The 115,343-nt window shown below is 56.3% G+C and carries 104 protein-coding genes (2 of these 104 only partly in view); 56 read left to right on the top strand and 48 right to left on the bottom strand.

Annotation, left to right across the window (positions count from 1 at the left end):
- A protein-coding gene (locus HFD94_RS17475) for an ATP-binding protein (RefSeq protein WP_167433323.1) crosses the window boundary here: on the bottom strand, positions 1-1,209 show its 5' portion. Its footprint begins 2,916 nt before the window's first position; only the first 1,209 of its 4,125 coding nucleotides appear in the window; the start codon lies at positions 1,207-1,209; the stop codon falls past the left edge of the window.
- Between the two features lie 49 nt (positions 1,210-1,258).
- On the bottom strand, positions 1,259-1,519 hold the full coding sequence (locus tag HFD94_RS17470; RefSeq protein WP_167433322.1) for a hypothetical protein: 261 nt from the start codon (positions 1,517-1,519) through the stop codon (positions 1,259-1,261).
- Between the two features lie 190 nt (positions 1,520-1,709).
- Between HFD94_RS17470 and HFD94_RS17465 the strand changes: the two genes are divergently transcribed.
- A protein-coding gene (locus tag HFD94_RS17465) for an IS3 family transposase (RefSeq protein ID WP_167433321.1) occupies positions 1,710-2,833 on the top strand; the annotation gives its coding sequence in 2 pieces (ribosomal slippage) (positions 1,710-1,971 and positions 1,971-2,833; 1,125 coding nt in all).
- Positions 2,834-2,842: 9 nt separating this feature from the next.
- On the opposite strand, the gene HFD94_RS17460 is transcribed toward HFD94_RS17465, so the two are convergent.
- Positions 2,843-4,372 (bottom strand): hypothetical protein, encoded by a 1,530-nt coding sequence (locus HFD94_RS17460; protein ID WP_167433320.1) that lies wholly within the window; start codon positions 4,370-4,372, stop codon positions 2,843-2,845.
- Between the two features lie 151 nt (positions 4,373-4,523).
- Between HFD94_RS17460 and HFD94_RS17455 the strand changes: the two genes are divergently transcribed.
- Complete coding sequence (locus HFD94_RS17455) at positions 4,524-4,898, top strand: hypothetical protein (protein WP_167433319.1); 375 nt, start codon at positions 4,524-4,526, stop codon at positions 4,896-4,898.
- 265 nt (positions 4,899-5,163) lie between these two features.
- Here HFD94_RS17455 and gorA read toward each other — a convergent pair whose 3' ends face one another.
- Positions 5,164-6,519 (bottom strand): glutathione-disulfide reductase, encoded by a 1,356-nt coding sequence (gene gorA / locus HFD94_RS17450; RefSeq protein ID WP_167433318.1) that lies wholly within the window; start codon positions 6,517-6,519, stop codon positions 5,164-5,166.
- Positions 6,520-6,647: 128 nt separating this feature from the next.
- Between gorA and rnz the strand changes: the two genes are divergently transcribed.
- Positions 6,648-7,559: a ribonuclease Z gene (gene rnz, locus HFD94_RS17445; protein ID WP_022623987.1), complete on the top strand. Its 912-nt coding sequence runs from the start codon at positions 6,648-6,650 to the stop codon at positions 7,557-7,559.
- Here rnz and HFD94_RS17440 read toward each other — a convergent pair.
- Together HFD94_RS17440 and HFD94_RS17435 are read right to left on the bottom strand one after the other, a co-directional pair.
- The gene (locus HFD94_RS17440) at positions 7,556-8,374 is read right to left on the bottom strand and encodes a CPBP family intramembrane glutamic endopeptidase (protein WP_167433325.1); all 819 of its coding nucleotides are present in this window, start codon (positions 8,372-8,374) and stop codon (positions 7,556-7,558) included. The two genes, rnz and HFD94_RS17440, sit on opposite strands and share 4 nt — an antisense overlap.
- Before the next feature lie 60 nt (positions 8,375-8,434).
- A complete protein-coding gene (locus tag HFD94_RS17435) occupies positions 8,435-9,277 on the bottom strand; it encodes a 23S rRNA (adenine(2030)-N(6))-methyltransferase RlmJ (protein WP_033768001.1) in 843 nt (280 codons plus the stop codon).
- 430 nt (positions 9,278-9,707) lie between these two features.
- On the opposite strand from HFD94_RS17435, the gene prlC reads away from it, so the two are divergent.
- Both prlC and rsmJ read left to right on the top strand, forming a co-directional pair.
- Positions 9,708-11,750 (top strand): oligopeptidase A, encoded by a 2,043-nt coding sequence (gene prlC / locus HFD94_RS17430; RefSeq protein ID WP_010253402.1) that lies wholly within the window; start codon positions 9,708-9,710, stop codon positions 11,748-11,750.
- 8 nt (positions 11,751-11,758) lie between these two features.
- Positions 11,759-12,505, top strand: coding sequence for a 16S rRNA (guanine(1516)-N(2))-methyltransferase RsmJ (gene rsmJ, locus HFD94_RS17425; RefSeq protein WP_010253398.1), 747 nt, complete (start codon positions 11,759-11,761; stop codon positions 12,503-12,505).
- Positions 12,506-12,555: 50 nt separating this feature from the next.
- Here the strand turns inward: rsmJ and uspA are convergent, their stop codons facing one another.
- Entirely contained in the window at positions 12,556-12,993 is a 438-nt protein-coding gene (gene uspA / locus HFD94_RS17420; protein ID WP_010253396.1) for a universal stress protein UspA, read from the bottom strand.
- 416 nt (positions 12,994-13,409) lie between these two features.
- Between uspA and uspB the strand changes: the two genes are divergently transcribed.
- A complete protein-coding gene (gene uspB / locus HFD94_RS17415; protein WP_010253393.1) occupies positions 13,410-13,745 on the top strand; it encodes a universal stress protein UspB in 336 nt (111 codons plus the stop codon).
- Positions 13,746-13,782: 37 nt separating this feature from the next.
- Here the strand turns inward: uspB and pitA are convergent, their stop codons facing one another.
- Positions 13,783-15,285, bottom strand: coding sequence for an inorganic phosphate transporter PitA (gene pitA, locus HFD94_RS17410; RefSeq protein WP_010253391.1), 1,503 nt, complete (start codon positions 15,283-15,285; stop codon positions 13,783-13,785).
- A gap of 243 nt (positions 15,286-15,528) precedes the next feature.
- Between pitA and HFD94_RS17405 the strand changes: the two genes are divergently transcribed.
- Positions 15,529-16,713, top strand: a complete 1,185-nt coding sequence (locus tag HFD94_RS17405) for an NAD(P)/FAD-dependent oxidoreductase (protein WP_010671506.1) — start codon at positions 15,529-15,531, stop codon at positions 16,711-16,713.
- Positions 16,714-16,718: 5 nt separating this feature from the next.
- On the opposite strand, the gene HFD94_RS17400 is transcribed toward HFD94_RS17405, so the two are convergent.
- Entirely contained in the window at positions 16,719-17,705 is a 987-nt protein-coding gene (locus HFD94_RS17400) for an aldo/keto reductase (RefSeq protein WP_010253389.1), read from the bottom strand.
- A gap of 292 nt (positions 17,706-17,997) precedes the next feature.
- Here HFD94_RS17400 and HFD94_RS17395 point away from each other — a divergent pair, with 292 nt between their 5' ends.
- Together HFD94_RS17395 and HFD94_RS17390 are read left to right on the top strand one after the other, a co-directional pair.
- Positions 17,998-18,195 (top strand): hypothetical protein, encoded by a 198-nt coding sequence (locus HFD94_RS17395; protein WP_010253388.1) that lies wholly within the window; start codon positions 17,998-18,000, stop codon positions 18,193-18,195.
- A 1-nt stretch (position 18,196) separates the two neighbouring features.
- Positions 18,197-19,024 (top strand): hypothetical protein, encoded by an 828-nt coding sequence (locus HFD94_RS17390; RefSeq protein ID WP_010253387.1) that lies wholly within the window; start codon positions 18,197-18,199, stop codon positions 19,022-19,024.
- Positions 19,025-19,082: 58 nt separating this feature from the next.
- Here HFD94_RS17390 and HFD94_RS17385 read toward each other — a convergent pair whose 3' ends face one another.
- Positions 19,083-20,102, bottom strand: a complete 1,020-nt coding sequence (locus tag HFD94_RS17385) for a LacI family DNA-binding transcriptional regulator (RefSeq protein WP_033773085.1) — start codon at positions 20,100-20,102, stop codon at positions 19,083-19,085.
- A 228-nt stretch (positions 20,103-20,330) separates the two neighbouring features.
- Between HFD94_RS17385 and HFD94_RS17380 the strand changes: the two genes are divergently transcribed.
- Positions 20,331-21,008 (top strand): SDR family oxidoreductase, encoded by a 678-nt coding sequence (locus tag HFD94_RS17380; RefSeq protein ID WP_022623996.1) that lies wholly within the window; start codon positions 20,331-20,333, stop codon positions 21,006-21,008.
- A 15-nt stretch (positions 21,009-21,023) separates the two neighbouring features.
- Here the strand turns inward: HFD94_RS17380 and HFD94_RS17375 are convergent, their stop codons facing one another.
- Complete coding sequence (locus HFD94_RS17375) at positions 21,024-22,412, bottom strand: sugar porter family MFS transporter (protein WP_010253379.1); 1,389 nt, start codon at positions 22,410-22,412, stop codon at positions 21,024-21,026.
- 271 nt (positions 22,413-22,683) lie between these two features.
- Here HFD94_RS17375 and HFD94_RS17370 point away from each other — a divergent pair, with 271 nt between their 5' ends.
- On the top strand, positions 22,684-23,343 hold the full coding sequence (locus HFD94_RS17370) for an epoxyqueuosine reductase QueH (RefSeq protein ID WP_022623997.1): 660 nt from the start codon (positions 22,684-22,686) through the stop codon (positions 23,341-23,343).
- Here the strand turns inward: HFD94_RS17370 and HFD94_RS17365 are convergent, their stop codons facing one another.
- Positions 23,344-23,844: a helix-turn-helix domain-containing protein gene (locus tag HFD94_RS17365; RefSeq protein ID WP_167433317.1), complete on the bottom strand. Its 501-nt coding sequence runs from the start codon at positions 23,842-23,844 to the stop codon at positions 23,344-23,346.
- A gap of 344 nt (positions 23,845-24,188) precedes the next feature.
- Between HFD94_RS17365 and HFD94_RS17360 the strand changes: the two genes are divergently transcribed.
- Entirely contained in the window at positions 24,189-25,211 is a 1,023-nt protein-coding gene (locus HFD94_RS17360; protein ID WP_010253371.1) for an alpha/beta fold hydrolase, read from the top strand.
- Between the two features lie 26 nt (positions 25,212-25,237).
- Here the strand turns inward: HFD94_RS17360 and HFD94_RS17355 are convergent, their stop codons facing one another.
- The 5 genes from HFD94_RS17355 to uxuA form a co-directional block, all read right to left on the bottom strand.
- Positions 25,238-26,206, bottom strand: coding sequence for a diguanylate cyclase (locus HFD94_RS17355; RefSeq protein ID WP_010253370.1), 969 nt, complete (start codon positions 26,204-26,206; stop codon positions 25,238-25,240).
- A gap of 103 nt (positions 26,207-26,309) precedes the next feature.
- Complete coding sequence (hemB, locus tag HFD94_RS17350) at positions 26,310-27,287, bottom strand: porphobilinogen synthase (protein WP_010671515.1); 978 nt, start codon at positions 27,285-27,287, stop codon at positions 26,310-26,312.
- Positions 27,288-27,414: 127 nt separating this feature from the next.
- Positions 27,415-28,920 carry a glycine betaine/L-proline transporter ProP gene (proP, locus tag HFD94_RS17345; protein ID WP_010253365.1) on the bottom strand — a complete coding sequence of 502 codons (1,506 nt, stop codon included), beginning with the start codon at positions 28,918-28,920 and terminating at the stop codon, positions 27,415-27,417.
- Positions 28,921-29,344: 424 nt separating this feature from the next.
- Positions 29,345-30,952, bottom strand: a complete 1,608-nt coding sequence (locus tag HFD94_RS17340) for an EAL domain-containing protein (protein ID WP_167433316.1) — start codon at positions 30,950-30,952, stop codon at positions 29,345-29,347.
- 287 nt (positions 30,953-31,239) lie between these two features.
- Positions 31,240-32,424 carry a mannonate dehydratase gene (gene uxuA, locus HFD94_RS17335; protein ID WP_159227128.1) on the bottom strand — a complete coding sequence of 395 codons (1,185 nt, stop codon included), beginning with the start codon at positions 32,422-32,424 and terminating at the stop codon, positions 31,240-31,242.
- Between the two features lie 149 nt (positions 32,425-32,573).
- Between uxuA and HFD94_RS17330 the strand changes: the two genes are divergently transcribed.
- Positions 32,574-33,257 (top strand): FadR/GntR family transcriptional regulator, encoded by a 684-nt coding sequence (locus tag HFD94_RS17330; RefSeq protein ID WP_010253357.1) that lies wholly within the window; start codon positions 32,574-32,576, stop codon positions 33,255-33,257.
- Here the strand turns inward: HFD94_RS17330 and HFD94_RS17325 are convergent.
- Positions 33,246-34,301, bottom strand: a complete 1,056-nt coding sequence (locus HFD94_RS17325; RefSeq protein WP_010253354.1) for an AI-2E family transporter — start codon at positions 34,299-34,301, stop codon at positions 33,246-33,248. The genes HFD94_RS17330 and HFD94_RS17325 overlap by 12 nt on opposite strands.
- Before the next feature lie 300 nt (positions 34,302-34,601).
- Here HFD94_RS17325 and HFD94_RS17320 point away from each other — a divergent pair, with 300 nt between their 5' ends.
- Positions 34,602-35,825, top strand: a complete 1,224-nt coding sequence (locus tag HFD94_RS17320) for an MFS transporter (RefSeq protein ID WP_033773075.1) — start codon at positions 34,602-34,604, stop codon at positions 35,823-35,825.
- Positions 35,826-35,909: 84 nt separating this feature from the next.
- Here HFD94_RS17320 and HFD94_RS17315 read toward each other — a convergent pair whose 3' ends face one another.
- Positions 35,910-36,725: a TIM barrel protein gene (locus tag HFD94_RS17315; protein WP_033759068.1), complete on the bottom strand. Its 816-nt coding sequence runs from the start codon at positions 36,723-36,725 to the stop codon at positions 35,910-35,912.
- A gap of 421 nt (positions 36,726-37,146) precedes the next feature.
- On the opposite strand from HFD94_RS17315, the gene HFD94_RS17310 reads away from it, so the two are divergent.
- Together HFD94_RS17310 and iolB are read left to right on the top strand one after the other, a co-directional pair.
- Positions 37,147-38,652 (top strand): CoA-acylating methylmalonate-semialdehyde dehydrogenase, encoded by a 1,506-nt coding sequence (locus HFD94_RS17310; RefSeq protein ID WP_010671520.1) that lies wholly within the window; start codon positions 37,147-37,149, stop codon positions 38,650-38,652.
- A gap of 119 nt (positions 38,653-38,771) precedes the next feature.
- The gene (iolB, locus tag HFD94_RS17305) at positions 38,772-39,590 is read left to right on the top strand and encodes a 5-deoxy-glucuronate isomerase (RefSeq protein WP_010671521.1); all 819 of its coding nucleotides are present in this window, start codon (positions 38,772-38,774) and stop codon (positions 39,588-39,590) included.
- 98 nt (positions 39,591-39,688) lie between these two features.
- Here the strand turns inward: iolB and HFD94_RS17300 are convergent, their stop codons facing one another.
- Complete coding sequence (locus tag HFD94_RS17300; RefSeq protein ID WP_010253340.1) at positions 39,689-40,531, bottom strand: MurR/RpiR family transcriptional regulator; 843 nt, start codon at positions 40,529-40,531, stop codon at positions 39,689-39,691.
- A 492-nt stretch (positions 40,532-41,023) separates the two neighbouring features.
- Positions 41,024-42,937: a 5-dehydro-2-deoxygluconokinase gene (iolC, locus tag HFD94_RS17295; RefSeq protein ID WP_167433315.1), complete on the bottom strand. Its 1,914-nt coding sequence runs from the start codon at positions 42,935-42,937 to the stop codon at positions 41,024-41,026.
- Between the two features lie 546 nt (positions 42,938-43,483).
- On the opposite strand from iolC, the gene iolD reads away from it, so the two are divergent.
- The 3 genes from iolD (at position 43,484) to iolE (ending at position 47,441) form a co-directional block, all read left to right on the top strand.
- A complete protein-coding gene (gene iolD / locus HFD94_RS17290; RefSeq protein ID WP_167433314.1) occupies positions 43,484-45,424 on the top strand; it encodes a 3D-(3,5/4)-trihydroxycyclohexane-1,2-dione acylhydrolase (decyclizing) in 1,941 nt (646 codons plus the stop codon).
- A gap of 62 nt (positions 45,425-45,486) precedes the next feature.
- On the top strand, positions 45,487-46,497 hold the full coding sequence (locus HFD94_RS17285) for a Gfo/Idh/MocA family protein (RefSeq protein ID WP_010253336.1): 1,011 nt from the start codon (positions 45,487-45,489) through the stop codon (positions 46,495-46,497).
- Positions 46,498-46,544: 47 nt separating this feature from the next.
- Positions 46,545-47,441 carry a myo-inosose-2 dehydratase gene (gene iolE / locus HFD94_RS17280; protein ID WP_010253335.1) on the top strand — a complete coding sequence of 299 codons (897 nt, stop codon included), beginning with the start codon at positions 46,545-46,547 and terminating at the stop codon, positions 47,439-47,441.
- Between the two features lie 55 nt (positions 47,442-47,496).
- Here the strand turns inward: iolE and HFD94_RS17275 are convergent, their stop codons facing one another.
- Both HFD94_RS17275 and HFD94_RS17270 read right to left on the bottom strand, forming a co-directional pair.
- Positions 47,497-48,051 (bottom strand): DcrB family lipoprotein, encoded by a 555-nt coding sequence (locus HFD94_RS17275; RefSeq protein WP_010253333.1) that lies wholly within the window; start codon positions 48,049-48,051, stop codon positions 47,497-47,499.
- 116 nt (positions 48,052-48,167) lie between these two features.
- Entirely contained in the window at positions 48,168-48,833 is a 666-nt protein-coding gene (locus HFD94_RS17270) for a 7-cyano-7-deazaguanine/7-aminomethyl-7-deazaguanine transporter (protein ID WP_167433313.1), read from the bottom strand.
- Positions 48,834-49,037: 204 nt separating this feature from the next.
- On the opposite strand from HFD94_RS17270, the gene tusA reads away from it, so the two are divergent.
- Positions 49,038-49,289 (top strand): sulfurtransferase TusA, encoded by a 252-nt coding sequence (gene tusA / locus HFD94_RS17265; RefSeq protein WP_010253330.1) that lies wholly within the window; start codon positions 49,038-49,040, stop codon positions 49,287-49,289.
- Between the two features lie 54 nt (positions 49,290-49,343).
- Here tusA and HFD94_RS17260 read toward each other — a convergent pair whose 3' ends face one another.
- Together HFD94_RS17260 and HFD94_RS17255 are read right to left on the bottom strand one after the other, a co-directional pair.
- Positions 49,344-51,635: a zinc/cadmium/mercury/lead-transporting ATPase gene (locus HFD94_RS17260; protein ID WP_163851030.1), complete on the bottom strand. Its 2,292-nt coding sequence runs from the start codon at positions 51,633-51,635 to the stop codon at positions 49,344-49,346.
- A 93-nt stretch (positions 51,636-51,728) separates the two neighbouring features.
- Positions 51,729-52,358 carry a lysoplasmalogenase gene (locus tag HFD94_RS17255; protein ID WP_010253326.1) on the bottom strand — a complete coding sequence of 210 codons (630 nt, stop codon included), beginning with the start codon at positions 52,356-52,358 and terminating at the stop codon, positions 51,729-51,731.
- Between the two features lie 144 nt (positions 52,359-52,502).
- Here HFD94_RS17255 and HFD94_RS17250 point away from each other — a divergent pair, with 144 nt between their 5' ends.
- Complete coding sequence (locus tag HFD94_RS17250) at positions 52,503-52,859, top strand: DUF2500 domain-containing protein (RefSeq protein WP_033759060.1); 357 nt, start codon at positions 52,503-52,505, stop codon at positions 52,857-52,859.
- 26 nt (positions 52,860-52,885) lie between these two features.
- On the opposite strand, the gene HFD94_RS17245 is transcribed toward HFD94_RS17250, so the two are convergent.
- Both HFD94_RS17245 and rsmD read right to left on the bottom strand, forming a co-directional pair.
- Positions 52,886-53,158: a DUF1145 family protein gene (locus HFD94_RS17245; RefSeq protein ID WP_003852192.1), complete on the bottom strand. Its 273-nt coding sequence runs from the start codon at positions 53,156-53,158 to the stop codon at positions 52,886-52,888.
- Positions 53,148-53,747, bottom strand: coding sequence for a 16S rRNA (guanine(966)-N(2))-methyltransferase (rsmD, locus tag HFD94_RS17240; RefSeq protein ID WP_010671526.1), 600 nt, complete (start codon positions 53,745-53,747; stop codon positions 53,148-53,150). The genes HFD94_RS17245 and rsmD overlap by 11 nt, the downstream gene beginning before the upstream one ends.
- Before the next feature lie 232 nt (positions 53,748-53,979).
- Between rsmD and ftsY the strand changes: the two genes are divergently transcribed.
- From ftsY to rpoH, 4 genes are all read left to right on the top strand, one after another.
- Complete coding sequence (ftsY, locus tag HFD94_RS17235) at positions 53,980-55,671, top strand: signal recognition particle-docking protein FtsY (RefSeq protein WP_159227124.1); 1,692 nt, start codon at positions 53,980-53,982, stop codon at positions 55,669-55,671.
- 5 nt (positions 55,672-55,676) lie between these two features.
- Positions 55,677-56,345, top strand: a complete 669-nt coding sequence (ftsE, locus tag HFD94_RS17230) for a cell division ATP-binding protein FtsE (RefSeq protein WP_010253318.1) — start codon at positions 55,677-55,679, stop codon at positions 56,343-56,345.
- A complete protein-coding gene (gene ftsX, locus HFD94_RS17225; protein WP_010253316.1) occupies positions 56,335-57,318 on the top strand; it encodes a permease-like cell division protein FtsX in 984 nt (327 codons plus the stop codon). The genes ftsE and ftsX overlap by 11 nt, the downstream gene beginning before the upstream one ends.
- A 240-nt stretch (positions 57,319-57,558) precedes the next feature.
- Positions 57,559-58,416, top strand: coding sequence for an RNA polymerase sigma factor RpoH (gene rpoH, locus HFD94_RS17220; protein ID WP_010253314.1), 858 nt, complete (start codon positions 57,559-57,561; stop codon positions 58,414-58,416).
- 59 nt (positions 58,417-58,475) lie between these two features.
- On the opposite strand, the gene panM is transcribed toward rpoH, so the two are convergent.
- Entirely contained in the window at positions 58,476-58,871 is a 396-nt protein-coding gene (gene panM / locus HFD94_RS17215) for an aspartate 1-decarboxylase autocleavage activator PanM (protein WP_033759053.1), read from the bottom strand.
- A 395-nt stretch (positions 58,872-59,266) separates the two neighbouring features.
- Here panM and HFD94_RS17210 point away from each other — a divergent pair, with 395 nt between their 5' ends.
- From HFD94_RS17210 to ugpQ, 10 genes are all read left to right on the top strand, one after another.
- Positions 59,267-60,379, top strand: coding sequence for a branched-chain amino acid ABC transporter substrate-binding protein (locus tag HFD94_RS17210; RefSeq protein ID WP_010253311.1), 1,113 nt, complete (start codon positions 59,267-59,269; stop codon positions 60,377-60,379).
- A gap of 134 nt (positions 60,380-60,513) precedes the next feature.
- A complete protein-coding gene (gene livH / locus HFD94_RS17205; RefSeq protein WP_009087789.1) occupies positions 60,514-61,440 on the top strand; it encodes a high-affinity branched-chain amino acid ABC transporter permease LivH in 927 nt (308 codons plus the stop codon).
- Positions 61,437-62,708 (top strand): high-affinity branched-chain amino acid ABC transporter permease LivM, encoded by a 1,272-nt coding sequence (locus HFD94_RS17200; protein WP_010253305.1) that lies wholly within the window; start codon positions 61,437-61,439, stop codon positions 62,706-62,708. Before livH ends, HFD94_RS17200 begins: the two co-directional genes overlap by 4 nt.
- Positions 62,705-63,472 carry a high-affinity branched-chain amino acid ABC transporter ATP-binding protein LivG gene (livG, locus tag HFD94_RS17195; protein ID WP_010253302.1) on the top strand — a complete coding sequence of 256 codons (768 nt, stop codon included), beginning with the start codon at positions 62,705-62,707 and terminating at the stop codon, positions 63,470-63,472. Before HFD94_RS17200 ends, livG begins: the two co-directional genes overlap by 4 nt.
- A gap of 1 nt (position 63,473) precedes the next feature.
- Positions 63,474-64,187 carry a high-affinity branched-chain amino acid ABC transporter ATP-binding protein LivF gene (livF, locus tag HFD94_RS17190; protein ID WP_022624013.1) on the top strand — a complete coding sequence of 238 codons (714 nt, stop codon included), beginning with the start codon at positions 63,474-63,476 and terminating at the stop codon, positions 64,185-64,187.
- Between the two features lie 531 nt (positions 64,188-64,718).
- Positions 64,719-66,035, top strand: a complete 1,317-nt coding sequence (ugpB, locus tag HFD94_RS17185) for a sn-glycerol-3-phosphate ABC transporter substrate-binding protein UgpB (RefSeq protein WP_167430532.1) — start codon at positions 64,719-64,721, stop codon at positions 66,033-66,035.
- 54 nt (positions 66,036-66,089) lie between these two features.
- Positions 66,090-66,977: a sn-glycerol-3-phosphate ABC transporter permease UgpA gene (gene ugpA, locus HFD94_RS17180; RefSeq protein ID WP_010253295.1), complete on the top strand. Its 888-nt coding sequence runs from the start codon at positions 66,090-66,092 to the stop codon at positions 66,975-66,977.
- The gene (gene ugpE / locus HFD94_RS17175) at positions 66,974-67,819 is read left to right on the top strand and encodes a sn-glycerol-3-phosphate ABC transporter permease UgpE (protein ID WP_010671530.1); all 846 of its coding nucleotides are present in this window, start codon (positions 66,974-66,976) and stop codon (positions 67,817-67,819) included. The genes ugpA and ugpE overlap by 4 nt, the downstream gene beginning before the upstream one ends.
- Before the next feature lies 1 nt (position 67,820).
- The gene (locus tag HFD94_RS17170) at positions 67,821-68,894 is read left to right on the top strand and encodes a sn-glycerol-3-phosphate import ATP-binding protein UgpC (protein WP_159227123.1); all 1,074 of its coding nucleotides are present in this window, start codon (positions 67,821-67,823) and stop codon (positions 68,892-68,894) included.
- A complete protein-coding gene (gene ugpQ, locus HFD94_RS17165; RefSeq protein WP_167433312.1) occupies positions 68,891-69,634 on the top strand; it encodes a glycerophosphodiester phosphodiesterase in 744 nt (247 codons plus the stop codon). Before HFD94_RS17170 ends, ugpQ begins: the two co-directional genes overlap by 4 nt.
- Here ugpQ and HFD94_RS17160 read toward each other — a convergent pair.
- Positions 69,631-69,924: a DUF2756 domain-containing protein gene (locus tag HFD94_RS17160; protein WP_010253283.1), complete on the bottom strand. Its 294-nt coding sequence runs from the start codon at positions 69,922-69,924 to the stop codon at positions 69,631-69,633. The genes ugpQ and HFD94_RS17160 overlap by 4 nt on opposite strands.
- A 206-nt stretch (positions 69,925-70,130) precedes the next feature.
- On the opposite strand from HFD94_RS17160, the gene ggt reads away from it, so the two are divergent.
- A complete protein-coding gene (ggt, locus tag HFD94_RS17155) occupies positions 70,131-71,882 on the top strand; it encodes a gamma-glutamyltransferase (protein ID WP_167433311.1) in 1,752 nt (583 codons plus the stop codon).
- A 251-nt stretch (positions 71,883-72,133) separates the two neighbouring features.
- On the opposite strand, the gene HFD94_RS17150 is transcribed toward ggt, so the two are convergent.
- Positions 72,134-72,628 carry a GNAT family N-acetyltransferase gene (locus HFD94_RS17150; RefSeq protein WP_010253280.1) on the bottom strand — a complete coding sequence of 165 codons (495 nt, stop codon included), beginning with the start codon at positions 72,626-72,628 and terminating at the stop codon, positions 72,134-72,136.
- 348 nt (positions 72,629-72,976) lie between these two features.
- On the opposite strand from HFD94_RS17150, the gene HFD94_RS17145 reads away from it, so the two are divergent.
- The 4 genes from HFD94_RS17145 to gntU all read left to right on the top strand — a co-directional run bounded on the left by HFD94_RS17145 (position 72,977) and on the right by gntU (position 76,790).
- Positions 72,977-73,672 (top strand): pirin family protein, encoded by a 696-nt coding sequence (locus tag HFD94_RS17145; RefSeq protein WP_010253276.1) that lies wholly within the window; start codon positions 72,977-72,979, stop codon positions 73,670-73,672.
- Positions 73,673-73,774: 102 nt separating this feature from the next.
- Positions 73,775-74,770 carry a gluconate operon transcriptional repressor GntR gene (gntR, locus tag HFD94_RS17140; RefSeq protein WP_010253274.1) on the top strand — a complete coding sequence of 332 codons (996 nt, stop codon included), beginning with the start codon at positions 73,775-73,777 and terminating at the stop codon, positions 74,768-74,770.
- A 140-nt stretch (positions 74,771-74,910) separates the two neighbouring features.
- On the top strand, positions 74,911-75,447 hold the full coding sequence (gene gntK / locus HFD94_RS17135; protein WP_033759042.1) for a gluconokinase: 537 nt from the start codon (positions 74,911-74,913) through the stop codon (positions 75,445-75,447).
- A gap of 2 nt (positions 75,448-75,449) precedes the next feature.
- Entirely contained in the window at positions 75,450-76,790 is a 1,341-nt protein-coding gene (gene gntU / locus HFD94_RS17130; RefSeq protein WP_122889856.1) for a gluconate transporter, read from the top strand.
- A gap of 13 nt (positions 76,791-76,803) precedes the next feature.
- Here gntU and HFD94_RS17125 read toward each other — a convergent pair whose 3' ends face one another.
- From HFD94_RS17125 to HFD94_RS17115, 3 genes are all read right to left on the bottom strand, one after another.
- Positions 76,804-77,133, bottom strand: a complete 330-nt coding sequence (locus HFD94_RS17125; RefSeq protein WP_122889857.1) for a DUF805 domain-containing protein — start codon at positions 77,131-77,133, stop codon at positions 76,804-76,806.
- Positions 77,130-77,576: a hypothetical protein gene (locus HFD94_RS17120; RefSeq protein ID WP_243234788.1), complete on the bottom strand. Its 447-nt coding sequence runs from the start codon at positions 77,574-77,576 to the stop codon at positions 77,130-77,132. Before HFD94_RS17120 ends, HFD94_RS17125 begins: the two co-directional genes overlap by 4 nt.
- 107 nt (positions 77,577-77,683) lie before the next feature.
- Positions 77,684-78,277, bottom strand: a complete 594-nt coding sequence (locus tag HFD94_RS17115; RefSeq protein ID WP_003853054.1) for a YhgN family NAAT transporter — start codon at positions 78,275-78,277, stop codon at positions 77,684-77,686.
- 217 nt (positions 78,278-78,494) lie between these two features.
- On the opposite strand from HFD94_RS17115, the gene asd reads away from it, so the two are divergent.
- From asd to HFD94_RS17080, 7 genes are all read left to right on the top strand, one after another.
- Positions 78,495-79,604: an aspartate-semialdehyde dehydrogenase gene (gene asd, locus HFD94_RS17110; protein WP_010671542.1), complete on the top strand. Its 1,110-nt coding sequence runs from the start codon at positions 78,495-78,497 to the stop codon at positions 79,602-79,604.
- 360 nt (positions 79,605-79,964) lie between these two features.
- Entirely contained in the window at positions 79,965-82,148 is a 2,184-nt protein-coding gene (gene glgB / locus HFD94_RS17105) for a 1,4-alpha-glucan branching enzyme (RefSeq protein WP_010253252.1), read from the top strand.
- Positions 82,145-84,127, top strand: coding sequence for a glycogen debranching protein GlgX (glgX, locus tag HFD94_RS17100; RefSeq protein WP_064691032.1), 1,983 nt, complete (start codon positions 82,145-82,147; stop codon positions 84,125-84,127). The genes glgB and glgX overlap by 4 nt, the downstream gene beginning before the upstream one ends.
- Before the next feature lie 10 nt (positions 84,128-84,137).
- The gene (gene glgC / locus HFD94_RS17095) at positions 84,138-85,430 is read left to right on the top strand and encodes a glucose-1-phosphate adenylyltransferase (protein WP_010253246.1); all 1,293 of its coding nucleotides are present in this window, start codon (positions 84,138-84,140) and stop codon (positions 85,428-85,430) included.
- A 63-nt stretch (positions 85,431-85,493) separates the two neighbouring features.
- The gene (glgA, locus tag HFD94_RS17090; RefSeq protein WP_010253243.1) at positions 85,494-86,927 is read left to right on the top strand and encodes a glycogen synthase GlgA; all 1,434 of its coding nucleotides are present in this window, start codon (positions 85,494-85,496) and stop codon (positions 86,925-86,927) included.
- Positions 86,928-86,946: 19 nt separating this feature from the next.
- The gene (glgP, locus tag HFD94_RS17085; protein ID WP_010253240.1) at positions 86,947-89,394 is read left to right on the top strand and encodes a glycogen phosphorylase; all 2,448 of its coding nucleotides are present in this window, start codon (positions 86,947-86,949) and stop codon (positions 89,392-89,394) included.
- Positions 89,395-89,616: 222 nt separating this feature from the next.
- Positions 89,617-90,552 (top strand): LysR family transcriptional regulator, encoded by a 936-nt coding sequence (locus tag HFD94_RS17080; protein ID WP_157354000.1) that lies wholly within the window; start codon positions 89,617-89,619, stop codon positions 90,550-90,552.
- On the opposite strand, the gene mdcH is transcribed toward HFD94_RS17080, so the two are convergent.
- From mdcH to glpD, 9 genes are all read right to left on the bottom strand, one after another.
- Positions 90,533-91,435 (bottom strand): malonate decarboxylase subunit epsilon, encoded by a 903-nt coding sequence (gene mdcH, locus HFD94_RS17075; protein ID WP_122457562.1) that lies wholly within the window; start codon positions 91,433-91,435, stop codon positions 90,533-90,535. The two genes, HFD94_RS17080 and mdcH, sit on opposite strands and share 20 nt — an antisense overlap.
- The gene (locus HFD94_RS17070) at positions 91,432-92,052 is read right to left on the bottom strand and encodes a malonate decarboxylase holo-ACP synthase (protein ID WP_167433310.1); all 621 of its coding nucleotides are present in this window, start codon (positions 92,050-92,052) and stop codon (positions 91,432-91,434) included. The genes mdcH and HFD94_RS17070 overlap by 4 nt, the downstream gene beginning before the upstream one ends.
- 1 nt (position 92,053) lies before the next feature.
- Positions 92,054-93,013 carry an AEC family transporter gene (locus HFD94_RS17065; RefSeq protein WP_010253228.1) on the bottom strand — a complete coding sequence of 320 codons (960 nt, stop codon included), beginning with the start codon at positions 93,011-93,013 and terminating at the stop codon, positions 92,054-92,056.
- 133 nt (positions 93,014-93,146) lie between these two features.
- Positions 93,147-93,947 carry a biotin-independent malonate decarboxylase subunit gamma gene (gene mdcE, locus HFD94_RS17060; RefSeq protein ID WP_010253226.1) on the bottom strand — a complete coding sequence of 267 codons (801 nt, stop codon included), beginning with the start codon at positions 93,945-93,947 and terminating at the stop codon, positions 93,147-93,149.
- Complete coding sequence (locus HFD94_RS17055; RefSeq protein WP_031592682.1) at positions 93,947-94,780, bottom strand: biotin-independent malonate decarboxylase subunit beta; 834 nt, start codon at positions 94,778-94,780, stop codon at positions 93,947-93,949. Before HFD94_RS17055 ends, mdcE begins: the two co-directional genes overlap by 1 nt.
- Positions 94,773-95,072, bottom strand: a complete 300-nt coding sequence (mdcC, locus tag HFD94_RS17050) for a malonate decarboxylase acyl carrier protein (protein ID WP_010253220.1) — start codon at positions 95,070-95,072, stop codon at positions 94,773-94,775. The genes HFD94_RS17055 and mdcC overlap by 8 nt, the downstream gene beginning before the upstream one ends.
- 8 nt (positions 95,073-95,080) lie before the next feature.
- Positions 95,081-95,941 carry a triphosphoribosyl-dephospho-CoA synthase gene (locus tag HFD94_RS17045; RefSeq protein ID WP_132499647.1) on the bottom strand — a complete coding sequence of 287 codons (861 nt, stop codon included), beginning with the start codon at positions 95,939-95,941 and terminating at the stop codon, positions 95,081-95,083.
- On the bottom strand, positions 95,941-97,596 hold the full coding sequence (gene mdcA, locus HFD94_RS17040; protein ID WP_167433309.1) for a malonate decarboxylase subunit alpha: 1,656 nt from the start codon (positions 97,594-97,596) through the stop codon (positions 95,941-95,943). The genes HFD94_RS17045 and mdcA overlap by 1 nt, the downstream gene beginning before the upstream one ends.
- A gap of 381 nt (positions 97,597-97,977) precedes the next feature.
- Complete coding sequence (gene glpD, locus HFD94_RS17035) at positions 97,978-99,483, bottom strand: glycerol-3-phosphate dehydrogenase (protein ID WP_010671548.1); 1,506 nt, start codon at positions 99,481-99,483, stop codon at positions 97,978-97,980.
- 227 nt (positions 99,484-99,710) lie between these two features.
- On the opposite strand from glpD, the gene glpE reads away from it, so the two are divergent.
- The 5 genes from glpE to malQ all read left to right on the top strand — a co-directional run bounded on the left by glpE (position 99,711) and on the right by malQ (position 106,330).
- Positions 99,711-100,037, top strand: coding sequence for a thiosulfate sulfurtransferase GlpE (gene glpE, locus HFD94_RS17030; RefSeq protein ID WP_010253207.1), 327 nt, complete (start codon positions 99,711-99,713; stop codon positions 100,035-100,037).
- Between the two features lie 29 nt (positions 100,038-100,066).
- Entirely contained in the window at positions 100,067-100,888 is an 822-nt protein-coding gene (gene glpG, locus HFD94_RS17025; RefSeq protein WP_010671549.1) for a rhomboid family intramembrane serine protease GlpG, read from the top strand.
- Between the two features lie 31 nt (positions 100,889-100,919).
- A complete protein-coding gene (locus HFD94_RS17020) occupies positions 100,920-101,678 on the top strand; it encodes a DeoR/GlpR family transcriptional regulator (protein ID WP_010253201.1) in 759 nt (252 codons plus the stop codon).
- Between the two features lie 155 nt (positions 101,679-101,833).
- Positions 101,834-104,239, top strand: coding sequence for a maltodextrin phosphorylase (gene malP / locus HFD94_RS17015; RefSeq protein ID WP_167433308.1), 2,406 nt, complete (start codon positions 101,834-101,836; stop codon positions 104,237-104,239).
- A 9-nt stretch (positions 104,240-104,248) separates the two neighbouring features.
- Complete coding sequence (gene malQ, locus HFD94_RS17010; protein WP_167433307.1) at positions 104,249-106,330, top strand: 4-alpha-glucanotransferase; 2,082 nt, start codon at positions 104,249-104,251, stop codon at positions 106,328-106,330.
- 35 nt (positions 106,331-106,365) lie between these two features.
- Here malQ and nfuA read toward each other — a convergent pair whose 3' ends face one another.
- Both nfuA and gntX read right to left on the bottom strand, forming a co-directional pair.
- Positions 106,366-106,941 carry a Fe-S biogenesis protein NfuA gene (gene nfuA / locus HFD94_RS17005; RefSeq protein WP_010253194.1) on the bottom strand — a complete coding sequence of 192 codons (576 nt, stop codon included), beginning with the start codon at positions 106,939-106,941 and terminating at the stop codon, positions 106,366-106,368.
- Positions 106,942-106,999: 58 nt separating this feature from the next.
- Positions 107,000-107,680, bottom strand: coding sequence for a DNA utilization protein GntX (gene gntX / locus HFD94_RS17000; RefSeq protein WP_163763325.1), 681 nt, complete (start codon positions 107,678-107,680; stop codon positions 107,000-107,002).
- A gap of 34 nt (positions 107,681-107,714) precedes the next feature.
- Here gntX and bioH point away from each other — a divergent pair, with 34 nt between their 5' ends.
- Positions 107,715-108,491 carry a pimeloyl-ACP methyl ester esterase BioH gene (bioH, locus tag HFD94_RS16995; RefSeq protein WP_167433306.1) on the top strand — a complete coding sequence of 259 codons (777 nt, stop codon included), beginning with the start codon at positions 107,715-107,717 and terminating at the stop codon, positions 108,489-108,491.
- 170 nt (positions 108,492-108,661) lie between these two features.
- Positions 108,662-108,931 carry a YdgH/BhsA/McbA-like domain containing protein gene (locus tag HFD94_RS16990; protein ID WP_010253187.1) on the top strand — a complete coding sequence of 90 codons (270 nt, stop codon included), beginning with the start codon at positions 108,662-108,664 and terminating at the stop codon, positions 108,929-108,931.
- Here HFD94_RS16990 and HFD94_RS16985 read toward each other — a convergent pair whose 3' ends face one another.
- The 4 genes from HFD94_RS16985 to yjbE form a co-directional block, all read right to left on the bottom strand.
- Positions 108,932-110,617: an alpha-amylase family glycosyl hydrolase gene (locus tag HFD94_RS16985; RefSeq protein ID WP_022624034.1), complete on the bottom strand. Its 1,686-nt coding sequence runs from the start codon at positions 110,615-110,617 to the stop codon at positions 108,932-108,934. It abuts the gene before it with no gap.
- Positions 110,618-110,745: 128 nt separating this feature from the next.
- On the bottom strand, positions 110,746-113,073 hold the full coding sequence (locus HFD94_RS16980; protein ID WP_050680521.1) for a Tex family protein: 2,328 nt from the start codon (positions 113,071-113,073) through the stop codon (positions 110,746-110,748).
- A 103-nt stretch (positions 113,074-113,176) separates the two neighbouring features.
- Entirely contained in the window at positions 113,177-113,650 is a 474-nt protein-coding gene (greB, locus tag HFD94_RS16975; RefSeq protein WP_010253180.1) for a transcription elongation factor GreB, read from the bottom strand.
- A gap of 182 nt (positions 113,651-113,832) precedes the next feature.
- A complete protein-coding gene (gene yjbE, locus HFD94_RS16970) occupies positions 113,833-114,081 on the bottom strand; it encodes an exopolysaccharide production protein YjbE (RefSeq protein ID WP_010253177.1) in 249 nt (82 codons plus the stop codon).
- 537 nt (positions 114,082-114,618) lie between these two features.
- On the opposite strand from yjbE, the gene ompR reads away from it, so the two are divergent.
- A complete protein-coding gene (ompR, locus tag HFD94_RS16965) occupies positions 114,619-115,338 on the top strand; it encodes a two-component system response regulator OmpR (protein ID WP_003853014.1) in 720 nt (239 codons plus the stop codon).
- A protein-coding gene (gene envZ, locus HFD94_RS16960) for a two-component system sensor histidine kinase EnvZ (protein ID WP_010253168.1) crosses the window boundary here: on the top strand, positions 115,335-115,343 show its start. It continues 1,359 nt past the right edge of the window; 9 of the gene's 1,368 nt are visible here — the first part of the coding sequence; the start codon lies at positions 115,335-115,337; its stop codon lies beyond the right edge, outside the window. The genes ompR and envZ overlap by 4 nt, the downstream gene beginning before the upstream one ends.

The following is a 115,343-nucleotide window of genomic DNA, read 5'->3' as shown; positions in this document are numbered from 1 at the left end:
TACTACATCCCAAGGTTCCGCGTTATCAAAATCTTCCCCAAATAGCACCAGAGTATGAGCGCCTTTGTCGAGCCTTCTCTTCGCAAAACTTACGATAGAATGTGTCTTGCCTGCACCTGCCGGACCGGTTAGTAGGAAAGAGCGAGCATGGCAGGACTGAATCAAAGGGCTATTGAGACAAATTTCAATATCTTTTATCGAAGCAAGTAATTCCCTTGAGGTATCTAGGTTCTCAGCAGGGAATACACACATATATTCAGCTTGGAATTGTCTAAATGAAGGCGTATCACTACCTTCACCGTGTTCCGCAAAAAACTTTTTCTCTTGCTGTTTTACAGCATTTTCACAGAGCGGCTTAAGTGATCTTATGATATCTAAAGTTGAACAAATAACTGTTTGGTCAATAATGCTGTGCTTACTAGAATTTTTATCTAAAAGTACTTTTAGTAGCTGTATCGCTTGCACTCTCTCGATTTCAGGTGTCTGAGAAAATACCTTTTCTGAATATTGAGCTTTTGTCCTGAAATTGAGTTTTAATGGTTTCCAAATATTAACTAGCCACTGCTTAAAATCATAAATCTCCCCAAATGAATCTAAAGCATCATGGGCTTCGGTAATTATATCTAAATCACTGCAATACCTTGGACCAGCGAAGGCTGCTGCTGAGTCAATACAGTTTTGTATCTTCTGAGATGTTAATGTGTTTTCGTTAAACCAGTAGGCTACAAAACCACCACTTTTGTCTATTTCTAATATCTGCTGTCTAGATACTTCAGCCGTAACCAGTTTTATATGAAGATTCGGTTTTTGCGTTTTGATGTCATCGCACCATTCTTCAAACTTTTCAACTTCACTTTTCCCTCTTTTTCCTTCTGCGGCTTTGCCTGTTAGATCAAATGGTATGTAAATCCAATATTCAGATAATGTTGGATGGTTTTTTAATGCAGTGGTTAATGATTTCTTGATCTGGCCAAATTCACTACTTCCAAGCTTAAAAAAGTATTTTGCTTGAATTCCTAGAATATCGCCTGTAGGGGTTTTGTAATACGCTTCTACTCCCCCGTCACCACCATCGCCTCGCAAACTAAAGAACGACGAACCTTGTGGTGATTTACAATGTGCTTGAAAAAGTTGAATCGCGAGCGATTCAAAACTGTCATTTTTACTCTTAGGTGTAGATCGAATTTGATTGAAGTCTATCGTTGCCAAAATAATCCCTCATTACGCAGCTATAGGTATGCGGATGGTCAATGTTACCTCATATCTTAAAGCCGTGATGTGAACCGTCTGGTAAGTCAACATGAAGGTGGAGCTTTCCTCCACCTGATCCAACAATTTGTTTCAACTGGTGTAGGCCGTCGACCGTACAGCTATCAATTTGGAAACCTGCATCAGCACCGATACGCTTTAGTAGCTCCATCAGACGAAGCTGAATCAACTGCTTCGAGGCTATCTCTTCGGCGGCGTAAACGACCTCTTGAGGCTGCTCTGCAATGATGTCTTCAAGTTTTCTACCCATCTTCTCTGCCTTTGAGGTTAAGCAGGAAAACTTTCACATGTGAAAGTTTTCCTAGCTCTGTTTGTTTTGCTAGTTTAGCCAGCAAAGGGCAGTAAAACTAGTTCAGGTATACAATCACTTGACCAGCTCCCCGTTGATTAATACATCGCGATGTTAGTAATGTCTTCATAAGTCACATGAGGACATCCCCATGAAGAAGCGTTTTTCCGACGAACAGATCATCAGTATTCTTCGCGAGGCCGAAGCCGGAGTTTCTGCCCGGGAACTCTGCCGTAAGCACGCCATTTCCGACGCCACGTTTTATACCTGGCGTAAGAAGTATGGCGGTATGGTGGAGGTGCCTGAGGTTAAGCGCCTGAAGTCACTTGAGGAAGAGAACGTCAGACTCAAGAAGCTGCTCGCCGAGGCCATGCTGGATAAGGAGGCGCTTCAGGTGGCTCTTGGGCGAAAGCACTGACGACAGACCAGAAGCGCGAAGTCGTGGTGTTGATGTTTGATGCGACCGGTCTGTCGCAACGTCGAGCCTGCAGGCTGACTGGTTTGTCCCTGTCGACCTGCCGCTATGACGCTCAGCGTCCGGCGGCTGATGCCAATTTATCAGGGCGCATTACTGAACTGGCACTGGAGCGCAGGCGTTTTGGCTACCGCCGCATATGGCAGTTACTGCGCCGTGCAGGGCTTCTGGTTAATCACAAGCGCGTGTACCGCCTTTATCATCTGAACGGGCTGGGTGTTAAACGCAGGCGTCGTCGTAAAGGGCTTGCAACAGAACGTCTGCCGCTGCTCCGCCCGGCGGCGCCCAACATGACCTGGTCGATGGATTTCGTTATGGATGCGCTGGCTACCGGTCGCAGGATCAAGTGCCTTACCTGCGTCGATGACTTCACAAAGGAATGCCTGACGGTCACTGTTGCCTTCGGGATTCCAGGCGTGCAGGTCACGCGTATTCTGGACAGCATTGCGCTGTTTCGCGGCTATCCGGCTACGATAAGAACCGATCAGGGCCCGGAGTTTACCTGCCGCGCGCTCGATCAGTGGGCCTTTGAGCATGGAGTAGAGCTGCGACTTATCCAGCCCGGCAAGCCGACACAGAACGGATTTATTGAGAGCTTTAACGGACGCTTTCGCGATGAATGCCTGAATGAACACTGGTTCAGCGACGTCAGTCATGCCAGGAAAACCATCAGCGAATGGCGTCAGGATTATAACGAATGTCGCCCGCACTCCACGCTGAATTATCAGACGCCGTCTGAATTTGCAGCGAGCTGGAGAAAGGGTAATTCTGAGAGTAAAGGTTCTGACATTACTAACTGACGGTTGTATCTAATCCCGGGGGCAGGTCAATTCCCTTGGGGGAAGACATTGGAGAACATACTGGTAGATTAGGCCTACGTTCATTGGTTCTGCCCTCGCAAGAAGCCGTTCCATGAAGAGGTCTCTTTCTAGCTTTTCAATATCATCACTAATCTTGTCCAAGTTGTTTCCCCGGATATAGTCCAAGACCCTCTTTGTATTCGGATTAGGCTGCATCGATTCAATTACTGCCAGTGGTGTTTGAGGCATGTTACTTAGAACCGACATTTTCAAACTTCTTAGACTACGTGCTTTGGCTAAAGCATACTCACTTCGTTTTCGCAGGTAGAAGGAGTACAACTCAGGGATGCTGGCAAAGTCAGGGGAGCCAATCCTCAAAATATCTTCGATGGTTTGAGGGTTCTGTTCCGCCAGCTTCTTGATAGCCGCTGGGATGGATGTGTCGCGTTTCCCACTCTTGGTGCCATCGCTTTCAATCCTGAGTTGGTTTAGGGCATCTGCGGCAAGGGCATTTGCTACTGCGTCAATACATATCTCCATGTCTTGAAATGCGATCGGTTCTGTTCCTTTGGACACCCAACTTCCGTTTAACTCTCGCAATGGGTTTGGCAATGGTAGCCTCATGCATAAAGCGGCCACCAGTTTATATTGTTGTGATGTAGCAGTAATTTGAAGGGCAGATGGATCTTTTTCGTTGGCTTCCAACTTGGCAAATGAGGCTGTATCGAAAGTGCCGGTAACCTTGCCTTTCAGATAGTTGTTCAACGCAGCGAAGTGTGTGACTGACGCAATCTGGCTGTACTTTAATATCTTCAGGCTTGGGGAGTCGGTGTCTTTCGTTCGATCCTTCAGAAAAGGAGAGATCCAGTCAGAGTTAGCGTGATTTGTTAATTTTTTAATGCAAATGTCGAGGCATTTTATCAGTCTTCGAATTTTATCTGGCTGGTAGAACAACATGTTTGCATAAAGCTCCGAGAGGTACCCACCGTATTCTTCACTAAAGGCAAAATCTTTTCTCGGGTAAAACACTCTGAGGTCTGTAGACCAAATATCACTCTCAGCGGCCAACTGGCGAATGAAGCTAGGACTTGCTTTATGCAGATGAGCAAGTAAATAAATGCACCTCAGCATATCGTCGTGGTGTGGCTTGTCAGCGTCAGTCTCTGTGCCTTTCTTTATGTACACTTGCTTCCAGCCTTGCTTCTTTTTGGTAGTACCGAGAATCGGGTTTAAATACCTGTTCAGTGCTGATTCATTAAAGTTTTTCCAAAAGCCAGTTCCCGAATCAAGATCATCCAAGCACTCAAGCTCTTTCTGCAAACCGGCGAAAGTTAGAGGTGCCGAGCCAGTAATAGAGGGCTTTAGGAAGTCATAGTCTGATAGTTGCTCAAAAAACTCAGACGGTTGGTTACGTAGATGAATCTCATATGGGAGAAGATAACCTTCTCCATTATCTATAGGTTTGTAGTTCCCTGCATGCCTTCTACGGAGTGAGTCTTTGTTTGTAATTTCCAGTTTTTCCTTGACTGTTTCTTTCACAAAAACCTCGCTTATCAATTTTTTCGGCTTTTTGGTGACCGACCTAGAAGTAATCTAACCATGTCGATTAGGGGCACTATTTTGCATCACTTTAACCGCTCCTCAATATGGCAACTTAATGAAATTTGTAACTAATGCAATGGAATAGGGTATGTCTAAAGAAAAGAACAAAGCTCAAAAAGTTATCAATAAAGCTGCAGATACGGCGACGGATAGTATCGAAGCTATTATGCCAGCCACTACCAAAGCTGGCGGCGTAGTGAACCGTGTCGCATCGCTGGATAAAGCAGGTGTAGATCATGAAGTGATTGCCCTTCAGATGACAAAAAACTCTGCGCGAGGAAACAAGTACGAGAAAGAGGAAATTCCAACGCTCGTGAAGGTCTACGAAGACTGTAAGACCCGCGTCCCTCTGAGCGCGAAGTCGGCCAGGACACTTGTACAAGACCAGGAAAAATACGGTAGTCAGCAAAAAGGGGAAGAAGAGAATGTAGACGGTAACGTCTCGCCATCTCCCTCAGTATGAGGAGCTCTTGAAAGAGATGTATAAAATAGATGCTAAGAAAAGGCGCCACAGGTGCCTTTTTTCGCTCATACCATCAATTGTTCCAATGGTCTCATCAAGTTGAAAACATTCCTCTGTCAAAGAATGACCGTGGTTTTCTAAGAAGGAATGGGGCGCAAACGTTTTATAGTTGATTGCGTATCGATGAGCCAGTAAAGGCCAGAGAACGATGCTCTGGCCTCTCAGTTTTTCTACAGTACAAACGTGTGTAGGTGGGTTTTCGACATTAACCCCTCATAGTAACAAACTCTTCCGCTGCGGTTGGGTGGATCGCGACAGTGTTATCGAAGTCTTTCTTGGTGGCACCCATTTTCAGTGCCACGGCGAAGCCCTGCAGCATCTCATCCATGCCGAATCCGATACCGTGAATGCCGACAATCTTCTCATCTGCACCCACACAGACCAGCTTCATGCGACACGGCTGACGATGCTGGGTTACCGCAGTGTACATGGCGGTAAATGACGATTTATAAACCTTCACCTGGTCGTCGCCATACTGTTCCCGTGCCTGCGGTTCGGTCAGTCCCACGGTACCAATCGGCGGATGACTGAACACCACCGTCGGAATATTGCTGTAATCCAGATGCTCGTCCGGTTTGTTGTTAAACAGACGCTCAGAGAGACGACGGCCCGCCGCGACCGCAACCGGCGTCAGCTCAACCGCACCGGTGTTGTCGCCCACGGCGTAGATGCCTGACACATTGGTGTTCTGGAATTTATCGACTTTGATGTAGCCTTTGTCGTCCAGCGCGACGCCAGCGGCGTCAATATTCAGGGTATCGTTGGCGGGCTCACGGCCAATCGCCCAGACCAGACAATCCACGGTATATTCGCTGCCGTTTTCCAGCTGCAGCGTCAGACTGCCATCGCCGTTTTTAATCACAGCTTTTGGAATAGATTCGGTGTGCAGCGCCGGGCCTTCGCTGTTCATCACTTCGACCAGCGTTTCGGTAAGCAGCGGATCGAAGCTGCGCAGCGGCGCGTGTTTACGGACGAACAGGTGCGTTTCCGATCCCAGCGCGTTAACCACGCCAGCCAGCTCAACCGCAATGTAGCCTGCGCCGATGACCGCAGTGCGTTTTGGCAGCGCGTCCAGCTCAAAGAAACCGTCGGAATCAATGCCGTACTCTGCACCCGGAATAGAAGGGTGGACCGGACGACCGCCGGTGGCGATCAGAATATGGTTAGCCGTGATAATCTCGCCGTTGACTTCAACGCTGTGCGCATCGACAAAGCGGGCAAAGCCTTTGATCACTTCAACTTTGTTTTTACCCAGCACGTTGTCATAGGAGTTGTGGATGCGATCAATGTAGGCGCTGCGGTTTTTCACCAGTGTGGCCCAGTCGAAGCGATTCACGGTGGTGTCGAAGCCATAATCCGGTCCGTAGAGATGGATCGCTTCGGCGATTTGCGCGGCATGCCACATGATTTTCTTCGGCACGCAGCCCACGTTCACGCAGGTGCCGCCCAGCTCTTTCGCTTCAATCAGGGCACATTTCTGGCCATACATAGCCGCACGGTTAATTGAGGCGATGCCGCCACTGCCGCCGCCAATGGCGAGATAGTCGAAATGTCGGGTCATTGAAGTATCCATCCGGTTGCATAAAAAATTGGGGTTGAGTGTAACGCTGCGGGTCGAAATGACGCAAAGTTTGCGCCTATGATTGTAATAGGGTTCTGTTTTTTCACTCGCTTACAGGGAAGCATACCATGCACCTTACTTTTCTCGGCACCGGCGGCGGTGCTCCCAGCCTGCAACGTAACGTCACGTCTATTGCTTTTACCCGCGCGCTGAGTGGTGAAACCTGGCTGTTCGACTGCGGGGAAGGCACACAATTACAGTTTATGCGCTCCAGCCTCAAACCGGGCAAGCTGGATAAGATTTTTATCACCCATCTGCATGGCGATCATATTTTCGGGCTGCCGGGATTACTCACCAGCCGGTCAATGGCCGGGCTGACCACACCGATGACGGTCTATGGCCCCAGGGGATTAAAAACCTTTGTTGAGACGGCGCTGTCGATCAGCGGCTCCTACACCGACTACCCGCTGACCATCGTTGAGATTGAGGCGGGCTGGACGCTGGACGACGGTGAGTTTCGTATCAGCGCCTGGCCGCTGAGCCATCCGGTGGAGTGTTTTGGCTATCGCATTGAACAGCATGACAAACCCGGTCTGCTGGATGCTGCGCGGCTGAAAGCGGAAGGGGTGCCACGCGGCCCGTGGTTTCAGCAGCTGAAGCAGGGTGAATGCGTGACGCTGGAAGATGGGCGGGTAATCAACGGTGCTGACTATCTTGGCCCCGCGACACCCGGCAAAACGCTGGCCATCTTTGGCGATACGGCACCTACTGAGGTCGCGCTGCAACTGGCGGCCAATGTTGATGTGATGGTGCATGAAACCACGCTGGAGGCCGCGATGGTGGAAAAAGCCAACGGGCGCGGGCACTCCACCACACTGCAGGCCGCCGAAGTGGCAAAACGCGCCGGGGCAAAACGGCTGATCGCCACCCATTTCAGTTCACGCTATCTGGCAAAAGACATGAACCGCCTGCTGGCGGAGTGCCAGACGATTTTTCCCTGCACCGAGCTGGCCTGGGATCTGGCGGTTTTTAACCTCTAATGATGCAGTGCGGGATAAGTGAAAAACAGCAGATGGGTCAGATTAAGGCCAAAATGCAGGGCGGTCGCCAGCCATAAGCGGCCGCTCCAGTGCCACGCCAGCCCATATAACAGCCCGGCCAGGGTGGCGAAGATCACCAGCAACAGGCCGCCGCTCAGATGCACCAGACCAAACAGCAGCGCGCTCAGTAACAGCGCCGGGATGCCGCCCACTACCTGCTTTAATCGCTGCTGCAGATAGCCACGAAACAGGGCCTCTTCCGCCAGCGAAACAAAGAACAGGTTGGCGAGCATAAATGGGCCCAGCCAGTCCGGCGTATGTTGCTCAAACGCTAATCCGCCCAGTAATAGCGCGCAGTACAGCAGCAGCGGAATGGCGGCGATCAGCGCCAGTGCGGCGGGTAGTCGATAGCGTGGTGGCGTGGCAGGCGCGCGAAACAGCGTCGGCAGGCAGGCCAGCAGTACAAAAGGAATAAGCGCTTTATCAAAGTTAAACCCGAAGCTGAAAGGCACGCTGTGCGGTCCGGCCTGCACATCCTCTGCCTTAAGGGGATTATTAAAGCCTGGAAAAAGATGGAGGAGCAACCCGATGGCGATCAGCACCAGCAGCGCTTCGGTCACTATTTGTCGTCGATGATGGTCACGGTCATAAATACGGAGTGCCACCACAGCGGCGGTGCCGGTAAACAGCAGAAGCACCGGCCACGCTAACACGTCCTGATAAAAACCCAGCAGTGTGGCGAGCGCCAGTAATAATAATGCCAGCCGTCGGGCCGGTTGCAGCGCGGCCAGCGCGCCAGCCAGTATGATCCACATGGTAAAGACCTGGTACAACGCCGCCGCACCGGTAGTGAGCGGCGTAGAAGACAAAGAGAGTTATTCGGGTACGATCTGGTTAACCGCATAGTGGCCGGTACCCGTCGGAACCAGTTTCTGGTGCAGCCACGGCAGCAGGGTATTCATCTGCTGGGCCAGCTTCCACGGCGGGTTAATCACGATCATGCCGGAGGCGGTCATGCCGCGCTGATCGCTGTCCGGACGGGCCGCCAGTTCGATTTGCAGAATATTGCGAATGCCGGTCGCTTCCAGGTCGCGCAGCATATGTTTGATCTGCTGGCGTAAAACCACCGGATACCACAACGCAAAGACGCCGGTGCCAAAACGTTTATGGCCTTCCTGAATCCCTTTCACCACTGCCTGGTAGTCGCTTTTCATCTCATACGGCGGATCGATCAGCACCAGACCGCGACGTGACGGCGGTGGCAGTTTCGATTTTAACTGCTGATAACCGTCGGCACGATCGACGCGGGCACGGTTGTCTTTGCTGAATTCGTTACGCAGCAGCGGATAGTCGCTGGAGTGCAGCTCAGTGAGTTGCAGTTTGTCATCTTCACGCAGCAGATGGCGGGCAATTAGCGGCGAGCCGGGATAATAACGCAACGTCCCGTTACGGTTTAATGCACGAATCGCATCAAAATAGGGTTGCAGCAATTCCGGCGCATCGGGCTGCTGCCAGATACGTGAGATGCCTTCCAGATATTCACCGGTACGCTCGGCGTGCTCGCCGCTAAGCTGATAGCGGCCTGCTCCCGCATGGGTATCCAGGTAGAAAAACGGTTTCTCTTTCTCTTTCAGCGCCGTGATGATCAGGCTCAGAACGGTGTGCTTCAGCACGTCGGCGTGGTTGCCAGCATGGAAGCTATGGCGATAACTCAGCATTGTTTATCCTGTTGAATGTATAAGGTTTTAATTGATGGAAAATCAATTTATACCAATTATTACCTCACGTATTACCCACAGAACGACGCACAGCAACCGACGCAGGAAAAGCATGAGAATCCGCGATTATATCAGGGATGACCTGTTGATGGGCCAGAAGCGTGATAACAAATCGGGATTACCGCGAGCCGCTCAGGGCGGGGCGTGTGGTTCTCGGCACGCAGTCACGGAAAGCGACCGCAAATCCTCCCCGACGTGCCAGCCAGCATCATGTGCATGAGATAAAAGCGTGCATCTTCCGTGCTGCTATTCGCGCGTTTCTTCCCCACCTCATCCTGGCTGCCATTGATTTTCGCTACACTAAGCCGCATGTTACTTAGATTGCGTTGCGCGACCCGCTGCGCCCCATACATCTATAAAGGACTGCGCTATGACCAATCCGCTACTGACATCTTTTACGCTACCCCCTTTTTCTGCCATTAAGCCTGAACATGTGGTGCCTGCCGTGACGGAAGTGCTGAGCCACTGTCGCGCAGAAGTCGAAAAAGTCGTGGCGCAGGGTGCGCCGTATACCTGGGATAATCTGGTTCAGCCGCTGGCGGAAACTGACGATCGCCTGAGCCGTATCTTCTCACCGGTCAGCCACCTTAATGCGGTGAAAAACAGCCCGGAGCTGCGTGAAGCCTATGAGCAGACGCTGCCGCTGCTCTCTGAATACAGCACCTGGGTTGGTCAGCATGAAGGGCTCTATCAGGCGTATCGCAACCTGAAAGAGGGCGATCAGTACGCTGCACTGGATCTGGCGCAGAAGAAAGCTGTCGATAATGCCCTGCGTGATTTCGAACTCTCCGGCATCGGCCTGCCAAAAGATAAACAGCAGCGCTACGGCGAAATCGCCGCGCGCCTCTCTGAGCTGGGTTCGGCTTACAGCAACAACGTGCTTGATGCCACCATGGGCTGGAGCAAGCTGATTACCGATGAAAGCGAGCTGGCCGGTATGCCGGAAAGCGCGCTGGCGGCGGCGAAAGCACAGGCTGAAGCCAAAGAGCAGGAAGGCTGGCTGCTGACGCTGGATATCCCAAGCTATCTGCCGGTCATGACCTACTGCGACAACGCTGCGCTGCGTGAAGAGATGTATCGCGCCTATGCGACGCGCGCCTCTGATCAGGGTCCGAACGCCGGTAAGTGGGATAACGGCCCAATCATGGCGGAAGAGCTGGCGCTGCGTCACGAGCTGGCACAGCTGCTGGGCTTCGACTCCTACGCCGATAAATCGCTGGCGACCAAAATGGCGCAAAGCCCGTCCCAGGTAATCGACTTCCTTAATGACCTGGCGGAACGCGCCCGTCCGCAGGGTGAAAAAGAGCTGGAGCAGCTGCGCGCCTTTGCCCGTAAAGAGCACGGCGTGACCGAGCTTAATCCGTGGGATCTCACCTATTACGGTGAAAAGCAGAAGCAGCATCTCTACACCATCAGCGATGAGCAACTGCGCCCTTACTTCCCGGAAGAGCGTGCGGTCGCCGGTCTGTTTGAAGTGGTGAAACGCATTTACGGCATCACGGCGAAGCAGCGTAACGACGTTGAGGTTTATCATCCTGACGTGAAGTTCTTCGATCTGTTCGATGAAACCGGCGAACTGCGCGGCAGCTTCTATCTCGATCTCTACGCCCGCGAACATAAACGTGGCGGTGCCTGGATGGATGACTGCGTCGGCCAGATGCGTAAAGCCGATGGCAGCCTGCAGAAGCCGGTTGCCTACCTGACCTGTAACTTTAACCGTCCGGTGAAAGGCAAACCTGCGCTGTTCACCCATGATGAAGTGATCACCCTGTTCCATGAGTTTGGTCACGGCCTGCATCACATGCTGACCCGTATCGAAGCGCCTGGCGTCTCCGGTATCAGCGGTGTGCCATGGGATGCAGTGGAACTGCCAAGCCAGTTCATGGAGAACTGGTGCTGGGAACCGGATGCGCTGGCCTTTATCTCGGGCCACTTTGAAACCGGCGAACCGCTGCCGAAAGAGCTGCTGGATAAAATGCTGGCGGCGAAGAACTATCAGGCTGCGCTGTTTATCCTGCGTCAGCTGGAGTTCGGCCTGTTCGATTTCCGCCTGCATACCGAGTTTAATCCGGAGAAAGGTGCTCAGATTCTGGAAACCCTGCGCGAAGTAAAAAGCCGCGTGGCAGTGGTTCCGGGTCCGGAATGGGGCCGTTTCCCGCACGCTTTCAGCCACATCTTTGCCGGTGGCTATGCGGCGGGTTACTACAGCTATCTGTGGGCAGACGTGCTGGCGGCGGATGCTTACTCCCGCTTCGAGGAAGAGGGCATCTTCAACCGTGAAACCGGTCAGTCCTTCCTGGATAACATCCTGACGCGTGGCGGTTCTGAAGAGCCGATGGAGCTGTTCAAACGCTTCCGTGGCCGTGAACCGAAGCTCGATGCGATGCTGGAACATTACGGCATTCAGGGATAAGTCGGTTCGTGAAAATCTGTTTGCTCGATGAATCAGGCGCCGGAGACGGCGCCTTATCACGTTTAGCGCAGCGCTGGCAGCTGGAGCACGATGAAGACGCACTGCTGGCGCTGGTGCAGACCCCGACGCACCTTGAACTGCGCAAGCGTGATGAGCCAAAGCTGGGCGGCATTTTTGTTGATTTCGTCACTGGCGCGATGGCCCATCGCCGTCGCTTCGGCGGTGGACGCGGCGAAGCCGTCGCCAAAGCGGTCGGCATCAAAGGCGGTTATCTGCCGGATGTGGTCGATGCCACCGCCGGGCTGGGACGAGATGCGTTTGTACTGGCGGCGCTGGGCTGCCGGGTGCGAATGCTGGAGCGTCATCCGGTTGTCGCTGCGCTGCTGGAAGATGGATTGCAGCGCGGGTATCAGGATGCGGAAATTGGCCCCTGGCTGCGCGATCGGCTGACGCTGATTCATGCGGCCAGCGCGCAGGCGCTGGGGGATATCACGCCGCCGCCGGATGTGGTCTATCTCGATCCGATGTATCCCCATCGCCAGAAAAGTGCGCTGGTGAAAAAGGAGATGCGGGTGTTTCAGTCGCTGGTGGGGCCGGATGAAGATGCTGACGCATTACTGGAACCCGCTCGCCGGCTGGCGAAGAAACGCATCGTGGTTAAACGGCCAGACTATGCACCGCCGCTGGCGGGTATTGTGACGCAGGCGGCCGTGGTAACCAAAAGCCATCGCTTTGATATTTACCCACCGCTTTAAAGCATAAAAAAGCCGGCTCTGCGCCGGCTTTAATCATTTATACGGCGAAATTACGCCTCGTCTTCATCGCGCAGCGGCACAATCAGCATGTCGATATGCACGGTGTTGATCAGCTGACGGGCTGAGGACATCAGCTTGCTCCAGAAATCCTGATGATGACCACATACCACCAGGTCAACGTCATATTTTCTGATCGCGTCAACCAGTACCTGGCCGAGGTCGCCACTGCCGCTCAGCGTCTCACTGATCGGGTAGCCTGCCGCATCTGACAACCCTTTCAGCGCCGCATGCGTCTCTTCAGAGATACGCTTCTGCATATCCCCTAAGTTGACATCAATCAGGCCGGTGTAAAGGTCGGAGTAATTGACATCAACGTGAATCAGGGAAATTCTGGCATCGTACGGACGAGCCAGCGAGACGGCCTTATCCACCAGCAACTGGCTTTCGGGAGAAAGGTCTACTGCAATCAGGATATGTTTATAAGCCATGATAAAACTCCTTTCACGAGGTTAAGGATGGCATCCGGTGTTCCTGCCGCGTCACAGCTTAGCGAAATCCCTTGCGCGAGCGGGCGATGAGCGCCACCAAAGTGTCTACCTGCATTGCAGGTGATGATGTTGTTATGTCCTCAGTATAGCCTTCTCCCACTGTAAATGCTGCCGTTGCCGCCTGGCTTATGAATAAGATCAAGGCTATGCCAGATTTACTCGCGCTGAACGAAAATCATCGTTGGAAAAAATGTAAAGATTTCTCCTACACTGAAAAAAGGCGGTCCGATTCGCAACCGCTCAGGGGGTCGAAAAACTTTCGCAGTCCGGTGATTCAGTGGCTGGTTATTTCTGCAGGTGGACTCAGTGTCTGACGCTGGGCCTGTTGCTGCGATTCCAGCCGGGAGGGGGAGAATATGATCAGCACTATTGCGCTTTTTTGGGCGCTTTGCGTGGTGTGTATCGTGAATATGGCGCGCTATTTTTCATCCCTGCGCGCTCTGCTGGCGGTCTTACGCGGTTGTGATCCGCTGCTGTATCAGTATGTCGATGGGGCGGGTTTTTTCACCTCTCATGGTCAGCCGAGCAAGCAGGTGCGGCTGGTCACTTATATCTGGGCAAAGCGCTATCTTGATCATCACGACGATGAGTTTATCCGGCGCTGCGAGCGGGTGCGTGGGCAGTTTATGCTGACCAGTGCGCTGTGCGGACTGGTGGTCATCAGTCTGGTGGCGCTGGCGATCTGGCATTAAAAAAGGGCGACTTGCGTCGCCCTTTTTTTTGCTGGCATCACACCAGTTTTAAGGCAATCCAGTAGAGCGAACCTGACAGCAGAATACAGACCGGCAGGGTGAAGATCCACGCCATGGCGATGTTCTTGATGGTCCGGCTCTGCAGCCCGCCACCGTCGACCAGCATGGTACCGGCAACCGATGAGGAGAGGATATGCGTGGTGGAGACGGGCATGCCGGTATAGCTGGCGACGCCAATCGACAGCGCTGCTGTCACCTGTGCTGACATTCCCTGCGCATAGGTCATGCCTTTTTTACCAATCTTCTCACCAATGGTGGTGGCAACACGACGCCAGCCAATCATGGTGCCGATGCCCAGCGCCAGCGCGACGGCCACAATAATCCAGATAGGCGCATACTCGATGGTGCCAAGCAGGTCGCTTTTCAGCTTATTGAGGAAGCGTTTGTCATCTGGCGAGGTTTCCTGCAGACGAGCCGCTTTATCAGCGGTATCGGAGATACACAGCAGCAGACGACGCATCTGACCGCGCTGATCAACCGTCAGCTGATCGTAGCTCTGCAGGTTATTCAGCAACACCTGCGCACCCTGTACCGCCTGTAATGCGCGCGCGCTGTCACAGTGGAACTCCTGCGGGCTGGTTGCTGGCACTTCTTCCGGCGTGGGCAGCTTAGGCGGTGCCATCTGGATAATATGGGTCAGCGAGGCGTTATGCTGCTGATAATACTGCTCCAGGTGATTGACCGCATCGCGGGTTCGCGTGATGTCGTAACCGGAGGCATTCATATTCACCACGAAACCGGCAGGTGCCACGCCAATCAGAACCAGCATGATCAGGCCGATCCCTTTCTGACCGTCATTCGCACCGTGGGAGTAACTCACGCCAATTGCCGAAACAATCAGGGCGATACGGGTCCAGAACGGCGGCTTTTTCTTGCCGTCGATCTTCTCACGGTCAGCAGGCGTCATATGAATACGCGCACGCTTTTTGGTATTGCTCCAGTAGCGACGCAGTATAAAGATTAAGCCGCCCGCCATCACCAGGCCGACAATCGGCGACAGGATCAGAGAAAGGAAGATGTTCAGCACTTTCGGGATGTTGAGCGCATCAACCACCGAGGTTCCGCTCATCAGGGCGTTGGTCAGACCGATACCGATAATGGCGCCGATCAGCGTATGGGAGCTGGAGGCTGGCAGACCGAGATACCAGGTGCCGAGGTTCCAGATAATCGCCGCCAGCAGCATAGAAAACACCATGGCGAGACCGTGAGCCGATCCAACGTTTAACAACAGATCGGTGGGAAGCATATGAACAATAGCGTAAGCGACACTCAATCCACCGAGCAGCACGCCAAGGAAGTTAAATACACCCGCCATGACCACAGCAAGCTGGGCACGCATGGCACGCGTATAGATGACCGTCGCAACTGCGTTGGCCGTGTCGTGGAAACCGTTGATCGCTTCGTAAAACAATACAAACAGCAGGGCAAGAACCAATAACAGGCTAGTACTGAGGTCTAGACCAGCAAACAGATGTAGCATAAACGTTACGCCATTTTTGGAGGACATGAACGCGGCGCATTATCCGCGACAACGTGCTGTATGGGAAAGGAAAATATAGCGCTAATTTAACCTTTCGATGTAAGGCGTAAGGGTAACTCAGAGAAAAAGGGTTAGATATTAGACAGATACAATATGACACATTTGCGGCATTTTTTTGACGCTGGCGTCTCAGTGAGCAGATCACTACAATCTGCGCCTTTCCAGTTAAGTGAGCGAGTCGTAGTGGAACAGTTTGACGTTATCATCATTGGTGCCGGTGCCGCAGGGCTGTTCTGCGCCGCCCAGGCCGGGCAGCGGGGACGCCGCGTGTTACTGCTGGATAACGGCAAAAAGCCGGGACGTAAAATTCTGATGTCTGGCGGTGGCCGCTGCAACTTCACCAATCTCTACACCGAACCGGCGGCGTATCTGTCGCACAATCCTCATTTCTGTAAATCGGCGCTGGCGCGTTATACCCAGTGGGATTTTATCGATCTGGTTAATCGCCACGGCATCGCCTGGCACGAGAAAACCCTGGGCCAGCTCTTCTGCGACGACTCCGCCCAGCAGATTGTCGATCTGCTGCTGGCCGAATGTGACAAGGGCAATGTCACCCTGCGGCTGCGCAGTGAAGTGCTCAGCGTGGCGCGCGATGAAAGCGGCTATACCCTGCAACTTAACGGCAGCACGGTTCAGGCGGAGAAGCTGGTCATCGCCAGCGGCGGTCTGTCGATGCCAGGCCTGGGCGCCACGCCGTTTGGCTATAAAATAGCGGAGCAGTTCGGGCTGAGCGTCTTCCCGACGCGGGCGGCGCTGGTGCCCTTTACCCTGCACAAACCGCTGCTGGAGCAGTTGCAGACGCTGTCAGGCGTCGCGCTGGAGACCACTATCGATGCGCAGGATGGCACCCGCTTCAAAGAGGCGATGCTGTTTACCCACCGCGGTCTTTCCGGCCCTGCGGTGTTACAAATCTCCAGCTACTGGCTACCCGGAGAATTCGTCACCATCGATCTGTCGCCTGCCACGCCGCTTGAGGCGTTTCTGACGGCGCAGCGTGAAGCACACCCTAATCTCAGCCTGAAGAACAGCCTGGCGAAAATCCTGCCGAAGCGTCTGGTGGAAGTATTACAGGCGCTGAAGGTGGTGCCGGATATCACTCTGAAGCAACTTAACAGCAAACAGCAAACCGAGCTGGCGCAGACGCTGCACGCCTGGCGCATTCAGCCAAACGGTACCGAGGGATATCGAACTGCTGAAGTGACACTGGGCGGCGTGGATACCACACAGCTCTCCTCGAAAACGATGGAGGCGCGTGCGGTGCCGGGACTTTACTTTATTGGTGAAGTGGCTGATGTCACCGGCTGGCTGGGCGGCTATAACTTCCAGTGGGCGTGGAGTTCCGCCTGGGCCTGCGCCCAGGCGTTGTAAGGCGCTTACCAGCGCTGATGCACGTGAGGCGCGATCTTCTCCTGATAGATCTGCTTCAGCGCCGCCATCGTATCTGCAGAGAGCGCATCGACATCGCTGGCGCGGGCATTGGCTTCAGCCTGTTCGCGGTTTTTCGCGCCAGGGATCACTACGCTGACATCTTCGTTCATCAGGATCCAGCGCAGGGCAAACATCGCCATGGTGGTGTCGCCAGTGACAAAGCGGCGAATCTCTTCAACCGCCTCCAGCGCCACCTCATAAGGTACGCCGGAAAAGGTCTCGCCTTTATCGAACGCTTCGCCATTACGATTAAAGGTGCGGTGGTCGTCAGCGGCAAACACGCTGTCGGCACGCATTTTGCCGGTCAGCAGGCCCGACGCCAGCGGCACACGGGCGATGATCGCCACATCACGGCGTTTCGCTTCACGCAGCAGCAGTTCAGCCGGACGCTGGCGGAAAATGTTGTAGATCAGCTGAATTGACGAGACGTTTGGAAACTCCAGTGCCTTCAGACCTTCTTCAACTTTCTCAACGGAGACACCGTAGTGACGGATTTTTCCGGCAGCGACCATCTCATCCATCACCGCAAAGACGTCCGGGTTGTAGTAGACCTCGGTCGGCGGGCAATGCAGCTGCACTAAATCCAGCGTGTCGGTTTGCAGGTTCTCGCGTGAACGGTCAATAAAGGCGTTGAGGTTTTCAGCATTGTAACCTTCAGCCACATGTGGCGAGAGGCGACGCCCCAGCTTGGTGGCGACAAACGGACGTTCACCGCCGCGCTGATTCAGCACCTCTGCGATGATTTTTTCGGAACGGCCATCGCCATAGACATCGGCGGTATCAATAAAGGTGATGCCCGCATCCAGCGCAGCATTCAGCGCGGCTTTGGCATCCTCCATGCTCACTTCCCCCCAGGTTCCGCCAATGGCCCATGCGCCAAAGCCAATTTCGGAGACGCGCTGACCGGTACGGCCCAGTGTTCGTAGTTTCATGCAAACATTCCTCGATGCGTTTCAGACAGGGTGACAGAAAGCGGCTAACCAATGAGCTTAGCGCTTCCTGGCAGAGAGGCGATGTGACGTCGTTGCAGACCTGCACGGTAAAAATACGATGCTGCTACGCCATGCTGCTGGTTACGTTGAAGATTTCAGCGGAAAACGGCATGGGCAAGGTGACTACCGCTTCGCTAATTAATTGATTTTAAGAAATTTCACCCGAAATTAAACAGGCGAGAGTGTGGATTCGGTCACATACTTCAATTTTAAGGCCAACAAGTGGATCGCTATGTTTAAATTTGTTAAGTCGGTCTTTGCCAGTCCGGATAAGTTTCTGCAGATCATGACCCGTCAGGATATCAACGACTCGATCGCTGAAGGTGAGCGTATCATTATTGATGAAAACGGCAATATCTCGGTCAACACGCTGAGCGAGGAAGTCCATGAAGATTTTGCCCGCCACGTGAATACGTTAAAGGGAGTGTGAGGTGGGTACCGCAATATTTATGGTGTTGATGGTCAGTGGTTACTGGTACACCAGCCGTGATTTGAACAGCCGCTTTAAAATCCGTCGTTCGTCGGGCTGGGATGTCTATTTCCTGGTCGCGCTTTACGGTTGTATTTTCGTCCTGCAGGGTGTGTTTGCGACCGGTATCATCTGGCTGGTGCTGCTCTGTATCTCCGGCATCGCCAACGCCGTCCAGATGATCCCCGGCGTCCACCTGAAGTGGCAGGTGGAGTTTATGAACTGGAGTTTCCTGGGCATCCAGGCTCCCGTGGTGATCATGCTCACCTTTGCCATTCTTCTCTGCCTTTACCGCTCAAACTGGGCAGGCAGTGCACGACTGAACGTCTCCGGTCGTAAAGACCTCTATCAGCAGCTGTCACGCTCTAATGGTGTGGAGCAACTGTTATTTCAGTGCATGGAAGAGGGCGAACTGGCGTGGATTACAATGAAGTCGCGCCGCATTTACATCGGCATGATCCATGCTTCGACTTTTGAATATGAGAGCACCAAAAATATCGTGCTGATCCCGATGCTGAGCGGATATCGCGACAGCAAGACGCTGAAGCTGGCGGTGGAACATAACTACAGCAAGTGGTACGCCGAGCACGACATCACGCTCGACTCGAAACCCAAAGATGCGATGTCGTTCCGTAAAGTGATCATGGTTGACCAGATTGAGAGTCTGTCGCTGTTCGACCCGGCCAGTGCGGCTGCGCTTTCGATGGGACATCCGCAGGAAGTGGAGAAGAGCCAGGGTAATGACGATGCGGACAGCCCGGACGATAAAAGCCGGGATGCCGCGGGTTAATCGAGCCCGATCTGTTTCCCTTAATGACAGCGCTTCATCAGGGGAAACAGATTCCACCTCACACCATATTTTCCGCCGTAAACAGCCGAAAGGCCACTTTCCCCGCCTGATAGACATCTGGCTGATAGCCGGTTTCGAGATGACTCAGCATCAGATCAATCGCTAAACGGGCATGCTGCTGAGCATGCTGATCCAGGGTAAAAGCCACTTCATCGTTCAGCAGTAGCTGGCGGGTGACATCATAAAGCTCATGGGTGATGTAGGTGCATTTACCCAGCAACTGGTGGGCGCGCAGGGTGTCGCTGACATCACTATTCCCCATCCCGGTGTTATAGACCCCTGCAATCGCTTGCGACGGACGCAGATGGCGAGCCAGTTCACTGCGAATGGTTTCCCGCTGATCCTGACCCGACAGCACTTCACGCAGATGACGCTGCGGCGCGCGCTGCTCCATGGCCTCACGGAATCCCGCGATGCGCTGACGATGGGCGCGGTAATCAAAACGGCCACTGACCATCATAATGTCGCCGGGCTGATTCACTGTCTTACTCATCAGCAGTCCGGCTGTGCGTCCCGCCTGATACTGGTCGATACCAACATGACACAAGCGGTCGGCATCGGGCAGATCGGTGACGATGGTGATTACCGGCACATTGCGGCTGCGGCACAGCGCCAGTGCCCGATAGATGGGCGGCGAGTCATGCGCAAAAACAATGATGCCGTCGCGGGTGCTGCTGCGGGCGATAATGCTTTGCGCCAGCTGCTCAGGCTGCGCTTCGGCCACCAGGGTTTTGTGTAGTTTCAGGCGGCGATAGCCAAGCTGACTGGCGACCTCGCTGAAATGGGTGGTGAGCTGTTGAAAAAAGGATGAGCCGTTATTGCTGAGGAACACCTCAATCTGCCACGGATGCTGGTACTCCTCTGGCAGCAGACGCTTCAGCCCCACTTCGCGTGCGGCTTTCAGGACTTTACGGCTGGTCTCCAGGGAGACGCCGCCGCGCTCATTCAGCACCCGATCGACCGTCGCAATCCCGACGCCTGCCATTTTTGCCACCACCTCTAAGGTGAGCTTTTTCATTCAGACTCCATGCGAAAATGGCAAATTGACTGCTGCCTGTCAGACTGTTTATCTCTTCTAACCGGTTAAAAGTAAAAGATAAAGCGATTTAATGATGGAAAGCCATCAACAGCGCTACGCCGTGGGGTTTTACCTGCAGTGCGGTCGTCTGGCTAAAAAGCACAACTGGCCGCTGCCTGGGCGGATTTACCGTTAAGCTTGTGACGAGACAATCAACGAGGAAGAAATATGGCTCAGCAAAAAGAGGTTTTGATTATTGGTGCTTCACGCGGTATCGGTCTGGCGGTGGCGCAGGCCTTTGCCGATGAGGGCTGGCAGGTCACGGCCACGCATCGCAGTGGCATCCCGGAGCAGGGTAACCGGCCAGACATTCACTGGCATTCGCTGGATATGACCCACTCATCAGCGGTTCAACAGTTTGCCAGCCAGCTCAGTGGCAAGTCGTTCGATGCGATTCTGATTAACGCCGGGATTTCCGGGCCTGCGCACCAGAAGGTGTCGCAGAGTGACGATCAGGTGCTGGCGCAACTGTTCCTGACCAATGCGATAGCCCCGGTTCGCAGCGCAGAGATCCTGTTGCCGCTGCTGAAACAGGAAGGCGTGCTGGCGCTGACCTCATCTCAGCTCGGCAGCCTGAATGAAAATCCGGAGGCGCAGATGCCGATTTACTCGGCAAGCAAAGCCGCACTGAATATGCTGAGCCGCACGCTGACTCCGGCAGTGGAAGCGCAGAGCGGGACGCTGCTGACGCTGCATCCCGGCTGGGTGAAAACGGATATGGGCGGCGAGAGTGCGCCCCTGACGGCAGAAGAGAGTGCCGCCGGTATCGTCCAGCAGCTGATCCAGTGGCGCGGTCGCGGTGGTCATCACTATGTCGATTACGCCGGCCAGCAACTGCAGTGGTAGGCTGAAGCGGGGCGGTTACGCCCCGATGTCACGCAGCGCTTTACCCTTCATCAGATTGCGTTCAATGTGCTCCAGCGTCACATGTTTGGTCTCCGGTACCAGCATCAGCGTCAGCACGATAAACACCAGGTTGAGCGCGCCGTAGAACCAGAAGGTGTTGGCATTACCCAGTTGATCCAGCATGGTCAGGAAGGTGGCGCCAACAATCATATTGCCGACCCAGTTAGTGGTGGTGGAGGCGGTAATGCCGAAATCACGCCCTTTCAGCGGCTGAATCTCTGAACAGAGCAGCCAGATCACCGGCCCGGCCGCCATCGCAAAGCCGACGATAAACATCAGCAGCATCGCGACAGCAAAGTATTTGCGGAAATCTGTCTCAACGCCGATGTGCAACAGCGTTCCCAGCACGCCCATGCCAACCGCCATCACCAGAAAACTGGTGGTGAGCATCGGCTTGCGACCCCAGCGATCGACAAAGAAGATCGCAATCAGCGTGGCCAGCATATTAACCAGCCCGACAATCACCGTGCCCCACATCTGCTCGCTGGTACTGGAGAAGCCGGCGATGTTGAAGATTTTAGGCGCGTAATACATCACCACATTCATACCGGTAAACTGCTGCATAACCTGTAGCAGCATACCCAGCCACACCGCGCGGCGGAAATTGCCATTAGAACGGAACAGCGACCAGCCGCGCTGCTTCACCTGCAGGCTTTCCCGGATCTCTTCCAGCTCCTCCCGGGCCTGTTCGCTGCTGTTACGCAGCCGATCCAGCACCCGCTGCGCCTCGTTAAAGCGTCCGTGCGCCGCCAGCCAGCGCGGACTGTTGGGCAGAAACAGCACGCCGATAAACAGGATCACCGCCGGAATGGCGATCACGCCGAGCATCCCGCGCCAGTTACCGCTGTAGCTGAACGCGGTGTCGGAGAGATAGGCCACGACAATGCCGGTGGTCAGCATCAGCTGGTACATCGAAATCATTGAGCCACGAATACGTTCAGGCGCAATCTCCGCCAGATAGAGTGGCGCGGTGTAAGAGGCGATTCCCACCGCCAGACCCAGCATCACGCGGGCACAGACCAGCGACTCCACATCCGGTGAGAAGGCTGACCACAGCGAGCCAATGACAAACAGCGTCGCCCCCGCCAGCATACTTTTCTTGCGTCCCAGCTTTGATGACATCCAGCCCGCCGCCAGTGCGCCCAGCGCCGCGCCAAACATCATCGAACTCACTACCCACTCCTGCTGATGGTTAGTGATCTGCAAATCCTTCGCCAGAAACGGCAAGGCCCCTGCAATAACGCCGATATCCAGACCAAACAGCAGGCCGGACAGCGCAGCCATGAAACAGACGAACCAGGTAAAGCGGTTCTGTTGATTTCCCGATTTTTTTGCCGCGACCATGCGAGTCTCCTTGCGGGGGGTCAGTGTCAAGATTGTTAATGTTATGTAAACATAGTCGATGCCAGTGTGGGGGCGATCACACTTCCGGCTATCACCGGTGCCACACAGCATTGCCGCGATAAGAAAGCATCAGAGATCAGCGGGTTGGTTCAGGAGAGGGAAACTGCGGCCGGGGCACGATTACGCAAAACAGGGCGCGTCAGGTCAGGTTTTGCAACTACCCGCCTGCGGCATTACACTGCCGCTTTACTGCTATTGATTGAAGGTGCTTATGTCTGAACCTTTCCAGCGTCAGCCGCTGCCTCTGCCGGGCGGCCATAAAAAAGTCCTGCTGCACTCCTGTTGCGCACCCTGCTCGGGTGAGGTGATGGAAGCGATGCTGGCATCCGGCATTGAATACACGATCTATTTCTACAACCCGAATATTCATCCGCTCAAAGAGTATGAGCTGCGTAAAGAGGAGAATATTCGCTTTGCCGAAAAATTTGGTGTGCCGTTTATTGATGCGGACTATGACCGGGATAACTGGTTTGAGCGGGCGCGCGGCCTGGAGTGGTCACCGGAACGGGGTGAACGCTGCACCATGTGCTTTGATATGCGCTTTGAACGTACGGCACTCTATGCCCATGAGAACGGCTTTCCGGTGATGACCAGTTGCCTGGGTATTTCGCGCTGGAAAGATATGAAGCAGATTAACAGCTGCGGAGTCCGCGCAGCGGCGGCGTATCCGGATCTGATGTACTGGGATTTTAACTGGCGTAAAGGCGGCGGGTCGTCGCGCATGATTGAAATCAGCAAGCGCGAGAGTTTCTATCAGCAGGAATATTGTGGCTGTGTCTATTCACTGCGCGACACCAATCGTCATCGCGTCACCCAGGGACGTGAGCGTATTCAGATTGGTGTGCAATATTATCAGCCGGATGAATCCTGATTAACCTGGATCGCGGAAAGCGTCTGCCGGCGCATATCCGCGCGTTGAGCGCGTAACAGGCCGGACTGTTACGCCACAGCTCTGCTTTATGCTTTCCGCCCGACCGTAACTGCACAGCGCACAGGGATCATCAACGTCGGCCAGCTGCTCCTTTGCCTCGTCCTTCATCAGACGTTTACGGCAGACGCTCGGCGTGCAACCCATAATCTGCTTAAAAGATCGGGTAAAGGATTGCTGGCTTTCAAAATGGTATTTCAGCGCCAGGCTGATGATGGGCGTGCGGCTGTTTTTTAAATCATGAACACTGGCGTTAAGCTTTTTCTTACGAATATATCGCGCCAGGGTTTCATTATGATAACGGGCAAAAAGTTTCTGTAAATACCACTTAGAGTAACCCGCTTTTTCTGCAATATCATCAACGCTTAAACGCTGATCCAGATTATTATTAATCCACTCAGTGATAGAGACGATCACGCTTTCGTTATATTTATTTTCGTTCATAGAACCCCCTGTTTGATTTAAGAAGATTCTAAAATATTTATCTTAATGTGCTTATTCTTTGCGTAAAGATTTTTCAGGATTTTAATCGTTATCTCTGAAGATATTCATTTGAGGGGGTGTTATTAATAAAAAAGATGAATTGTGATTAATCTGTTGGTAATTGTAGGTGAATGAATAAGTGATTCCGCGGGACAATAATCAAAACGAGCCGTGAGTCCGCAGCCAGACTCACGGTTTACCTTGCCGGAATCTCTGTAATCACGGCTATAGCACGGCACATCAATAGATTTTTGGCTGCGACATGCCAGGCTTACGGCTCACCTTTAACCTGGAGAACCCCCCGGATGAGCCCGACATACGCGCTGAAAAAACCGCTTGCCGCCTTGCTCACCTCGCTGGCGTTATTTGCTCATGCACCGGCCAGTGCCGCTGGTGTGTATGGCGAACAGCTGGAAGGATTTCAATACCCCTATCCGCTGCAGCATTTTGATTTTAAATCCCAGCAGCAATCGCTGAGTATGGGCTATATGGATGTGAAACCGGCGCAACGGGCCAACGGCGAAACCGTGGTGCTGATGCACGGTAAAAACTTCTGTGGCGCGACCTGGGAAGAGACCATTCGGGCACTCAGTCAGCAGGGATATCGCGTTATCGCGCCCGACCAGATTGGCTTCTGCAGCTCCACTAAGCCAGCCAGTTACCAGTACAGTTTTCAGCAGCTGGCAGATAACACCCATCAGTTGCTCACCCGGCTGGGTGTGAAGAAGGCGGTGATTATGGGTCACTCCACTGGCGGGATGCTGGCAACACGTTATGCGCTGATGTACCCGGAACAGACACAGAAGCTGGTGCTGGTTAACCCGATCGGGCTGGAGGACTGGAAAGCCAAAGGCGCACCGTGGCGATCCGTAGATCAGTGGTATCAGCGCGAACTCAAACTCAGCGCAGAGGGCATTAAGAAGTATGAGCAGCAGACCTACTATGTCGGTCGCTGGAAACCCGAATATGACAAGTGGGTTGATATGCTGGCCGGACTCAACAGTGGGCCGGGCCACCAGAAGGTGGCGTGGAACTCCGCCTTAATCTACGACATGATCTTCACGCAGCCCGTATTTTATGAATTCGGCGATCTGAAAGTGCCCACCACGCTGATGATCGGCACCTCAGACACGACTGCCATCGGCAGTGATATCGCCCCGGCAGAGGTGAAAGCCCGGCTGGGTGATTACGCGGTACTGGGGAAAGAGGTCGCAAAACGCATTCCGGGGGCGCGCTTAATCGAATTCCCCGGTATGGGACACGCGCCGCAAATGGAAGAACCGGCAAAATTTAACCAGACGCTGCTCGACGATCTGGCGCGTCCCTGAACCGTCAGGCGCTGCGGCGCCTGACCTTAGATCGCCACGCGTTTCTGCTTTTTACTGAGGTACATCTGCTCATCGCTGTCGTGCAGCAACTGCTCCAGCGATTGCGGATGCGCCGCGTCAAACTCCACGACGCCGGACGAGAATTGCAGGCGGTAACGGCGGTTCAGACTGACTGATTGCTGTTGCAGATAACGGTCAAACTGCAGGAGCAGCGCTTCGCTCTGCTGCTGCTGCAGACCATTAAACAGCACCACAAACTCATCGCCGCCAAGACGGGCAAACAGATCCGAATGCTTGAACACCACTTTCATCGCATCGGCAAAGTCCATCAGCGCGCGGTCGCCTTCACGGTGGCCCAGCGTGTCATTAATCTGCTTAAATTTGTCGAGATCGAGAAAGGTCAGGCAGGCGGGCCGGTTTTTCAGCCGGCACTCGTTCAGCACCATCTGTCCCAGCGTCATAAAGCCGCGACGATTGGTGATCTGCGTCAGTTCATCACAGGTGGCAGTCTGAAAGGCGACCAGTTCCGCTTCGGCCATGGCGGCCAGGTCGCGCATCGTGGCCTGATCCTCTTCATTAAACTGACGCGGTTCACGACCAATGATACAGAGGGTACCCATTTTAGCGCCGCCCGGTGCCCGCAGCGGACAGCCGGCATAAAAGCGGATGTGCGGTTCGCCGGTAACCAGCGGATTATCATAAAAACGTTCATCTTCTGCGGCATCTTCAACGATCATAATCTCATCCTGCAGGATGGCATGGCCGCAAAACGAGATGTCGCGGGGAGATCCTGCGGGTTCATATCCCTGAGCGGATTTAAACCACTGATGGTCAGCTTCCAGCAGGCTGACTAACGCGATAGGAACGTCATACAGGCGGCGCGCCAGACGGGTTAAACGATCAAATCGTTCTTCCGCTGGTGTGTTCATTATGTTCAGCGCACGCAACTGCGATAAACGTTGTGCCTCGTCGGCAGCGATTTCAGGTGCTTTCATCACAGAGCCCTTTATTTTTTTAGCTCAAGCCAGGTTCTGGTGTTTGCCTTACGGCGAAGAAGAAGAGCGTGACATAGCCATCACGCTCTTTATAAGGAGGGGATCAGAGCACTTTTTGTTCGGCGAGATCAAGGGCGAAATAGCTGAAAATCAGGTCTGCACCGGCGCGTTTAATCGCACCCAGGCTTTCCAGCACCACATTGCGTTCATCAATGGCACCAGCCTGAGCGGCGAATTTGATCATCGCGTATTCACCACTCACCTGATAAGCCGCCAGCGGCAATTCGGTACGTTCACGGATATCGCGCAGGATATCCAGATAAGCACCTGCCGGTTTCACCATCAGTGAATCCGCGCCCTGCGCCGCGTCGAGCAGCGATTCACGGATCGCTTCACGGCGGTTCATCGGGTTCATCTGGTAGGTTTTACGGTCGCCTTTCAGCGCCGTTCCGGCCGCTTCACGGAACGGGCCGTAAAACGAGGAGGCGAATTTGGTGGAGTAGGACATGATGGCGGTCTGAGTGAAGCCCGCGGCGTCCAGTGCCCGGCGAATCGCCTCAACCTGACCATCCATCGCCGCTGACGGGGCGATGAAATCCGCACCGGCTGCGGCGGCAACGACGGCCTGCTTACCCAGGTTTTCCAGGGTTGCATCGTTATCGACGCCGTGATCACACAACACGCCACAGTGGCCGTGGCTGGTGTATTCACAGAAGCAGGTGTCAGACATCACGATCATTTCTGGCACGGTATCTTTGCAGATGCGGGACATACGTGCCACCAGACCGTTCTCGTTCCAGGCATCGCTGCCGGTGGCATCGGTGTGGTGCGAAATACCGAAGGTCATCACCGAGCGGATACCCGCTTTGGCGATGCGCTCAATTTCATAGGCGAGACGTTTTTCCGGAATACGCATCACGCCAGGCATCGCCTGAATCGCTTTGTAATCGTCGACTTCTTCTTCAACAAAGATGGGCAGAGCCAGATCGTTCAGGCTCAGTGAGGACTCCTGGAACATTTCACGCATTGAGGCGCTGGCGCGCAATCTTCTTGGGCGCTGGATAAGGGAATAATCAGACATTTTCATTCTTACGCAGGTGAAAAAAGTGACAACAGTTTACTCCCTTTGCCCGCGAGGGATGAAGGTTTGTGTGCGGTAAGAGAGGGGGAAAAGAACTCTCCCGCCGGGCGGCGGGAGAGCAGAACGATTACTCGTTGATATCCGGATGCTGCTGCACCAGGTTTTTACGTTTCGCTTCCAGACGGGAGATCTCTTCGTCGATATCTTCGATTTTGTGCTCGATGTTATCGTGATGTTCCTGCAGGATTTCGCGCGCTTCTTCCATATCAGAAGCCGCCGGTGTTGCCCCTTTCAGGGGCTTATTGGCAGTTTCTTTCATGTACAGACCGGTAATCAGACCAATCACTGCCACCACCATCAGATAGTAGGCTGGCATGTAGAGGTTATTGGTCGTTTCTACCAGCCAGGCAGCCAGCGTTGGCGTCAGACCGGCAACCAGTACCGAGATGTTAAACGCACTCGCCAGCGCACTGTAGCGGATGTGCGTCGGGAACATCGCAGGCAGTGAAGAGGCCATCACGCCAGTAAAGGCGTTGAGGATTACCGCCAGCAGCAGCAGACCACCAAAAATCAGTCCCAGTACGCCACTGTTGATCATCATAAAGGCAGGAATCGCGAAGATCATCAGGGCGATACTGCCGATGATGACAAACGGACGACGGCCGAAACGGTCACTCATCATGCCGATCATTGGCTGGACAAACAGCATACCGATCATGATGGCGATGATAATCATCACACCGTGGTCTTCGCTGTAGTGCAGGTTATGTGACAGGTAGCTCGGCATGTACGTCAGCAACATGTAGTAGGTGACGTTAGTGGCGATAACCAGACCGACACAGGAGAGCAGGCTACGCCAGTGTTTGGTCGCAATCTCTTTAAACGATACCTGTGGACCATCCTGCAGGCCTTCGCGGTCGCCCTGTTCCAGTTTGTCTACGTGCTGCTGGAATGCCGGGGTCTCTTCCAGCGCATGACGCAGGTAAAGACCGATAATTCCCAGCGGCAGCGCGACGAAGAACGGCAGACGCCAGCCCCACTCAAGGAAACTCTCTTCTCCGATAATGGAGGAAATCAGCACCACCAGGCCCGCACCGAGCACGAAGCCCGCAATCGAACCAAAGTCGAGCCAGCTTCCCATAAAGCCGCGTTTACGGTCAGGCGAATATTCGGCCACAAAGATTGAGGCACCGGTATATTCACCGCCCACCGAGAAGCCCTGAGCCATCTTCGCTAACAGCAGCAGAATAGGAGCCCAGATGCCGATGGAGGCGTAGGACGGTATCAGGCCGATACAGAAGGTACTGACCGACATGATGATGATGGTGATGGAGAGGATTTTCTGACGACCATATTTGTCGCCCAGCATACCGAAGAACAGTCCACCCAGCGGGCGAATCAGGAAAGGAACAGAGAAAGTGGCGAGCGCCGCAATCATCTGAACGCCCGGTGAAACGTCCGGGAAAAAGACCTTACCCAGCGCATAGGCCACAAAGCCGTAAACACCGAAGTCGAACCACTCCATCGCGTTGCCCAGAGAGGCCGCGGTGATGGCTTTACGTAAACGGGTATCATCGATGATAGTCACATCATCGATCCCAATTGGTTTTACACGCTTCCTACGCAATTTCATAGAATTACCCTGTATTGGAACACGAAAGTCCTCAACGGCGCGAGCCGGGTGTGAGTCGTTCAGACCGCTGCGTTGAGAAATTTAAGCATAGCCGTAAATAAGCACTGTTTATGCGCCGGCAGACACAATAATTACTGTTGTGATTATTGCGAACAGCGACAGAGTATACCGTTTTTGTGTGATATCTGTCATGTTTGGGCTACATCCGGCCTGTTTTTACAACAAATAGAGCTGTTTGCAACCGCAAAAAAATTATCACTGAGCGTGACGACCGCCGTTTTTTTCAGCAAAACAGGGTCAAAGAGAGGGAAGTTACGAGGCATGCTGGCACCGGAAGCGGTTATCCGCTTTGCATCACAGGGCGGAGAGCAGAAAGATGAGTGAGTGTGGCTCGACTGGCGGTTCAGCTGCCATCTGCTCTGGTTCAGACGTCGGGTTCCTGCCGGGTCTGAAGAGCCAGCTCCCGTTCAATCGGCTGTTCGCCCCGATCGGTCAGCCAGGCAACCAGCGCCGTGTTGTCCATCGGGCGGGCATAATAATAGCCCTGGATAAAGACCACGCCGCGCCGTTGCAGATAGCTGAACTGTAACGCGGTCTCAACGCCTTCTCCCAGCACTTCCAGCTCAAGCTCATGGCTGAGCTGGATAATGGCGTCCAGCACCGGCGTTCTGCCCTCCAGGGATTCAATCGCGTTGATAAAGCCGCGATCGATTTTCAGATAATCTATCGTGAAGGTCTGTAAATAGCTCAGCGAACAGTGACCGGTCCCAAAATCATCAATCGCGACCTTCATTCCGCAACCACGTAACTGCTCCAGCTTGCGTGCCACCTCAGCGCCATCTTTGATCAGGCTGCGTTCGGTCAGCTCCAGGGTAATCAGGAACTGCTTATCTTTGATCCGTTCGGCAAACTGCAGCATATCGTCGACAAAGTCAGGATGCTGCAGATGATCCGCCGCCACGTTAATGGCCAGGTGGAAATGGGGCTCAACCTGCCACGCCTGCACATCCTCTGCAATTAAATCGAGCAGATGGCGGGTCAGCGGCACAATCATGCCTTCCGCTTCTGCTGCGCCGATAAAAATATCTGGCCGCACGCCTTTCCCGTCGGGCGTTGTCCAGCGCAGCAGGGCTTCAGCGCCGCTGCAGCGGTGCAGCCGGTTGTCATAGACCGGCTGATAGTGCGCTCTGAACTGGCCGCTGGTGATGGCCCGGCGAATCTCATCGCGCCATGAAATACGCCGTTTCAGCCAGTTCGCCATCAGCATCATCAGCAGAATAGAGAAGATAGCGGCCATCGGCATGATGATAAACATCACCTGACGCCAGGCCGAGATCAGTTCAGAGGGTGAGGCAATGAGGGTGACAGAGAGCGGATAGCGATGGGAGATAGCCTGGTAAATCATGGGTTCAAACCAGCTGGACGCGGCGATGTGTGGATCGCCAAACGAGATCGGCGCGCCGCCGCTGAACGTCATGCTGAAATGATAGAGATGGCTGCTGCTGATCGCGCGCATAAAATCGATCAGATACTGGCCATCAATTACTGCCCAGAATCCCTCGCCATCGGGCAAATCGCGCATAAAAATCACGGCCGGACGATTCGGTACGCCCGATGTCCCGGCAATGGACAGACTCCACCAGGCTTTTCCGGTAACCGGCGCGTCGCGCATGATCATCTCTTTCAGCAGGCCTGGGCGTGAACCATACACCGACGAGCAGGCGATGTGATCCTGCTCCATTTTACCGATCGCACGAAAATAGGGATTTAGCGAGCCAATGCGCTGCAACTGGTTTTCAATCTGGCTGCAGGGCTGATGATGAAACTGGCGCAGCACGGTAATCATATCCCAGGCGCTGTCGCTCATTCTTTCAGCCTGAGATAACAGCGTATTCGCCGCGGTGACCTGCTGCTGATACACGGTGTGGCGCGCATCCAGGGCGGTGAAAAAAATGCCAATAATCAGAGGCAGCACGCCGGAAATAATAATCACCAGCCTGGCGTAGTCGCGTTTTCGTTTCAGTAGCGGCACCGCTGAATCCTCTGAGTATTATTGGTGTTATGCGGAGGTGCTGATCAGTGGCGCAGCATAGCATCTCTCCGGGCGGTGCAGATTAGCGTTTTTGCGATCAGGAGAACTGACTAAGGTCAATTATCGACCAGACATTGCATTTTTTGACAGGTTGTTTGGTTTTCGTTGCGATGCAGCAAAACAATCAGGTGAAAACGGGAGGCAGGCAGGGTAAAAGGCCGATCCGCCGCAGTGGCCAGGAGAGACCCTGGCCCGTCACAGGGCGGGCGCAGGGCAGGACGTTTTACTTAATCGGCAAAATAGATCTGTTTCAGCGCTACTTCAACGCCGCGCAGTTCGGCAAGGCCTTTCAGGCGGCCAATGGCGGAATAACCGGGATTGGTGCGCTTATGCAGGTCGTCCAGCATCTGATGGCCGTGATCGGGACGCATGGGAATCGCCCGCAGGTTGCCCGCCCGACGGCGGCGCTGCTCTTCCGCCAGAATAACCTTGATCACGCCGACCATATCGACGTCGCCCGCCAGATGCGCCGCTTCATGGAAGCTGGCCGGGTTTGCCTCGCGTTTTGTGGCGCGCAGATGGATAAAGTTAATGCGGTCGGCATAGGTTTCCGCCATCTCAACCAGCGCGTTGTCGGCACGCACGCCATAGGAGCCGGTACAGAAACAGAAACCGTTGTGCAGGCTGTCCACGGTTTCTTTCAGCCACTGCATATCTTCCTGGGTAGAAATAATGCGTGGCAGGCCCAGAATAGGACGTGGTGGGTCATCCGGATGCACCGCCAGTTTAACGCCCGTTTCCTCCGCAACCGGCACGATGGCGCGCAGGAAGGTCGCCATATGCTCGCGCAGTTTCGCTTTGTCGATGCCGTCATACTGCGTCAGCTGCGCCTGAAACTGCTCCAGGGTGTAACCCTCTTCGGCGCCTGGCAGACCGGCGATAATATTGCGCACCAGGGTGCTTTTCTCTTCTGCGCTCATGGCGGCAAAGCGCTGAGCGGCGGCCTGCTGCTCGGCAGCGCTGTAATCCTGCTCCGCCCCCGGACGCTGCAACAGATAAAGCTCGAAGGCCGCAAAAGCGTCGGCGTCGAAGCGCAGCGCTTTTGCGCCATCCGGCAGCGTCCAGGCGAGGTCGGTTCGCGTCCAGTCCAGCACCGGCATGAAGTTGTAGCAGACGGTATCAATGCCGCAGGCGGCCAGATTGCGTATCGACTGCTGATAATTAGCGATATAGCGAAGGTAGTCACCACACTGGGTTTTAATCGCCTCATGGACCGGGATGCTCTCTACCACCGACCAGACCAGACCTTTTTCCGCCAGCAGTGCCTGACGCGCTTTAATCTCCTCAACCGGCCATACCTCGCCGTTAGGGATATGGTGCAGCGCCGTCACAATGCCGGTCGCGCCCGCCTGACGCGCATCATCCAGTGAGACCGGGTCGTTGGGGCCGTACCATCGCCATGTATGTTCCATTTTTACTCCTCAACTGTGATGTGGCCCAGTGGTCAGGCCGCTGGGCCAAGAGTATGATAGTGGACAAAACAGGGCCGTGATCCGGATCGCAGCATGACAAACTGCATCGGTGAAGAGATCGCTTTTACGTGCAATCAGAGGAGAGGGTGATGACGCTGCCAGTAATAAAAACCGAGCGCCTGTACCGTCAGATCGCCAACGTCATCATGGCCGGTATCACGCGCGGTGACTTTGTGGCAGGTGGTTTACTGCCACCGGAGCGTGAGCTGGCAAAACAGCTGGGTGTCAGTCGTTCATCAGTGCGTGAAGCATTGATTGCGCTGGAGATGACCGGCTGGGTCGATATCCGCACGGGCAACGGCGTTTACGTCGCCCAGCCGTTGCCGCAGGCTGCGGTTCCGCAGGAGAGCGAAACCTGCAGTCTGCAGGATCTGTTGCAGGCGCGTGAAGCCTTTGAAGGGATGCTGGCAGGATTTGCCGCACGTAACGGCACTACCGTTCAGCGGGCAGCACTGCTGGCGCTGACCGCTGAACTGCAGCAGTACAATGAAAACGACGCGGCCTTTCTGGAGCAGGACAAGCGCTTCCATCTGCTGATCAGTGAGATGAGCGGCAATGATGTATTACGCGACCTGCTGGAGCAGTTATGGAACCGGCGCCACAGCCCGCATGTGCAGCGACTGGAGCGCCATTATGCCGATAACAGCTTCGCGCAGGAGATGAACGCTGACCATCAGCAGATCGCCAATGCGATTGTGGCGGGCGATGAAGCAGCAGCCCGTCAGGCGATGGAGAGCCATCTCCAGCACGTGCAGCAGCGGCTACTTGGTTAATGCCCGTGCCCGCTTAGGTCGTCCGGTGCCCAGCATAATCGCCAGACGGCTGCCGCCTGGCGTGGTTTCCATCAGAATTTTAGTAATGCTGGTGAGCGGTACCGAGAGCAGCATGCCGACCGGACCGAGCAGCCAGCCCCAGAACACCAGCGACAGAAACACCACCAGTGTCGATAAGCCAAGACCGCGCCCCATCAGGCGCGGCTCCAGCATATTGCCAAACACCATATGAATCGCGGTAAACAGCGCCGCCACCATCGCCGCATCAAACAGGCTGTTCAGTAACAACGCCTGCAGGAAGGGCGGGATACCGGCGATAATCGGGCCGATATTGGGAATAAAGTTGAGGATAAACGCCACGACACCCCATAACAGCGCAAACTTCACATCCAGCAGATAGAGACTCAGCCAGACTGCGATGCCGGTTATCAGACTCACCAGGGTTTTCAGCGCCAGATAGTGCGTGACGCCTTTCAGCGCTTTATGCAATCCGGCGATGCGAATTTTCGGATTCACCAGCGCGTTGCGCATTTTATAGGGCAGGTGATGGACCTCAAACAGCATAAAGACCACGGTCAGCACCAGCAGCACGGTATTGGTCATCGCGCCGGAAAAGCCGCTCAGTGCCACGGTAGCCAGGTTCATCATGGTATTAGGATCGAAACGCTGTACCAGCGCATCGGTTGAAATATTAAGATGAAAGCCCGCCGCCAGATGTTGCAGCACCGTCATTTTCTGCTCCATGGTGGCGCGCAGTTGCGGATAGAGATCGGAAAACTCGCTCATTGAGCTGGCAATAATGGCACCCAGCAGCACGAGTGCGCAGAAGATCACCGTGATCACCAGCCCAATCGCCAGTCCACGGCGGAAGCCACGCCGCATCAGCATCGTCACCAGTGGATTCAGCACAATGGCAAAGAACGCCGCCAGCAGCAGCGGAACCAGAATATCGGACGCTGCCCGAACCCCGGCGAGGATAATGACCAGCATCGCCAGTTTTATCAGAATATTTTGTCCGATCTTTTCCCGTTGCAGCTCGCTCATTCTCTCTCTCATAACGTAATTTGGCTGTTGAAAGTGTAGCTGAAACAAAATTAACAATCTGATTTATCAGAGAAACGGTAAAGCGTGGTGGCAGGTGGATGATGTAATCAGCGCCACAGCACTCAGCTATCGCGGCAGAGCAGCAACTCCCCATTGTGCCGGTTTTTACCCGGCTTTCTGCTGCACGTGCGGGCAGGGGCAGCCGCCCGATAACCGTGTCATTAAGAGGCACCAGTGGTGAAAGCGGGTATAGTTAAAGGATAAACCTTATCATTCAGCCAAATACGAGCGCGAGGACTCATGCCTGAACAACCTGCCGCGGAACCGAACACCCCATCCGGAAACCTGAACATCTCTCTGCTGATCCTCTCTATCGTGGCCTACAACTTTGCCAGCTATCTCACTATCGGTCTGCCGCTGGCGGTATTGCCAGGATGGGTGCATGACCAGCTGGGCTTCAGCGCATTCTGGGCGGGCCTGGTGATCAGCCTGCAATATGTGGCGACGCTGCTGAGCCGCCCACACGCCGGACGCTATGCCGATCTCTGGGGGCCAAAGAAAGTGGTGGTGACCGGCCTGGTGGGCTGTCTGATCAGCGGGTTGTGTATTTTGCTGGCGGCGCTCATCGAATCACCGCTGTTAAGCCTGACGCTACTCTGCGTGGGCCGCTTGATTCTGGGCGTGGGTCAGAGTTTTACCGGCACCGGCACCTCGTTGTGGGGTGTGGCGCGGGTGGGTTCGCTGCACATTGGCCGGGTTATCTCCTGGAACGGCATTGTCACTTATGGCGCGATGGCGATTGGTGCGCCGCTCGGCGTGGTGATATTCCGGGCGGGTGGCCTGCTGTGGCTGTCGCTGGTCATTGTTGCTATCTGCGTGGTAGGCATCGTCTGCGCGGTGCCGCGTCCGGCCGTAAAAGCCAGCCGGGCCAGACCCCTGCCGTTTCGTGCGGTGCTGGGGAAAATCGCCGGTTTTGGTGCGATTCTGGCGATGGGTTCGGCGGGTTTCGGTGTCATCGCCACCTTTATTACCCTGTTCTATCAGGATAAAGGCTGGGAAGGGGCCGCCTTTGCGCTCTCCCTGTTCAGCGGCGCTTTCGTCGGCGCGCGCCTGCTGTTCCCGAATGCGATTAACCGCCACGGCGGTCTGCGGGTCGCAAGCATCTGTCTGGCGGTTGAAGCCGCCGGACTGTTTCTGGTGGCCGCAGCGGGTGATCCCTGGATGGCAAAAGCGGGCGCATTTCTGACCGGTGCCGGGTTCTCGCTGGTATTCCCGGCGCTGGGCGTGGTGGCGGTAAAAGTGGTGCCGCAGCAGAATCAGGGCAGCGCGCTGGCGACCTACACCGCCTTTATGGATCTGTCGCTGGGGATAACCGGGCCACTTGCCGGATTCATCATGACTTATGCGGGTGTCTCACGCGTCTACCTGCTCACGGCGCTGCTGGTCTGCGTCGCTTTTTTCTGCACGCTGCGCATGCAGCGGCGTCAGGCGGTGTTGCCGGCAGCAGACGATTCTTCAGGATAAAAAAAATGGCCCAGCAGCGGGCCAGAACGTCTTTTCAGACACAGATAAACCGATTAATGGTGCGCGCAAAGCGCAGAACAGGATTCAGGCTTGCAGCAGTTCAATACTGTTGCGGATCTGGCGTTCAACCTCCGCAGGGGTCCAGTTGCTGAGCTGACTGGAGAAAGGCTCAAAGGCATAAACGCCCTTATAGCCAAGCATCTCCAGCCGCTTCACCTGCACCACGCTCTTCAGTACATCGTTATCACTCAGCATGATGCGTTCTTCATCGGTCAGTTCGGCGGTCGGACGGCGATCTTCCACGCCCGAAAGGTGCACCAGACCGATCTGGTTAACATCAATGCCGGCTGGAAACTCCTGCTCAGCCTGCTCATAGAGATGATGGTGAAAGGTATCCAGCAATAACTTAAAGGGCACGTCCGCCGCGGCGATCAATTGCTGCGCTTGTACCGCCGAACGCAGCGAGCTGACCGGAAAACCCAGCGGCTCCACCAGCCCCTGAATGCCATAGTGGGCAAAGCGCGGGGCCAGCTGCTGCATCGCCGCCTGGGTTTGCTGAGGTGACACGGCTATCCCCTCATTCAGCGGACACATGACCAGCGCCTTTGCACCAATCTGTTGTGCTGTCTGTAACAGTGCTTCGGCCCGGGCCAGTAGCGCGTCATCAATGCGGTTAAACGGATAGAGCGCATTAATGGTGATGATATCAATATGATACCTGTCGGTCAGAGCGCGCAGCTGATCGGTGCTGAGATCGTCAGTGACGCTGCCGCCCGGCATGTCATTACGCAGTTCAACCTTGCTCAGCCCCAGGCGCTGAACCAGCTGAAAAAATGCCTCCAGCGAGAGCCGGGGCGCAATTTTGCGGTTGATACAGAAACGGGTTGGATCGATGGCCATGCGCTGACTCCGGGACAGGAGGATGATGCGACCAAAGAGAACATTTATTTCATTAATAGTGAATAATGAAACACAAATTATTAGATCAGCCTCGCATTAATTTCATATTCCGTTTCAGCCCGATGCATAAAGGCTGGATCGACTTCGCAGTAAAACGCCCAAACCACTCCCCGGCTATTACCCTGCTACGCTAAGGCTGGCCGCTATTAGTGGCCTCCCGTCATCGTGATGCCGCGAGAGACTAAGTAGCGGGAAAAATGCGATCTGTGCCGCTAAAATCAAATTTTCCAAAAAGATCCATTTGAAAAATTTGTTCCACTGTAATAGCTTCATAGCACGCTTTCAGGTTTGCCTGGTCAGGCAGTGTGGCAGGTCGCATGGTCCGTCTGCAGGGAACTTAACCATCTAAAGAGGCAACATCATGACAATCATAGGTAACTTTATTGGCGGTAAAACCACTTTCAGCGCCAGCAACGAAACCATTCCTGTTTACGATCCGGCAACCGGCAAAGTGGTACGTGAACTGACGCAAAGTACCGCTGATGAAGTGGCCCAGGCGATTGGTGTCGCGCATGACGCTTTTGCCGCCTGGTCGAAAACCTCGCCGCTGCGTCGCGCCCGCGTTCTGTTCAACTTTAAAGCCCTTATGGAGAAGCACCGTGATGAGCTGGCGGCGCTGATTGTCTCTGAGCACGGCAAAGTCTGGTCTGATGCGCTGGGTGAACTGACGCGTGGCATCGAAGTGATTGAGTTTGCCTGCGGGATCCCCCATCTGCTCAAAGGCGAATATTCCCCGAACGTCGGCAGCGGCGTTGACAGCTACTCGCTGATGCAACCGGTCGGCGTCGTGGCGGGCATTACGCCGTTTAACTTCCCGGCGATGGTACCGCTGTGGATGTTCCCGATAGCCCTGGCCTGCGGTAACACCTTTGTGCTGAAGCCACCGGCTCTGGATCCTTCCGCGGCAGTGCGTATGGCTGAACTGCTGACCGAAGCGGGCCTGCCCGATGGCGTATTCAACGTGGTGCACAGTTCCAATGAAGATGCTGAGCAGCTCTATAAAGATCCGCGTATTGCCGCGGTGAGCTTCGTCGGTTCTTCTGGCGTGGCTGAGCATATCTATAAAACCGCCAGCGCCCACGGCAAGCGGGTACAGGCGTTTGGCGCGGCGAAAAACCACGCTATCGTTATGCCGGATGCCGACCTGGATGCCACCGTCAACGCCATTATGGGTGGTGCGTTTGGCTCTGCTGGTGAACGCTGCATGGCGCTGCCGGTTGTGGTCGCCGTGGGCGATGATACCGCCGACAAGCTGATCGCCCGTCTGACTCCGCTGGTGAACGCGCTGCGTATCGGCCCTGGCATTAATCAGGGCGCTGATGAAAATGAGATGGGACCGGTCGTTTCGGCGGCGCACCAGAAGAAAGTGCTGGGCTACATCGACAAAGGCGAGCAGGAAGGCGCGAAGCTGGTGGTCGATGGCCGTAACGTGCAGGTTGCGGGGCACGCCGAAGGTTACTACGTCGGCGGCACGCTGTTTGATCATGTCACCTCTGAGATGGTGATCTGGCGTGAAGAGATTTTCGGGCCGGTGCTGAGCATCATGCGCGCGCCGGACTACGACAGTGCACTGCAACTGGTTAACAGCCATGAGTTCGGCAACGGCAGCGCGATTTTCACCAGCAACGGTCACACCGCACGTGAGTTTGTGCAGAACGTTGAAGCGGGTATGGTCGGTGTCAACGTGCCGGTTCCGGTACCGATGGCATTCCACAGCTTCGGCGGCTGGAAACGTTCAGTGTTTGGCGCGCTCAATGTCCATGGGCCGGATGGCGTGCGTTTCTATACCCGCATGAAAACGGCCACCGTACGCTGGCCATCCGGTCAGCAGACTGTGTCTGAATTCAGTATGCCAACCTTAGGCTGATTCATTTCAACGCTGATCCCGGTGCGCGACCGGCAGGATAATCTGCCGGTCGCTTTGTTCGCTGGCACCGCGCCCGCGAGCCCACCGCAGCGTCAATCGTGACAGAGAGGAGTATCAGGATGTCTTTACTGTCGAAAGCACAAGCCCCTGACGCGCAGGGTCGTATTCAGCATGTGACGCCTGAGCGCGCCGGCTGGCGTTATGTGGGATTTGATGCCTATTTGCTGAAGAAAGGGGAAACCCTGCGCCTCAGTAGTGGTGACAAAGAGCTGTGTCTGGTGCTGGTGGCCGGGCTGGCCTCGGTAAAAACCCGCCATGCTGATTTTCCCGGTATCGGTCAGCGCATGTCGCCTTTTGAGCGCGTTCCGCCTTATTCCGTTTATGTGCCGCATGATGATGAAGTAGAGGTTTACGCTGACAGCGATCTTGAGCTGGCGGTCTGTAATGCGCCCGGTCAGGGGAATCTGCCTGCGCGCCTGATTGCACCAGCCGATGTTGGTGTTGAGCATCGCGGAAAAGGGCGCAACCAGCGCCTGGTTCACAATATCCTGCCTGACAATGAACCGGCTGATAGCCTGCTGGTGGTGGAAGTCTATACCAACGAGGGCGATACCAGCTCTTATCCCAGCCACAAGCACGACCAGGAGGAGAGTGAAAACGAAACCTACCTGGAAGAGACCTACTATCACCGTTTCGATCCGGAACCTGGCTTTGCCATGCAGCGCGTCTACACCGACGACCGTTCCCTTGATGTCTGTATGGCACCCTATAATCGCGACGTGGTGATGGTACCGCGCGGCTATCATCCGGTAGCGACGCTGGCGGGATACAATAACTACTATCTGAACGTGATGGCGGGGCCGGTGCGGCTGTGGAAATTTACCTGGGAGAAAGATCACGCCTGGGTGAACAGCGACAGCTATCCACGGAAAGCGTAAGTCTTCGCTGAAAAATAAACAGCAATCACGGTTTATAAGCCGCGTTCATATCAGTAAAAAGGGCAGCCTGTCGCGCTGCCCTTTTTTGTGTGTGGAACTCAGCTGGTCTTTGCGTTGTTCAGTGCCAGCGAAACCGCCAGCGTCTGTGCCAGGCAGAGTGAAGCGACCTGCGAACGGAAGCCATCGACCTGCGCTTCACGTACCACAAAGCAGACATCGCTGAAGGCGGCCAGCGGACTGACCTGACTGTCGGTAATGGCAATCTGATGCGCACCGCGCTTGGCACCCATTTCAACCACCTCGACCGCTTCACGTGCATAAGGCGAGTAGCTGATCGCAATCACCACATCTTTCGGGTTTACCAGGCTGAGCTGCTCGGTAAACATCCCGCCCAGGCCATCAATCAGGAAAGCGCGGCGCTCAAGATGACGCAGCGCGTAGACCAGGTAGGAGGCGACGCTGAAAGAGCGGCGCAGGCCGATAACATAGATATTCTCAGCCTCATTCAGCAGTTTCACCGCTTTGTTCAGCTGCTCAGGATTAACCTGCATCGCCAGCTGCTGCAGCGCCTGGCTGTTAACCATGGTAAAGACGTTGAGGATTTCCGCCGGACTTTCAGGCGCACTGGCGCTGTCGTCCGTGGAGGTCTGGCGAAACAGGCGAGCGCGCTCGGTATAGTTGACCGTCTCTTCCATCAGGTGCTGACGAAAAACCTGTTTCATTTCGTTGAAGCCGCTGAAGCCAAAAGCATTCGCAAAGCGGATCAGCGTGGACGGTGGCACATCGGCCTGTTGAGCAATCGAGGCGACGGTATCGAAAGCAATACTGTTACTGTTATCAAGGATGTAGCGCGCAACCTGTTTAAGACGCTTGCTCAGCGTTTCGTAGCGGCGACGAATATCGTCCTGCAAGAGAGAAAGTTGGGTGGGATTATTGTTCATCACTTCTGCCCGTATAATTAGAATAATGGCTGCATAATGAGCGCTATATTACCAGATGGATGGAAAATTTCATTTCTTTGCGTCAACGACGCGGTTTATTTCATGGCTTTATGAAATGGTTCACAGATTAGCCTCAGCACCCGAGGCGCGCCTCTGCACAGGCAATAATGGGGTGGAAACCCGGATGAAATCACAGCAGGGGAGGAAGGATAATCAGTAAAAATGCCATTCTGATTGGAATGGCGTGAGATTGCTGAGGCATCGGGTCTGGCAGCAACGCATTAGCTAAATGAGCAGGGAACACGGTCAGAGGAGGAAAGCGTCCCGCGTCAGGGACGACGCGGGCCGAGCATGCCATGGATGGCGGCTTTTGCGTCTTTCCGATCTGACCGTGTTCCCTGCGTCCGCACGGTTTCACAGCGGCCCGTAACAGACGTCGTCATTGACCTTCAACGCTATCCTGGTTGAGACAGCCTCTGGCATAGCAGCAAATCAGGCGCGGGCAGCGCGCCAGTACTCAATCAGTCGCAGATAGTTGCCTTTAACCGTCTCAATCAGCGCCTGATCGTCCAGCTCCCCCTGTAACCACTGGCGGGAAGGCTGACCAAAGATAGTGCGGCCTACCGCAAAACCTTTCACCCAGGGCGCTTTGGCCGCCGCGGTGAAGCCCGCTTTAAGCTTCTCTTCGGGCGCATCCAGACCGAGTAACAGAATGCCGCGACAGTGGGGATCCTGCTGCTCAATCAGACCGCTGATCGCCTGCCAGCTTTCCGCCGACAGCGGTGGCAGTTTCCACCAGTCAGGCTGGATGCCCAGACTGTAGAAATGGCTCAACATATCAAAGTAATACGCTTCGTTCTTATCCGGGTTGTTGTCAGGCAGAATCACTTCCAGCAGCAGCTCATGACCGCTTTTGTTACAGCCGCTCCAGACGTCGAGCACCAGCTCATCCTGCTCTTTACGCAGTTCAGCACTGTCATGCGGATGATAGAAGACCAGACATTTCACCACGTGTTCGGCAGGCCAGTCGATCAGCTGTGAGCCGATGTTGCCATGTTCCAGGCGCAGCGGACGCGAGCTCGGCAGCTCAATCGGGCGGCCAATCCACCAGTTCTTACCGGTAATGGCGTTCAGCGCCTTCTGACCGTAAGTTGTATCCGCCAGAATCCCGCTTTTATTCTCTAATCCTGCCTCTCTGGCAGCCTGCTGAGCGGCTTCCAGCAGCAGCAGTTTCAGCTCCGGAATGCGGCTCTCGTCCACGCCCGCTTCCTGCGCCATATCCGCCAGCTGTTTGCGGTGGTCGAAGGCGAAGACATTCAGCTCCGGCCACTGCTGCTTGCGGGTAGTCACGCGGTGCAGATGGTTCAGACGGCTGTCGAGATCGGGACGTTTCACCTCTTTGTCGCGACTCAGGAAATCATCCAGCTCCGCTTTGGTTGGCATGGCGGGCGCACAACCGTGGCGTGATACCACCAGCGCTCCGCAGGCGTTGGCGTAACGGCACGCCTGAGTCCAGCCCTCATCATTCAGCCAGCCGCGCAGCAGGCCAGACATAAAGGCATCGCCCGCGCCCAGCACGTTGAGAACCTCGACGCGTACGCCCGTGTGCAGCTCAGTCTGTTCCCAGCTATCCGGGATCTCGCCTTCAAACACCACGCAACCCAGCGGTCCACGTTTGCAGACCAGCGTCGCCTGACTCGCCTGACGCACGTTTTTCAACGCGGTCAGGGTGTCGGTGCTGCCACCGGCAATATGAAACTCCTCTTCGGTGCCGACGATCAAATCGAAATAGTGCACCACTTCCTGTAACTGCTGCGTGACCTGTGACGACTCAATAAAACGCGTTTCACCGTCGCCCAGAGAGGTCAGTCCCCACAACACTGGGCGGTAATCGATATCCAGCGCCGTGCGCAGGCCGTTGCGGCGGGCGATATCCAGCGCTTTCAGCACCGCTTCGCGGGTCTGAGGATGGGATAAGTGGGTGCCGGTAACCGCCACTGCGCGCGCAGAGGTAATAAAGGCTTCATCGATATCGTCCGGAACCAGACCCATATCGGCGCAGTTATCGCGGTAGAAAATCAGCGGAAAAGTCTCTTCATCTTTGATGCCGAGGATCACCAGTCCGGTCAGACGCTGCGGATCGGTGATTAGCGCATCGGTGTTACAGCCTACGCGCTGCAACTCTTCACGCAGAAAGCGACCATTATGCTCATCTCCCACCCGCGCCAGCATCGCCGATTTCAGCCCCTGAATCGCGGTGCCATAGGCGACATTGCCCGAGGAGCCGCCCAGATATTTAGCAAAGGAGGTGACATCTTCCAGTCGCGCCCCGATTTGCTGGCCATAAAAATCAACGGCGATGCGCCCGATACAAATCACATCAAGCGGTTTCTGTTGTGTACTCATACCTGTGGTTTCCTTCTGTGATTAGCAGCGCTGGCGGGCGTAAAGACCGACACCAGTTACGCTCTGCTTCCGGGTCTGTAGGTGTCTGACTGGCTATGAAGGGGAGTATGAGGAATAAAAATTCCATATTCAATACGAAATGAAATATCCATCGCAATTTTGTGAACCAGGTAAAACTCCTGATTGCCGCCCGCCTGCGCGAACTCTGCCAGCGTGATGTGCGGTATGTCAGGGTTGTGAAGGGGATCGCAGGAATCCGCACGCCAGTCAGGCAAGCTGCTGCATTGAAATGAATTTTTTCATCAGGCATCACTCTCTGTTAAACGTTCCAGATTTCCCCACTGCAATCGCCCGCCAGACCTGTTGCCGTCATTAAATTTGATCTCACTCGCAAAATGAAATGTTTCTTCTGTAATCGTGTTTTATGAAAAATATATTTGTTTATAATCGCCTCACGTTTCAGTTATTCAGGTCGCCTTTTCCGCCGATGACAACGCCTGGCGTGCTGTCGCGGAAGTCGGGGTCCACCAGCATGTAAGGAAGAATATGGGCACTATCAGACTGACCACGGCACAGGCGCTGGTTAAATTTCTTGATAATCAATTCATTGATGTCGATGGCGTTGAGACGAAGTTCGTAAAAGGCATCTTCGCCATTTTCGGACATGGCAACGTGCTGGGGCTGGGCCAGGCGCTGGAACAGGATAGCGGCGATCTGGTGGTCTACCAGGGCCGTAATGAGCAGGGTATGGCTCATGCTGCCACCGGCTTTGCGCGCCAGTCGCTGCGCCGCCAGATTATCGCCTGCAGTTCGTCTGTGGGGCCTGGTGCGGCCAATATGATCACCGCCGCGGCGACCGCTACCGCCAACCGCATTCCTCTGCTGCTGCTGCCAGGCGACGTCTTCGCCACCCGCCAGCCCGATCCGGTGCTGCAACAGATTGAGCAGAGCTACGATCTCAGCATCAGCACCAACGATGCCTTCCGCGCCGTCAGCAAATACTGGGATCGCGTCAGCCGCCCGGAACAGCTGATGTCCGCCTGTATCAACGCCATGCGCGTACTGACCGATCCGGCAGAAACCGGCGCGGTCACGCTGTCGCTGCCGCAGGATGTGCAGGGCGAAGCCTGGGATTACCCGGACTACTTCTTCCAGAGACGGGTGCACCGTCTGGATCGCCGCCTGCCGGTGGCGGCGCAGCTGGCAGATGCCCTGACGCTGATTAACCGTAAGCGCAAGCCGATGATTATCTGCGGCGGCGGAGTGAAATACTCCGAAGCGGGCGAGGCGCTGCGCCAGTTTGCCGAGCGCTATCAGATTCCCTTTGCGGAGACGCAGGCGGGCAAAGGCACGCTGGTCTCTGACCATCCGCTGAATGTCGGCGGCGTGGGCGAAACCGGCTGTCTGGCGGCTAACCTGCTGGCGAAAGAGGCCGATTTAGTGATCGGCATCGGCACCCGCTACACCGACTTCACCACCGCGTCGAAATGGATTTTCCAGCATCCCGATGTCAGCTTCCTGAACATCAACGTCAGTAACTTTGACAGCTACAAGCTCGATGGCGTGCAGCTGCTGGCCGATGCCCGCGAAGGGCTGACCGCGCTCACCGCCGGTCTGGCCTCGCAGCACTACAGCAACGACTGGGGCAACCAGATTGAGCAGGCACAGAGCCAACTGCTGAAAGAGACGCAGCGTGTCTACCAGGTGGAATATCACGATGGCGACTTTGTGCCGGAGATTGCGGATCATCTCGACCGTAAAGCGGTGTTCGCTGAGTTTAACCGCCTGACCCAGTCGCTGCTGACGCAAAGCAGCGTGCTCGGCACCTTAAATGAGCAACTGCCAAAAGACGCAGTGGTAGTGGCAGCGGCGGGCAGTCTGCCGGGCGACCTGCAGCGCGTCTGGCGCACCAAAGATTACAACGCCTATCACGTTGAATATGGCTACTCCTGCATGGGTTATGAAGTGAATGCCGCGCTGGGTGTGAAGCTGGCGCAGCCGCAGCGCGAGGTCTATGCGCTGGTCGGTGATGGCTCCTTTATGATGCTGCACTCAGAGCTGGTCACCTCGATTCAGGAAGGGGCGAAGATCAACGTAGTGCTGCTGGATAACATGACCAACGGCTGCATCAATAACCTGCAGATGGAACACGGCATGGACAGCTTTACCACTGAGTTCCGGTTCCGTAATGCGGAAGGCGGCAAGCTGGACGGCGGCTTTATCCCGGTCGATTTCGCCGCTATTGCCGCCGGTTATGGCTGCAAAACCTATCGTGTGACCACGCTGGAGCAGCTTAAGGCGGCGCTGGAAGATGCCCGCACCCAGACGGTTTCCACTCTTATCGACATCAAAGTGCTGCCAAAAACCATGATCCACAAATATTTCAGCTGGTGGCACGTCGGCGTGGCGCAGGCCTCGAAGACCGAACGTTCTCAGGCGGTGGCGGACAAGCTCAACAGCCATCTGGATCAGGCGCGAAAATATTAATTTCAGGGCCGTGCCACGGCCCGTTTTGCTCTTCTCCGTACGAACCCTACACAGGTGTAATTATGACTTTGAAACTTGGCGTCATCGGTACAGGTGCAATTGGTCAGGAACATATTCGTCGCTGCAGCCATGTGTTGCAGGGTGCACAGGTGGTTGCCGTCTCTGACATTAATGTCGAAGGCGCGCGTGCCGCACTGCAACGCCTGAATATTGAGGCGGAGGTATTCGAAAATGGACACGACGTGATTCAGTCTCCGGATGTTGATGCGGTGCTGGTCACCTCATGGGATCCGACCCATGAAGAGTTCACCTTAGCGGCGATTGCCGCCGGTAAACCGGTGTTCTGTGAGAAGCCGCTGGCGATGAGCGCCGAGGGCTGCCGCCGGGTCGTGGATGCAGAGATTCAGGCGGGTAAACGCCTGGTGCAGGTCGGCTTTATGCGTCCTTACGATGCGGGCTACCGTGCACTGAAAAAAGTGATCACCGATGGCGATATCGGTGAGCCGCTGATGCTGCACTGTGCGCACCGCAACCCGACCGTGCCGGAGAACTACACCACGCCGATGGCGATCACCAACACCCTGATCCACGAGCTGGATGTGCTGCGCTGGCTGACAAACGATGACTATAAAACGGTGCAGGTAGTCTTCCCGCGCGTTACCTCGAAGTCACACAGTCAGCTGAAAGATCCGCAGATCGTGCTGTTCGAAACCCAGAAAGGGGTTCGCATTGACGTCGAGATCTTCGTTAACTGCGCTTACGGCTATGACATTCAGTGTGAAGTGGTGGGTGAAGAGGGGATTGCGCGCCTGCCAGAGCCCTCTTCGGTGCAGCTGCGCAAAGAGGCCCGCCTGTCGAACACCATTCTGGTGGACTGGAAAGATCGCTTTATCGAGGCGTATGACGTTGAGCTGCAGGCGTTTATCAACGACATCAAAGCGGGCCAGTTGACCGGTCCTTCTGCCTGGGATGGCTTTGCCGCCTCAGTCGCCGCCGATGCCTGCATTAAAGCGCAGAACAGTGGTGCGATTGAGCCGGTAGAGATGCCGCCGCGTCCTGCTTTCTATAACTGATTTAGCTGTCTATGCGGCATGGCCGCTCTCCGCCTGGGAATAAGATAATGAACAAAGAGAATGTAAAACTGGCGATCGCCCCGATCGGCTGGACCAACGATGACATGCCGGATCTCGGCAGTGAGAATACCTTCCAGCAAACCGTCAGTGAGATGGCGCTGGCTGGCTTTACCGGCAGCGAAGTAGGCAGCAAATATCCCCGCGATCCGGCGATCCTGAAACCGATGCTCGACATTCGCGGCATTGAGATCTGCAACGCCTGGTTCAGCACCTTTTTCGCTAATGGCGATAAACAGAAAACCATCGAACAGTTCATCGAGCATATGAACTTCCTGCATGCGATGGGCGCGCGGGTGATTGGCTGTTCCGAACAGAGCAAAAGTATTCAGGGCACCGGGCTTGCGGTGTTTGAAGAGAAGGCCATTTTCAGCGATGAAGAGTGGCAGTTAACCGCGGAAGGCTACAACGAACTGGCCCGCATCGCGGCGGAGAAAGGGATGCGCGTGACGCTGCATCACCACATGGGCACCGGCATTCAGACCACTGAAGAGATTGACCGGTTTATGGAGATGACCGACGAGCAGGTCGGTTTGCTCTATGACACCGGCCACGTCTACTACTCCGAAGGCTCCCAGCAGAAGATGCTGGCGGTACTGGAGAAATATCTGCCGCGCATCTTCCACGTTCATCTTAAGGATGTGCGTGATGAGGTGGTCGCCGAGGTGCGTGAGAACCATCTCTCGTTCCTGGAAGGAGTGAAAAAGGGCACCTTTACCGTACCGGGCGATGGCGTGATCGACTTCAGACCGGTGTTCAAAATCCTGGATGATTACGGCTATAAAGGCTGGATGGTGGTTGAAGCGGAGCAGGATCCGGCACTGGCCAATCCGTTTGAATATGCGGTGAAAGCGCGGAAATATATTCGCGAGAATGCAGGTTTATAAAAAGCCCTTCTGACCGAAGGCTGGCTTCCCCGTGCAGGGAAGCCAGCCTTTTGTTTTACTTCAGCGTAATGCTTTTCACGATGTTGTCAGCATCGCTCTGCGCCTGCTGCTGATTATCACCTGGCAGCGTAATCTGCAGCGTCACCAGTTTGCCATCCACTTTCGCCAGAACCACCGAAGACCATGAGGTCTGGTTATTGGCAGAAATCACCGTATCCAGCTGCTGTGCGGGCTGATCTTTCAGCGTCACAGATTTGTTCGACACCACCTGCAACTGCGGATCGCGGTTACGCTGCTGCTGTTCCATACGCTGCGACAGCACATCCAGACCATCATTGGTCGGGTCGCCGGCAATCACAATAATGGCGCGGGCACCGGTTTCATCCGCATAAACGTGCATGTTAGTGGTCTGCGAACCCAGTTTACCGCTTTTATCGGACATGCCTGGTGGCAGCGAGAAGCTCAGTTTGCCATCCATCAGCGTGACGGTTTGCGCCGACTGACTGGCGCTGACGCCGTTGTCATTCGCCGCTTCATCTTTCTTCTGGTCACAGGCTGCTAAGCCGAGTACCAGTAAACCCATTCCTACATATTTCACCAGGTTGCGCATCAGAATCCCTTTTTAAGTTTCCAGTCAGGCATTAATACAACAGGAATCAGGTTGCAAACGCAACCTGATGATTGTCAGAAGATCTTAGCGGATAGTAGTGGAAACCGTATGGGCGCTTAGCCGAAATTGATCTGGCGGGCGGTCTGGCGTTCAGCCAGACGCTTCAGCGCCGCGTTGAGCAGCACGCCGTAGGCGGGCAGGAAGAAGACCATGCAGATCAGCACTTTGAAGCTGTAATCCACCAGGGCAATCTCAACCCAGTGCTGCGCCATAAACGCATCGGGGCTTTTATAGAAGGCGATAAAGAAGAAGGCCAGCGTATCGCTGATATTCCCCAGGAACATGGCGCAGCCCGGCGCAATCCACCACTGTGGCAGGCGACGCAGACGGTTGAACACGTGAACGTCGAGGATCTGACCCAGCGCGTAAGCCATAAAGCTGGCGCAGGCGATACGGGCAACAAACAGATTCATCACTTCCAGTGCCTGCCAGCCCTGCCATTCACCCTGATAGAACAGCGCCGAGACACTGTAAGAGATAAACAGCGCCGGGATCATCACGGCCAGAATAATGCGTCGGGCCAGCGGTGCGCCAAAAATACGCACGGTGAGATCGGTCGCCAGGAAGATAAACGGGAAGCTGAATGCACCCCAGGTGGTGTGGAAGCCAAACACTGAAATAGGCAACTGAACCAGATAGTTACTCGAAGTGATCACCAGCAGGTGAAACAGCGATAACCAGAAAAGCGCATGCATGCGCTGACGCGAAGAAAATGCGAGCATATTCAACCTTTTTAATGTTGGGGTGAGGGAACCCATTGCGGGACGCCGTTCGGGCAGCGCCTGGCAGTTTTATGAGCAAAAAGCGGCGGCATCTTACCGCGTTGTGCTTTTTATGCAATGGTTAATTTTAGCGCAATCGTTATCGCCTTGCTTCACCGCCAGCACGCGCTAGAATGAGCGCCCCTTACCTGAACCGAGTTGATTATGAGCGATGCTTTTTCCTCTGCCGACCATCAGCTGGATGCCCGTGGCCTGCGTTGCCCGGAGCCGGTGATGATGGTGCGCAAAACCGTACGCAGCCTGCAGGATGGCGAGACGTTGCTGATCATCGCCGATGATCCGGCCACCACGCGCGATATTCCCGGCTTCTGCCGCTTTATGGAACATGGCTTGCTGGCGCAGCAAACCGACACGCTGCCCTATCAGTTTCTGATCCGCAAAGGCATGGCGGGTTGACGACAGCCGTACAGGCCGCCGTTAACCTCACTCTTCAGATCAGAAGCCGCCTGCTCAGGCGCGGCGACGCAGTAACCGCAGCGCGTTGGCGGTGACCAGCGCGGTCGCACCCGAATCTGCCAGCACCGCCAGCCAGAGTCCGGTCAGACCCAGCAGGGTTGTGACCAGGAAAATCGCCTTTAGCCCCAGCGCAATACCGATATTCTGACGGATGATGCGCCGAGTCCGGCGTGCCAGCGCAATCATCGGAGCCAGATTGCTGAGCTGATTACGCGTCAGGGCAGCATCGGCCGCTTCCAGCGCCACATCGGTGCCGCTGCCCATCGCAATGCCCAGCGTTGCCGCTTTCATTGCTGGCGCGTCGTTAATGCCATCCCCGACCATCGCCAGCGGCTGTTGCTGACTCAGTTCGCGGATCGCCGCGACTTTATCGGCGGGCAGCAGACTGGCGCGATAATCAATATCGAGCTGGCGGGCAATGGTCGCCGCAGCGCGCGGATTGTCGCCGGTCAGCATCAGGCTCTCAATACCCAGCTTTTTCAGCGCCTTTAACGCCTCGACGGCGTCGTCGCGCAACTGATCGCGCAGAGCCAGCGCACCCAGCGCTTCGCCATCGCGCATCAGCACCACCAGGGTTTCACCTTCAGCTTCCTGTTGCGCTATCTGCGCATTTTGCTGCGGCGTCAGACCGGGTGCATGGCCGGGCGTCAGCAGCTGAATCTGCTGGCCAGCGACTTTCGCGCTGATGCCGCGTCCCGCCTGCACCTGCTGATCCTGCGCGTCAGGAATCACCAGATCACGCGCCTGCGCGGCCGCCACGATAGCGCTGGCCAGCGGATGGGTGGCACCCTGTTCCGCAGCGGCGCTCAGCGCCAGCATCTCTGACTCGCTGGCCGTGCCAAAGCGCAGGATCTGCGTCAGCTGCGGCTTGCCCAGCGTCAGAGTACCGGTTTTATCAAACGCCATTCTGCGCACCGAACTCAGCCGCTCCAGCGCCGCACCGCCTTTGATCAGTGCGCCCTGTCGCGCCGCTGCAGCCAGCCCGGAGGTAATGGCGGCAGGCGTGGAGATCACCAGTGCACAGGGGCAGCCAATCAACAGCAGTGTCAGCCCTTTGTAGATCCACGGCTGCCAGTCGCCTGCGCCGAGCAGTGGCGGCACCACCATCACCAGCAGCGACAGCAGCATGACCAGCGGCGTGTAAATACGGCTGAACTGGTCGATAAAGCGTTCGACCGGCGCACGATGCGTTTCCGCTTCTTCAATCAGCTGCAGGATACGGTCGATCGCGCTTTCACCCGGCTTCGACACCACTTCCAGCATCACCAGGCGATCAACGCTGGTAGCACCGGCGAGGATTTTTTCGCCGCTGGCCCGCGTTACCGGCAGTGATTCACCGGTTAGCGCGCTCTCATCGAAACTGGCAAGCGGGCTGATTAAGCTGCCATCGACCGGCAAGCGGCTGCCCGCCGCGACTTCAATCACATCGCCGGGTTGCAGCGCTGCGAGCGGTACCTCAGTACGTTTGCCCTGTTCAAGGCGGATCGCCGATTCAGGCCGCAACGCCATCAGGCTGGTAACGCCGCTGCGCGCCCTGGAAGCGGCATAGCTTTCCAGCTGTTCGCCCAGCTGAAACAGCACCAGCACCATCGCGGCTTCAGCGTGTGCGCCAATAATCAGCGCGCCAGCTGACGCCAGCGTCATTAATGTCTCAATGGTAAAAGGCGATCCGCTGCGCAGACGCTGCCAGGCGCCGCGCGCCACCGGGACCAGGCCGACCAGCGTGGTCAGCACAAACAGCCGATCGCCCCAGGCGGGCGCGAACTGGCTGAGAATGCTACTTGCAAGCACCAACAGCGCCAGCAAAATCAGCATCCGGTTATGCTGCCAGCCCGGCGTAGCGGGGGATGTGGCCGACGTGGCTGATGGGGTTGCGAGCTGGAAGCCGGCTTTTTTCACCGCCTGTTCAACGGCGTTTTGTACGTCCTGGTCAGCGTTGACCACCAGTTTCTCGCTGCTGAACAAGACACGGGCGTCGGTCACGCCACTCACCTGACGGACAGCGGTTTCAATGGTGCGGGCACACGACGGGCAATCCATCCCGCTGACCTGCCAGCTAAAGGGATAACTGTCGGCACCTCGCCGGTCGCTTTCCTCAGCGGTGTCGGCGTCGTTGCCAGGGCTGCAGTGACTGTCACAGCAACAGCCTGCCGTCTCGGCAGGTACAGGCGTCGCGGCGTGAATAGAAAGGGAGAGGGGGCGGGCCTGGCGAACCTGGCACAGCGGTTTTGCTGCGGCGTGACTGGCACGGGGTTTGCCGCAGCCACAGGCGTGATGTTGATGCATATGACCTCCAGAGTGTAAGGATAGTGGGATGAGCAACGCAGCCCATCCCTTATCCTACACTCTGGAGTGAACTCCAGAGTCAAGGCTATTTTTTCAGACGACCCACAACGAGCGCACGATCATAAAGTGACCGGCGAAGTAGCAGGCGGCGACAATCGCGCTGTCGGCGGTAAAGCGGCGGCGATAGTGTGAGATAAACCAGACGGCGTTTGCCAGCAGCAGCAGACCGGCACCCACCATGATCGAGAAGCTGTAATCGGTCGGGCGGAAGAAGTACTGCTCGGTCGCTATCCAGGTCATCACCAGCGTCATGCCGATAAAGGTGCAGACAGGCCAGCGCAGATCTTCCAGTCGGCTCCAGATGATGCCAATCAGGGCGGCACCGATGATGAGCAGCGTCAGCGGAATTGGCCAGAAGAAGGTCATGGTCATGCTGGCGGCGAAGCAGAGGGTATAAAGTAGGTGCGACAGGAAGAAAGCCCCGATGGCATAGAGCATCTGCTGACGTGGCAGCAGCGTTAACGCATCACCGACCAGCGTCGCGACCAGACCGGCCAGAATCAGGTAGTCCGTAGTCTGCAGCACCGGTGCCTGCCAGGCCAGCCCGACAAGCAGCAGCAGCGTGACCGGCTTAAATAACCAGCGTTGCCATTGCGGGCCGCGATAGGTGGCGTCGACATAGAGCCAGCCGGAGAAAAGTACAGCGAGGAAAGACCAGAGCATTGTTTCTCCCTTTTTTGTTCAAAATGGTGAAAGATCCCAAAATATCCCTTTCAGTTTAGGTTAAGCCTCTGAGATGTGACAATCAGGCAACTCTGGTTGTATGCTTTGCCGCCTGATTAATCATCCTGCAGGCACAAGAACGCTATGAGCAAACCGCCGCTAATCTTTATCATCGTTCTGGCGATTATCGCCGTGCTGGCGACCCGTCAGTTCATTAAGCAACGCCGGGAAGTGGCGGTGAATGACGCTTCACCCGAGCGTTCTCTGCAGGTTGAGGTCAAAACCAAACGTGAATTTCCTGCACCCAATCGCCGTTCACGGCAGCGGGAAGTGATCGCCGGGGAAGAGATGCGCTACGAGGTGCTGTTTCACCCGCTGAACGGTGCCAGCGACATCAAAGTGCAGCTTAAAGAGGCGGAATATCATCAGCTGGACAAGGGCGCCAGAGGCGAGCTGAAGATGCAGGGCACGCGCTTTATCAGCTTCACACCCCGGCAGTAACCGGCGGGCATTGCGCCCGCCCGGGATTATTTCTTGCGTGGGAAGTTTTTCTTCTGCCAGGCGACCAGTTCGAACACCCCGAACAGAAACACTTTGGCCTGGGTGACGCGGTCAATCGGCGGCGCATCTTTGGTCTGCGTGGTGCGCAGTAACACCAGCTGCAGACCATGCATCAGGATCATGAAAATCAGCGCAACGTTGATAAAATAAGTCAGCGGTTTCGGGTAGGGATGAACCAGGTTAGCCAGCAGAAATCCCCACACGCATAGCATCAACAGACGCCCCAAATTAAGTAACATCCTGCGTCTCCTGTTGACGTTGATACAAACGATAAGCCACTTGTCCGGCTATTTTCTCGCGATAAAGATCCCACTCTGGCGGCACCGGCGGTGCGCCATTTTCCACTTCACTTTCGACGTAAATCAGCGCCTGATCGGCCAGCCAGTGATTCTGCTCCAGCAGCTGTAACGTCTGTTCCAGCAATCCCTGACGAAACGGCGGATCGATAAACACCACATCAAAGGGTTCACCTGGCTGTGCCAGCCAGTTTAACGCATTGGTCTGAATCACGGTGCCATTACTGGCGCGCAACGTCTGCAGATTTTTTGTCAGCTGCTGCGCCACCGGCCGTTCCAGCTCGAGCAGCGTCGCCGATCCCGCGTAACGCGACAGGGCTTCCAGTCCTAATGCGCCGCTACCGGCAAAGCAGTCGAGGCAGCGCGCCTCTGGCAGCACCGGGGCCAGCCAGTTAAACAGCGTCTCACGTACCCGATCGGTGGTCGGGCGCAGTCCGGCGCTGTCCGGCACCGGCAGTTTGCGTCCGCGCCACTGGCCGCCAATGATGCGAATCTGCCCGGCACCGCCTGTACTGCGGGGGTTTTTATTCATCTTGCTCACAACTCGTCATAATTTGTTGCGTAGTTTAACGGGCGAATCGGTGAGAAGAAACGTTAAAAAAGGGTGCTGTGGTGAGCTGGCTGGAAAGTGTTAGACTACTGAGTTGCTGAAGTCATGCATTATTCTGCGGTTTACGCCGGTCTGGCGCTGACCAACTTTCATTGATTTACCCCTGGAAACCACGCGCGACCGGGACAAAGCCATCGAGGAGTGTCGTCACACAATGGCAAAAGAGAAAAAACGTGGCTTTTTTTCCTGGCTGGGATTTGGCAAAGAGGAAGAGAAACAACCTGTAGCGGAGGAGCAGACACAAGAGGTCGCAGAACCCGCAGAGCAGCAGGCAGAACAGGACGCCCCGGCATTAAGCCAGGCTGAAGCGCAAGCGGAAGAGACTGTCGTTATCACCGAAACGGTGGCCGGGCAGCAGCGTGAGGCGGAAGCCACCGCGGCAGCGCCGCATGAGTCAGCACCCATGGTGCTGGATGAAGCTGCGCCGATTGAGGCCGATCCTGAAGCGCTACTGGAAATCGCCGCACCTGAACATGACGCGACGCCGGTTATTGACGCCGACGACGTGGTAAAGCCAGCCGTTGATGCGGAACCCGCCGATGCGCCGTTAAGCGAAGAAGAGCTGACCGCACTGGCGCTGGGCGACGTCCCGATCGTTGAAACCCCGGACAGCGAAGCGGACGCGCCATTAAGCGAAGAAGAGCTGACCGCGCTGGCGCTGGATGACGCCGGGATCGTTGAAACCCCGCACAGCGAAACCGAAGCGCCGTTAAGCGATGAAGCGCTGACGCCGGACGAAGCTGCGATCGTTGAAACCCCGGACAGTGAAGCGGAAGCACCGCTGACCGAAGAAGAGCTGACCGCACTGGCACTGGGCGAAGCCGAAGTCACCGACGCGGAACCGGCAGAGACATTATCCGATACCGTCAGCGATCTCCCGCTGGCCGCCGCGCCACTCATCGTGCAGGAGCAGGAGCGTCCCAGCAAAGAGGGCTTCTTTGCCCGCCTGAAGCGCAGCCTGGTGAAAACCCGTCAGAACCTCGGTTCCGGTTTTATCAGCCTGTTCCGTGGCAAAAAGATTGATGATGAGCTGTTTGACGAGCTGGAAGAGCAGCTGCTGATTGCGGATGTGGGTGTGGATACCACTCGCCGCATCATCACGCATCTGACCCAGCAGGCAAACCGCAAGCAGCTGCGTGACGCGGAAGCGCTCTTCGGCCTGCTGAAAGCGGAGATGGCCTCGATTCTGGCGAAAGTGGATGCGCCACTGGACGTCTCAGGCAAAACGCCGTTTGTGATCCTGATGGTTGGCGTCAATGGTGTAGGTAAAACCACCACCATCGGTAAACTGGCGCGCCAGTATCAGGCTGAAGGCAAATCCGTGATGTTAGCGGCTGGTGATACCTTCCGCGCCGCGGCTGTTGAGCAGCTGCAGGTGTGGGGCCAGCGCAATAACATTCCGGTGATTGCTCAGCACACCGGTGCAGATTCCGCTTCGGTGATCTTCGATGCTATTCAGGCGGCTAAATCGCGTGGCGTTGACGTGCTGATTGCCGATACCGCGGGTCGTCTGCAGAACAAATCGCACCTGATGGAAGAGCTGAAAAAAATCACCCGCGTGATGAAAAAACTGGATGATTCAGCGCCACACGAAGTGATGCTGACGCTGGATGCCAGCACCGGACAGAATGCGGTCAGCCAGGCCCGACTGTTTAATGAAGCCGTTGGCGTGACCGGGATTGCGCTCACCAAGCTGGATGGCACCGCTAAAGGCGGCGTGATCTTCTCGGTGGCCGATCAGTTCGGTATTCCGATTCGCTACATCGGCGTCGGTGAAGGCATTGAAGATTTACGGCCGTTTAAGGCGGAAGATTTTATTGAGGCACTGTTTGCCCGAGAGGACTAATTAGGATGATTCGCTTTGAAGAGGTCAGTAAGGCATATCTCGGCGGACGTCAGGCGCTGCAGGGAGTAGATTTCCGTCTGCGTCCTGGCGAAATGGCGTTTCTGACCGGCCACTCCGGTGCCGGTAAAAGTACCTTGCTGAAGCTGATTTGTGGCATTGAGCGCCCGAGTGCCGGAAAAATCTGGTTCAGCGGCCATGACATTTCCCGCCTGCGTAACAGCGAGGTGCCTTTCCTGCGTCGTCAGATCGGCATGATTTTCCAGGATCACCACCTGCTGATGGATCGTTCGGTTTATGAAAATGTGGCGATCCCGCTGATTATCTCCGGTGCCAGCGGCGAAGACATTCGTCGTCGCGTTTCGGCGGCACTGGATAAAGTGGGTCTGCTCGACAAAGCGAAAAGTTATCCGATTCAGCTTTCTGGCGGTGAACAGCAGCGTGTGGGCATCGCCCGTGCGGTGGTGAACAAGCCAGCCGTGCTGCTGGCCGATGAACCGACCGGTAACCTTGACGACGCGCTGTCAGAAGATATTCTGCGCCTGTTCGAAGAGTTTAACCGCGTCGGCGTCACCGTCCTGATGGCGACGCATGACAGCGGTCTGATTGCCCGACGCAACTACCGGATGATGACGCTGAATCAGGGACGTCTGCACGGAGGCCACGATGGTCAATAAACGTATTAAACGTCCGGCTGCGCCGAAAGCGAAGCAGCAGTCGAAGAGCAAAGCGCTGAAAGGCGGCTGGCAGGAGCAGTGGCGCTATGCGCTGCGCGGCACGCTTTCTGATATGTGGCGTCAGCCGCTGGCAACCCTGCTGACGGTGATGGTCATCGCCATTTCACTGACGCTGCCCAGCGTCTGCTACATGGTGTGGAAAAACGTCAGCCAGGCGGCAACGCAGTGGTATCCGGCGCCGCAGTTAACCGTTTATCTCTCCAAAACGCTGGATGACACGGCGGCAGAAAACGTGGTGGCGCAGCTCAAGCAGGTCGAAGGCGTGGATAACGTCAACTACCTGACGCGGGAAGAGGCGCTGAACGAGTTCCGCAACTGGTCAGGCTTTGGCGGCGCAATGGATATGCTGGAGCAGAATCCGCTGCCTGCGGTGGCCATCATTACACCTAAGCTCAATTTCCAGAACTCAGACACCATGCAAAGCCTGCGCGATCGGGTGACCAAAGTGCAGGGCGTGGATGAAGTGCGGATGGATGATAGCTGGTTTGCGCGGCTGGCGGCGCTGACCGGGCTGGTGGGGCAGATCGCCTCAATGATTGGCGTGCTGATGATCGTGGCAGTGTTCCTGGTGATCGGTAACAGCGTCCGGCTTAGCATCTTTGCCCGACGCGACACCATTAACGTGCAGAAGCTGATTGGTGCCACTGACGGCTTTATCCTGCGTCCGTTCCTCTATGGCGGGGCGCTGCTGGGCTTCAGCGGGGCAGTGCTGTCGCTGCTGCTGTCGGAAGTGCTGGTGCTGCGTCTGCAGTCCGTTGTTGCCAGTGTAGCAACCGTATTTGGTACCACCTTCTCGCTGGAAGGCTTCTCGTGGGATGAGGCGCTGCTGCTGTTACTGATTGCGGCGATCATCGGCTGGGTGGCTGCGTGGCTGGCAACGGTACAACATTTACGTCGATTTACGCCGCAGTAAACGCCTGCAACATTTTTTTGTTATAATGGTCCTCTGCTACCGATGGTGGGTGCAGAGGATATTTCCCCTCTTCCTTTCCTGTCATCTGTGTGTAAAATATTCACCGCTATAATTGAACTTGTGGATAACTTTACCACTCTAAGTAGCACAGATTGCTTTCGGATTTCGCGCGACGTTGACGTAATGTATCGTCTGCGCAGGGAAATGTGCGGCAATTCCACTGAATTTGTGAGGGTTTGAATGACCAAAGAAATGCAAACTTTAGCTATTGCTCCTCTTGGCAACCTGGAGTCTTACGTCCGGGCTGCGAATACCTGGCCGATGCTCTCGGCAGAAGAGGAAAAAGCGTTGGCTGAACGGCTGCATTACCAGGGCGATCTGGATGCGGCAAAGACGCTGATCCTGTCTCACCTACGCTTTGTAGTTCATATCGCTCGTAATTACTCCGGCTACGGTCTGCCACAGGCTGACCTGGTCCAGGAAGGCAATATCGGCCTGATGAAAGCGGTACGTCGCTTCAACCCAGAAGTGGGCGTGCGTCTGGTTTCGTTTGCCGTGCACTGGATTAAAGCGGAGATTCATGAATACGTGCTGCGTAACTGGCGTATCGTGAAAGTCGCGACCACCAAAGCACAGCGTAAGCTGTTCTTTAACCTGCGTAAAACCAAGCAGCGTCTGGGCTGGTTCAATCAGGACGAAGTCGAGATGGTTGCGCGTGAGCTGGGCGTAAGCAGCAAAGATGTGCGTGAAATGGAATCGCGTATGGCCGCGCAGGATATGACCTTTGATATGTCTGCCGACGACGAGAGCAGCGAAGGCCGATCTATGGCACCCGTGCTTTATCTTCAGGATAAAACCTCTGACTTTGCTGACGGCATTGAAGAGGATAACTGGGATGCGCACGCGGCTGACAAGCTGAGCTATGCGATGGAAGGTCTGGATGAGCGTAGTCAGCACATCATTCGCGCCCGCTGGCTGGACGAAGACAATAAAACCACGCTGCAGGAGCTGGCCGATCAGTACGGCGTGTCAGCTGAACGTGTCCGGCAGCTGGAAAAGAACGCCATGAAGAAACTGCGTATGGCGATCGAAGCGTAACGCACTTCGACATCTTAAGGGGCGACTTTATGTCGCCCTTTTTGTTTTTCTGCGCCTGACTATTCTACCGCCATTATCCAGCCGTCACTCTGCGCCCTGAAGCCACACGCCTGCATAAAGGCTGCCCGCACCTGCTGATCGTCACTGCCATCATCGGCAATCCACCAGTCCGCTATCGACCCATTCTGCCTGATCGTCTCCTCCAGTAAATATTGTCCCACCCCGCGTCGGCGCGTGACATCGCGCACCGACAGCCGGTGAATTTTGCCGTGGATCCCGGCGATTTCCAGCTGCAAACCCGCCAGTAGCCGGTCGTTAAAACGGGCAGCATAGAGACGATGGCGCTCATCCAGCTGCTGCTCCAGTTGTTCAATCTCCAGATCCGGCCAGACTTTGCCAAGATCGATGCGGTCCTGCGCGGTCAGCGTGGTTAAACGCTGGATAGTGAGCTTCATAACAAAAACCTCTGTAACAGGGGAAAGTGCAGCGAAAATGTACAACCAGAGTGCTACCACATTTTCATCAATAAAACAGGTCAAAAGATGGTCGGGATGCCAGGATGATAGTTGTAAACAGGGAGAGCGTGCGATCAATCCAGCATAACGCGCTGGCAAAGCGGTGAAAAACCGGCCGTTGCCTCCAGTGTATTATGCTGTTTCACTCAGTCAATTCTGAATATGTCAGTTGATTTACAGAAGAAACTTCCTGTTTAATAACCTGAAAAATAAAGCCTTATTAATAAAAAATGTCAGAAAAGTACGCTAACTCATTCATGCTTAATCAGTTTTCGACTTTATCTGACAGCACAAACACTCACAACATACACGACAAAACAAATGGGGTAGTCAGGATGAAAATGAAAGGTCGCGCATTACTGGCGGGATGTGTAGCACTGGCGATGAGCCATGCGGCGCTGGCTGAAGATATCAAAGTGGCGATTGTCGGCGCAATGTCTGGCCCGGTGGCGCAGTACGGCGACATGCAGTTCGCCGGTGCGACTCAGGCGATTGAAGATATCAACGCCAAAGGCGGTGTTAACGGCAACAAACTGGTTGCGGTGAAATATGACGACGCCTGTGACCCGAAACAGGCGGTTGCGGTAGCGAACAAGGTGATTAACGACGGCATCCGCTACGTGATCGGCCATCTCTGCTCTTCATCCACCCAGCCCGCTTCTGACATCTATGAAGATGAAGGCGTGCTGATGATTACCCCGGCGGCGACCGCCCCTGACCTGACTTCCCGCGGCTATAAACTGATTATGCGCACCACCGGTCTCGACTCCGATCAGGGGCCGACCGCCGCGAAATATGTGATGAGCGAGCTTAAACCGCAGCGCATCGCCGTAGTGCATGACAAACAGCAGTATGGCGAAGGCCTGGCGCGCTCCGTACAGGAGAGCCTGAAAAAGCAGGGCGCCAATATCGTGATGTTTGAAGGTATCACCGCTGGCGATAAAGATTTCTCTACGCTGGTCGCGCGCTTCAAGAAAGAGAACGTCGATTTCGTCTATTTCGGCGGTTACTACCCGGAAATGGGCCAGATCGTGCGTCAGGCACGTGCTGCGGGCCTGAAAACCCAGTTTATGGGACCGGAAGGCGTGGGTAACGCCTCGCTGTCGAACATCGCCGGTGCCGCTTCTGAAGGCATGCTGGTGACCCTGCCAAAACGTTACGATCAGGTTGAAACCAACAAACCGATCGTGGAAGCGCTGAAAGCGAAGAAACTGGATCCGACCGGACCGTTCGTCTGGACCACCTATGCCGCACTGCAGTCGCTGGCAACCGGCATGGAGCGCAGCAAGAGCGCTGAGCCGGACGCTATCGTGAAAAACCTCAAGGAAGGTGCCGCGGTGCCAACCGTGATGGGCAACCTGAACTGGGATGAGAAGGGTGACCTTAAGGGCTTTGAATTCGGCGTCTTTAAATGGCATGCCGATGGCACCTCGACTGCTGTGAAGTAAACCAGGCTGTTTTGTGGTGAACGGGAGGCCGGTTAACCGGTTTCCCCTGACCAGCGACACGAACGCCTGGTGCTGGTCTGCCAGGCGTTTTTTGTACCCCGATCGCCCATGATCGGTTAAGTAAGGGTCAAGGTATGTCCGAGCAGTTTCTCTATTTTATTCAGCAGATGTTTAACGGTGTGACCCTGGGCAGCACCTACGCGCTGATCGCCATCGGTTACACCATGGTTTACGGCATTATCGGCATGATCAACTTCGCCCACGGCGAGGTCTACATGATCGGTAGCTATGTCTCCTTTATCGTGATTGCCGCCCTGATGATGATGGGCATCGACACCACCTGGCTGATGATTGCGGCCGGCTTTGTGATGGCGGTAATTATCTCCAGCGCCTACGGCTGGAGCATTGAGCGCGTCGCCTACCGGCCTGTGCGCTCGTCCAAGCGCCTGATTGCGCTGATCTCCGCCATCGGGATGTCGATATTCCTGCAAAACTACGTCAGCCTGACGCAGGGTTCACGTGACCTGGCGCTGCCGAGTCTGATTACCGGACAGTGGACGGTAGGCGAGAGCAACGGTTTTGCCGCTACCATCTCCACCATGCAGATAGTGATCTGGGTGGTGACGTTCCTGGCGATGCTGGCGCTGACCACCTTTATCCGCTATTCGCGGATGGGCCGCGCCTGCCGCGCCTGCGCAGAAGACCTGAAAATGGCCAGCCTGCTGGGGATAAACACTGACCGCGTGATCTCGCTGACATTTGTCATCGGTGCCGCGATGGCCGCGGTGGCGGGCGTATTGCTGGGACAGTTCTACGGTTCAATCAACCCCTTCATCGGCTTTATGGCAGGCATGAAGGCGTTCACCGCCGCCGTGCTGGGCGGGATTGGCAGTATTCCGGGCGCGATGATTGGCGGCCTGGTGCTGGGCATCGCCGAGGCGCTGACCTCGGCCTATCTCAGTACGGAATATAAAGATGTGGTCTCGTTTGCCCTGCTGATTGTGGTGCTGCTGGTGATGCCGACCGGGATTCTGGGCCGCCCGGAGGTCGAAAAAGTATGAAGACTTCCTTTATCAATGCCCTGATCTCCTCGGTGATGCTGCTGGTACTCGCCACCTTCTTTATGGGGCTGCGCCTGAATCTGGACGGCACTAATCTGGTAGTGCAGAACGCCGGCAGCGTGCGCTGGAACTGGATCGCCACAGGCTGTGCGGTGGTGTTTCTGTTTCAGCTGCTGCGTCCGGTATGGCAAAGCGGCCTGAAGAAAATCTCGGGTCCGGCGCTGGTGTTACCGGGTCTGGATGGCTCGACGCCGAAGCAGAAGCTGGTGATGGCGGTGCTGATTATCGCCGCCGTTGCCTGGCCATTCCTGGTGTCACGCGGCACCGTGGATATCGCCACCATGACGCTGATCTACGTGATGCTCGGTCTGGGCTTAAACGTGGTGGTCGGCCTCTCTGGCCTGCTGGTGCTGGGTTATGGCGGCTTTTACGCCATCGGTGCCTACACCTTTGCGCTGCTGAACCACTATTACGGTCTCGGCTTCTGGCAGTGCCTGCCGCTCTCCGGCATAGTTGCCGCGCTGTTTGGTCTGCTGCTGGGCTTCCCGGTGCTGCGACTGCGCGGCGACTATCTGGCGATAGTGACGCTGGGCTTCGGTGAGATCGTGCGTATTCTGCTGCTGAACAATACCGCCCTGACCGGCGGGCCGAACGGCATCAGCCAGATCCCGAAACCGACGCTGTTTGGTCTGGAGTTTGGCCGTACGCCGCGGGAAGGCGGCTGGGATACCTTCCATAACTTCTTTGGGCTGAAGTACGATCCCAGCGACCGCATTATCTTCCTCTACCTGGTGGCGCTGCTGCTGGTGGTGCTGACGTTGTTTGTGATCAACCGGCTGCTGCGGATGCCGCTGGGCCGAGCCTGGGAAGCCCTGCGTGAGGATGAGATTGCCTGCCGTTCACTGGGCCTCAGCCCGACCCGCATCAAGCTGACCGCCTTTACCATCAGTGCCGCGTTTGCCGGTTTTGCCGGCAGCCTGTTCGCGGCGCGTCAGGGCTTTGTCAGCCCGGAATCCTTTACCTTTGTCGAATCCGCCTTTGTGCTGGCGATTGTCGTCCTGGGCGGGATGGGGTCGCAGTTTGCGGTGATTCTGGCCGCCATCCTTCTGGTGGTGTCACGCGAGCTGATGCGCGATCTCAATGAGTACAGCATGCTGGTGCTGGGTGGCCTGATGGTGCTGATGATGATCTGGCGTCCGCAGGGCCTGTTGCCGATGAAGCGTCCGCATCTGAAGCTCAGAACCGGTAAACAAGGAGAGCAGGCATGATTCAGCCTTTATTAGCCGTTGAAGGCCTGATGATGCGCTTCGGCGGGCTGTTAGCCGTGAACAATGTGGCGCTGGAGCTGCGTCCGCAGGAGATCGTTTCGCTGATTGGCCCCAACGGTGCCGGTAAAACCACCGTCTTCAACTGCCTGACCGGCTTTTACAAGCCAACCGGCGGGACGATCACATTGCGTGAGCAGCATCTTGAAGGGTTGCCGGGCCAGAAGATTGCGCGGATGGGCATCGTGCGGACGTTCCAGCACGTGCGTCTGTTCCGTGAGATGACGGTCATTGAGAACCTGCTGGTGGCGCAGCATCAGCATCTGAAAAGCGGCGTATTTTCCGGTCTGCTGAAAACGCCGGCGTTTCGCCGCAGTGAGAGCGAGGCGCTGGATCGTGCGGCGACCTGGCTGGAGCGGGTGGGGCTGCTGGATCTGGCTAACCGTCAGGCGGGCAATCTGGCCTATGGTCAGCAGCGTCGGCTGGAGATTGCGCGCTGTATGGTGACGCGCCCGGAAATCCTGATGCTGGATGAACCGGCAGCGGGCCTTAATCCCAAAGAGACGCACGAACTGGACGCGCTGATTGCGGAGCTGCGTGGCGAACACAAGGTGTCGGTGCTGCTGATTGAACATGATATGAAGCTGGTGATGGGGATTTCTGACCGTATTTATGTGGTCAATCAGGGAACGCCGCTGGCTAACGGAACGCCGGAAGAGATTCGTAATAACCCGGATGTCATTCGTGCCTATTTAGGAGAGGCCTGAGATGGCAAATGCGATGTTAACCATTGAGAACGTCAGCGCCCACTACGGCAAAATTCAGGCGCTGCACAACGTCAGCCTCTATATCAATCAGGGCGAAATCGTCACCCTGATTGGCGCTAACGGTGCCGGGAAAACCACGCTGCTGGGTACGCTGTGCGGCGAGCCGCGCGCGACGCAGGGCACCATTACCTTTGATGGCAAAACCATTACCGACTGGCAAACCTCACGCATTATGCGTGAAGCGATCGCCATCGTGCCGGAAGGCCGGCGGGTCTTTTCGCGCATGACGGTGGAAGAGAACCTGGCGATGGGGGGCTTTTTTGCCAGCCGTCCGGACTATCTGACGCGGATCAAGCGCGTTTATGAACTCTTCCCGCGTCTGGAGGAGCGTAAAATCCAGCGCGCCGGGACGATGTCGGGCGGTGAACAGCAGATGCTGGCGATTGGTCGTGCGCTGATGAGCCAGCCGCGCCTGCTGTTGCTGGATGAGCCGTCTCTGGGACTGGCACCGATCATTATTCAGCAGATCTTCGACACCATTGAGCAGCTGCGCAGCGAGGGGATGACGATTTTCCTGGTGGAGCAGAATGCGAATCAGGCGCTGAAGCTGGCGGATAGGGGCTATGTGCTGGAGAACGGGCATGTGGTGCTCGAAGACACAGGTGCAGCACTTCTTTCCAACGAAGCCGTCCGCAGCGCGTACCTCGGAGCTTAACATTCAGAGGCCTGGCTTACTGGTCAGGTTGTGGTTGGGCAGTGCTCGCCATCCTCACGTATATGTGTACGCTCCGGTGGCTGCGCGCTTTGGTACACAGGCCTGGCTTACTGGTCAGGTTGTGGTTGGGCAGTGCTCGCCATCCTCACGTACTACGTGTACGCTCCGGTGGCTGCGCGCTGTCCGCCCGCAACCTGCCTGCGCCGCCGACGGCCTTGAGCATCGGTGTGGGTGTTGCCGCCAACGGCCTTTTGAAATTGGTGAGGGGTGTATCGCCATCAGTCTTTAAGTTTGGTGAAGTGAAAACCCGCTGCGGGCTTTTTTACTGCCCAGCCGCTCTGCAAATTATGTAACCAAAACCTGGCAGCAGTGACGCGTTACCGCTGCGCTGCCAGCCTCCTCTTTTGCGCATACCGGTCTGTCACCCGGCTGTCATCTTTCTGTTATTAATCCTTCATTTCCCCGTGTCATGTTACTTCGCGAAACAGAAATCCGTGATTTCACGCGTATTTACCTGCACAGGAAAATTCTATGTCCGTCGTTACCTTTCGTCGTAGCCTGATGAGCGTGCTGCTCGGTCTGACGCTCAGCAGCCATGCCATGGCCGCCACTGAGATCCCTTTCTGGCACTCTATGGAAGGCGAGCTAGGCAAAGAAGTGGATTCGCTGGCACAGCGTTTTAACCAGACGCATCCCGATTACAAAATTGTTCCGACCTACAAAGGTAACTACGAGCAGAGCCTGGCGGCAGGGATTGCGGCAGTGCGCAGCGGCAAAGCCCCTGCGGTGCTGCAGGTTTATGAAGTCGGTACGGCGACCATGATGGCCTCACAGGCGATTGTGCCGGTGCATCAGGTCTTCAAAGACGCCGGTATCCCCTTTGATGAAAAGCAGTTCGTGCCAACGGTGGCGGGCTACTACAGCGACAGTAAAGGTCAGCTGATCTCTCAGCCGTTCAACAGCTCGACGCCAGTGCTCTACTACAACAAAGATGCCTTTAAAAAAGCGGGTCTGAACCCGGATCAGCCACCGAAAACCTGGCAGGAGCTCGCGACGGATGCCGCCGCACTGCGCAAATCGGGCATGAGCTGTGGCTACGCCAGCGGCTGGCAGGGCTGGATCCAGATTGAAAACTTCAGCGCCTGGCACGCTCTGCCGGTAGCGACCAAAAACAACGGGTTTGACGGACTCGACGCCGTGCTGGAGTTCAACAAGCCGGTACAGGTTCGTCATATCGAGCTGCTGGAAGCGATGAACAAGAAAGGGGACTTCACCTACTTTGGCCGCAAAGATGAGTCCACCGCCAAGTTCTACAACGGCGACTGTGGCATCACCACCGCATCATCCGGTTCGCTGGCTGATATCCGTCATTACGCCAAATTCAACTTCGGCGTTGGCATGATGCCGTATGACGAGACCGTACCGAATGCGCCGCAGAACGCCCTGATCGGCGGTGCCAGCCTGTGGGTGATGAAAGGCAAAGATGCGACAACCTACAAAGGCGTGGCTGAGTTTATGCAGTTCCTCGCTAAACCGGAAATCGCCGCGGAATGGCACCAGAAAACCGGCTATCTGCCGATTACCACCGCCGCCTACGAGCTGACTAAACAGCAGGGCTTCTACGATAAGAATCCGGGTGCGGATATCGCTACCCGTCAGATGATGAACAAGCCGCCACTGCCGTTTACCAAAGGCATGCGTCTGGGCAACATGCCGCAGATTCGTACCGTGATCGACGAAGAGCTGGAAAGCGTCTGGACCGGCAAGCAGTCGCCGCAGAACGCGATGGATAACGCAGTGAAACGCGGTAACGAGTTGCTGCGCCGCTTCCAGCAGCAGGTGAAGTAATCTCTCCTTGCGGGCCAGCTCAGGCTGGCCCCTCTCTCTGACGCCAGGTGCACCATGTCTTCATCTCGTCCGGTCTTTCGCACCAGTCTGTTGCCCTATCTTCTGGTGCTGCCGCAACTGCTGATTACCGCCATCTTCTTTCTCTGGCCTGCCGGTGAAGCGCTGTGGTACTCGCTGCAAAGCCTCGATCCCTTTGGCATCTCCAGCAGCTTTGTCGGGCTGGAAAACTTCAGACGCCTGTTTGCCGATCCTTACTATCTGGATTCGTTCTGGACCACCATAAAATTCAGCGGCATGGTCACGGTGTTCGGCATGGTCTTTTCGCTGCTGCTGGCGGCGCTGGTGGATTATGTGGTGCGGCTGCGCCGTCTCTATCAGACGCTGTTGCTGCTGCCCTACGCCGTTGCGCCTGTCGTGGCCGCGGTACTGTGGATGTTCCTGTTTAATCCGGGCCTGGGCCTGTTCAGCTATCTGCTGAACCACATCGGCTACAACTGGAACTACGCGCAAAACAGCGGTCAGGCGATGTTCCTGATTGTGCTGGCATCAATCTGGCAGCAGATGAGCTACAACTTCCTGTTCTTCTTCGCTGCGCTGCAATCGATCCCCAAATCGCTGGTGGAAGCCGCCGCCATTGACGGTGCCGGACCGGTGCGTCGCTTCTTCAACCTCTCGCTGCCGCTGATTACGCCAGTCAGCTTCTTCCTGCTGGTGGTGAATCTGATCTACGCCTTCTTCGATACCTTCCCGGTGATCGATGCCGCCACCGGCGGCGGGCCGGTGCAGGCGACCACCACGCTGATCTACAAAATCTATCGCGAAGGCTTTACCGGTCTGGATCTCTCCTCGTCCGCTGCGCAGTCGGTGGTGCTGATGCTGCTGGTCATCGGGCTGACGGTGCTCCAGTTCCGCTTTGTTGAACGTAAGGTGCAATACCAATGATTGAGAATCGACGCGGGCTGGATCTCTTCAGCCACATCGTGCTGGTGCTGGGCGTGCTCACCATCCTGTTTCCGCTCTATGTTGCCTTTGTGGCGGCGACGCTGGATAACGAAGCGGTCTATCAGGTGCCGATGACGCTGGTGCCCGGCACGCACCTGTGGGAGAACATCTCGCGCATCTGGACGCATGGCGTCAACGGCAACGGGCCGGCGTTTGGCCTGATGCTGCTCAACAGCATGATCATGGCGCTGGGCATCACCTTCGGCAAAATCACGGTGTCGATGCTGTCGGCGTTTGCGCTGGTCTGGTTTCGCTTTCCGCTGCGCACGCTCTTTTTCTGGCTGATCTTCATCACCCTGATGCTGCCGGTTGAGGTGCGTATCTTCCCGACGGTGCAGGTGATTGCCGATCTCAACCTGCTCGACAGCTACAGCGGATTAACCCTGCCGCTGATGGCCTCGGCCACCGCCACCTTCCTGTTCCGCCAGTTCTTTATGTCGCTGCCGGATGAGCTGGTGGAGGCGGCGCGTATCGACGGTGCCAGCGCGATGCGCTTCTTTATCGACATTGTTCTGCCGCTGTCGAAAACCAATCTGGCGGCGCTGTTTGTGATCACCTTTATCTACGGCTGGAACCAGTACCTCTGGCCGCTGCTGATCATCAATGACGCCAGCCTCGGCACGGCGGTGGCGGGGATTAAAAGCATGATCTCCTCCAGCGGATCGCCGACCCAGTGGAATGAAGTGATGGCGGCAATGTTATTAACCCTGATCCCACCGCTGGTGGTGGTGTTAGTCATGCAGCGTGCCTTTGTGCGCGGTCTGGTTGAGAGTGAGAAATAAGATGGCAGGCGTAACCCTTCAGGCAGTAACCAAATCCTACGATGGCAAAAATCAGATCATCCAGCCGCTGAATGTCACCATCAATGACGGCGAATTTATGGTGATGGTCGGTCCATCCGGCTGCGGTAAATCGACCCTGCTGCGCATGGTGGCCGGACTGGAGCGCGTCAGCTCCGGCGATATCTATATCGACGGCCGGCGCGTTACTCAGGAAGAGCCAAAAGATCGCGGGATTGCAATGGTGTTCCAGAACTACGCGCTCTATCCCCATATGTCGGTGGAGGAGAACATGGCCTATGGGCTGAAAATCCGTGGCATGGGCAAAGAGCAGGTCCGCCAGCGGGTGCTCGACGCGGCGCGCAGTCTGGAACTGGATCACCTGCTGATGCGTCGGCCTCGCGAACTCTCCGGCGGACAGCGGCAGCGCGTGGCGATGGGCCGCGCGATCGTGCGTGAACCGGCAGTTTTTCTGTTTGATGAGCCGCTCTCCAACCTTGATGCCCGTCTGCGGGTGCAGATGCGGCTGGAACTGCAGCAGCTGCATCGCCGCTTACAGACCACCAGCCTCTATGTCACCCACGATCAGGTGGAGGCGATGACGCTGGCGCAGCGGGTGATGGTGATGAACAAAGGGGTGGTCGAGCAGCTCGGCACGCCGGTCGAGGTGTATGAGCGTCCCGCCAGCCAGTTCGTTGCCTCGTTTATTGGCGCGCCCGCCATGAATTTACTGAAAGGACAGTTCAGCAGCGATGGATCACGCTTTGACCTCGACGCCTCGCACGCTCTGCCGCTCAGCGACAGTAAAGCGAAATGGGCTAACCGGCCGGTGGTGCTGGGTATCCGGCCAGAGCACATCCGGCTCAGTAGCCGCGAGCAGGGCGGCGTGCCGCTGCGGGTCGATACGCTGGAGATGCTGGGGGCTGATAATCTGGCACATGGCCGCATCGGTGACACGCCACTGGTGGTACGCTTAGCCCACAGTGAACGTCCGCAGCCCGGCAGTACGCTGTGGCTGCATCTGCCGTCAGATGCGTTACACTTCTTCGATTCAACCCATGGAAAGCGTCTGGAATGAGCACACAACACTGGCCCTATCCCCGCATCGTCGCCCATCGCGGCGGCGGTAAACTGGCACCGGAAAATACGCTGGCGGCGATCGACACCGGCGCGAAATATGGTCATCAGATGATTGAATTTGATGCCAAATTATCGGCCGATGCGCAGATCTTCCTGCTGCATGACGACACGCTCGATCGCACCAGCAACGGCTGGGGCGTGGCGGGTCAGCTGCCGTGGGAGAAGCTGTCGCAGCTTGATGCGGGCAGCTGGTTTGGCAACGCGTTTACCGGTGAAAAGCTAGCGCGGCTGGATCAGGTGGCGGCACGCTGCCGTCAGCATCAGATGATGGCGAACATCGAAATCAAACCGACCACCGGCAGCGATGCTGAAACCGGACGCGCCGTGGCACAGGCTGCCGCGATACTGTGGCAGGATCAGGTCGCACCGTTGCTCTCTTCGTTCTCTTTTGAGGCGCTGGAAGCCGCGATGAAGGCAGAGCCGCAGTTGCCGCGTGGCCTGCTGTCGCACAGCTGGGACCCGCAGTGGCAGGAGAAAACAGCTGCGCTGGCGTGCGTCTCAATTCACCTTAATCATAAGGTGCTGACCGCTGAGCGGGTCACCGAACTGAAAGCCGCAGGCCTGAAGATTCTGGTTTATACCGTGAACAGCCCGGATCGGGCGCGGGAATTGCTGAAATGGGGCGTCGATGCCATCTTTACTGATGCCATCGACATCATCGGCCCCGATTTTCATTAGTTCTGGTTTAGATTCTGATTCTGATTCTGCTGGCCCGGCTGCGTGGTAATCACCCGCTGCTGGGCGCTGTTCCGCTGCTCCTGCATTTTACGCTGCGTGTCCTGCGTCTGACGCTGCTGATCCTGGCGCAGCTTCAGCTGTTGCTGTTGCTGCTGGGTCTGCATCTGCGACTGCATCCGCTGCTGGCTGGGGTTATAGCCAGGTTTATTCGGATCGTTTGTGCTGTTCAGCGTGTTCGCCTGACTGGCGAAAGGCAGCAGAGCGGCCAGAATAATCATCCACTTTTTCATCACTCCTCCTTCCTTAAAGCGACAGGGTTTCTGGTGCACAACGGCTTACACCGATATCAGGGTCGTAGCCATAAGTTTACCCGATATCACAGACCTTACTTTCCGATCTATTCCTGATTTGACTTAACCCCGGTTATTTTGCTGTATTTGTAGGCACTTGCAGAAATGATAAAAAAATGTAAATAACAATATGGGATGGTGGCAGGATGAAAATGCAGCAAACAGTGCGTCAGCTTAGCTGGTCGCTGGTGATGAGTTTCACCGTCGTGGCAGGCGCTAACGCCGCGCCAACGCAGGCTCCTCCGGTCTCCTACGGTGTGGACAGTGACACTTTTCACCCGGTAAAAGCGCAGCACGGCATGGTAGCGTCAGTGGATGCGATGGCGACGCAGGTTGGCGTCGAGATCCTGCGTCAGGGCGGTAATGCGGTGGATGCCGCGGTGGCGGTAGGCTTTGCGCTGGCCGTGACCCATCCGCAGGCGGGCAATCTCGGCGGCGGTGGTTTTATGCTGCTGCGCACTGCCTCTGGCCGCGCCACGGCTATCGATTTCCGTGAAATGGCACCGGGACACGCGTCGCGTGACATGTTCCTGGATAAGCAGGGCAACGCCGACAGCAAGCTCTCGCTGACATCACATCTCGCCTCCGGCACGCCGGGCACCGTGGCCGGACTGGCGCTGGCTGCGCAGAAATATGGCACTCTGCCGCTGAGCACGCTGCTGGTCCCGGCGATCAAACTGGCGCGTGACGGTATTCCGGTCAACGACGCGCTGGCGGACGATCTGAAAACCTACGGCAAAGAAGTGCTGATCACCCATCCCAACAGCAAAGCGATCTTCTACAAACCGGACGGTACGCCGTGGCAGAAGGGCGATAGGCTGGTGCAGAAAAACCTGGCTCACAGCCTGCAACTGATTGCCCGTCAGGGGCCGGATGCCTTTTACAAAGGTGAAATCGCGGATGAGATCGCCGGAGAGATGGCGCAGCATGGCGGGCTGATCAACAAAGCTGACCTGGCGGCCTATCGTGCGGTCGAGCGTAAGCCAATTAGCGGGACATACCGTGGCTATGAAGTCTTCTCAATGCCGCCGCCGTCATCCGGTGGCATCCACATCGTGCAGATTCTGAATATCCTGGAGAACTTCGATCTGGCGAAGATGGGCTTTGGCAGTGCTGATGCCATGCAGGTGATGGCGGAAGCGGAGAAATATGCCTACGCGGACCGCTCGGAATATCTCGGCGATCCCGATTTCGTGAAGGTGCCGTGGCAGGCGCTGACCAGTAAAGCCTATGCCAAAACCCTGGCGCAGCAGATCGATGTGGCGAAGGCGCGGCCCTCGAGCGAGATCAAACCGGGCAAGCTCGACCCTTATGAAAGCAATCAGACTACCCATTTCTCGGTGGTGGATAAGCAGGGGAATGCGGTCGCGGTGACTTACACGCTTAACACCTATTTCGGCAGCGGAATTGTGGCGGGCAACAGCGGCATCCTGATGAATAACGAGATGGATGACTTCTCAGCCAAGCCCGGCACGCCCAATGTCTATGGACTGGTCGGCGGGGAAGCGAATGCGGTGCAACCGGCGAAACGTCCGTTGTCATCGATGTCGCCGACCATCGTCGCCAAAGAGGGCAAAACATGGCTGGTGACCGGCAGTCCTGGCGGCAGCCGCATTATCACCACGGTGTTGCAGATGGTGGTTAACAGCATCGATTTCGGGATGAACGTGGCGGAAGCCACTAATGCGCCGCGCTTCCATCATCAGTGGCTGCCGGATCAGCTGCGGGTGGAGAAGGGCTTCAGCCCCGATACGCTGCGTCTGCTGGAAACCAAAGGTCAGCATTTGAAGGTACTTCCGTCGATGGGCAGTACGCAGAGCATCATGATCGGACCGGATGGCATGCTCTATGGCGCTTCCGATCCGCGCAGCATTGATGATTTGAGTGCGGGTTATTGAGATTTAAAACTGCTGACAAACTCAAACCCGGGTGAATCTGACAGCAATAAATAAGCTTAACGCGCAGGGAACTGGGTCAGAATAGGAAAGCGTCCCGCGCCAGGACGGCGCGGGCCGAGCATGTCATGGATGACGGCTTTTGCGTCTTTCCGATCTGACCCTGTTTCCTGCGCAGGCGCTAACTGACAGCGAACCTTGTCAGGGTTTATCAGCAGAAAGGGCGCCTTCGCTGCTCTTTCTGCTTCCACACGTCAGGCTTTAACCCGAGCCATATAATGCGCGTCGATCAGTTCACCGTGCCGCATTGCGAAGCCTTTAGCCGTTCCCTCAATCTCAAAACCGAAACGCTGATAAAGGGCGATAGCCGGGCCATTATCGACGAACACGGTCAGTTCCATTCGGCTCACCTGTAGCCAGTTGTCGCACAACGCGACCATTTCACGCATGAGTGCGGTTCCGACGCCACGCTGACGATAGCGTTCATCCACGCCCATACCCAGTGAGGCCACATGACGGCGTCTGGCGCGCTCTTCCACATGCAGCGCACACTGACCGACGACGACATCATCGATACAGGCCACCAGCAGATGCGCATGGGGCTGAGGCGTCGCGAGACGGCTATGCCACATCTGGAGTGATGAGTGGGGCAAATGGAGTGTGCTGGCCTGGGTATCTGGCTGACCGTAGATCCTGTGAAGCGCAGCAGCATCTTCAGGCGTGACGTGGCGGACAACTATTTCACTCATGGTTTCTCCTTTAGCCCATTAAACCCTTTAAAAATCAAGGTATTCACCGCGTTAATCAGGGTAAAAAAAGTGAAAATGACTTTACAGACGCGAATGATAATGATTATTATTGCCATGCGTTCTCGGGAGGTCGCCCGACAGCCTGAGAAAGCACGACATTGCTCACATTGCTTCCAGTATTATTTAGCCAGCTTATCCGCTGGCTTTTTTTTTGCCTGCCCTTCTTCAGTGCTTTTCAGCCACTGCTCAATGCTCATTCAACTATTTTGAACAGAGGCGTGAAGTTTTTCAGCTATCAATCAGACCGCCTCAGGGACAGACTATAAAAAACATTGAGGAGATTTGAACATGATTTATGTACGCAAAGCTGAAGAACGCGGTCACGCAAACCATGGCTGGCTGGATAGCTGGCACACTTTCTCTTTCGCCAGTTATCACGATGCGAACTTTATGGGTTTCTCCGCGCTGCGGGTCATCAATGAAGATGTGATTGATGGCGGTCAGGGATTTGGTACCCATCCCCACAAAGATATGGAAATCCTGACCTACGTGCTCTCTGGTACGGTTGAGCATCAGGACAGCATGGGCAACAAAGAGCAGATCCCGGCAGGGGAGTTCCAGATCATGAGCGCCGGCACCGGCGTACGTCACTCAGAGTACAACGCCAGCGAAAGCGAGCCGCTGCACCTTTATCAGATCTGGATTATTCCTGAGCGTACCGGTATTGAGCCACGTTACGATCAGCGCCGCTTCCCGGATGTGCAGGGACGTCAGCTGGTGTTAAGCCCGGATGCCCGTGAAGGATCGCTGAAAGTCTTTCAGGACATGACCTTATCGCGCTGGGTAATGACTGCCGGCGAACAGGACAACGTCGCGATTGATGCGGGACGTCGTATCTGGATTCAGGTGGTGAAAGGTGATGTTACCGTTAACGGCAACGCGATCACCACCAGCGACGCCCTGGCGATCTGGGACGAAAGCGCGCTGACCATTGAAGCCAGCTCGGCTGCAGAAGTCCTGCTGTTTGATCTGCCACCGGTCTAAGCAGATAACGGGCGCGCATCGTCGCGCCCGGTTGGCAATTTTGTGACAGAAAAGTGATAGACTCATCGTACTTTAGCTTTAAGGGCGATCCCAGGCGCTACGATGAAGAAGAAAAGACCGGTATTACAGGACGTTGCCGATCGCGTCGGCATTACTAAAATGACCGTCAGCCGTTACCTGCGTAATCCAGAGCAGGTCTCCGTTGCCCTGCGGGATAAGATTGCGGTGGCACTGGATGAGCTGGGTTATATCCCCAATCGCGCCCCCGATATGCTTTCTAACGCCACCAGCCGCGCCATTGGCGTACTGCTGCCGTCACTCACAAACCAGGTTTTTGCTGACGTATTGCGCGGCATCGAAGCCGTCACCGACGAAGCCAACTATCAGACGCTGGTCGCCCACTTTGGTTACAACCCGCAAAAAGAGGAGCTGCAACTGCGCTCGCTGCTGGGCTGGAACATTGATGGGGTTATCCTCACCGAACGCACTCATACACCAGGCACGCTGCGCATGCTGGAAGTGGCCGGTATCCCGGTGATTGAGGTGATGGACAGCGTCACGCCCTGCCTGGATATGGCGGTAGGCTTTGATAACGTTGAAGCGGCCCGGCAGATGACGCAGGCAATCCTCAGTAAAGGTCATCGTCATACCGTCTACCTCGGCGCACGCCTGGATGAACGTACGCTGCAGAAGCAGCGCGGTTACGAAATCGCGATGCGCGAAGCGGGGCTGACGCCACGCAGTGTGATGATGGAAGATGCCTCTTCATTCAGCGCCGGTTGTGATCTGCTGCGTGAGGCGCAACGTCTCTATCCTGAAACAGATAGCCTGTTCTGTACCAATGACGACCTGGCGGTCGGCGCGATGTTTGAGTGCCAGCGCCAGGGATTGCAGGTGCCCTCTCAAATGGCGATAGCCGGTTTCCACGGCCATGACATCAGTCAGGTTGTCACGCCACAACTGGCGACAGTGCTGACGCCACGCGACCGCATGGGACGCGAAGCCGCGGCGCTGCTGCTGGCGCGCATTGCCGGAGAAACCAGCACCTGCCAGCCGCTGGATGTCGGTTTTGAGATCAGTGAAGGTGGCAGCATCTGATTGTGGCGTTTTTATGAGTCAGCTCACACTTTCATGCATTTCCTGGTAAAAAGGTTGCCAGGCTGTTAAGCGGCCAGGAGAATGAGAAACGACATTGTTATCGGTAACATTGGCAAATTCTCACCTGCCGGAGCAGAAAAATGACAACGCAATCCCCGTCGCATCACGTTTTTATCCTGATGGGCGTTTCAGGCAGCGGAAAGTCTGCCGTCGCCAATCAGGTCTCTCACCAGCTGAATACAGCCTTTCTTGACGGTGATTTTCTCCACCCCCGCGCCAACATCCTGAAGATGGCCGATGGTCATCCGCTGGATGACAACGATCGCCAGCCGTGGTTACAGGCACTGAACGACGCCGCGTTTGCCATGCAGCGCACCCAGGCGATTTCCGTGATTGTCTGTTCAGCACTGAAGAAAAGTTATCGCGACATCCTGCGTCAGGGAAATGACAACCTGCGTTTCGTCTACCTGAAGGGCGACTTCGACACCATCGAAGCCCGCCTGAAAGCGCGTAAAGGCCACTTCTTCAAGCCGCAGATGCTGGTGACGCAGTTTGCGACGCTGGAAGAGCCAGGGCGGGACGAGCCGGATGTACTGGTGGTGGATATCGCGCATTCACTGGACGATGTGGTGGCGGCTACGGTTGCGACTATCCAGGACGCTATCAGCCAGGGTTAGAGATGAATACCGCAACACTCGTTTTGACCGCAGCAGGCTCCGTCCTGCTGCTGCTTTTCCTGGTGATGAAGGCCCGTATGCACGCCTTCGTCGCATTGATGTTAGTGTCCATCGGTGCCGGGCTGTTCTCCGGCATGCCACTGAATCAAATCGCTGAAACCATGCAGAAGGGGATGGGCGGCACGCTCGGCTTCCTCGCGATTGTGGTCGCGCTGGGCGCGATGTTCGGCAAAATCCTGCATGAAACCGGCGCAGTTGATCAAATCGCCATCCGGATGCTGAAAACCTTTGGTCAGAGCCGCGCCCATTATGCGATGGGCATTGCCGGTCTGATCTGCGCGCTGCCGCTCTTTTTTGAGGTGGCAGTCGTGCTGTTGATCAGTATCGCTTTTGCAGTGGCACGGCGTACCGGCGGCAATCTGGTGAAGCTGGTGATCCCGCTGTTTGCTGGTGTGGCCGCGGCGGCGGCGTTCCTGCTGCCCGGACCGGCCCCGATGCTGCTGGCCTCGCAGATGCACGCAGACTTTGGCTGGATGATCCTGCTGGGTCTTTGTGCGGCGATCCCGGGCATGCTGATTGCCGGGCCACTGTTTGGCAACTTCATTGGCAACCACGTCTCGTTCAGCGCGCCGCCGGAAGATCATCAACCGGATGTCGATGAGAGCAAGCTGCCGTCGTTTGGCTTCAGCCTCTCACTGATTCTGTTTCCTCTGGTGCTGGTTGGCCTGAAAACCATCGGCGCACGCTTCACGACCAAAGGCACCACCCTGTATGAGTGGCTGGAATTTATCGGCCATCCTTTCACCGCAATCCTGCTGGCGCTGCTGGTGGCGATTTATGGCCTGGCTTACCGTCAGGGTATGGATAAAGAGCGGGTAATGCAGGTGTGCGGCAGCGCGCTGCAACCGGCCGGTATTATCCTGCTGGTGATTGGCGCGGGCGGCGTGTTTAAGCAGGTGCTGGTGGACTCCGGCGTGGGTCCGGTGCTGGGCAATGCGCTGACCGGCGCAGGACTGCCGATTGCGCTGGCCTGCTTTATCCTGTCAGGTGCGGTGCGGGTGATTCAGGGATCGGCGACGGTCGCCTGTCTGACCACGGTGGGCTTAATCATGCCGGTGATTGAACCGCTGCACTACAGCGGCGCTCAGCTGGCGGCGCTGTCGATCTGCATCGGCGGTGGCTCAATCATTATCAGCCATGTGAACGATGCCGGGTTCTGGCTGTTTGGTCGCTTCACCGGGGCCAGCGAAGCGGAAACGCTGAAGACCTGGACGCTGATGGAAACCATTCTCGGCACTACCGGGGCTGTCGTAGGTATGATTGCTTTCGAACTGCTTTCCTGACCAACCCGGCGGGCTATCGGCCCGTCAGGTTTTTTTCCCGCGAGCGGGGGAAGAGTAAAAAAGGGAACAGCAGATAAGGCGCCACTACCAAAAGAACAATGACGCCGCGTGAATAGCCAGAGTCATTTATTCTCCTCACCCCGCAGGAAAAAACAGGCAAAATAAACAGCAGCAGCGCGACTAAGCCTATTTCATGCTGTGGCCCGGTAAACCATTGCAGATAACTGCAGAACCAGGCCAGTTGAAACAGCAGGAAAATAAAATAGCTCGTCCTTCCTTCACGCCCCTCATAGTTAAACGTGCTCAGCAGACAGCTTTTGATAATCTGCAGCAGCCTGTTCATGCCCATTTTCTTCTTATCAGAGCAAAAACAACCAGCGTAATGGCGGCGGCAAGTAAGTAAACCCAGGCAAAATCAGTGACGTCCACATGGATCAGCTGCACGTCATTCAATGCCGCTTTTCGGCCCGAGACGGATAATACGGTCAGTCCAGCCAAACAGAGTATATTTGCCAGAAAGAATAGTGCCTGAAAGGCTGTTTCTTTAGCCGCGGACAGAAAGGCAATTTTTCTGAACCCCCACCAGGCTACCAGATAAACCAGCAGCCAGAGCAACGCGCAGAGTAGCGGGGCAACCAGATAACTGCGCATATCGGTGATCACTCCTGAATGGCCGCCGTTGGCATACTGCAGCACTTCCTGAAGGGAGAAGTAACCTGTTATCAGATAGAGCGCACCGAAAAAAAAGGGCAATAACAACCTCATTGTATAAATAATATTGTTCATTTCAATGCCGTAACTTTGTGATAAACAGGCCGGATTAATGCGGTTGCCTGCCAGCCTGCCAGGGCAAAAGGGCAAAAGGGCAAAAGGGCAAAAGGGCAAAGGTGCGGTTATAACTTCAGATAAGCCCGAATGCCGTCCAGGAACATCTGAGTTGCCAGCATAATCAGTATTAATCCCATCAGCCGCTCCAGCGCATTCACGCCTTTATCGCCCAGCAGCCGCAGGAACAGACCTGACATCAGCAGAATACCCACCGTCACGCCCCAGGCGATCAGCAGCGCGCCGACCAGGTGCGACATCTGATGCGGATATTGATGCGACAGCAGCATCAGCGTCGCCAGCAGCGATGGCCCGGCTACCAGTGGGATCGCCAGTGGCACCAGGAAGGGCTCTTCACCCGCCGGTAAACCAGAACTGCTGCTTTCCGCCGACGGGAAAATCATCTTAATGGCGATAAGAAACAGGATGATCCCGCCGGAAATCGACACCGTTTCAGTACGCAGATTCAAAAATGCCAGGATGCGTTCACCGGTAAACAGGAACAGCAGCATGATGATCAGAGCAATCAACATTTCACGGATCAGCACCACTCGCCGCCGTTTCGGCTCCAGATGCTTTAAAACCGACATAAAAATCGGCAGATTGCCCAGCGGATCCATAATTAACAACAATAATATTGTCGCTGAAATCATTTCAGTCATCGGTTTTACGCCATGTTGTTCACGAAAAAGCGGAGTTATTAGTTACGCTGCTGAAAAAGTTAGCGTAATCGAATTAATTCACTTGCTACCCGGCCTGCATTTTGTAGAGTGAAGGGACACAGGTAAATCTTATTATTACGCAGAGCGGCGTGAAAATAGCACGCCGCTCTCTCCTCTGAAATGAAAAGCAGGTGTAACTGCCTTAGACGGACACGACATGAAGAATGTAGGTTTTGTTGGTTGGCGCGGTATGGTCGGCTCTGTGCTGATGTCCCGCATGAGTGAAGAGCGTGATTTTGATGCAATCAATCCGGTCTTCTTCTCGACGTCGCAGCATGGTCAGGCGGCACCCGCATTTGCGGGCAAACAGCAGGGCACACTGCAGGATGCGTTTGATATTGAGGCGCTGCGGGCGCTGGATATCATTATTACCTGCCAGGGTGGCGACTACACCAGTGACGTCTATCCAAAGCTGCGCGCCAGCGGCTGGCAGGGATACTGGATTGATGCGGCCTCCACGCTGCGCATGAAAGATGATGCCATCATCATCCTCGATCCGGTCAACCATGCGGTGATTCGCCAGGGTATCGACAGTGGGATCAAAACCTTTGTCGGCGGTAACTGTACCGTCAGCCTGATGCTGATGTCGCTGGGCGGCCTGTTTGCTCAGGACCTGGTGGAGTGGGCTTCGGTTGCCACCTATCAGGCGGCTTCTGGCGGCGGTGCGCGCCACATGCGTGAACTGCTGACCCAGATGGGCATGCTGCACGATCACGTTGCGCCTGCGCTGCAGAACCCGGCCTCCGCCATCCTCGACATCGAGCGTAGCGTGACCGACTTCACCCGTTCCGGCACCCTGCCGACCGATAACTTCGGCGTGCCGCTGGCGGGCAGCCTGATTCCGTGGATCGACAAACAGCTGGAAAACGGTCAGAGCCGCGAAGAGTGGAAAGGCCAGGCTGAGACCAACAAGATCCTCGCCACCCGTAATGTCATCCCCGTTGATGGATTGTGCGTGCGCGTCGGGGCACTGCGCTGCCACAGCCAGGCCTTTACGCTGAAGCTGAAACGCGACCTGCCGCTGGCTGAAATTGAGCAGCTGCTGGCCTCTCACAATGAGTGGGTCAAAGTGGTGCCGAATGACCGCGAACTGACGATGCGTGAACTGACGCCTGCCGCTGTCACCGGTACGCTGACCACGCCGGTTGGCCGGTTGCGTAAACTGAATATGGGGCCGGAATATCTCTCCGCCTTCACGGTGGGCGACCAGCTGTTATGGGGCGCAGCCGAACCGCTACGTCGCATGCTGCGGTTGTTAACCAGCTAAACAGAAAACATCGCCAAAGGCCGGATTTATCCGGCCTTTTTTGTTTTTGTCGTACACGAAACAATCTGCCGTTTCGCTTACTCAGTGATCAACTTCCCTTTTTTGCCGGTCGGTAAAGATTATTTTGCTTTAGTCCATGGCAAGTGCCGTGACCAAGCTATGATTTAACCATGATGTGCCACAGGTAACTCTTGTGCTTTCCGGATTAAATGGTTGTGGTACACGGCAAAAACACTTTTCCCACGGAATGGCCTGACTTCTTTGTCGTTGTACGTATGGCTCAATGAAGAGCAGCGCAGGTGAACCGCGACAGGCTGTGTCGCGTTCATTTCGGCTGCCAATTATCACAGGAAGAAAGTCATGTCAGAGCTTCCCGATCGCGATGCGATCAATGCCCTGTTTGCGGGTAATTATGCCGACCCTTTTTCGTTACTAGGGATGCACCGAACTCAGCAAGGCCTTGAAGTCAGGGCATTGCTCCCCGAAGCGCTTGAAGTGTGGGTCATTGAAACCTCCACCGGGCGCAAACTGGCTCAGCTGGTGTGTGAAGATGCACGTGGCTTCTTCAGTGGCGTTATTCCACGCCGCAAAAACCCGTTCCGCTATCAGCTGGCGGTGAACTGGCACGGCCAGCAAAACCTGGTAGACGATGCCTATCGCTTTGGCCCGCTGCTGCAGGAGATGGATCTGTGGCTGCTGGCAGAAGGGACGCACCTGCGCCCTTATGAGACGCTGGGCGCGCACGGCGACGTCATCGATGGCGTCTTCGGCACCCGCTTCTGCGTCTGGGCACCCAACGCCCGTCGCGTGTCAGTGGTTGGCGATTTCAACTTCTGGGATGGCCGCCGTCATCCGATGCGTCTGCGTCAGGAACTGGGCATCTGGGAGCTGTTTGTACCGGGCGCGGTCAACGGCCAGCTCTACAAGTATGAAATCATCGACGCCAATGGCGAACTGCGCATCAAAGCGGACCCGTACGCCTTTGAGGCGCAGATGCGTCCGCAAACTGCGTCGATGATCTGTGGTCTGCCAGAGCCTGTTGAGATGAAAGCGGAGCGCAAGGCGGCCAACGCCTTTGACGCGCCGATCTCCATCTATGAAGTGCATCTGGGCTCCTGGCGTCGTCACACCGACAACAACTTCTGGCTGAGCTACAAAGAGCTGGCTGAACAGCTGGTGCCCTACGTCAAAGAGATGGGCTTTACCCATATCGAACTGCTGCCGATCAACGAACATCCGTTTGATGGCAGCTGGGGCTATCAGCCGCTGGGCATGTATGCGCCGACCCGACGTTTTGGTACCCGTGACGAGTTCCGCGCCTTCATTGACGCCGCCCATGAAGCGGGCCTCAACGTGCTGCTCGACTGGGTGCCGGGCCACTTCCCCAGTGACGATTTCGGTCTGGCAAGATACGACGGCACCGAGCTCTATGAGCACAGTGACCCACGTGAAGGCTTTCACCAGGACTGGAATACCCTGATCTACAACTTTGGTCGCCGGGAAGTGAGCAACTACCTGTCGGGCAACGCGCTCTACTGGACGGAGCGCTTTGGCATTGATGGCCTGCGTGTGGATGCGGTGGCGTCGATGATCTACCGCGACTACAGCCGCAGCGAAGGGGAATGGGTGCCGAATCAGTATGGCGGCCGTGAGAACCTGGAAGCGATTGAGTTTCTGCGTCACACCAACCGTACGCTCGGCACCGTGGCATCCGGTTCGGTGACCATGGCCGAAGAGTCGACAGACTATCCTGGCGTGACGCGTCCCACCGAAGACGGCGGGCTGGGTTTCTGGTTCAAATGGAATCTGGGCTGGATGCACGACACACTCGACTACATGAAGGTCGATCCCATCTACCGTAAGCACCATCACGATCTGATGAGCTTCGGCATGATGTACAACTACACCGAAAACTTTGTGCTGCCGCTGTCGCATGACGAAGTGGTGCACGGTAAGCGCTCGATTCTCGATCGTATGCCGGGCGATGCATGGCAGAAGTTCGCCAACCTGCGTGCTTACTACGGCTGGATGTGGGGCTTCCCCGGCAAGAAACTGCTGTTTATGGGCAACGAATTTGCCCAGGGTCGCGAGTGGAACCACGATGTCAGCCTCGACTGGCATCTGCTGGAAGGGGACGACAACTGGCACCACGGCGTTCACCGTCTGGTGCGCGATCTCAACCACACCTATCAGTACTACACGCCGCTGCATCAGCTCGACTTCGATCCGGCAGGCTTTGAGTGGCTGGTGGTAAACGATGCGGAACACTCCGTCTTCGCCTTTGTCCGTCGTGACCGTGAAGGCAACGAAGTGATCGTCGTCAGTAACTTTACGCCGGTGCCGCGTCCGGGCTATCGCTTTGGCGTTAACCAGCCTGGCTACTGGCGTGAAGTGCTGAACACCGATCAGCATGAGTATCACGGCAGCGACGTGCGCAACCATCGTGTGCATACCGATGAGCAGGAGAGCCACGGGCGACCGCAGTCGCTGAGTCTCAATCTGCCGCCGCTGGCAACGGTATGGCTGGTGCGGGAGGCTGAATGACCATCACTGCCGGAGATCCCGAACCGCTGGGTGCCAGTTACGATGGCAAAGGCGTTAACTTCACCCTGTTCTCACAGCATGCCGGGCGCGTAGAGCTCTGCCTGTTTGATGAGCAGGGCGCAGAACAGCGTCTTGACCTGCCTGGCCGCAGCGGGGATATCTGGCATGGTTATGTTCCGGCGTTAAAACCGGGACAGCGCTACGGCTACCGGGTGCATGGTCCCTGGGCACCGCAGCAGGGACACCGTTTTAATCCGGCGAAGCTGCTGGTTGACCCCTGCGCCCGCGCGGTTGAGGGCGATGTACCGGATGACCCGCTGTTTCATGGCGGCGAGGCGCAGCCCGATCCGCATGACAACGCGGCGATTGCGCCGAAGTCACGGGTCGTCGCGGAGGATTTTGACTGGCAGGACGACGTCGCACCGGGTATTCCCTGGGGTAACACGGTGATTTACGAAGCCCACGTGCGCGGCCTGACGCAGCAGCATCCGGAAATTCCGGAAACGCTGCGCGGGACTTACGCGGCGCTCGGTCATCCTGTTATGGTGAATTACCTGCGCAGTCTGGGGATTACCACCCTTGAGCTGCTGCCGGTGGCGCACTTCGCCAGCGAGCCGCGACTGCTGCAGCTCGGCCTCAGCAACTACTGGGGCTATAACCCCTTTGCGCTCTGGGCGGTGGATCCCCGTTACGCCTCCGGTCAGCCGGACGTGACGCCGTTGCAGGAGTTTCAGCAGGCGGTCAAAAACCTGCACGCCGCGGGTATCGAAGTGCTGCTGGATGTGGTGTTCAACCACACCGCTGAACTGGATGAGATTGGCCCGACAATCTCCATGCGCGGCATCGACAACGCCAGCTACTACTGGCTCGATGAGCAGGGCGATTATCAGAACTGGACCGGCTGCGGCAACACGCTGAATATCCATCATCCGCAGGTGATGACGTGGGCTTTAGAGGCGCTGCGCTACTGGGTGCGGGTCTGCCACGTCGACGGCTTCCGCTTTGACCTCGCGCCGGTGCTGGGCCGCACACCGGATTACCAGCGTGATGCGCCATTTTTTGCGGCGATACGCGCCTGTCCGCTGCTCTCTCAGGTCAAGCTGATTGCTGAACCCTGGGATATCGGCCCTGACGGCTATCAGGTTGGTCGTTTTCCGCCGCCGTTTGCCGAATGGAACGATCAGTTTCGCGACACCGCGCGACGTTACTGGCTGCACGGCGACATAAGCAACGGCGAGTTCGTCCGTCGCTTTGCCGCCTCCAGCGATCTCTACCAGCATGATGACCGGTCGCCACACGCCACGGTTAACCTGATCACCGCCCACGACGGCTTTACGCTGTGGGATGTGGTGAGCTTCGAACGTAAACACAACGAAGCGAACGGGGAAGATAACCGTGATGGTCACGGCGATAACTACAGCCACAACCACGGCAAAGAGGGGCTGAACGTCAGCTTCGACGTGATTGAACGTCGCCGTCGCAGCGTGCGGGCACTGCTGACGACGCTGCTGCTGTCACAGGGCACGCCGATGCTGCTGGCAGGCGATGAGCGCGGCCACACCCAGCGCGGCAATAACAACGCCTACTGTCAGGACAACGCCCTGAGCTGGCTTGACTGGCAGGCGGATGAGAAGGGATTAGTCGGATTCACCGCTGCACTGATCGAGCTGCGCCAGCGCATTCCGGCGCTGACCGCAGATCGCTGGTGGCATGACGGTGACGGCAATGTGCAGTGGCTCAATGCCGGTGGCCAGCCACTGCAACACGATGAATGGGCACAGGGGATGCACAGATTGCAGATCCTGCTGTCCGGCCGCTGGTTAATAACAATAAACGCCACGGATACGGTGAATGACATCGTGTTACCAGACGGAGAATGGCGCGCCCTTCCTCCTTTCGCCGGGGACGACAACCCCATCCTGCTAACTGTCTGGCATGGTCCCGCACACGGTGTGTGCGTGTTCCAAAAGCAATCATAAGGAGTCAGACATGGTTAAGTTAGATAGAACAGATCACCTGATGCTGGCCCGCCAGCTCCCTACACAGACGGTTGCTCTGATCCTCGCCGGCGGACGCGGCACGCGCCTGGTCGATTTAACGGCCAAACGTGCCAAACCGGCGGTGCATTTCGGCGGCAAGTTCCGCATTATCGACTTTGCCCTCTCCAACTGCGTCAACTCCGGTATCCGACGGATTGGCGTGATTACTCAGTATCAGTCTCATACCCTGACTCAGCACATCCAGCGTGGCTGGTCGATCTTCAATGAAGAGATGAATGAGTTTGTCGATTTGCTGCCAGCGCAGCAGCGATTTTCGACCGAACAGTGGTATCGCGGGACGGCCGATGCCGTGACGCAAAACCTTGATGTGATTCGCCGCTATCAGGCGCAGTACATCGTGATCCTCGCCGGGGACCACATTTATAAGATGGATTACTCACGCATGCTGCTGGATCACGTGGTCAACGAGGCGAAATGTACCATCGCCTGTTTACCGGTGCCGGTGCATGAAGCCACGGCGTTTGGCGTGATGGCGGTGGACGAAGAGAACATGGTGATCGACTTCGTGGAGAAACCCGCGAAACCGCCCACCATGCCGGGTGATGACACTCAGGCGCTCGCCAGCATGGGGATCTACGTTTTCAACGCAGACTATCTCTATGAACTGCTGGAAGAGGATCTGCAGACGCCAGGCTCTAACCACGACTTCGGCAAAGATATCCTGCCGAAAATCGTGGCAAGCGGCGAAGGCTATGCGCACTCCTTTGCGCTCTCCTGCGTACAGAACGATGACAATGCGCCGCCTTACTGGCGCGATGTCGGGACGCTGGAAGCCTACTGGCGCGCCAATCTCGACCTGGCATCGGTGATGCCTGAACTCGATATGTATGACGTCACCTGGCCGATTCGTACCCACATGGAGCCGCTGCCGCCGGCCAAATTTGTTCAGGATCGTTCCGGCAGTCACGGGATGACTATGAACTCGCTGGTCTCGGGGGGCTGCATCATCTCCGGTTCAGTGGTGGTCAATTCGGTGCTGTTCCCGCGGGTACGCGTTAACTCTTTTTGCAATATAGATTCAACTGTACTGCTGCCTGATGTGGTAGTGGGCCGATCGTGTCGTCTGCGTCGCTGCGTCATTGATCGTGCCTGCGAGTTACCGGAAGGCATGGTCATTGGCGAAAACCCGGATGAAGACAGTCGCCGGTTTCACCGTTCGGATGAAGGCATCGTACTGGTAACCCGCGCCATGCTGGCCAGGCTGGCCAAAGCGGGGCTGTAAGCGATAAGCGAAACTTACGCAATCGGCACGCGGAGCGTGTCGGATAACTTAATGAGGTCGAGGATGCAGGTTTTACATGTCTGTTCGGAACTTTTCCCGCTGCTAAAAACGGGCGGACTGGCTGATGTAGTCGGGGCATTACCTCAGGCACAAATTGCGGGCGGCACGGATACGCGGGTACTACTGCCCGCTTTTCCCGCATTGCGCAAAGGCATACCTGATCTCCAGGTCGTGACAGAGCGAGAAACATTTGCCGGTCATGTACGTCTGCTATTTGGTGAATTTAACGGTGTGGGCATCTACTTGATTGATGCTCCCGGCCTCTACGATCGTCCGGGTAGTCCCTACCATGACGAATCGCAGTTTGCGTATGTCGACAACTATCTGCGCTTTGCGCTGCTGGGCTGGGTTGGCTGTGAACTGGCGTGCGGCATGGACGCGATGTGGCGTCCCGATATTGTTCATGCCCATGACTGGCATGCAGGCCTGACCTGCGCCTATCTGGAAGCGCGTGGTCGTCCGGCTAAATCGGTCTTCACCGTGCACAACCTGGCGTATCAGGGTCTGTTCATGGCGCACCACATGGAAGAGATTGGCCTGCCATGGTCATTCTTTAACATGCACGGGCTGGAGTTCTTCGGTCAGATCTCCTTCCTGAAAGCGGGACTTTTTTACGCCGACCATATCACGGCGGTCAGCCCGACTTACGCCCATGAAATTACTTCTGCCGAATATGCTTACGGCATGGAAACCCTGCTGGCACAGCGGATGCGTGAAGGCCGTCTTAGCGGCATTCTCAACGGCGTTGATCCCTCTATCTGGGATCCGGCGCACGATCTGCTGCTCAGCGCGCGTTATAACCGCGACACGCTGGAAGCGAAAGCGGAGAACAAACGTCAGCTGCAGGTGGCGATGGGTCTGAAGGTGGATGATAAAGCGCCGGTGTTCTGCGTGATCAGCCGTCTGACCAAACAGAAAGGGCTGGACCTGGTGCTGGAGGCGCTGCCCGGCTTGCTGGCGCAGGGCGGTCAACTGGTGCTGCTGGGCCAGGGCGATGCTGAACTGCAGCAGGGCTTCCTGGCGGCGGCGGCAGAGCATCCGGGCAGCGTCGGCGTGCAGATCGGCTATCACGAAGCGTTCTCACACCGCATTGTCGGCGGCGCAGACGTGATTGTGGTGCCGAGTCGCTTTGAGCCCTGCGGTCTGACACAACTTTATGGCCTCAAGTATGGTACGTTGCCGTTAGTGCGCCGCACCGGCGGGCTGGCCGATACCGTGAATGACAGCTCACTGGAGAATCTGGCCGACGGCATCGCCAGTGGATTCAGTTTTGAAGATGCAAACGCCTGGTCACTGCTTCGGGCTATCCGGCGCGCGTTTGTGTTGTGGTCCCGTCCTTCGCTCTGGCGCTATGTTCAGCGCCAGGCAATGGCGATGGACTTTAGCTGGCAGGTGGCAGCACAAGCCTACCGTGATCTCTACCAACGTTTGATGTAACGGATTGGGAAAACTGGATATGAATGCACCTTTCACTTACGCCTCACCAACGTTGACGGTTGATGCCTTAAAGCATTCGATTGCCTATAAATTGATGTTTACCATCGGCAAAGATCCCTCTATCGCCAATAAGCATGAGTGGCTTAACGCCTCGCTGCTGGCGGTGCGCGACCGGATGGTGGAGCGCTGGCTGCGTTCCAGCCGTGCTCAGCTGTCGCAGGATGTCCGGCAGGTCTATTACCTGTCGATGGAGTTCCTGATGGGCCGCACGCTGGGCAATGCGCTGCTGGCGATGGGGATTTATGACGATCTCAACCAGGCGCTGGATGAGATGGGTCTGGATCTGGCCGAGCTGATGGAAGAGGAGAACGATCCGGGGCTGGGCAACGGTGGTCTGGGTCGCCTGGCGGCCTGTTTCCTCGACTCGCTGGCGACGCTGGGCATGCCGGGCCGTGGCTATGGCATCCGGTATGACTATGGCATGTTCAAACAGAACATTGTGGAAGGTGAGCAGAAAGAGTCGCCGGATTACTGGCTTGAATATGGTAATCCGTGGGAATTCCAGCGTTTCAATACCCGTTACAAAGTGCGCTTTGGTGGCCGCGTCCAGCACGAAGGCGCGAAAGTGCGCTGGCTGGAGACCGAAGAGATCCTGGCGATGGCCTATGACCAGATCATTCCGGGCTTTGACACCGACGCTACCAACACCTTACGGCTGTGGGGCGCGCAGGCCAGCAACGAAATCAACCTCGGCAAGTTCAACCAGGGCGACTACTTTGCGGCGGTGGAAGATAAAAACCACTCCGAGAACGTGTCGCGCGTGCTCTATCCGGATGATTCGACCTACTCAGGCCGCGAGCTGCGCCTGCGTCAGGAATATTTCCTGGTCTCCGCGACGGTGCAGGACATTCTGAATCGTCACTGGCGGATGCATCAGACCTGGGACAACCTGGCGGATAAAATCGCTATTCACCTGAATGATACCCATCCGGTGCTGGCGATCCCCGAACTGATGCGCCTGCTGATCGACGATCATAAATTCAGCTGGGACAACGCTTTTGACGTCTGCTGTCAGGTCTTCTCCTACACCAACCATACGCTGATGACCGAAGCGCTGGAAACCTGGCCGGTCGATATGATCGGCAAGATCCTGCCGCGTCACCTCAGCATTATTTTTGAAATTAACGACTTCTTCCTTAAGACCATTCAGGATCACTATCCCGATGACCTGGATCTGCTGTCGCGCATTTCGATCATCGACGAAAACGATGGCCGCCGGATACGCATGGGCTGGCTGGCGGTGGTGGTCAGCCACAAAGTAAACGGTGTTTCGGAGCTGCACTCCAACCTGATGGTACAGTCGCTGTTTGCCGATTTTTCACGTCTGTTCCCTGGCCGCTTCTGTAACAAAACCAATGGCGTCACTCCGCGTCGCTGGCTGGCGCTGGCGAACCCGGCGCTGTCAGAGGTGCTGGATGAGGAGATTGGCCGCAACTGGCGCACCGATCTCAGCCAGCTGGGCGAGCTGAAGGCGCAGATCGACTATCCGGCGTTTATTGAAAAAGTGGCGGTCGCCAAGTATCAGAACAAGCGTCGGCTGGCCGACTGGGTGGCGAAGAATCTGGACGTGGTGCTCGACCCGAACGCGCTGTTTGATGTGCAGATCAAGCGTATTCACGAGTACAAACGCCAGTTGCTCAACGTGCTGCATGTGATCACCCGATACAACCGTATCAAGGCCGATCCGCAGGCGGATTGGGTGCCACGCGTCAATATTTTTGCCGGTAAAGCGGCGTCGGCCTATTACGTTGCCAAGCACATCATTCATCTGATCAACGATGTCGCCAATGTGATCAACAACGATCCGCAGGTGAAGAACAAACTGAAGGTGGTCTTCATCCCGAACTACAGCGTGAGCCTGGCGCAGATCATTATTCCGGCGGCCGATCTCTCTGAGCAGATCTCTACCGCTGGGACAGAGGCGTCCGGCACCAGTAATATGAAGTTTGCGCTGAATGGCGCGCTGACCATCGGAACGCTGGATGGGGCCAACGTTGAAATGCTGGATCACGTCGGTGAAGAGAACATCTTCATTTTCGGTAATACCACGCCACAGGTCGAAGCCCTGCGTAAAGGGGGCTATAACCCGCGTGACTATTACGAAAAGGATGAAGAGCTGCATCAGGTGCTGACTCAGATTGCTTCCGGTCTGTTCAGTCCGCAGGATCCGGGCCGCTACCGCAATCTGTTCGATTCACTGGTCAACTTCGGCGATCACTACCAGTTGCTGGCGGATTATCGCAGCTATGTGGATACCCAGGATAAAGTGGATGCGCTCTACCGTAAACCGGATGAGTGGCAACGCCGCGCGGCTAAAAACATCGCCGGAATGGGCTACTTCTCGTCGGACCGTACGATTCAGGAGTACGCTGATGAGATCTGGAATATCTCGCCAGTAAGGTTGTAAGGCGCGTGCAGTCAGGTTTCTGACTTTCTTTGCGGCCGAGGGATCGGCCGCACTCTCCTGTGCTCTCTTTGCTCACCGTCTATCCCGCTCCTCTTTCAGAAGGTTCAGCCTCTTATCGCCTCTGCGTCCGTAAGTGCCTCTTGTGCGAGCCAGATCATTACACCCTGGCTGAGAATCGCTACTATGCGGGAAAGCAAAATGACCCTACAGGCAACAGCAGCAATGAGTGACAACATCAACCAGGAAATTACCTTCCGTAAACTCAGCGTCTTCATGATGTTTATGAGCAAGGGCAATATCGCCCGTACGGCGGAAGCGCTGGCGCTGAGCAGCGTCAGCGTGCATCGCGCACTGCATACGCTGGAAGAGGGCATCGACTGCCCGCTGTTTATCCACAAGGGCCGCAACCTGGTGCCGCTACCTGCCGCCTGGACGCTGCTGGACTACTGTCGCGATGTGACCACCCTGATGGGCAAAGGCATTGAAGAGGCGCGCAAAGTCGCAGGCATCGGCGGAGGGCGTCTGCGACTTGGCACGCTCTACTCCCTGACGCTGGAGACCATTCCCCGGCTGATCATGGGCATGAAGCTACGTCGGCCCACGCTGGAGCTCGATCTGACCATGGGTTCCAATCAAATGCTGCTGAATATGCTGGAAGATGATGCGCTGGATGCGATTCTGATCGCCACCGATGACGGCGAACTCAGCGACGCGCATTTTGATGTGATTCCGCTGTTTGAGGACAGGATCTTTCTGGCCACACCGGCCGGGGAGATGCGGGACGGAGCCGGTCCGGTGGATCTGCGTGATTATGCCGACCGTGATTTTGTCTCGCTGGCTGAAGGGTTTGCCACCTATGCCGGTTCGCAGGAGGCGTTCCAGATAGCCGGATTTGAACCGCGCATGGTCACCCAGGTGAATGACATCTTCTCGATGATAAGCCTGGTGCAGGCGGGCGTCGGCCTGGCGCTGATTCCGGGACGGATGAAGAAGGTGTATGAAAACAACATTCAGCTGCTGACGCTCGCTGAGCCTTACCAGATGCGTCAGCAGATCTCGATTGTCTACTCACATCGCCGCGAACGGGATAATGACCTGCTGGCACTGGCGGCAGAAGGGCGGATGTACGCCCGCAGCCTTACTGACTTAGCCGTTTAACCAGATGGAGTGCAACCTCAACGCTGTTGCGCTCCAGACAAATCGCGTCGCCCTGCCAGCCTGCCTGAAGCGTCAGGCCGGTCAGCACATTGCCAGGCGGCATCTCAATCGCCAGTCGGGCATCGCGCTGATTGGCTGAAACCATCGCATCATTCCACTGCACCGTACGCGCCATATTAAAGGCAAGATCGTCGGCAATCTTCTCCGGCTCCCAAATCACGCGTCCGGTTGAACCGCTGAGGTAAGCGCAATGGGGACGGGAAAGGCTGACGGACCCGAACGCGCGCGCCAGTTCTGCGGCGGGCTTATCCAGCAGCGCGCAGTGCGACGGCACGCTCACCGCGAGTTTAATCGCTTTGCTGGCACCGGCATCCAGCGCTTTCTGCGCGACTACCGCCATATCCTCGTCGCGGCCAGCAATCACAATCTGCGTTTCCGCATTCAGGTTGGCGATATAGGTGTTGCTGCCGGGCAGCAGTTTTTCCAGACGACTCAGCGTCAGGCCGGTGATGGCGGTCAGGCCATATCCCTCCGGATAAGCCTGCTCCATCAGATCGCCGCGCAGTGCCACCAGCCGCAAAGCATCACTGAAATCCAGCGCGCCGGAAATCACCGCAGCAGGAAACGCGCCAATCGACAGACCGCTGACGATATCGGGTTTCACCCCACGGCGGATCAGCTCGCGCGCCCAGGCGACACCGCAAATCAGCAGACTGAGCTGCACGGCGCGCGTGTGGCGCAGTGCATCGGCACTGTCGAGCTGGTCAGTCTCGGCGCCCAGCACTGCACGCACGCTGTTTAACAGGGCGTCGCCGTCGGGAAGGTGCTGTAACATCCCGGCACGCTGAGTGCCCTGGCCGGGAAAGGTAAAGAGTATTTTCATTGTAGCTCCCTGCTCCAGGGTGAAGCGGTCAGTATCGGACCGGTAACGGTTTTAACCAGCGCGCGGCCTTCACGCAGCCACTCGCTGAGGGCAAACGCGCCGGACGGCGTTTCTACCTGCGTATCGACCCGGCAGGCCAGCGTGTCGGTTTGCGCCTGCCAGCGTTGCAGCGCATCGCGCGCCAGCGGCTCTGGCGCGCGAATAACTAAATCAAGATCGCTGGCGGCATGCAGCGTGGGTTGCTGTGTTGCCAGTGCGTAACCGGTACTGCCGGTAATACCCCAGCGCCACGGCCAGTCGTGCTCACTGAGGGCAATCGCCGCGCCGACCGGCGCATAAGCGGTAAACGGCGAGGCAAGCAACTGCGCACGCGCCGCCAGCATCTCCGGCGTGACAACGCGAACGATATCCGCTGCATTGACCCATCCGGCGGCGCGCTGTTCGCGGCGCTCGCCGCGCACACCCACCGGTATCAGCCCGGTTTCGCTCCTGTCGCGCCGCACCACGACCGGAAAGCCGGGATGCCAGAACTGACTGACCCAGCTCTCACTGATGGCGGCTAAGGCGTTGCCGTCTCGCAGCCAGAGCAGATCGTGGGGGCGCGGTACAGAGCTCATATTACATTCCTGATGTCAGCGTAATGAACAGCGGTAATGACAAAATACAGAGAATAGAGCTGAGCAGCAGCACAGCCTCTGCATCCGGCGACTGCACGCCAAAGCGGTTGCCAAACACCACCCCGAAGAAACCGGCGGAGAGCGCAATCATCAGAATGGCGGTAATGGCCACCGGACCGCTGAGACCCAATGCCAGCACCAGACCCCAGGCGATAAAGGGCTGAATCAGCAGTTTAGTTACCGTGCCGACGCCCACCACCGCGTTGAGTTTCAGTTTGCGTGCCGACAGGATGACACCGGTCAGGAAGAGTGCAGCGGCGGTGGCAGCCAGACCCAGCGGTTTGATGGCGGCCAGCACCAGATCAGGCATTTTAACGCCCAGCGCTGATAACACCACGCCAATCAACGGTCCCAGTACGATCGGTTTTTTCACTGAACGCCACATCAGAATCGGTAGCATGGTCAGGGTTGAACCGTGTTCGGTGCCATCGGCAAACGCTTTTTCACGTTCCAGAATCAGCAGGCAAAGCGGTGTAAGCAGCACTGAACCACAGGCGATGGAGACCGCTACCGAGAGCGAAGTGGCACCATTTTCACCCAGCACGCTGGCCAGAATGGGCAGGCCCAGCGCGGCGTAATTTGGCAGCGCCACCGTCAGTGTCAGCACAGCCGCATCCTGCGGTGACTTTTTGAAAACTTTTGTAGCCGCGAAATAGACAGCTCCATAGGTAATCCACATTGCGCCGGTAATAACCACAATCAGCGGCCATTGCGCCACGATGCCCGGCCAGGGCGTTTGTACAGTGGCACTGAACAGCGCGGCGGGCAGCGCAAAATCCATGACGAAAATATTCAGCAGAGAGACGTCTTTGTTGTTGACCATTCCGGCCTTACCGGCCCAGAAACCCAGAAGCATGATGACAAAAATCGGAGCAAGGGCATGAACAATTATATAAATCATAAATCACCTGTATTTAAGAAAGAATTTTCTGTTAACAGCGATGTTTATAATTCTGAACACGGCCACTGCCCCGGGGCGCACTTAGCAATGCGCCCCGTCAGACCGGTTTCGGCAGGTTTATTTTTTTATTTAATTACCAGGTTGCGCGCATCCGCTCGCGAACCAGGGAGGAGCTGTGGCGATTGGATGCGCCCAGCCGGTTTTTCAGGCTCGGATCCTGACGCGCATCGCTAATGGCTTTCTGCAACGCGATCTCGACCATCGCCACATCGGCGTCAGAAGGCGCATCGGGATTGGCCACGTTCAGCAGATCGGAGAGCAGACCCAGCGTGGCGAAGTTATTCACGTCATAGGCCATCGGCGGAATGGTCGCCGCCAGTTTCTCCAGCGCCTCCACCGAACGCAGCGTGATACGCGCGGCGGACTCTTTACCCATCGCGTGCACCAGTACACCCTGATCGTTGAGCGCAATCAGGCGGTTGGCCTGATAACCGTGCGCCAGGAAGGCGCCAGACATCGCTTTGCCAACAATCAGCCCAATCACCGGATGACCCGCAAGGCGTGCTTTGGCATAAGCGCCTGCAGCCCCGGCCAGCGCCTGATGAATACCGAACGCCTCTTCGCGACGACCATAGGCCTGACTCGGCACGTCGATCACCGCCACAATCGGGCGTTTCACGTCGCTGTTCTTGTCCTCTTCCAGCGTTTCATTCACCACTTTCGCCAGCGTCCAGCCTTCCAGCAGACCGACTTCGCCCTGCGCGGCACGTGGATAGTGGTTTTGTGCATCGGGCACCACGGCGATAAAGCGCACGCTTTCGCCATTAAGTTCACCGTCCGCCACCTGGACAGAGGCACACAGGCCGCTGAGGCGCTGCGCATCAGGTGCAAGTTTTTCCAGCCAGATTGCACCGCGGCTGTTTGTCTGGGTCATTATTTATCCTCCCGGGCGAAAAGCTGTTTAATCTGCGCCGTGTCCGCCTGCTGACGGGTGTCGAACTGCGTCAGACGTGGCAGGAAATCGGCATATTTATCGCTGCGGTGCTGCGCCGGAACACCTTTAGCGATGCAGTCATTCATCGCACTCTTAACCGCATTGACGCCATCACCGACCAGCGCATCGACCAGGCCGCTGGCGTAGCGGATTTCACCGCCAGTCATGCTCCAGATAAACGGGCGATCGCGCGAGTCATACTCTTCAATGCCCGCTTCCTGCTCAATCACCTGCGGACCGTTCAGCCCCAGGCGCGCTTCACGCGTCACAATCAGGTAGCTGCACAGCGCAGCGGCGATGGACATCCCGCCAAAGCAGCCGACGGTACCGGCAATAATGCCGATAACCGGGGTATAGCGGCGCAGATCGACAATCGCGGCATGAATATCGGCAATCGCCGCCAGCCCCAGATTTGCTTCCTGTAAACGCACGCCGCCGGTTTCCAGGCAGAGCACCGCCTGAGTGGGTATTCCGTTGCGGTTGTCTTCGGCTGCCAGTTCCAGCGCCGCCGCCATTTTGGCACCGGAGACTTCGCCCATGCTGCCACCCTGGAAGGTGCCTTCAATGGCGATAACGACCGCAGGCTGACCGTTCAGCGTGCCGCGTGCCACCACCATGCCGTCATCTGACTGCGGCACCACACCCTGCGGGGCCAGCCACGGCGACATGATGCCTTCGAAAGGATCCAGCAGTTCGCGATAGCTGCCGTCGTCCAGCAGTGCACGGGCGCGCTCACGGGCGCGTAATTCAATAAAACTGGCATCGTTACGCATGGCTCACCTCCTCAAAAACCTGTTCAATACGGATACGCGCCACGCCGGGTGTCGCGCCGAAATCGTGAATAATCAGCTTTCCGGCAGGCAGACCGTTGGTTAAATTCAGGCGGTCAAACAGCGCCTTCCAGCGGGCGTCGCTGTTATCCAGTGAGGTGGTGATATCAATGCTAAGCGTTTGTCCTTCAGTTGCGGTGTACAGCACTTCCATATCACCGGAACCAACGACCCCTGCCAGAGCTTTACCGCTGAGTGAGCGGTTAGCAGGTAAAGATAATGTGATGTGTTCCATAATGGCCTCTAGAAATAAGAATGTTCAGGTGAACAGACCCGATCAATAAACAGCGTCGCGGCCAGCAAATCGGCGGCCCCGCCAGGCGAAGCGTTGAGCGACAGCATGCGCTGGTCGAGCTGCGCCAGCGCCTTCTGACCGCCTGCTGTGCGACAGCCGCCAGACAGCAGCACGGCGCGTGCTCCCTGCTGCATCGCTTTCAGTCCGGTCATACCGGCCCGTGACAGCACGCAGGTATCGCTGAGCGAGGTCATGATCGCCATCAGCGCATCAAGACGGGCTTCACTTTCACTGGCACCCGTTGCACGACTGGTCAGCAGTTGTGGCAGCGCCAGCTTCATCACGTGAGGAAACGCCTGTTGCGCCTCTTCGCGTGCGCCGGGCACCTGATAGCGATGCGTCGCTTTTAACCCTTTGCTGAACAGTTTTGGCGCGGCGCGGTCGGGCAGGCTGGCCAGCGCGGCTGCGGTGCGGGTCATCTGGTCGGCACTGGCCGCGCCACCGTGCATGGCTGCAGCACTGACCAGCAGTCCCAGCGCCCAGATCGCACCCCGATGGGTGTTGACGCCGCCGGTTGCCGCCATCATCTGCTGTTCACCGTCACGGCCCAGCCGACCCACCGTTTCACGCAGGGCAATATCAGCAGGACGCAGCCAGCTGTGACGGGCCAGCGCCAGAAAGGTCGGCACAAGGCTGTGAGCGGAACGCTCCATCAGCGCCAGTGTCAGGTCCTGATGCGCGCCGTTCCCCCGACTGTCTACCAGACCCGGCTTGGGGCTTAGCCGCGCTTCATCGGTCAGACAATCGCGCGCAATCGTCGCCAGCTGGCTGGCCTGCGCCTCGGTTTGAGTCTGCGACAGAAGTTTCATTACCAGCTCCGGAATTTTGCCGGTGGGTTATAAAGACCACCCGACCATTCCACCAGGTCAGAGACGCTGCTGGCGGCGAGCAGTGAGCGGGTCGCATCTGAACGACGAATGCCCATATCTTCCGGATAGACCACTTTGCCGCTTTTACGCAGGGCCGCCACGCGCGCCGCATCAACGCCAAGGCCGATATCGGTGATGCCGGCTACCGCAGCGACCATCGCACGGCGCTCTTCAAGGCTTTCCGCGCGATAGAGATAGGCAATACCCTCTTCGGTCAGCACGTGGGTGACGTCATCGCCATAGATCATCACGGGTGCCAGCGGCATACCGGTCGATTTCGCCACTTCAACGGCATCTAGCGTTTCAACAAAGGTTGGTTTGGCACCGGCCTGGAAGGTTTCCACCATCTGAACCACCAGTTTTTTACCGCGCTGCATCGGGTCCGGTTCGGTGATCATATTGAGCCATGCAGGCGTGGCATGACGTCGGCCGTGCGGATCGTGGCCCATGTTAGGCGCACCGCCGAAACCGGAAAGGCGACCGCGGGTCACGGTTGAGGAGTTTGCCAGGCCATCGACCTGCAGGGTGGCACCGATAAACATATCCACCGCATACTGACCTGCCAGCTGACAGAAGGCGCGGTTAGAGCGCATAGAGCCGTCGCTGCCGGTGAAGAAGATATCGGGACGGGCGCGAATGTACTCTTCCATGCCCAGTTCGCCACCGAAGCAGTGCACGCTTTCAACCCAGCCGCTCTCAATCGCCGGGATCAGCGTCGGATGCGGGTTAAGGGTCCAGTGCTTACAGATTTTGCCTTTCAGGCCGAGTTGTTCGCCGTAGGTAGGCAGCAGCAGTTCGATCGCGGCGGTATTAAAACCGATACCGTGGTTAAGTGACTGCACCTGATGTTCGGCGTAAATGCCTTTAATCGCCATCATCGCCATCAGGATATGTTCCTGTTTAATCAGGCGCGGATCGCGGGTAAACAGCGGTTCGATAAAGAAAGGTTTATCGGCTACGACGATGTAATCGATCCAGGAGCCGGGAATATCGACGCGGGGCAGGTCGGTCTCGTCATCGACCAGCTCATTTACCTGGGCAATCACGATACCGTCACGGAACGCGGCGGCTTCCACCAGGGCAGGCGTATCTTCAGTACTCGGGCCGGTGTAAAGGTTGCCTTTGCGGTCAGCTTTATAACCGGCAATCAGCGCGACGTTTGGACTCAGATCGACATAAAGGCGGGAATAGAGTTCGATATAGGTGTGGATTGCGCCTATTTCCAGCTGACCATCTTCTAACAACTGAGAAATACGCAGACTTTGCGGACCGGAAAAAGAGAAGTCGAGTTTACGCGCAATGCCTTTTTCGAAAATATCCAGATGCTCACTGCGACCCACGCTCGGCATAATCATATGCAGGTCGTGTACTAACGCCGGATTAACCTCAGCCAGGGTGCGTGACAAAAAATCGGCCTGCTTCTGGTTATTCCCTTCCAGTACTACCCGGTCGCCCGGTGCAATCAGTTTTTCAAATGCTTCTACAGCTCTTTCAGTAGGAATGACTTTGCCATCAACAGGAAAGGATGCCAGACGACGCGCTTTTTCACTGCGGCGCGTGTTCCATTCCCGGGCAGGCGTTTGGCCTGTGTTCATTTCAACCTCCTGATTAAAATAACGGTTGTTTCGTTTTTACTGAGGAAAGTTTGTGCTTTCTGATGATGTCGTTCAATTAAGCAAAAAGCCTGAACGTTATATTTACAGTAACAATAGGATGTGAACGTTTTGATATGCGAAGCAGAAGGAGTTGAGTTTAGGCGCTGACCAAAAATGTGATCTCATAAACGGATTTCTGTATAAAAAATGGTTTGAGTCTGGCATTTTTAATAAAAAGTTCGTCGTACAAAAATAAACTCTGCTACACGCTGAAAAGCGCAACCTGTCGGATCAGCACCCGGATTCACCGACCCGCTATCGCAGACATAAAAAAAGCAGGCCGAAGCCTGCTTTCTGATTCTTTAGTTAGTTACTGTCCGTTTATGATGCCAGCGACAGGGCGGGTTTAGCTTTCGCTGCCAGCCACTCGGTGACTCGCGCCTGCTGCTCTTTGGTCAGCCACATGCCCTGTTTGGTACGACGCCAGATAGCATCATCCAGCTCACGAACCCACTCATGCTGCACCAGGTAGCGTAATTCTGCTTCGTAAAACTCGTGACCGAAGTTCTCGCCCAGATCGTCCAGGCTTTTCGCGCCAGCCAGCAGGGTTTCAGTGCTGCTGCCGTAGGTGCGCGAGAAGTGGCGCGCCATATTTTCACTGATAAACGGATAGCGACGACGCAGGCTGGCCGCATAATCTTCACGGGTGCCGGAGATATTTCCGCCTGGCAACACGCAGTTCTTCGTCCATGCCGGGCCCGCGTTCGGGTAGTACTTCGCCAGTTTCTCCAGCGCATGTTCTGCCAGCTTACGGTAGGTGGTCAGCTTGCCGCCAAACACCGACAGCAGCGGAGCCTGACCATTATCGTCGCGCACATCCAGGGTGTAATCACGAGTTATCGCCTGTGGCGAATCGGATTCGTCATCACACAGCGGACGGACACCGGAATAGGACCAGACGATATCGTCAGCGGTCAGCTGCTTTTTAAAGTGTCCGTTGAACACTTTCAGCAGATAGTCGGTCTCGCTGTCATCAATATTGACGTTTTTCGGATCGCCTTTGTACTCGACGTCGGTGGTACCGATGATAGAGAACTCATCCATCCACGGGATGACAAACACGATGCGGTTATCTTCGTTCTGCAGAATGTAAGCCTGCTTTTCGGTATGGACGCGTGGCACCACGATGTGGCTGCCCTTGATCAGGCGAATACCGTAAGGTGATTTCAGCTTCAGGCTGTCGTCGAACAGCTGTTTGACCCACGGGCCGGCAGCATTGACCAGGCCTTTCGCCTGCCAGGTAAAGGTTTTACCGCTGTCGACATCTTCCGCTTCGACCTTCCACAGGCCGCCTTCACGCCAGGCACGGGTCACGCGGGTGCGGGTACGGACTTCGCCGCCACGCTTCACGACTTCCTGTGCGTTCAGTACCACCATGCGGGCATCATCGACCCAGCAGTCAGAATATTCGAATCCGCGCGTAATTTCCGGCTTCAGGGCCGAATCCGCGCCAAATCGCAAACTTTTACTGCCTGGCAGACTGGTACGCTTGCCAAGATGGTCATACATAAACAGGCCGGTGCGAATCATCCACGCCGGACGCAGATGCGGACGGTGCGGCAGACGGAAGCGCATCGGGAACGCCAGATGCGGAGCCATTTTCAGCAGCACTTCACGCTCGGCCAGTGCTTCACTGACCAGACGGAATTCGTAATGTTCAAGGTAGCGCAAGCCGCCGTGAATCAGTTTTGAACTGGCAGAGGAGGTCGCGCAAGCCAGATCCCGCGCCTCCAGCATTAACACCGACAGTCCGCGTCCTGCAGCATCTGCTGCAATGCCGGCACCGTTGATGCCGCCGCCGATCACGATCAGGTCTTTGGTTTCCACGTCATCTCCTCCGATGTTCGGAATAGTTCACTAATGTTCGTTTTCGAGCATAATCATAATCGCAAACCAACATTGACGCCAGCTTTTAACCAGGTAAAAACATTTTTGCGTGATATAGCTAACATTCTGCCCACCAAAAAAACCGATAGCCGTAACGATTGTCAGGTTATCGGCGTCGATTCTCGGGTTACACTACGCGCTATTGTGACGCTGTTATGAGAGATCCCATGGAAACGTTCGAATGTATTGATGTGCAGCAGGCGCAGGCGCGTCTGGCGCAGGGTGCGCTGCTGGTAGATATCCGCGATCCGCAAAGTTATGCCCTGGGTCATGCGGCGGGTGCGTTGCATCTGACCAACAGCAACCTCAGCGATTTTGTCAGCGGCGCCGATCACAGCCTGCCGGTGCTGGTGATGTGCTATCACGGCAACAGCAGCAAAAGCGCGGCACAATATCTGCTGGGACAGGGCTTCAGCGCGGCGTACAGCATTGATGGCGGCTTTGATGCCTGGCGTGCTGCCTTTCCTCAGCAGGTTGCCCTCGGCAGCGAATAGATTGCCGCTCGTCACATGGAGAGTTACTGATGCGCATTACTCAATTTAATCAGCCCCGCATGGCGCAGGCCTTTGTTGACTACATGGCGACGCGGGGCATCACGCTGCGTATTGAGCATGAAAATCACTACGTCATCATGCTGGATGATGAGAGCAAGATTTCACTGGTCGAAAACGAACTTCAGCAGTTTTTGCACGACCCTAACCATCCGCGTTATCAGGCCGCCAGCTGGCACAGCGGAAAAACTGACAGTGGCCTGCGCTATGAGCGCAGCAATATCTGGGCGAATATCCGTGAGCGTGCCGGTCCGCTGACCATGACGCTGATGGTGCTCTGTATCGCGATATTTATTCTGATGCAGGTCATGGGCGATCGCACCGTGATGGCCTGGCTCTCCTGGCCGGATGCCGATCAGCATCTTCAGGTCTGGCGCTGGTTCAGCCATGCGCTGCTGCACTTTTCACTGCTGCACATTCTGTTTAATCTGATGTGGTGGTGGTATCTGGGCGGCGCGGTTGAGAAGCGACTTGGCAGCGGCAAACTCTTTGTCATCCTGCTGATTTCGGCTCTGCTCAGCGGCTGGCTGCAGGCGAAGTTCAGCGGCATCTGGTTTGGTGGCCTGTCGGGCGTGGTCTATGCCCTGATGGGTTACTGCTGGCTGCGCGGGGAGCGCGATCCCGACAGCGGCGTCTATCTTGAACGGGGATTGATCGGTTTTGCGCTGGTCTGGCTGGTGATTGGCTGGTTTGGCGTCTTTGGTCTGGCTATTGCCAACGCGGCGCACGTCGCCGGTCTGGTGGTCGGACTGGCGATGGCGCTGGTGGATACGCGTAAAGTCACGCGTCGTTAGACAGGATTATGCGGGTTAACAGGAGAGGAACGTGAAGCAGACGCAACGTCATGATGCGATTATCGATTTAGTCCGTCGTCAGGGATATGTCAGTACTGAGGAGCTGGTGGATCATTTTGAGGTCAGCCCGCAAACCATTCGTCGCGATCTCAACGATCTGGCCGATCAGAACAAAATTCAGCGTCACCACGGCGGCGCGGCGCTTCCCTCCAGCTCTGAGAATACCGCCTGGCACGACCGTAAAATGATGTGGTCAGCGGAAAAAGCGCGGATTGCCCAGCGCGTGGCCAGCCAGATCCCGGATGGTGCCACGCTGTTTATCGATATCGGCACCACGCCGGAAGCGGTGGCGCATGCGCTGCTCAACCACAGCGATTTGCGCGTGGTCACCAATAACCTTAACGTCGCCATGCTGCTGATGGATAAACCCGATTTCCGGGTCATTATCGCGGGTGGTGAAGTGCGGACCCGCGATGGCGCGGTAATGGGTGAAGCGACGCTCGACTTTATTTCTCAGTTCCGGCTCGACTACGGCATTCTGGGGATCAGCGGCATCGATATGGATGGTTCGCTGCTCGAGTTTGACTATCACGAAGTCCGCACCAAGCGTGCCATCATTGAAAATTCACGCTGCGTGATGCTGGTGGTGGATCACTCGAAGTTTGGCCGTAACGCCATGGTCAACCTCGGCAACATGAGTCTGCTTGACTACCTCTACACGGACAAAACGCCGCCTGCCAGCGTAATGAAGGTGATTGAGCAGCATGAGGTTCACCTCGAACTCTGCTGATTCCTGCCACGCCAGCCTCCCGGCTGGCGTTTTTCTTTGATTGCTGTCGCTTTTTTCCTCACTCCCGTCTTTACTTAACGGTTGCTGGCACCCGGTTGCCAGCCCGTGCGCTTTCTATTTTTGCTTCACCTCATTGCGTAACAGAAGGGAGTGATATGCCGCAGCAAAAATTTAATAAAGCCCGTTTTAATGCCGCCTTTACCCGCCAGTGGCAACAGTTAAGTCTCCGTTCCGCCCAGCAGATGACCCCGCACCAGGCGTGGCAGGCGGTCAGCGCGGCGCTGGCGGAGCTACTGGACGCACAACCGGCACCGCGTCCGGCTGTGCAGCAGCGTCACGTTAATTACCTTTCGATGGAGTTTCTGATTGGCCGTCTGACCGGCAACAACCTGCTCAATCTCGGCTGGTATAACGACGTCAAAGCGGCGCTGGCTGAGCACGAGTTCGATTTAACGGAACTGCTGGAGCAGGAGGTCGATCCGGCGCTGGGCAACGGCGGGCTGGGACGACTGGCCGCCTGCTACATGGATTCGATGGCAACGGTGGGGCAGTCCGCCACCGGCCACGGACTGAACTACCAGTACGGCCTGTTCCGCCAGTCTTTCGATGATGGTCAGCAGATTGAAGCGCCCGATGACTGGCAACGTGAGCGCTATCCCTGGTTCCGCCACAACGCGGCGCTGGATGTGGAAGTCGCGATGGGTGGCCGGGTAGAAAAGCAGGAAAACGGCGGTGTACGCTGGCTGCCCGATTTTACGCTGCGCGGCGAGGCCTGGGATTTGCCGGTGACCGGCTACCGCAACGGCGTGACGCTGCCGCTGCGTCTGTGGCAGGCAGTGAGTGCACATCCGTTTGATCTTACGGCGTTTAACGACGGCAATTTTCTGCAGGCGGAGCAGCCGGGCATCGAGGCGGCAAAACTGACCAAAGTGCTCTATCCCAATGACAACCATCAGGCCGGCAAGCGGCTGCGCCTGATGCAGCAATATTTCCAGTGCGCCTGTGCGGTGGCGGATATCCTGCGTCGTCACCATCTGGCGGGACGCAGTATTCACAGCCTGCCTGACTTCGAAGTGATTCAGCTTAACGATACACATCCCACCATCGCCATCCCGGAGATGCTGCGCGTGCTGCTGGATGAGCATCAGCTGAGCTGGGATGAGGCGTGGCAGATCACCAGCCGGTTGTTTGCCTACACCAACCACACGCTGATGCCGGAGGCGCTGGAGCGCTGGGATGAGAAGCTGATGCGCAGTCTGCTGCCGCGCCATATTCTGATCATCAAAGAGATCAACCAGCGGCTGAAAAAGCAGGTGAAGCAGCGCTGGCCGGATGACAAAGCGATGTGGCACAAGCTGGCGGTGGTCGCTGACGGTCAGGTGCGGATGGCGAATCTCTGCGTCGTCAGCGGGTTTGCGGTCAACGGCGTGGCGGCGCTGCACTCAAGCCTGGTGGTCAGCGATCTTTTCCCGGAATATCACCAGCTCTGGCCGCAGAAATTCCACAACGTCACCAACGGCATCACGCCGCGCCGCTGGCTGAAGCAGTGTAATCCGGCGCTGGCCGGGCTGATTGATGAGACGCTGAAAACCGAGTGGGCCAATAACCTTGAGGCGTTAAGCGGTCTGGAGGCCTATGCCGACGATCAGGCGTTTCGTCAGCGCTATCGCAGCATCAAACAGCAGAATAAAGCGCAGCTCACCGAGTATATCGCCCGCCACACGGGGATTATCGTGAACCCGGCCGCGCTGTTCGATGTGCAGATCAAACGACTGCATGAGTACAAGCGCCAGCACCTCAGCCTGCTGCATATCCTCTACTGCTATCAGAAGATCTGTAATAACCCGGAGGATGTCACCTTTACGCCACGGGTGTTCCTGTTCGGGGCCAAAGCCGCGCCGGGTTATTACCTCGCCAAAAATATCATTTACGCCATTAACAAGGTGGCGGAGGTGGTGAACAACGATCCACGGGTCGGTGACCGACTCAAAGTGGTGTTCATCCCGGACTACCGCATCACCGTGGCCGAACTGATGATCCCGGCGGCCGATCTCTCAGAGCAGATCTCCACCGCCGGATATGAAGCCTCCGGCACCGGCAACATGAAGCTGGCATTGAACGGTGCGCTGACGATTGGCACGCTGGATGGCGCCAATGTCGAGATTGCCGAACAGGTGGGTGAGGAGAATATCTTTATCTTTGGTCACACCGTGGATGAGGTCAAAGCGCTCAAGGCGAAAGGCTATAACCCGAAAAAGGTGCGTAAGCAGAACAAGCCGCTGGACGATCTACTGAAATCGCTGGAGAAGGGCAAATTCAGCAACGGGGATAAACATGCGTTTGACCTGATGCTGGAGAGCCTGACGAAACATGGCGATCCCTGGCTGGTGCTGGCCGATTTCCAGGCCTATATCGAGGCGCAGCAACGGGTGGAAGCCCTGTGGCGCGACCCGGAAGGCTGGACCCGCGCCGCCATCCTCAATATGGCACGAACCGGCATGTTCAGTTCGGACCGGTCAATTCGTGACTATCAGCAACGTATCTGGCAGGCACCGCGCTAAGGAGCAGCAATGAAGCAACATTCACTCGGTCAGGCCGCCCGTGCCGCGGGAATTTCACTGGACTACATCAACGTCAATGGCGAGAAAGAGGCGATCAGCGATGAGACCCTGCAGGCGCTGCTGGCGGTGATGGATGATCCGCAGGACGCAAAAAAATCGCCGCTGCCGCCGGTCGCGGTGTTCAGCGGCAGTGGCAAGCGACAGCTGACGCCACAGGGCAGCGGCGTTTACCGCTGGCAGTTGCAGACTGAAAACGGCAAACAGCACAGCGGCGAGTTAACCGCCGGTGAGCCTTTTACGCTGCCTGGCCCGCTGGCGCAGGGGTACCACCAGCTCACACTCAGTAAGGGCAAAAAAAGCTGGCAGACGCGGCTTATCGTAGCGCCGCGCCGCTGCTATCTGCCTCCGGCGCTGGAAGCGGGGGAAAAACGCTGGGGTGCGCTGGTGCAGCTCTACACCGTGCGCTCTGAACAGAACTGGGGCATCGGCGACTTCGGCGATCTCGACCAGCTGCTGGTGCAGCTGGCTGAACGCGGTGGCGATTTCGTCGGGCTGAATCCGCTGCATGCGCTCTATCCCGCCAGCGCCGGTTTCGCCAGTCCGTACAGCCCGTCGTCGCGCCGCTGGCTGAACGTAATCTATATCGACGTCAGTCAGGTGGCCGATTTTCAGCAAAGCGCGGCGGCACAGAAGTGGTGGAACAGCGCCAGAACCCGGAAGGCGCTGACCAAAGCGCGTGAGGCGGAGCTGGTTGACTACGAGGCGGTAATGGCGCTTAAGCTCGCTGCGCTGCGGCACGCCTGGGCACACTTTCAGGCGCGAGACAGCCAGAGCGAAGAGCATCAATCCTGGGCGGCCTTTGTGCATGAAGGCGGCGACAGCCTGCGTTATCAGGCCGCCTACGACGGCATACAGCTGGAGCGACGGGCAGATAAGGCGCAGCAGGGCGGCTGGCCTGCGTGGCCGGAAGGGTGGCGCAACAGCCAGTTGCCGGAGGTGCAGCAGTGGTGTGCACAGCATGAAGAGGAGATCGCCTTCTGGCAATGGCTGCAATGGCTGGCGCAGCAGCAGTTCTCTGGCTGCTGGACGCACAGTCAGGCGCTGGGCATGAGCGTCGGACTCTATCGTGACCTGGCAGTGGGCGTGGCGGAAGGCAGCGCGGAAACCTGGCACGACCCGGAGCTTTACCGCCTCAAGGCCTCGGTAGGTGCGCCGCCTGACCGCCTCGGTCCGCTGGGACAAAATTGGGGCTTACCGCCGATGGATCCGCATGTAATGAAGGCGCGCGGCTACCAGCCATTTATCGACATGCTGCGCGCCAATATGCGCGACTGCGGCGCGTTGCGCATCGATCACGTGATGTCGCTGCTGCGTCTGTGGTGGGTGCCTGCCGGGGAGACGGCGGATAAAGGCGCCTATGTGGCCTATCCGGTCAACGATCTGCTGGCTATCCTGGCGCTGGAGAGCCACCGGCTGCGCTGCATGGTGATTGGCGAAGACCTGGGCACTGTGCCCCAGGAGATTGTCAGCCTGCTGCGTAAAAGTGGCGTCTTTTCATGGAAGGTGCTCTGGTTTGAGCAGGAGAAGGATGAGCGCTATCGCGCGCCGCAGGACTATCCGCGCCAGTCTATCGCCAGCGCCAGCACGCACGATCTGCCTACGCTGACCGGCTTCTGGGAGCAGGGCGACCTGGCGCTGGGTGAGAAGATTGGCCTCTATCCGGGCGATGCGGTGAAAGCGTTACATCAGCAGCGCGCCGCGCAGAAGCAGGCGCTGCTGGATGCGCTTCATCAGGCGGGCGCCTTACCGGCACGCAGCCAGAAGAAGGCAGAGAAGCTCACCATGACGCCTGCGCTGAATCGGGCAATACATCGCTTCCTGGCGGATACCGACAGTGCGCTGCTTGGCCTGCAGCCTGAGGACTGGCTTGGCATGACCACGCCGGTCAACGTCCCGGGCACGGTGGATCAGTACCCTAACTGGCGACGCAAGCTGAGCAAAACGCTGGAGGAGATCTTTGCGGACAAAGAAGTGAATGCACTGCTGAAGGTGGTCAGCCAGCAGCGTCAGTCAGGACAGAAAGGGCAATAACAGAAGCGCGGCAGCCAGGCTGCCGCGCTTAATCATCAGTAGAACGAGTGTTCACCGCGCTGATGCTCAGTAATATCCCGCACGCCTTTGAGTTCCGGGAAGGCGGCCAGCAGCTCTTTCTCGATACCATCTTTCAGGGTCACGTCGATCATCGAACAGCCGTTACAGCCGCCGCCAAACTGCAGAATGGCGTAGCCCTCATCGGTGATCTCCATCAGCGACACGCGACCGCCATGGCCGGCCAGCTGTGGGTTGATCTGCGCCTGAAGCAGATACTCAACGCGCTCAACCATTGGCGCATCATCAGAGACTTTACGCATTTTGGCATTCGGCGCTTTCAGCGTCAGCTGCGAACCAAGATTGTCGGTAACGAAGTCAATTTCAGCATCTTCCAGATAAGGCTTGCTCAGTTCATCAACGTAAGCAGAGAGCTTTTCGAACTTCAGTTCGGTGTCAGTAGCTTCAACGGCATCGGGCGGACAGTAAGAGACGCCACACTCGGCTGTTGGCGTACCCGGGTTAATCACGAATACGCGAATCTGGGTGCCATCTTCTTGTTTGGATAGCAGTTTAGAAAAATGTTCCTGGGCAGAGTCAGTAATTCGGATCATGTCGATTGCTCAATAGTTGACTAATTTAGTTGGTTATAATACGCCCATCAAAGACGCTCTACAAGGTACGGCACAGGCACCAGACCTGCACGCTGGCAGCACCCTGGGCCATTAACAGGCGGCTGATTTCATCTACCGTACTGCCGGTGGTAATGACGTCATCCAGCAGAGCGATATGGCGTCCCTGCACCACCATTTCAAGGCAGAAAACACCCCGTAAGTTGGTGCGGCGCTGGCGGGCGCTGAGCTGATGCTGTAATGCGCCCCCGCGCTTGCGGGAAAGACCTTCGCGCCATTCACATCCCAGCCAGTGCGCCAGCGGTGCGGCCAGCAGTACCGTCTGATTAAAGCCACGCTGCCAGCGTCGTCGCCGATGCAGCGGAACCGGCAGCAGCAGATCGGGACGCGGCACACTGCCACGCCGGTAAACATTAAGCCAGCTTAGCAAAAGCAGCCGCGCCAGCATCACCCTGAGTGCGGTTATGTGAGAAAATTTAAGCTGGTTAACCCACTGGCTGAACGGCGGACAATAGTCATTGACGCAGACCAGCGCCTGCCAGGCGGGCGGTTTAAGCTGGCAGCGGCCGCAGGCGACCTTTGCTGAACCTGCCGGCAATCCGCAGCGTGGACAGAGCAGCGGTAACGGCGGTAATCCGCGCAGACATAAGCTGCAGATGCCGTGCCGGGCTATCCGCAACGGCATCCGGCATAGCCAACACAGGGCAGGCATTGCTAGCATAGCGACCTCCTTATCATTTTCGGGATAGTAACTGATGACGTCGCTCTACTGGCACACCTGCGGAGAAGGAAAACGCGATCTTGTGCTGCTGCACGGATGGGGACTGAATGCCGAAGTCTGGCAAAGCATCATTCCGCGACTCAGCGCGCACTATCGCCTGCATCTGGTCGATCTGCCCGGCTATGGCCGCAGCCAGCATTTCGGTGCGCTGACGCTGGAGCAGATGGCAGCGCAATTGCTGCCTGCGCTGCCACCGCAGTCGATTGTGGTGGGCTGGTCGCTGGGCGGACTGGTGGCGACGCAGCTGGCGCTGAGTGCGCCAGAAAAACTGGCTGCATTGATCACCGTTGCCTCGTCGCCCTGTTTCACCGCCACAGAGAGCTGGCCCGGCATTAAACCGGAGACGCTGCAGAACTTTCAGCAGATGCTCAGCAACGATTTCCAGCGCACGGTGGAGCGCTTTCTGGCGCTGCAGACGCTGGGTACCGAAACGGCTCGCGCCGATGCGCGGCAGCTGAAAGAGGTGGTGCTGTCGCAGCCGATGCCGGAGGTGGCGGTGCTGGATGGCGGACTGGAGATTCTGCGCCAGGTCGATCTGCGCGACGCGTTACCGCAGATTACGCTGCCGTTCCTGCGACTCTATGGCGCGTTAGATGGACTGGTGCCGCGCCGGATTGCGGCGGAGATAGATGAAATGTTGCCAGCATCGCCTTCAGTGGTTATCGAAAAAGCCGCACATGCGCCTTTTATTTCCCATCCTGAGAGCTTTTGTCAGCATATTGTTAATTTTATCAATAATCTGTCGGGATAATGACGCTTTGCATTGGCAAAATCGCAGACAACAGCAATACTTCTCTCTGTGAGCGAGGCCGTTGCAATTTTATGTGATTAGTCATGGAAATGACTATGCCGTTCCATACTGCCTTACGCGTTTAGCGGCTGCTTACATCTCACAATGGATCATGAATGAGGGTAAACATAATGAAGGTTTTTAAATGGGTTGTGGCTTCAATGATGATGGGCGCGATTTCATTTTCTGCGATGGCAGCGAAAGAAGTCACCAAAGAAGAAGTTAAGACAATGAACCTGCAGAAGATCGGCACCGTTAACACCACGGCGGAAACCACCTCGCCAATGGATGCTAAAAAAGTGCTGTCGCAGCTCGCTGACGAAAAAGGCGGTAAATATTACCTGGTGATCGCCGGTCGCGAACACGGCAAATTCAGCGCAACGGCTGAAGTCTACAAGTAATTAACGTAGCCACATGAACTGCCAGGCATCCAGCTTAACCGGCTGGGTGCCATCAATTTTCTCTCCGCTCACCACATCCTGCAACGTATGCGCCACCGGTAATTGCGTCTCCACTGACCGTCCACTGAGATTAAACACGCACAGCAGCCCGTCGCCGCTTTCTGGCTGATGACGTCTGAGCACCAGCACGGCGTTTTCGCTCTCATAAAGCGTCATCGGATTATCCGGGTGAAACGCAGGCTGACGACGACGCAGCTGAATCAGTTGTCCGAGCCGGGTATAGACCTGCTGGCGCAGCCAGTTACCGCCCGCAAGATCTGCCTCAATCTGCTGTAAATCATACTTCTGCCGATTAATCGCCCGGTTGTGTCCGGCGGCGCGCACGCCATCGTAATGGTTACGACCACCCAGAATGCTCTGGATATAGATGGCAGGCACGCCGGGAAAGACCAGCAGAATCGCATGGGCCAGCAAAAAACGTTTCAGCCGCGTGGCGTCGTCGTCATCTTCACGGTTGAGCGCATCCAGATAGGTGACGTTGATTTCATAGGGGCTGGTGGTGCCGTCAGGGTTGTTTTTATAGGAGACCAGCGCGCCTTCCAGCGCCAGATCGCGCACCAGCGCGACAATCTCCACTTCAGACAAAATGCCGCGCGCCGGATTAAGGCCGATGCCGTCGTGTGACGCCAGAAAGTTGAAAAAGGTGGTGTCGTTGCTGCTGAGATCCAGAGCGCTCGCCCACTGCCGCAGTGCGCGCGCCGAGCCGGTGTGAATCGCATGCAGTACCAGCGGCGGCAGTGAAAACTGATAGACCATCTGCGCCTCATCGTGCCCGTTGCCCAGATAGCTGATGTTGTCCTGATGCGGCACGTTAGTCTCGGTGATAATCACCGTGCCAGGCGCAACCTGGTCGGCAATAGCGCGAAACAGCTTCACCAGCTGATGAGTCTTTTCCAGATGAATACAGCGCGTGCCGGGCGTTTTCCACATGTAGCCGACCGCATCGAGACGCACATAGTCAGCGCCGCGTTTCAGGTAGTCGAGCAGCACATTGACCATGCGCAGCAGCACCTCAGGATTGGCAAAGTTGAGGTCGATCTGGTCGGCGCTGAAGGTGGTCCAGATAAAGCGGGTTTCGCCATCCGCCATTTTAAACGGCGTCAGCAGCGGCGAGGTGCGCGGACGCGTCACGGCGCTGAGATCGGTGGCAGGCGGCATACTAATAAAGAAATCGTCCCAGCCGGGATCCTGCGCCAGGAAGTGGCTGAACCAGGCGCTGTGTGCCGACATATGGTTGCAGACAAAATCGAACATCAGCCGGGTTTCCTGATGCAGCCGCGCAATGTCCTGCCAGTCGCCGCACAGCGGATCGACCTGATGGTAATCAATCACCGAAAAGCCGTCATCGGACGACCAGGGGAAAAAGGGCAGCAGGTGAACCAGCGGAAACGTGGATTGCAGGTGCTGCTGATAGAACCGGGAAAAGGTGCTGAGCGTGGGTTTATCGGCTTCGCGAAACTGATCGGCATAGGTGATCAGCACCACATCCTGCTCATCCCAGTGTGCCTTGCGCGGCAGCTTAATGGCCTCGCGGGCGGTGGCGATGTCAGCCAGCAGGCGCGCAAAGGTCGCCTCCGGAAATGTGCCAGCATAAATCTTATCAATCAGATCGGTGATCGTTTCCATCGTGAATTGGGTGCCACAGCAGGTGTTGTTTTTATGACAGGCGTCTTTTTAGCGTAGCGCGATGGCGGGGATTTTCAACCGGGGAGAAGGGTGTGAAGAGGGGGCCAGGCAGTGGCCCCCTGAAAAGCTTAGCGTTTTTTACCGAAAGCCGCAGCCAGCGCATCACCCATCGCACTGTTACCTGCTGACGAGCTGACCGGACGCGGACGACCTTTCGCGTTGTTCTGACGTTTCTCCTCGCGCGGAGCAGCGTTTTTCGCGCCACCACGGGCATTGCCTTCGCCTGGCTGCTCATCAAGACGCATGGTCAGGGCAATACGCTTGCGCTGGAGATCGACCTCCATCACTTTCACTTTGACGATATCGCCCGCTTTCACCACCTGATGCGGATCTTCCACGAAGCGATCGGAGAGCGAAGAGATATGCACCAGGCCATCCTGATGCACGCCGATATCCACAAATGCACCGAAGTTGGTCACGTTAGTGACGGCACCTTCGAGGATCATGCCCGGCGTCAGATCGTTCAGCGTCTCTACGCCTTCAGCGAACTGTGCAGTTTTAAACTCAGGACGCGGATCGCGGCCCGGCTTCTCAAGCTCTTTCATGATGTCGGTGACGGTCGGCAGACCAAAACGTTCATCAATGAAATCGCGGGCGCTGAGATTACGCAGGCTGCCTGCGTTGCCCATCAGATCGCTCAGTGCCTGCTCGGTGGCGGCCAGGATGCGCTCCACCACCGGGTAGGCTTCCGGATGCACAGTTGAGGCATCCAGCGGGTTATCGCCATGGTTGATGCGCAGGAAGCCCGCACACTGCTCAAAGGCTTTTGGCCCAAGGCGGCTCACTTTCAGCAACTGCTGACGGTTCTGGAAGCGGCCATGCTCATCACGCCAGCCGACAATATTCTGCGCCATCATGCGCGTCAGGCCCGCCACGCGGGTCAGCAGCGGCACCGAGGCGGTGTTGAGGTCAACGCCGACGGCGTTCACGCAATCTTCTACTACCGCGTCGAGTTTCTTCGCCAGCTGGCTCTGACTGACGTCATGCTGATACTGACCCACACCGATCGATTTCGGGTCGATTTTCACCAGCTCTGCCAGCGGATCCTGCAAACGTCGGGCAATCGACACCGCGCCGCGCAGTGAAACATCGAGATCCGGGAACTCCAGCGCCGCCAGTTCAGAGGCCGAATAGACAGATGCGCCAGCTTCACTGACAATCACTTTCTGCGCCGTGACCTGCGGGAACTGCTGCTGCAGATCCAGGAAGAAGCGCTCAGTTTCACGTGAAGCGGTGCCGTTGCCAATCGCCACCAGCTCAACCTGATGCTTAATGCAGAGTGCCGCTACGGCGGCTGCGGCTTTCGCGGTCTGGCCGGTATGCGGATAGACGGTGTCGGTCGCGACGACCTTGCCGGTGGCATCGACCACCGCCACTTTGACGCCGGTGCGCAGGCCCGGATCCAGCCCCATGGTGGCGCGCATACCGGCGGGAGCGGCCATCAGCAGATCGTGCAGGTTGCGGGCAAAGACGTTAATCGCTTCATCTTCTGCGCGTTCGCGCACCGTGCCCATCAGCTCCGTTTCCAGATGCAGCATCACCTTGATGCGCCACGTCCAGCTCACCACCGCTTTACGCCAGCTGTCGGCAGGAGCGTTATTCAGGCGCAGGTTCAGGTGCTCAGCAATCAGCGTTTCGCCGTGGCTTTCACGCGGTGCTTCATCAAACTGTGGATCGGCATTCAGCGACAGTTGCAGCACGCCTTCGTTGCGGCCACGCAGCATCGCCAGCGCACGGTGCGACGGCACGCCGCTCAGCGCTTCATGGTGATCAAAGTAGTCGCGGAACTTCGCGCCCGCTTCCTCTTTGCCTTCCACCACGCGTGACACCAGATGGGCATTTTTCCACAGGTAATTACGCACCTTCGCCAGCAGCGCGGCATCTTCAGCGAAACGCTCCATCAGAATGTAGCGGGCACCATCCAGCGCGGCACGGACGTCGGCGACGCCTTTGTCGGCATCGACATACTGTTCGGCAAGCTGCTCAGGAATGTGAGACGGCTCCTGCCACAGCGTCTCCGCCAGCGGCTCCAGACCCGCTTCGATAGCGATCTGTCCACGCGTCCGGCGTTTCTGTTTGTAGGGCAGGTAGAGGTCTTCAAGCTCGGTTTTGCTGAGGGTGGTGTTGATCGCGCGGGCGAGGTCGTCAGTGAGTTTCCCCTGATCGTCAATCGACTTCAGAATCGACTGGCGTCGCTCTTCAAGTTCACGCAGATAGCTGAGGCGGGTTTCCAGCTGGCGCAACTGGGTATCATCCAGCCCGCCGGTGACCTCTTTACGATAGCGTGCGATAAACGGCACGGTATTCCCTTCATCCAGCAGGCGAACGGCGGCGTCAACTTGCTCTGGACGCGCCTGGAGCTCACTGGCAATTATCTGGCTCAGAACTTTCATCATCAGGATTGTCTTGCTTTCCGGGTTGAGAAATAGCCGACAGTTATACGGATTGATGGTTAAAATTGCCAGAGACGCGGGCGGCTTTCAGCGATAATCTGAAGGGTTATTGCGGGTAGTCAATCGCGTTGATATACCACAGTGCCGGCCCCACTGGCGTCTCGACGGTGGCGGCATCGCCGACCTCTTTTTTCAGCAGCGCCCGCGCCATGGGCGAGTCGATGGAGATGTAATCTTTGCGGCCAAAAATCTCATCGTAGCCCACAATGCGGAAGCGTTTTAGGTCGCCCTCATCGTTTTCAATTTCCACCCAGGCGCCAAAGAAGACTTTGCCATCCTGCTGGGGTGAATAGTCAACGATACGCAGCTGTTCAAGACTTTTGGTCAGATAGCGAACGCGACGGTCGATTTCACGCAGCCGTTTTTTGTTGTACTGATAATCGGCATTTTCACTGCGATCGCCAAGACTGGCAGCCCAGGTGACTTTTTTTGTCACTTCCGGTCGCTCTTCACGCCAGAGATAGTCGAGTTCTGCTTTCAGCTTATCGAAGCCTTCGCGGGTAATGAGTCGGGTTTTCATGCTATACCGGCCAGAGAGATCCAAAGAGGAACAGTGTAAGACAAAGGGGGCGCGGCAAAAAAGGGCGGGGAAAGGGTTTTTAAAGGCTAAAAACCCACGTTGACTTCCCCGGCGGCGAAAGGGTTGGTGCTGAACAACAATCTGAAGCCAGTAATCTGAAGCTGTAAAAGAAGTCGTGATACTTATTTACCGGCGTGAGTCGCCGTGGTGGTCGATGTACCGGTGCTGTGACCGTCACCGCCGCCGCCGCCCATGGTGGCCAGCGCAACGCCCAGCAGGGCGGCGACTGCGCCAACACCGATGGCGTTAGAGTTACCTTGTGCTGTGGTGGTTGCCGCTGCGCCAGCTGCTTCACCGGTGGCTGTGGCAGCATAAGCTGGAGTGACGCTGCTTAATGCCAGCGCGCTCAGCAGTAAAATTGTTTTTTTCATTGTGTGTAATCCCCGTTGAGACATCGAATGTTGCCTGAGCAGTCTGGTTGAAAACGGAGAAGGCGAAAAGTTGGCTTTACTGATTGATTTAACGGACTTTAATTTCAACTGGTCTTGCTGGTGGCACCGCTGAAACTAATCCGAGAGGAGAGTGGGGCGTTACGCAGGTTTGCTGGAATATTATGCTGCCTGGCTACTGTTGAGGTAGATTATCTGGAGCTTATCCACAGTGATGGCTGATCATTAAGTCAAATTGTCTGCTAACTTGCTGAATTCGTTCATCGAATAAAAACTGGCCCGCTTCTGACGCCAGCGATTCAGAGAAACAGAGCCGTTTTTTCAGATTTGCCGTAACAGGGGTCGGGCAGCGCCAGACGCGTTAAAACTGACCCGAAATCGCCTTAAATCAAATATAAGCTCCTGTTTAATATGCTTTGTAACAATTTTGGCTAGAATATAAACCATTAATGACTGTCACTATAAGGCATCTTTTTTTAACAATGTTGGCTCAGGCAATAGCGCCTTTGGGAGTTGAAAATGCAAGAGAACTACAAAATTCTGGTCGTCGATGATGATATGCGTCTGCGTGCACTGCTTGAACGCTATCTCACCGAGCAGGGCTTTCAGGTGCGCAGTGTCGCTAATGCCGAGCAGATGGATCGTCTGTTAACCCGTGAATCCTTTCATCTGATGGTGCTCGACCTGATGTTGCCAGGCGAGGATGGTCTCTCTATCTGCCGTCGTCTGCGCAGTCAGAGCAACCCGATGCCGATTATTATGGTGACCGCCAAGGGCGAAGAGGTGGATCGTATCGTGGGGCTGGAGATCGGCGCTGACGACTATATTCCTAAACCCTTTAACCCGCGTGAGCTGCTGGCGCGCATCCGTGCGGTGCTGCGCCGTCAGGCTAATGAACTGCCAGGCGCGCCTTCGCAGGAAGAGGCGATCATCGCCTTTGGTAAGTTCAAACTTAACCTCGGCACCCGCGAGATGTTCCGTGAAGATGAGCCGATGCCGCTGACCAGCGGTGAGTTTGCGGTGCTGAAAGCACTGGTCAGCCATCCACGTGAGCCACTGTCTCGCGATAAGCTGATGAACCTGGCGCGTGGCCGTGAATACAGCGCCATGGAACGTTCGATTGACGTCCAGATCTCCCGCCTGCGTCGCATGGTGGAAGAGGATCCTGCGCATCCGCGTTATATCCAGACCGTCTGGGGTCTGGGCTACGTCTTTGTGCCGGACGGCAGTAAAGCATGAAGCGA

Origin of the sequence: Pantoea sp. EKM20T, from assembly GCF_011800485.1 — a bacterium.
GTDB lineage: Bacteria > Pseudomonadota > Gammaproteobacteria > Enterobacterales > Enterobacteriaceae > Pantoea > Pantoea agglomerans.
This window is presented reverse-complemented; position numbering and strand designations above follow the sequence as displayed.

Coding starts and splice junctions, on each gene's coding strand:
- malQ (WP_167433307.1), top strand. CDS start 104,249: ATGAAGCAACATTCACTCGGTCAGGCCGCCCGTGCCGCGGGAATTTCA.
- glgB (WP_010253252.1), top strand. CDS start 79,965: ATGTCAGAGCTTCCCGATCGCGATGCGATCAATGCCCTGTTTGCGGGT.
- HFD94_RS17375 (WP_010253379.1), bottom strand. CDS start 22,412: ATGGTCGCGGCAAAAAAATCGGGAAATCAACAGAACCGCTTTACCTGG.
- HFD94_RS17125 (WP_122889857.1), bottom strand. CDS start 77,133: ATGAACAGGCTGCTGCAGATTATCAAAAGCTGTCTGCTGAGCACGTTT.
- HFD94_RS17370 (WP_022623997.1), top strand. CDS start 22,684: ATGTCTGAACCTTTCCAGCGTCAGCCGCTGCCTCTGCCGGGCGGCCAT.
- greB (WP_010253180.1), bottom strand. CDS start 113,650: ATGAAAACCCGACTCATTACCCGCGAAGGCTTCGATAAGCTGAAAGCA.
- HFD94_RS17310 (WP_010671520.1), top strand. CDS start 37,147: ATGACAATCATAGGTAACTTTATTGGCGGTAAAACCACTTTCAGCGCC.
- HFD94_RS17070 (WP_167433310.1), bottom strand. CDS start 92,052: ATGAGCTCTGTACCGCGCCCCCACGATCTGCTCTGGCTGCGAGACGGC.
- yjbE (WP_010253177.1), bottom strand. CDS start 114,081: ATGAAAAAAACAATTTTACTGCTGAGCGCGCTGGCATTAAGCAGCGTC.
- HFD94_RS17325 (WP_010253354.1), bottom strand. CDS start 34,301: ATGAGCGAGCTGCAACGGGAAAAGATCGGACAAAATATTCTGATAAAA.
- ugpB (WP_167430532.1), top strand. CDS start 64,719: ATGTCCGTCGTTACCTTTCGTCGTAGCCTGATGAGCGTGCTGCTCGGT.
- HFD94_RS17365 (WP_167433317.1), bottom strand. CDS start 23,844: ATGAACGAAAATAAATATAACGAAAGCGTGATCGTCTCTATCACTGAG.
- ggt (WP_167433311.1), top strand. CDS start 70,131: ATGAAAATGCAGCAAACAGTGCGTCAGCTTAGCTGGTCGCTGGTGATG.
- HFD94_RS17315 (WP_033759068.1), bottom strand. CDS start 36,725: ATGGCCATCGATCCAACCCGTTTCTGTATCAACCGCAAAATTGCGCCC.
- uxuA (WP_159227128.1), bottom strand. CDS start 32,424: ATGGAACATACATGGCGATGGTACGGCCCCAACGACCCGGTCTCACTG.
- glpG (WP_010671549.1), top strand. CDS start 100,067: ATGCGCATTACTCAATTTAATCAGCCCCGCATGGCGCAGGCCTTTGTT.
- glgA (WP_010253243.1), top strand. CDS start 85,494: ATGCAGGTTTTACATGTCTGTTCGGAACTTTTCCCGCTGCTAAAAACG.
- gntU (WP_122889856.1), top strand. CDS start 75,450: ATGAATACCGCAACACTCGTTTTGACCGCAGCAGGCTCCGTCCTGCTG.
- uspB (WP_010253393.1), top strand. CDS start 13,410: ATGATCAGCACTATTGCGCTTTTTTGGGCGCTTTGCGTGGTGTGTATC.
- livH (WP_009087789.1), top strand. CDS start 60,514: ATGTCCGAGCAGTTTCTCTATTTTATTCAGCAGATGTTTAACGGTGTG.
- HFD94_RS17080 (WP_157354000.1), top strand. CDS start 89,617: ATGAGTGACAACATCAACCAGGAAATTACCTTCCGTAAACTCAGCGTC.
- ugpQ (WP_167433312.1), top strand. CDS start 68,891: ATGAGCACACAACACTGGCCCTATCCCCGCATCGTCGCCCATCGCGGC.
- gntK (WP_033759042.1), top strand. CDS start 74,911: ATGACAACGCAATCCCCGTCGCATCACGTTTTTATCCTGATGGGCGTT.
- HFD94_RS17255 (WP_010253326.1), bottom strand. CDS start 52,358: ATGCTCTGGTCTTTCCTCGCTGTACTTTTCTCCGGCTGGCTCTATGTC.
- HFD94_RS17470 (WP_167433322.1), bottom strand. CDS start 1,519: ATGGGTAGAAAACTTGAAGACATCATTGCAGAGCAGCCTCAAGAGGTC.
- rnz (WP_022623987.1), top strand. CDS start 6,648: ATGCACCTTACTTTTCTCGGCACCGGCGGCGGTGCTCCCAGCCTGCAA.
- HFD94_RS17320 (WP_033773075.1), top strand. CDS start 34,602: ATGCCTGAACAACCTGCCGCGGAACCGAACACCCCATCCGGAAACCTG.
- HFD94_RS17360 (WP_010253371.1), top strand. CDS start 24,189: ATGAGCCCGACATACGCGCTGAAAAAACCGCTTGCCGCCTTGCTCACC.
- HFD94_RS17200 (WP_010253305.1), top strand. CDS start 61,437: ATGAAGACTTCCTTTATCAATGCCCTGATCTCCTCGGTGATGCTGCTG.
- HFD94_RS17275 (WP_010253333.1), bottom strand. CDS start 48,051: ATGCGCAACCTGGTGAAATATGTAGGAATGGGTTTACTGGTACTCGGC.
- rpoH (WP_010253314.1), top strand. CDS start 57,559: ATGACCAAAGAAATGCAAACTTTAGCTATTGCTCCTCTTGGCAACCTG.
- panM (WP_033759053.1), bottom strand. CDS start 58,871: ATGAAGCTCACTATCCAGCGTTTAACCACGCTGACCGCGCAGGACCGC.
- HFD94_RS17170 (WP_159227123.1), top strand. CDS start 67,821: ATGGCAGGCGTAACCCTTCAGGCAGTAACCAAATCCTACGATGGCAAA.
- iolE (WP_010253335.1), top strand. CDS start 46,545: ATGAACAAAGAGAATGTAAAACTGGCGATCGCCCCGATCGGCTGGACC.
- HFD94_RS16985 (WP_022624034.1), bottom strand. CDS start 110,617: ATGGAAACGATCACCGATCTGATTGATAAGATTTATGCTGGCACATTT.
- HFD94_RS17065 (WP_010253228.1), bottom strand. CDS start 93,013: ATGATTTATATAATTGTTCATGCCCTTGCTCCGATTTTTGTCATCATG.
- mdcH (WP_122457562.1), bottom strand. CDS start 91,435: ATGAAAATACTCTTTACCTTTCCCGGCCAGGGCACTCAGCGTGCCGGG.
- hemB (WP_010671515.1), bottom strand. CDS start 27,287: ATGTCTGATTATTCCCTTATCCAGCGCCCAAGAAGATTGCGCGCCAGC.
- HFD94_RS17260 (WP_163851030.1), bottom strand. CDS start 51,635: ATGCATCAACATCACGCCTGTGGCTGCGGCAAACCCCGTGCCAGTCAC.
- ftsX (WP_010253316.1), top strand. CDS start 56,335: ATGGTCAATAAACGTATTAAACGTCCGGCTGCGCCGAAAGCGAAGCAG.
- HFD94_RS17355 (WP_010253370.1), bottom strand. CDS start 26,206: ATGAAAGCACCTGAAATCGCTGCCGACGAGGCACAACGTTTATCGCAG.
- ftsY (WP_159227124.1), top strand. CDS start 53,980: ATGGCAAAAGAGAAAAAACGTGGCTTTTTTTCCTGGCTGGGATTTGGC.
- tusA (WP_010253330.1), top strand. CDS start 49,038: ATGAGCGATGCTTTTTCCTCTGCCGACCATCAGCTGGATGCCCGTGGC.
- glgC (WP_010253246.1), top strand. CDS start 84,138: ATGGTTAAGTTAGATAGAACAGATCACCTGATGCTGGCCCGCCAGCTC.
- pitA (WP_010253391.1), bottom strand. CDS start 15,285: ATGCTACATCTGTTTGCTGGTCTAGACCTCAGTACTAGCCTGTTATTG.
- HFD94_RS17210 (WP_010253311.1), top strand. CDS start 59,267: ATGAAAATGAAAGGTCGCGCATTACTGGCGGGATGTGTAGCACTGGCG.
- HFD94_RS17245 (WP_003852192.1), bottom strand. CDS start 53,158: ATGTTACTTAATTTGGGGCGTCTGTTGATGCTATGCGTGTGGGGATTT.
- HFD94_RS17380 (WP_022623996.1), top strand. CDS start 20,331: ATGGCTCAGCAAAAAGAGGTTTTGATTATTGGTGCTTCACGCGGTATC.
- ugpA (WP_010253295.1), top strand. CDS start 66,090: ATGTCTTCATCTCGTCCGGTCTTTCGCACCAGTCTGTTGCCCTATCTT.
- asd (WP_010671542.1), top strand. CDS start 78,495: ATGAAGAATGTAGGTTTTGTTGGTTGGCGCGGTATGGTCGGCTCTGTG.
- mdcE (WP_010253226.1), bottom strand. CDS start 93,947: ATGACCCAGACAAACAGCCGCGGTGCAATCTGGCTGGAAAAACTTGCA.
- rsmD (WP_010671526.1), bottom strand. CDS start 53,747: ATGAATAAAAACCCCCGCAGTACAGGCGGTGCCGGGCAGATTCGCATC.
- proP (WP_010253365.1), bottom strand. CDS start 28,920: ATGAAATTGCGTAGGAAGCGTGTAAAACCAATTGGGATCGATGATGTG.
- HFD94_RS17455 (WP_167433319.1), top strand. CDS start 4,524: ATGTCTAAAGAAAAGAACAAAGCTCAAAAAGTTATCAATAAAGCTGCA.
- mdcC (WP_010253220.1), bottom strand. CDS start 95,072: ATGGAACACATCACATTATCTTTACCTGCTAACCGCTCACTCAGCGGT.
- HFD94_RS17400 (WP_010253389.1), bottom strand. CDS start 17,705: ATGAAACTACGAACACTGGGCCGTACCGGTCAGCGCGTCTCCGAAATT.
- gntR (WP_010253274.1), top strand. CDS start 73,775: ATGAAGAAGAAAAGACCGGTATTACAGGACGTTGCCGATCGCGTCGGC.
- HFD94_RS17145 (WP_010253276.1), top strand. CDS start 72,977: ATGATTTATGTACGCAAAGCTGAAGAACGCGGTCACGCAAACCATGGC.
- gorA (WP_167433318.1), bottom strand. CDS start 6,519: ATGACCCGACATTTCGACTATCTCGCCATTGGCGGCGGCAGTGGCGGC.
- bioH (WP_167433306.1), top strand. CDS start 107,715: ATGACGTCGCTCTACTGGCACACCTGCGGAGAAGGAAAACGCGATCTT.
- HFD94_RS17285 (WP_010253336.1), top strand. CDS start 45,487: ATGACTTTGAAACTTGGCGTCATCGGTACAGGTGCAATTGGTCAGGAA.
- iolB (WP_010671521.1), top strand. CDS start 38,772: ATGTCTTTACTGTCGAAAGCACAAGCCCCTGACGCGCAGGGTCGTATT.
- HFD94_RS16990 (WP_010253187.1), top strand. CDS start 108,662: ATGAAGGTTTTTAAATGGGTTGTGGCTTCAATGATGATGGGCGCGATT.
- livG (WP_010253302.1), top strand. CDS start 62,705: ATGATTCAGCCTTTATTAGCCGTTGAAGGCCTGATGATGCGCTTCGGC.
- mdcA (WP_167433309.1), bottom strand. CDS start 97,596: ATGAACACAGGCCAAACGCCTGCCCGGGAATGGAACACGCGCCGCAGT.
- ompR (WP_003853014.1), top strand. CDS start 114,619: ATGCAAGAGAACTACAAAATTCTGGTCGTCGATGATGATATGCGTCTG.
- HFD94_RS17300 (WP_010253340.1), bottom strand. CDS start 40,531: ATGAACAATAATCCCACCCAACTTTCTCTCTTGCAGGACGATATTCGT.
- HFD94_RS17250 (WP_033759060.1), top strand. CDS start 52,503: ATGAGCAAACCGCCGCTAATCTTTATCATCGTTCTGGCGATTATCGCC.
- iolD (WP_167433314.1), top strand. CDS start 43,484: ATGGGCACTATCAGACTGACCACGGCACAGGCGCTGGTTAAATTTCTT.
- malP (WP_167433308.1), top strand. CDS start 101,834: ATGCCGCAGCAAAAATTTAATAAAGCCCGTTTTAATGCCGCCTTTACC.
- HFD94_RS17150 (WP_010253280.1), bottom strand. CDS start 72,628: ATGAGTGAAATAGTTGTCCGCCACGTCACGCCTGAAGATGCTGCTGCG.
- glgP (WP_010253240.1), top strand. CDS start 86,947: ATGAATGCACCTTTCACTTACGCCTCACCAACGTTGACGGTTGATGCC.
- HFD94_RS17440 (WP_167433325.1), bottom strand. CDS start 8,374: ATGTGGATCATACTGGCTGGCGCGCTGGCCGCGCTGCAACCGGCCCGA.
- gntX (WP_163763325.1), bottom strand. CDS start 107,680: ATGCTAGCAATGCCTGCCCTGTGTTGGCTATGCCGGATGCCGTTGCGG.
- HFD94_RS17055 (WP_031592682.1), bottom strand. CDS start 94,780: ATGCGTAACGATGCCAGTTTTATTGAATTACGCGCCCGTGAGCGCGCC.
- livF (WP_022624013.1), top strand. CDS start 63,474: ATGGCAAATGCGATGTTAACCATTGAGAACGTCAGCGCCCACTACGGC.
- glpE (WP_010253207.1), top strand. CDS start 99,711: ATGGAAACGTTCGAATGTATTGATGTGCAGCAGGCGCAGGCGCGTCTG.
- HFD94_RS17330 (WP_010253357.1), top strand. CDS start 32,574: ATGACGCTGCCAGTAATAAAAACCGAGCGCCTGTACCGTCAGATCGCC.
- HFD94_RS17395 (WP_010253388.1), top strand. CDS start 17,998: ATGTTTAAATTTGTTAAGTCGGTCTTTGCCAGTCCGGATAAGTTTCTG.
- HFD94_RS17435 (WP_033768001.1), bottom strand. CDS start 9,277: ATGCTGAGTTATCGCCATAGCTTCCATGCTGGCAACCACGCCGACGTG.
- HFD94_RS17160 (WP_010253283.1), bottom strand. CDS start 69,924: ATGAAAAAGTGGATGATTATTCTGGCCGCTCTGCTGCCTTTCGCCAGT.
- ugpE (WP_010671530.1), top strand. CDS start 66,974: ATGATTGAGAATCGACGCGGGCTGGATCTCTTCAGCCACATCGTGCTG.
- prlC (WP_010253402.1), top strand. CDS start 9,708: ATGACCAATCCGCTACTGACATCTTTTACGCTACCCCCTTTTTCTGCC.
- iolC (WP_167433315.1), bottom strand. CDS start 42,937: ATGAGTACACAACAGAAACCGCTTGATGTGATTTGTATCGGGCGCATC.
- HFD94_RS17120 (WP_243234788.1), bottom strand. CDS start 77,576: ATGAACAATATTATTTATACAATGAGGTTGTTATTGCCCTTTTTTTTC.
- ftsE (WP_010253318.1), top strand. CDS start 55,677: ATGATTCGCTTTGAAGAGGTCAGTAAGGCATATCTCGGCGGACGTCAG.
- uspA (WP_010253396.1), bottom strand. CDS start 12,993: ATGGCTTATAAACATATCCTGATTGCAGTAGACCTTTCTCCCGAAAGC.
- HFD94_RS17270 (WP_167433313.1), bottom strand. CDS start 48,833: ATGCTCGCATTTTCTTCGCGTCAGCGCATGCATGCGCTTTTCTGGTTA.
- nfuA (WP_010253194.1), bottom strand. CDS start 106,941: ATGATCCGAATTACTGACTCTGCCCAGGAACATTTTTCTAAACTGCTA.
- HFD94_RS17385 (WP_033773085.1), bottom strand. CDS start 20,102: ATGAAAAAGCTCACCTTAGAGGTGGTGGCAAAAATGGCAGGCGTCGGG.
- HFD94_RS17045 (WP_132499647.1), bottom strand. CDS start 95,941: ATGAAACTTCTGTCGCAGACTCAAACCGAGGCGCAGGCCAGCCAGCTG.
- HFD94_RS16980 (WP_050680521.1), bottom strand. CDS start 113,073: ATGATGAAAGTTCTGAGCCAGATAATTGCCAGTGAGCTCCAGGCGCGT.
- HFD94_RS17115 (WP_003853054.1), bottom strand. CDS start 78,277: ATGACTGAAATGATTTCAGCGACAATATTATTGTTGTTAATTATGGAT.
- glgX (WP_064691032.1), top strand. CDS start 82,145: ATGACCATCACTGCCGGAGATCCCGAACCGCTGGGTGCCAGTTACGAT.